The sequence below is a fragment of the Coprococcus aceti genome (assembly GCF_025567285.1).
Classification (GTDB): domain Bacteria; phylum Bacillota; class Clostridia; order Lachnospirales; family Lachnospiraceae; genus Coprococcus; species Coprococcus aceti.
The window spans coordinates 1-115,343 of record NZ_JAOQJT010000008.1 but is presented as its reverse complement, the minus strand read 5'-3'; the positions used below and the strand labels follow the sequence as shown (position 1 = coordinate 115,343).

General features: G+C 45.4%; 96 protein-coding genes (1 of these 96 running past the window's edge). 12 read left to right on the top strand and 84 right to left on the bottom strand.

Features of this window, described 5'->3' with window-relative positions; genetic code table 11:
• The 5 genes in view from OCV54_RS11410 to OCV54_RS11390 are tightly spaced (at most 36 nt apart) and all read right to left on the bottom strand, a layout consistent with a single transcriptional unit that may run on beyond the window.
• Positions 1 to 604, bottom strand: the 5' end (the start) of a protein-coding gene (locus OCV54_RS11410; RefSeq protein WP_055224082.1) for an AAA family ATPase. 1,883 nt of this gene lie to the left of the window's left edge; 604 of the gene's 2,487 nt are visible here — the first part of the coding sequence; the start codon lies at positions 602 to 604; its stop codon lies beyond the left edge, outside the window.
• A 32-nt stretch (positions 605 to 636) separates the two neighbouring features.
• Positions 637 to 4,629, bottom strand: a complete 3,993-nt coding sequence (locus OCV54_RS11405) for a type I restriction endonuclease subunit R (RefSeq protein ID WP_242859650.1) — start codon at positions 4,627 to 4,629, stop codon at positions 637 to 639.
• Positions 4,630 to 4,641: 12 nt separating this feature from the next.
• Positions 4,642 to 5,850: a restriction endonuclease subunit S gene (locus OCV54_RS11400; RefSeq protein ID WP_055224080.1), complete on the bottom strand. Its 1,209-nt coding sequence runs from the start codon at positions 5,848 to 5,850 to the stop codon at positions 4,642 to 4,644.
• Positions 5,837 to 8,608: a type I restriction-modification system subunit M gene (locus tag OCV54_RS11395; protein ID WP_055224078.1), complete on the bottom strand. Its 2,772-nt coding sequence runs from the start codon at positions 8,606 to 8,608 to the stop codon at positions 5,837 to 5,839. Before OCV54_RS11395 ends, OCV54_RS11400 begins: the two co-directional genes overlap by 14 nt.
• A 36-nt stretch (positions 8,609 to 8,644) precedes the next feature.
• Entirely contained in the window at positions 8,645 to 8,842 is a 198-nt protein-coding gene (locus tag OCV54_RS11390) for a helix-turn-helix domain-containing protein (RefSeq protein WP_055224076.1), read from the bottom strand.
• 468 nt (positions 8,843 to 9,310) lie between these two features.
• Here OCV54_RS11390 and OCV54_RS11385 point away from each other — a divergent pair, with 468 nt between their 5' ends.
• Entirely contained in the window at positions 9,311 to 10,021 is a 711-nt protein-coding gene (locus OCV54_RS11385; RefSeq protein ID WP_055224074.1) for a hypothetical protein, read from the top strand.
• Between the two features lie 232 nt (positions 10,022 to 10,253).
• Here OCV54_RS11385 and rlmD read toward each other — a convergent pair whose 3' ends face one another.
• From rlmD to OCV54_RS11370, 3 genes are all read right to left on the bottom strand, one after another.
• Positions 10,254 to 11,783: a 23S rRNA (uracil(1939)-C(5))-methyltransferase RlmD gene (gene rlmD, locus OCV54_RS11380; protein ID WP_082431325.1), complete on the bottom strand. Its 1,530-nt coding sequence runs from the start codon at positions 11,781 to 11,783 to the stop codon at positions 10,254 to 10,256.
• 27 nt (positions 11,784 to 11,810) lie between these two features.
• Positions 11,811 to 12,755 carry a 3'-5' exoribonuclease YhaM family protein gene (locus tag OCV54_RS11375; protein ID WP_022216953.1) on the bottom strand — a complete coding sequence of 315 codons (945 nt, stop codon included), beginning with the start codon at positions 12,753 to 12,755 and terminating at the stop codon, positions 11,811 to 11,813.
• A gap of 139 nt (positions 12,756 to 12,894) precedes the next feature.
• The gene (locus OCV54_RS11370; RefSeq protein ID WP_022216954.1) at positions 12,895 to 13,332 is read right to left on the bottom strand and encodes a hypothetical protein; all 438 of its coding nucleotides are present in this window, start codon (positions 13,330 to 13,332) and stop codon (positions 12,895 to 12,897) included.
• Between the two features lie 421 nt (positions 13,333 to 13,753).
• On the opposite strand from OCV54_RS11370, the gene OCV54_RS11365 reads away from it, so the two are divergent.
• The 3 genes from OCV54_RS11365 to OCV54_RS11355 all read left to right on the top strand — a co-directional run bounded on the left by OCV54_RS11365 (position 13,754) and on the right by OCV54_RS11355 (position 18,608).
• On the top strand, positions 13,754 to 16,219 hold the full coding sequence (locus OCV54_RS11365) for an endonuclease MutS2 (RefSeq protein WP_055224072.1): 2,466 nt from the start codon (positions 13,754 to 13,756) through the stop codon (positions 16,217 to 16,219).
• 86 nt (positions 16,220 to 16,305) lie between these two features.
• Entirely contained in the window at positions 16,306 to 17,040 is a 735-nt protein-coding gene (locus OCV54_RS11360) for a response regulator transcription factor (protein WP_015534659.1), read from the top strand.
• Complete coding sequence (locus OCV54_RS11355; protein WP_242859649.1) at positions 17,040 to 18,608, top strand: HAMP domain-containing sensor histidine kinase; 1,569 nt, start codon at positions 17,040 to 17,042, stop codon at positions 18,606 to 18,608. The genes OCV54_RS11360 and OCV54_RS11355 overlap by 1 nt, the downstream gene beginning before the upstream one ends.
• A gap of 69 nt (positions 18,609 to 18,677) precedes the next feature.
• Here OCV54_RS11355 and OCV54_RS11350 read toward each other — a convergent pair whose 3' ends face one another.
• From OCV54_RS11350 to OCV54_RS11315, 8 genes are all read right to left on the bottom strand, one after another.
• Positions 18,678 to 19,718 (bottom strand): hypothetical protein, encoded by a 1,041-nt coding sequence (locus OCV54_RS11350; protein WP_055224068.1) that lies wholly within the window; start codon positions 19,716 to 19,718, stop codon positions 18,678 to 18,680.
• Between the two features lie 15 nt (positions 19,719 to 19,733).
• On the bottom strand, positions 19,734 to 20,270 hold the full coding sequence (locus OCV54_RS11345) for a sigma-70 family RNA polymerase sigma factor (protein ID WP_055224066.1): 537 nt from the start codon (positions 20,268 to 20,270) through the stop codon (positions 19,734 to 19,736).
• A 115-nt stretch (positions 20,271 to 20,385) separates the two neighbouring features.
• Positions 20,386 to 21,453: a WYL domain-containing protein gene (locus OCV54_RS11340; protein WP_055224063.1), complete on the bottom strand. Its 1,068-nt coding sequence runs from the start codon at positions 21,451 to 21,453 to the stop codon at positions 20,386 to 20,388.
• 19 nt (positions 21,454 to 21,472) lie between these two features.
• Entirely contained in the window at positions 21,473 to 21,970 is a 498-nt protein-coding gene (locus tag OCV54_RS11335; RefSeq protein WP_055224060.1) for a tRNA (cytidine(34)-2'-O)-methyltransferase, read from the bottom strand.
• A 10-nt stretch (positions 21,971 to 21,980) separates the two neighbouring features.
• Complete coding sequence (locus OCV54_RS11330; RefSeq protein ID WP_055224058.1) at positions 21,981 to 22,985, bottom strand: AIR synthase family protein; 1,005 nt, start codon at positions 22,983 to 22,985, stop codon at positions 21,981 to 21,983.
• A gap of 223 nt (positions 22,986 to 23,208) precedes the next feature.
• On the bottom strand, positions 23,209 to 24,513 hold the full coding sequence (locus OCV54_RS11325; RefSeq protein WP_015534651.1) for an ATP-binding protein: 1,305 nt from the start codon (positions 24,511 to 24,513) through the stop codon (positions 23,209 to 23,211).
• Between the two features lie 64 nt (positions 24,514 to 24,577).
• Entirely contained in the window at positions 24,578 to 25,987 is a 1,410-nt protein-coding gene (locus OCV54_RS11320) for an AI-2E family transporter (RefSeq protein ID WP_055224056.1), read from the bottom strand.
• A 53-nt stretch (positions 25,988 to 26,040) separates the two neighbouring features.
• Positions 26,041 to 26,691, bottom strand: coding sequence for a 3'-5' exonuclease (locus tag OCV54_RS11315; RefSeq protein ID WP_055224054.1), 651 nt, complete (start codon positions 26,689 to 26,691; stop codon positions 26,041 to 26,043).
• Between the two features lie 195 nt (positions 26,692 to 26,886).
• Here OCV54_RS11315 and OCV54_RS11310 point away from each other — a divergent pair, with 195 nt between their 5' ends.
• Both OCV54_RS11310 and OCV54_RS11305 read left to right on the top strand, forming a co-directional pair.
• The gene (locus OCV54_RS11310; protein ID WP_055145127.1) at positions 26,887 to 27,489 is read left to right on the top strand and encodes an HAD family hydrolase; all 603 of its coding nucleotides are present in this window, start codon (positions 26,887 to 26,889) and stop codon (positions 27,487 to 27,489) included.
• 11 nt (positions 27,490 to 27,500) lie between these two features.
• The gene (locus OCV54_RS11305; protein WP_055224052.1) at positions 27,501 to 29,606 is read left to right on the top strand and encodes an LTA synthase family protein; all 2,106 of its coding nucleotides are present in this window, start codon (positions 27,501 to 27,503) and stop codon (positions 29,604 to 29,606) included.
• Here OCV54_RS11305 and OCV54_RS11300 read toward each other — a convergent pair.
• The 15 genes from OCV54_RS11300 to OCV54_RS11230 form a co-directional block, all read right to left on the bottom strand.
• On the bottom strand, positions 29,579 to 31,051 hold the full coding sequence (locus OCV54_RS11300; protein WP_262563397.1) for an MATE family efflux transporter: 1,473 nt from the start codon (positions 31,049 to 31,051) through the stop codon (positions 29,579 to 29,581). The genes OCV54_RS11305 and OCV54_RS11300 overlap by 28 nt on opposite strands.
• Positions 30,972 to 31,898 (bottom strand): patatin-like phospholipase family protein, encoded by a 927-nt coding sequence (locus tag OCV54_RS11295; RefSeq protein WP_055224048.1) that lies wholly within the window; start codon positions 31,896 to 31,898, stop codon positions 30,972 to 30,974. Before OCV54_RS11295 ends, OCV54_RS11300 begins: the two co-directional genes overlap by 80 nt.
• Before the next feature lie 24 nt (positions 31,899 to 31,922).
• Entirely contained in the window at positions 31,923 to 33,158 is a 1,236-nt protein-coding gene (gene hydF, locus OCV54_RS11290) for a [FeFe] hydrogenase H-cluster maturation GTPase HydF (protein ID WP_055224046.1), read from the bottom strand.
• Positions 33,159 to 33,177: 19 nt separating this feature from the next.
• Positions 33,178 to 34,596 carry a [FeFe] hydrogenase H-cluster radical SAM maturase HydG gene (hydG, locus tag OCV54_RS11285; RefSeq protein WP_055224044.1) on the bottom strand — a complete coding sequence of 473 codons (1,419 nt, stop codon included), beginning with the start codon at positions 34,594 to 34,596 and terminating at the stop codon, positions 33,178 to 33,180.
• A gap of 58 nt (positions 34,597 to 34,654) precedes the next feature.
• Entirely contained in the window at positions 34,655 to 35,281 is a 627-nt protein-coding gene (locus OCV54_RS11280) for a hypothetical protein (protein ID WP_022216967.1), read from the bottom strand.
• 150 nt (positions 35,282 to 35,431) lie between these two features.
• Positions 35,432 to 36,157 (bottom strand): lysophospholipid acyltransferase family protein, encoded by a 726-nt coding sequence (locus OCV54_RS11275; protein ID WP_022216968.1) that lies wholly within the window; start codon positions 36,155 to 36,157, stop codon positions 35,432 to 35,434.
• A 359-nt stretch (positions 36,158 to 36,516) separates the two neighbouring features.
• Entirely contained in the window at positions 36,517 to 36,921 is a 405-nt protein-coding gene (gene atpC / locus OCV54_RS11270; protein ID WP_055224042.1) for an ATP synthase F1 subunit epsilon, read from the bottom strand.
• 13 nt (positions 36,922 to 36,934) lie between these two features.
• A complete protein-coding gene (gene atpD / locus OCV54_RS11265) occupies positions 36,935 to 38,323 on the bottom strand; it encodes a F0F1 ATP synthase subunit beta (RefSeq protein ID WP_022216970.1) in 1,389 nt (462 codons plus the stop codon).
• Between the two features lie 37 nt (positions 38,324 to 38,360).
• Positions 38,361 to 39,245, bottom strand: a complete 885-nt coding sequence (gene atpG, locus OCV54_RS11260; protein WP_022216971.1) for an ATP synthase F1 subunit gamma — start codon at positions 39,243 to 39,245, stop codon at positions 38,361 to 38,363.
• A gap of 41 nt (positions 39,246 to 39,286) precedes the next feature.
• On the bottom strand, positions 39,287 to 40,789 hold the full coding sequence (atpA, locus tag OCV54_RS11255; protein WP_022216972.1) for a F0F1 ATP synthase subunit alpha: 1,503 nt from the start codon (positions 40,787 to 40,789) through the stop codon (positions 39,287 to 39,289).
• A 4-nt stretch (positions 40,790 to 40,793) separates the two neighbouring features.
• On the bottom strand, positions 40,794 to 41,309 hold the full coding sequence (atpH, locus tag OCV54_RS11250) for an ATP synthase F1 subunit delta (RefSeq protein ID WP_055224040.1): 516 nt from the start codon (positions 41,307 to 41,309) through the stop codon (positions 40,794 to 40,796).
• On the bottom strand, positions 41,290 to 41,796 hold the full coding sequence (gene atpF / locus OCV54_RS11245) for a F0F1 ATP synthase subunit B (protein WP_055224038.1): 507 nt from the start codon (positions 41,794 to 41,796) through the stop codon (positions 41,290 to 41,292). Before atpF ends, atpH begins: the two co-directional genes overlap by 20 nt.
• 103 nt (positions 41,797 to 41,899) lie before the next feature.
• Positions 41,900 to 42,124: an ATP synthase F0 subunit C gene (atpE, locus tag OCV54_RS11240; RefSeq protein WP_004852001.1), complete on the bottom strand. Its 225-nt coding sequence runs from the start codon at positions 42,122 to 42,124 to the stop codon at positions 41,900 to 41,902.
• A 65-nt stretch (positions 42,125 to 42,189) separates the two neighbouring features.
• Entirely contained in the window at positions 42,190 to 42,867 is a 678-nt protein-coding gene (locus OCV54_RS11235) for a F0F1 ATP synthase subunit A (RefSeq protein ID WP_082431323.1), read from the bottom strand.
• A 64-nt stretch (positions 42,868 to 42,931) separates the two neighbouring features.
• The gene (locus OCV54_RS11230) at positions 42,932 to 43,405 is read right to left on the bottom strand and encodes an HAD domain-containing protein (RefSeq protein WP_055224036.1); all 474 of its coding nucleotides are present in this window, start codon (positions 43,403 to 43,405) and stop codon (positions 42,932 to 42,934) included.
• Between the two features lie 304 nt (positions 43,406 to 43,709).
• Here OCV54_RS11230 and OCV54_RS11225 point away from each other — a divergent pair, with 304 nt between their 5' ends.
• Positions 43,710 to 43,841, top strand: a complete 132-nt coding sequence (locus OCV54_RS11225; protein ID WP_262563387.1) for a hypothetical protein — start codon at positions 43,710 to 43,712, stop codon at positions 43,839 to 43,841.
• 467 nt (positions 43,842 to 44,308) lie between these two features.
• Positions 44,309 to 45,055, top strand: a complete 747-nt coding sequence (locus tag OCV54_RS11220) for a helix-turn-helix domain-containing protein (protein ID WP_055224034.1) — start codon at positions 44,309 to 44,311, stop codon at positions 45,053 to 45,055.
• Between the two features lie 36 nt (positions 45,056 to 45,091).
• Here the strand turns inward: OCV54_RS11220 and OCV54_RS11215 are convergent, their stop codons facing one another.
• The 14 genes from OCV54_RS11215 to OCV54_RS11150 form a co-directional block, all read right to left on the bottom strand.
• Positions 45,092 to 45,982, bottom strand: a complete 891-nt coding sequence (locus OCV54_RS11215; protein ID WP_022216976.1) for a precorrin-6B methylase 2 — start codon at positions 45,980 to 45,982, stop codon at positions 45,092 to 45,094.
• Between the two features lie 116 nt (positions 45,983 to 46,098).
• Complete coding sequence (locus OCV54_RS11210) at positions 46,099 to 46,863, bottom strand: DeoR/GlpR family DNA-binding transcription regulator (protein ID WP_055224032.1); 765 nt, start codon at positions 46,861 to 46,863, stop codon at positions 46,099 to 46,101.
• 91 nt (positions 46,864 to 46,954) lie between these two features.
• Complete coding sequence (locus OCV54_RS11205) at positions 46,955 to 48,190, bottom strand: M20 family metallopeptidase (protein WP_172678743.1); 1,236 nt, start codon at positions 48,188 to 48,190, stop codon at positions 46,955 to 46,957.
• 51 nt (positions 48,191 to 48,241) lie between these two features.
• Positions 48,242 to 49,171, bottom strand: coding sequence for a choline kinase family protein (locus tag OCV54_RS11200; protein ID WP_055224028.1), 930 nt, complete (start codon positions 49,169 to 49,171; stop codon positions 48,242 to 48,244).
• A gap of 16 nt (positions 49,172 to 49,187) precedes the next feature.
• Complete coding sequence (locus OCV54_RS11195; RefSeq protein ID WP_055224026.1) at positions 49,188 to 50,882, bottom strand: ammonium transporter; 1,695 nt, start codon at positions 50,880 to 50,882, stop codon at positions 49,188 to 49,190.
• A 22-nt stretch (positions 50,883 to 50,904) separates the two neighbouring features.
• Complete coding sequence (locus OCV54_RS11190) at positions 50,905 to 51,888, bottom strand: ABC transporter ATP-binding protein (RefSeq protein ID WP_055224101.1); 984 nt, start codon at positions 51,886 to 51,888, stop codon at positions 50,905 to 50,907.
• A 4-nt stretch (positions 51,889 to 51,892) separates the two neighbouring features.
• Positions 51,893 to 52,918, bottom strand: a complete 1,026-nt coding sequence (locus OCV54_RS11185; RefSeq protein ID WP_015534631.1) for an ABC transporter ATP-binding protein — start codon at positions 52,916 to 52,918, stop codon at positions 51,893 to 51,895.
• Positions 52,919 to 52,930: 12 nt separating this feature from the next.
• Positions 52,931 to 53,788: an ABC transporter permease gene (locus tag OCV54_RS11180; RefSeq protein WP_015534630.1), complete on the bottom strand. Its 858-nt coding sequence runs from the start codon at positions 53,786 to 53,788 to the stop codon at positions 52,931 to 52,933.
• 2 nt (positions 53,789 to 53,790) lie between these two features.
• Entirely contained in the window at positions 53,791 to 54,753 is a 963-nt protein-coding gene (locus OCV54_RS11175; protein ID WP_082418058.1) for an ABC transporter permease, read from the bottom strand.
• Positions 54,754 to 54,808: 55 nt separating this feature from the next.
• Positions 54,809 to 56,383 carry an ABC transporter substrate-binding protein gene (locus OCV54_RS11170; RefSeq protein ID WP_055224024.1) on the bottom strand — a complete coding sequence of 525 codons (1,575 nt, stop codon included), beginning with the start codon at positions 56,381 to 56,383 and terminating at the stop codon, positions 54,809 to 54,811.
• Positions 56,384 to 56,409: 26 nt separating this feature from the next.
• Entirely contained in the window at positions 56,410 to 57,759 is a 1,350-nt protein-coding gene (locus tag OCV54_RS11165) for an aspartate aminotransferase family protein (RefSeq protein ID WP_055224022.1), read from the bottom strand.
• Positions 57,760 to 58,095: 336 nt separating this feature from the next.
• Positions 58,096 to 59,352, bottom strand: coding sequence for a beta-ketoacyl-ACP synthase II (gene fabF / locus OCV54_RS11160; protein WP_015534627.1), 1,257 nt, complete (start codon positions 59,350 to 59,352; stop codon positions 58,096 to 58,098).
• A 102-nt stretch (positions 59,353 to 59,454) separates the two neighbouring features.
• Complete coding sequence (locus OCV54_RS11155) at positions 59,455 to 60,705, bottom strand: glycoside hydrolase family 3 protein (protein WP_055224019.1); 1,251 nt, start codon at positions 60,703 to 60,705, stop codon at positions 59,455 to 59,457.
• Between the two features lie 20 nt (positions 60,706 to 60,725).
• A complete protein-coding gene (locus OCV54_RS11150; RefSeq protein ID WP_022216987.1) occupies positions 60,726 to 61,061 on the bottom strand; it encodes a cupin domain-containing protein in 336 nt (111 codons plus the stop codon).
• A 322-nt stretch (positions 61,062 to 61,383) separates the two neighbouring features.
• Here OCV54_RS11150 and OCV54_RS11145 point away from each other — a divergent pair, with 322 nt between their 5' ends.
• Positions 61,384 to 61,677, top strand: coding sequence for a helix-turn-helix domain-containing protein (locus OCV54_RS11145; RefSeq protein WP_015534624.1), 294 nt, complete (start codon positions 61,384 to 61,386; stop codon positions 61,675 to 61,677).
• A gap of 102 nt (positions 61,678 to 61,779) precedes the next feature.
• On the opposite strand, the gene fabG is transcribed toward OCV54_RS11145, so the two are convergent.
• The 5 genes from fabG to OCV54_RS11120 all read right to left on the bottom strand — a co-directional run bounded on the left by fabG (position 61,780) and on the right by OCV54_RS11120 (position 68,849).
• A complete protein-coding gene (gene fabG, locus OCV54_RS11140; RefSeq protein WP_055224018.1) occupies positions 61,780 to 62,520 on the bottom strand; it encodes a 3-oxoacyl-[acyl-carrier-protein] reductase in 741 nt (246 codons plus the stop codon).
• Positions 62,513 to 63,436 (bottom strand): ACP S-malonyltransferase, encoded by a 924-nt coding sequence (gene fabD / locus OCV54_RS11135; protein WP_015534623.1) that lies wholly within the window; start codon positions 63,434 to 63,436, stop codon positions 62,513 to 62,515. The genes fabG and fabD overlap by 8 nt, the downstream gene beginning before the upstream one ends.
• A 539-nt stretch (positions 63,437 to 63,975) precedes the next feature.
• Positions 63,976 to 64,209 (bottom strand): acyl carrier protein, encoded by a 234-nt coding sequence (gene acpP / locus OCV54_RS11130; protein WP_022216990.1) that lies wholly within the window; start codon positions 64,207 to 64,209, stop codon positions 63,976 to 63,978.
• Positions 64,210 to 64,319: 110 nt separating this feature from the next.
• Positions 64,320 to 66,674, bottom strand: coding sequence for an autotransporter outer membrane beta-barrel domain-containing protein (locus OCV54_RS11125; RefSeq protein WP_055224016.1), 2,355 nt, complete (start codon positions 66,672 to 66,674; stop codon positions 64,320 to 64,322).
• Positions 66,675 to 66,731: 57 nt separating this feature from the next.
• On the bottom strand, positions 66,732 to 68,849 hold the full coding sequence (locus tag OCV54_RS11120; protein ID WP_055224099.1) for an efflux RND transporter permease subunit: 2,118 nt from the start codon (positions 68,847 to 68,849) through the stop codon (positions 66,732 to 66,734).
• A 182-nt stretch (positions 68,850 to 69,031) separates the two neighbouring features.
• On the opposite strand from OCV54_RS11120, the gene OCV54_RS11115 reads away from it, so the two are divergent.
• Positions 69,032 to 69,664 (top strand): TetR/AcrR family transcriptional regulator, encoded by a 633-nt coding sequence (locus OCV54_RS11115; RefSeq protein WP_055224014.1) that lies wholly within the window; start codon positions 69,032 to 69,034, stop codon positions 69,662 to 69,664.
• 365 nt (positions 69,665 to 70,029) lie between these two features.
• Here the strand turns inward: OCV54_RS11115 and OCV54_RS11110 are convergent, their stop codons facing one another.
• The 19 genes from OCV54_RS11110 to OCV54_RS11020 form a co-directional block, all read right to left on the bottom strand.
• Positions 70,030 to 70,581 (bottom strand): Predicted phosphoesterase or phosphohydrolase, encoded by a 552-nt coding sequence (locus tag OCV54_RS11110; protein WP_015534620.1) that lies wholly within the window; start codon positions 70,579 to 70,581, stop codon positions 70,030 to 70,032.
• A 134-nt stretch (positions 70,582 to 70,715) separates the two neighbouring features.
• Entirely contained in the window at positions 70,716 to 72,932 is a 2,217-nt protein-coding gene (locus OCV54_RS11105; RefSeq protein ID WP_055224012.1) for an RNA ligase, read from the bottom strand.
• A gap of 353 nt (positions 72,933 to 73,285) precedes the next feature.
• Positions 73,286 to 75,379, bottom strand: coding sequence for a glycoside hydrolase family 13 protein (locus tag OCV54_RS11100; protein WP_055224009.1), 2,094 nt, complete (start codon positions 75,377 to 75,379; stop codon positions 73,286 to 73,288).
• 395 nt (positions 75,380 to 75,774) lie between these two features.
• Positions 75,775 to 77,124: an esterase/lipase family protein gene (locus OCV54_RS11095; protein WP_055224007.1), complete on the bottom strand. Its 1,350-nt coding sequence runs from the start codon at positions 77,122 to 77,124 to the stop codon at positions 75,775 to 75,777.
• Positions 77,125 to 77,207: 83 nt separating this feature from the next.
• Complete coding sequence (gene ftsH, locus OCV54_RS11090) at positions 77,208 to 79,250, bottom strand: ATP-dependent zinc metalloprotease FtsH (RefSeq protein ID WP_055224006.1); 2,043 nt, start codon at positions 79,248 to 79,250, stop codon at positions 77,208 to 77,210.
• Positions 79,251 to 79,273: 23 nt separating this feature from the next.
• A complete protein-coding gene (gene hpt, locus OCV54_RS11085) occupies positions 79,274 to 79,795 on the bottom strand; it encodes a hypoxanthine phosphoribosyltransferase (protein WP_022216999.1) in 522 nt (173 codons plus the stop codon).
• Entirely contained in the window at positions 79,792 to 81,252 is a 1,461-nt protein-coding gene (tilS, locus tag OCV54_RS11080) for a tRNA lysidine(34) synthetase TilS (protein WP_022217000.1), read from the bottom strand. The genes hpt and tilS overlap by 4 nt, the downstream gene beginning before the upstream one ends.
• Positions 81,253 to 81,303: 51 nt before the next feature.
• Positions 81,304 to 83,427, bottom strand: a complete 2,124-nt coding sequence (locus OCV54_RS11075; protein ID WP_055224004.1) for a SpoIIE family protein phosphatase — start codon at positions 83,425 to 83,427, stop codon at positions 81,304 to 81,306.
• A gap of 95 nt (positions 83,428 to 83,522) precedes the next feature.
• Positions 83,523 to 83,843: an FtsB family cell division protein gene (locus OCV54_RS11070; protein ID WP_015534613.1), complete on the bottom strand. Its 321-nt coding sequence runs from the start codon at positions 83,841 to 83,843 to the stop codon at positions 83,523 to 83,525.
• Positions 83,844 to 83,973: 130 nt separating this feature from the next.
• On the bottom strand, positions 83,974 to 84,306 hold the full coding sequence (gene yabQ, locus OCV54_RS14850) for a spore cortex biosynthesis protein YabQ (protein ID WP_238051102.1): 333 nt from the start codon (positions 84,304 to 84,306) through the stop codon (positions 83,974 to 83,976).
• An 8-nt stretch (positions 84,307 to 84,314) separates the two neighbouring features.
• Positions 84,315 to 84,587: a YabP/YqfC family sporulation protein gene (locus tag OCV54_RS11060; RefSeq protein ID WP_015534611.1), complete on the bottom strand. Its 273-nt coding sequence runs from the start codon at positions 84,585 to 84,587 to the stop codon at positions 84,315 to 84,317.
• An 89-nt stretch (positions 84,588 to 84,676) separates the two neighbouring features.
• On the bottom strand, positions 84,677 to 84,916 hold the full coding sequence (locus OCV54_RS11055) for an RNA-binding S4 domain-containing protein (RefSeq protein WP_015534610.1): 240 nt from the start codon (positions 84,914 to 84,916) through the stop codon (positions 84,677 to 84,679).
• 16 nt (positions 84,917 to 84,932) lie between these two features.
• Complete coding sequence (locus OCV54_RS11050) at positions 84,933 to 85,205, bottom strand: HU family DNA-binding protein (RefSeq protein ID WP_015534609.1); 273 nt, start codon at positions 85,203 to 85,205, stop codon at positions 84,933 to 84,935.
• 187 nt (positions 85,206 to 85,392) lie between these two features.
• Entirely contained in the window at positions 85,393 to 85,938 is a 546-nt protein-coding gene (gene spoVT, locus OCV54_RS11045; RefSeq protein ID WP_055224002.1) for a stage V sporulation protein T, read from the bottom strand.
• Between the two features lie 69 nt (positions 85,939 to 86,007).
• Positions 86,008 to 87,882, bottom strand: coding sequence for a hybrid sensor histidine kinase/response regulator (locus OCV54_RS11040; protein ID WP_015534607.1), 1,875 nt, complete (start codon positions 87,880 to 87,882; stop codon positions 86,008 to 86,010).
• Between the two features lie 11 nt (positions 87,883 to 87,893).
• A complete protein-coding gene (locus OCV54_RS11035) occupies positions 87,894 to 88,037 on the bottom strand; it encodes a hypothetical protein (protein ID WP_156327926.1) in 144 nt (47 codons plus the stop codon).
• A complete protein-coding gene (locus tag OCV54_RS11030) occupies positions 88,034 to 88,207 on the bottom strand; it encodes a hypothetical protein (protein ID WP_015534605.1) in 174 nt (57 codons plus the stop codon). The genes OCV54_RS11035 and OCV54_RS11030 overlap by 4 nt, the downstream gene beginning before the upstream one ends.
• Positions 88,208 to 88,244: 37 nt before the next feature.
• Positions 88,245 to 88,592, bottom strand: a complete 348-nt coding sequence (locus OCV54_RS11025; protein WP_022217002.1) for an Hpt domain-containing protein — start codon at positions 88,590 to 88,592, stop codon at positions 88,245 to 88,247.
• Positions 88,589 to 89,698, bottom strand: coding sequence for an HD domain-containing phosphohydrolase (locus tag OCV54_RS11020; RefSeq protein WP_055224000.1), 1,110 nt, complete (start codon positions 89,696 to 89,698; stop codon positions 88,589 to 88,591). Before OCV54_RS11020 ends, OCV54_RS11025 begins: the two co-directional genes overlap by 4 nt.
• A gap of 252 nt (positions 89,699 to 89,950) precedes the next feature.
• Here OCV54_RS11020 and OCV54_RS11015 point away from each other — a divergent pair, with 252 nt between their 5' ends.
• The gene (locus tag OCV54_RS11015; RefSeq protein WP_055223997.1) at positions 89,951 to 92,530 is read left to right on the top strand and encodes a hybrid sensor histidine kinase/response regulator; all 2,580 of its coding nucleotides are present in this window, start codon (positions 89,951 to 89,953) and stop codon (positions 92,528 to 92,530) included.
• Between the two features lie 62 nt (positions 92,531 to 92,592).
• Here OCV54_RS11015 and proC read toward each other — a convergent pair whose 3' ends face one another.
• The 15 genes from proC to OCV54_RS10940 form a co-directional block, all read right to left on the bottom strand.
• Positions 92,593 to 93,375 carry a pyrroline-5-carboxylate reductase gene (gene proC, locus OCV54_RS11010; RefSeq protein WP_015534601.1) on the bottom strand — a complete coding sequence of 261 codons (783 nt, stop codon included), beginning with the start codon at positions 93,373 to 93,375 and terminating at the stop codon, positions 92,593 to 92,595.
• Between the two features lie 52 nt (positions 93,376 to 93,427).
• Positions 93,428 to 93,595: a hypothetical protein gene (locus tag OCV54_RS11005; RefSeq protein ID WP_156327925.1), complete on the bottom strand. Its 168-nt coding sequence runs from the start codon at positions 93,593 to 93,595 to the stop codon at positions 93,428 to 93,430.
• Between the two features lie 36 nt (positions 93,596 to 93,631).
• Entirely contained in the window at positions 93,632 to 95,074 is a 1,443-nt protein-coding gene (locus OCV54_RS11000; RefSeq protein WP_055223995.1) for a DHHW family protein, read from the bottom strand.
• A gap of 12 nt (positions 95,075 to 95,086) precedes the next feature.
• On the bottom strand, positions 95,087 to 96,517 hold the full coding sequence (locus OCV54_RS10995) for an MBOAT family O-acyltransferase (RefSeq protein ID WP_055223993.1): 1,431 nt from the start codon (positions 96,515 to 96,517) through the stop codon (positions 95,087 to 95,089).
• A gap of 97 nt (positions 96,518 to 96,614) precedes the next feature.
• The gene (locus tag OCV54_RS10990) at positions 96,615 to 100,481 is read right to left on the bottom strand and encodes an EAL domain-containing protein (protein ID WP_055223992.1); all 3,867 of its coding nucleotides are present in this window, start codon (positions 100,479 to 100,481) and stop codon (positions 96,615 to 96,617) included.
• Positions 100,482 to 100,639: 158 nt separating this feature from the next.
• Positions 100,640 to 101,740: a UDP-galactopyranose mutase gene (glf, locus tag OCV54_RS10985; RefSeq protein WP_055223990.1), complete on the bottom strand. Its 1,101-nt coding sequence runs from the start codon at positions 101,738 to 101,740 to the stop codon at positions 100,640 to 100,642.
• A 5-nt stretch (positions 101,741 to 101,745) separates the two neighbouring features.
• Positions 101,746 to 104,316, bottom strand: a complete 2,571-nt coding sequence (locus OCV54_RS10980) for a polysaccharide pyruvyl transferase family protein (protein WP_055223988.1) — start codon at positions 104,314 to 104,316, stop codon at positions 101,746 to 101,748.
• A gap of 28 nt (positions 104,317 to 104,344) precedes the next feature.
• Positions 104,345 to 106,177 (bottom strand): glycosyltransferase family 2 protein, encoded by a 1,833-nt coding sequence (locus tag OCV54_RS10975; protein WP_015534594.1) that lies wholly within the window; start codon positions 106,175 to 106,177, stop codon positions 104,345 to 104,347.
• Positions 106,178 to 106,225: 48 nt separating this feature from the next.
• On the bottom strand, positions 106,226 to 107,086 hold the full coding sequence (locus OCV54_RS10970) for an ABC transporter ATP-binding protein (RefSeq protein ID WP_022217009.1): 861 nt from the start codon (positions 107,084 to 107,086) through the stop codon (positions 106,226 to 106,228).
• A 12-nt stretch (positions 107,087 to 107,098) separates the two neighbouring features.
• A complete protein-coding gene (locus OCV54_RS10965) occupies positions 107,099 to 107,887 on the bottom strand; it encodes an ABC transporter permease (protein WP_015534593.1) in 789 nt (262 codons plus the stop codon).
• A gap of 25 nt (positions 107,888 to 107,912) precedes the next feature.
• Complete coding sequence (locus OCV54_RS10960; protein WP_055223987.1) at positions 107,913 to 108,944, bottom strand: glycosyltransferase family 2 protein; 1,032 nt, start codon at positions 108,942 to 108,944, stop codon at positions 107,913 to 107,915.
• Complete coding sequence (locus OCV54_RS10955; RefSeq protein WP_238051026.1) at positions 108,941 to 109,726, bottom strand: glycosyltransferase family A protein; 786 nt, start codon at positions 109,724 to 109,726, stop codon at positions 108,941 to 108,943. The genes OCV54_RS10960 and OCV54_RS10955 overlap by 4 nt, the downstream gene beginning before the upstream one ends.
• Before the next feature lie 199 nt (positions 109,727 to 109,925).
• The gene (gene galE / locus OCV54_RS10950; protein ID WP_055223985.1) at positions 109,926 to 110,942 is read right to left on the bottom strand and encodes a UDP-glucose 4-epimerase GalE; all 1,017 of its coding nucleotides are present in this window, start codon (positions 110,940 to 110,942) and stop codon (positions 109,926 to 109,928) included.
• A gap of 255 nt (positions 110,943 to 111,197) precedes the next feature.
• Entirely contained in the window at positions 111,198 to 112,706 is a 1,509-nt protein-coding gene (gene galT / locus OCV54_RS10945; RefSeq protein WP_055223984.1) for a UDP-glucose--hexose-1-phosphate uridylyltransferase, read from the bottom strand.
• Between the two features lie 288 nt (positions 112,707 to 112,994).
• A complete protein-coding gene (locus OCV54_RS10940) occupies positions 112,995 to 114,284 on the bottom strand; it encodes a galactokinase (RefSeq protein ID WP_015534589.1) in 1,290 nt (429 codons plus the stop codon).
• A gap of 293 nt (positions 114,285 to 114,577) precedes the next feature.
• Between OCV54_RS10940 and OCV54_RS10935 the strand changes: the two genes are divergently transcribed.
• A partial coding sequence (locus OCV54_RS10935; RefSeq protein WP_055223982.1) for an AraC family transcriptional regulator occupies positions 114,578 to 115,343 on the top strand: 766 nt, incomplete at its 3' end.

The following is a 115,343-nucleotide window of genomic DNA, read 5'->3' as shown; positions in this document are numbered from 1 at the left end:
TCTTAAGCTTCTTCTCGGCTGCGACAACAAACTCGCCAGGCATATTCTGGACATCTGCTATAAACCAGCGGTTTCTGGAATCCAAGTTGATAAATGTATAAGGACGAATCCAATAAAGGCCCATAGTAATATTCCAGCGAATGCAAAGCTGATCATGTACCTTGTCATAAGCCTCGGAGAATTTCTGACGGTTATCCTCTGTGTCATTGTCAGCCAATGCAAGAGCTACCTCAAACAAACTCCACAAGTTATCAATATCATTTGCTTTTCTATCATCCTTAAATCCATAAAACGTAGCCTTTAGATTATTAAGAACCGGAATTCCATCAAAATTGCTCGGCACAGTTGCAGCAATTCCAAACTCTGATGCTATCCCGTTAAGAATAGCAATTCTATTAGCATTTGTTATTCCCTTGTTGAATGTGCCAAAGATGGTGAACGGATCAATATCAATAATCTCATCACCACTTTCAAGTTTCGGAGCACTAATTCCAACAGTGTTATACACCGCATATATTTTCTGAATAAGAGCCTTTCTATCAGTTTTGAAAGGAAGAAGCTTAGTAGCAAACTCTGTATAAAAATCTATCCAATCGTATTGCATTTTCACGATATCTCCTGTTCATCGTTGATATTCTACTTTTTTACTGGCGGCTGGTGAATTAGATGATCTTTTGATTGAACTTTCAATTCTTCATAAATATCATCATAATCAGTCGTCCATTTTAAATGAAGAAGCATATCATATGTTTCATTGTCATCGCCCACTTGACCTTTGGAAGTCATATTCAACGTCAAATCAGCAAGACTAAGCATATGGTTACTAACTCTAAACGGAATATGTATACCTAAACACGCAGATATCACATTTGACTTAGTAAGATTTTCACCCTTCTTCATGTTACTTATTGTTCTGTTATCCAAACCTGTAATACTTCTTAAAAGTCTTGCTGAATAATTACAGATATGTTTATCCATTAGGATATCAAGTGCTGATCCAAATTCTTCACCGTCAATTGCATTTAACATCTCTTTTGACATTTCATTTACTAGCCCATACTGAGATAACAAATCCTCTGTTATAGCGTCATTATAATTAAATGCTTCATCTGCCTTTGATTTTGGAAGTTTCACATAATGCAATGTTCCATCTTTTTCATCCACAATGAATTGTAAGAAACATTCTTCTTCATGTGTCTTTGCATATTCAGTTAATCTTATTTTTCCGTCATCAGTACGTTCCAAGCATTCCGATGTAGCAACGCAAAGTTTATCTTCCACATACGCAAAACATTCTGACTCAATAACACTTTTTACAGCGTTGCTTTCTGAATACCAGTTTTCTAAGGTCTTGTAACTGACCGAAGTTCTTATCTCTCTACCGACATAATCATTATCTGTGAGCTTAACAACTACCACTTTAGGTTTATTGTATTCTCTAGCATCATCAGGTGTATATGCAGAAGTCTGTTCTACTTCAATCACATTTAAATACGGATCTTTTCCGCCAGAGAAAATAAAATCACGTAAGTAATTCTCGCTGTAAATTGGTAATCGTAACGGAACATAGTCATCCTTAAATACCAATCTAAAAAAGTTCTCTGCCTTTGTCTTATTAACTGATTTTTTTAGCTCAGTAAATGTTCCTCGATCATCAATGTTACTTGGAGTTGCGTGACGATCTAGCAATTCTTTAAGCAAAGCATAGTAACATCCAAGACGTCTAACAACACGATTAATTCGTGCATGCTCATCTGCCTTCATATAATCAGTAATATAATCTCTAAACGTTTTGCCTGGAACTAATTTTGCCTGACCACTTTCTACTGCATGAATAAACCTTTCTGCATAGCGCTGCTCTTCCTGTGAAAGCATCGAAAATGATCTATGTAATTCCTTCAGTGCCGCATCGACAACTCCTGGATCGCTATCACCTTGAATCAGCTTGACATACTTATCAAAATTCGAATTCATGTAATTTGCGTCGATCTTTCCGGTATCATATTCTGTAATATGAACATCTATTTCATACGGAACATCTCCACCGGCTCCACCACCGCCACCACGAGTTATCTCTTTATATCTAGCTAATAATGTCAGGTATGTCTGTTCATCGATTAGCATTTTTATAGCATCTTCATTCTGATCCTCATCCGGATAAGAATTCTTATTCCAAGTAAACCCTTGTATAATAGCCGCTTCAAGATGATTCACAAATTTATTAAATTCCTTTGCAAACTTTCCTATCGCTGCATTATCAGCAGGCAACTTTTCAAAATTAACAATACCTGCATTTTTGAATATCTGTTCTATACTTTGGAAAAGAACATTCATATTCCTTAGATTGTTAGGCAATTTATCAACAAACAATCCTGTAGGGACATCACCTGAATATGCCTTTACAGCCGCTTCAATATTCTTCTCCATTGTATTTGGTCTACGATAGTATTTGATAATTCCAAAAGGCTTCTCAGCCATATTGTAAAGTCTGTTTGTACGCGAAAAGGCCTGGATGAGGTTTTCATACTCCATCATCTTATCCAGATATAATGTATTTACAAACTTGGAATCAAATCCAGTAAGCATTTGATTCACTACAATAAGAATATCAATTTGCTCATCCTTACCAATACTATCAAATGGTTTTTTATGGCCCAATCTTAGGCTGACTTCCTTACGAAATTTATCATACGTTGGAATCGTATACTTCTGATTGAAGTGCTTATTATAAGCTTCCAAGATTTCAACAATTCCATCTTCCTTCTCTAAACTTCCACCACCTTCATTATCAATAGTAGGATCAAACATTGCGGTGATGAATAAGTCAGGAAAAGCTTTGACCATCAATCTATAATATTTAACTGCTTCTGGAATACTGCTGGTCGCAAAAATAGCATGAAACTTTCTATTTCTACTGTATAGCATCCATTTCTTTTTTATATCCTGTATTACGCCATCAACATACTCATCTGTTTGGTACTGCTCATTAGGCACAAAATCTTCTATGCCTTTTACATATTTTCCATTTACCAGTTCTCCGTACATCTTGATTTGAGATGAATCCATGTATTTGAGATATACTTTTTCCTTTTTAGGATCGCTAAAAGCATCCTCTGGGTCTTTTGCTTTGGCTTTACTAAGTGCAACCTTCTCTCGCAGATCAGCATCGTCATAAATGCGCACCATATATGGATCGAAGCCAAGAACATTTTTATCCCTGATTCCATCACCTAGAGTATATCTATGAATCTCATCACCAAATATTGTCGGCGTTGTACTGTCTTTTTTTGCATTTAAGTCTTGAATAGGTGTTCCAGTAAATCCAAAGATCAATGCATTTTTGAACGTGTTTTTTATATCTGCAAGCATATCTCCAAACGTAGAACGGTGGCACTCATCAATGATGATAACCATTCTCTTACGCTGAACAATTTTTAAATCTGCCTCTATATTAGCCACGTCTTCCCTTGCGATATTACTCAACTTCTGGATTGATGTAACAATCAAGGTATTATCAGAATCTGGGCTCTTTAATTTCGACATTAAAATATCTGTATTTTCCGTTGCCTGAACAGATTCTGTTCCTGTAGCAAATGAACGGTACTCCTTAAGTGACTGTATTCCTAATTCTTTTCTATCAACCAGAAAAACCACTTTATCTGCATCATGATTAGCAGCAACGAGCTGAGCAGCTTTAAAGCTAGTCATGGTTTTACCACTACCAGTTGTATGCCACACATGACCACCGAGCTGCTTCTTATCATCCCAGTGACTCTTTTTCTCCGCAACAATATTAGCAATTCCGACTGCCGCATAATACTGATAACTTCTCATAACTTTTAATATGCCCTCATCAGTATCTGCAATCGTATAGAAGCCAATTAGCATATGTGCCATTGGAATAGATAAAAACTTTTTAATGAACGTGTACCATTCATTTATAGGATTGTTATTGAAATCAGCCCAATGAAAATAAAAGGCCTTGTTGAACACGCCCTTTTCTCCCGGATTTGCAAAATATACGGATTCCTTAGGTTGCATTGCCACAAAGATCTGTACTAGAGAAAAAATACCTCTAAATACACCTTCATGTGAATATTTTTCTATTTGATTATATGCCTCACTAACCGGAATTCCGCTGCGTTTTAGTTCCAGATGAATGACAGGCATACCATTAATTAACAACATTAAGTCACCTCTTCTGCTGTTGAGAATAGGTGATTTTGTTTTAAACTTCGGCTGCTGAACAATCTGATATCTACTCTGTCCTAATGCAATTTCCTGGCGATCATAAATTTTTAGAGAAATCTCTTTGCCCAGATGAATCGGGTCATTAGGGTTATCACGGGTAATAGATATACTACGCCCATTGATGAACTCATTTAGGGCCATTGGCGATTGTAGATTTCTTACCTGGTCTAAAATCTGAGCCATTTCTCCGGAAGTTAATGGCTGATCATTCAATCGCGTTCCCTGCTTATTATTATTGAATAATATGTTCGCCCAATTCTGAATTAAATCTTCTTCAGATGGATATCTAATAACATCCGATTCCCATCCATGCTCAATGAGGGCTTTTATGACAGCTTCTTCAAAGTCCTTTTCTTCATTAAAAATAATATCTGACAAGTCTATCCCTCCTTATGCGAACATCTTCTGAAGACATCCTTTTTTCATTCTTTTCGTAATCTCAATTTCTTGCTCAGTACATGAAATGAGCTCATCGAGCTCCAACAAAAATCTAGCAATCCTACTTTGCTCTTCCACATTCCTAGGAACTCTAACCACAATTTTACTGAATGCTGGATATTTTAAGTTCCAAGTGTCGGATGTTAGTCCTTGTGAGTTAATTTCAAAAAGATGAATTATCTCTTTCTTCTTAAACATATAAGCAAAGAACTGAGTGTCTATATCTCCTATTGGCTTTACTACAGTATATGCAGGACTTACAATACCTTCGTATGGTGAACGCCCACTTGCTCCTTGCCACATTCTCATTGAGTTATAAGCAATATCACCAATACAAACTCTTTTGTATTTAGATTTGTCAGTATTTGAATTGTCGTGGCGATCTAGTTCAGAAAACTTCTTTATTCCTGAACCAATTGTAACTGATAGTAATTCTCCGTCTGGTAAGCTTTCTAATCGCTCTTCAAAGCACGAACCAAGTGTTCGTTCCTCCCAATCTCCCTGGAATTCAGAAAACCTTATTTCAGGAACAGTAGCACCATCCCTAGGGAACATCTTTTGCAAGCATGATTTCTTCATGTTCTGTAACTTCTCAAGCTTACGCTGGTGAAGGGTGATAAGATTGTCGAGGTTGGCGAAATATTGACCAATGGTCTTTTGCTCTGCCATTGTTTTCGGCATCATCAGTTCCATATTCGCCATTTGTTTTCCTGACACCTCAACGAAAGTTGAGCCAGCTCCGACTGTTTCTCCGTACTGTTTTAATTCCTCTGTTCTTGAGAAAATAAAGTATGAATCTAATTCGCTCTTGTGCGGAACTATGGATTGAAAACCTTGATTAGTACAGCCTTTTTGGGTCAAAATAGCGGTTTTTCCTATTCCGGCACGGGAGGTAAACAACACAGTCCCAACAGGCAGCATTTTTGCTGAACTGTGATTATATCCTTCTTCAGTTATCTTTCGCTGGCTCGAAGTGAGATATATTTGCTCTGCGATTTCAGCAGGAGCATACCAATCAATATCACCATCCCAATAATCTGAAACGCCTGTACTCGGCGTTCCGCCACCAACTATATCAGCCAGTTCTCCGAGCTTACGCTGTTCCCAATCGTCAGTATATCCAGAAAAACGAAGTTTAGGTGTTTTATTATACTTTTTCATTTTTTACCCCCATATACTTCTTAAATTCTGCCAGGCCATCAAGATCATCTTTGCTACCAGATAAACCATCAATCATCTGAATAAGAGAACCAGCTGCAGATTCTTTCTTTACCTCAATATCACTATATGTAGTTGCATATTTTGTATTTAATTTTTTCACTTCTGAAATAAGCGAAGAAATAACATCCGCTGGTAATGTCTCTAGTCCAGATAAAATTGGTCTTATCCATTTCAACTCAAGAAGATATAGTGCTTCATCCTCTTCGAGACTCTTAATTTTATCTATTGTTTCATTTTCTAGCTCTACTTTCTGATTTTTGAGTTTTTTCTTCAAATCACTCTCTTCATCCATCAAAAGCATGACCTGCTTCATTTTCGCCTCTAGTGATTCTTCTGGAAATTCATAATCCATCTGCAATTGTAAAATTCTTGCATTTACTGCAGGTTTTCCAAATGTACCATCCTTATTTGCAGCCATTGTGTTCCAATCAACCACTTTTCTTTCTTCAATATAAGCAAGTTTTTCTTTCTTAGATGAAATCTTTAAATAGTCCTTCAATGCATTGATTTCAGGGCTTTCAACATCAGCCAACGCCTCTACAACATATGCCTTCACTTCTTTTCCGACGAAGGCATTCTTGTCCTCATTTGTAATCTGCAGTTCAAGTTCATCCTCTTCGAGTGACTCTAGTATTTCAGTATAGTAGCCATCAATTTCCACTAATCTATTTTCATTTGATTTTATTTCAGATAATTGTTCGCAGTGGAATACTTCTTGTACAAGCTCAAATGGTAAAATATGACCTTTCCAGCCTTCCTGTACTTCAGTTACCTCATCCTCATCTTCCTTCATTTTCTTTACTACCATATTAGGATCAACCTGGAATATAGCATCAAATCCCTCTCCCTGGATCATTTCTAAATCTGAAGTGATTGTCTCCCAATTTTCAGATAGAATCTGAAATGCCTTGTATTGATCAACTAATTTAATATTTGACGTTCTACTAAAAATATCTGTACATACATCTTCTTTAAGACTTTGAGCATTAACATCAAGGATATCTTCTATCAAGCAATCCTTTAAATGCTCTCCAAATCCCCTGAAAATATAATGATATTTTGCAATATAATCAGAGACAGATACAAAATTAGATACCGCACTTTCTACATCATCTACTATAACTCTAGAATAATTAGCTGAAAGAGCACTAAAAATTTCCTCTCGTAGCCCCGGAAACGCATCCCAATACTTATGAAGACCTTCTATTTCCATATTAGGAATTCCGCCAAACATAATGGAATGGATATCCCATGGTTCTTCATCATCAGATGAATCAACATATCTCGGAATATTCAAATTATATTCATTTTCCCGTATCTCTTCCTTTGTAACTAATTTTGAAAATTTTGTCACAGATTTTCTAGCCTTCAAGGTATCAACTATTTCACGAATGTCTCTTGCACGTAATTTATTATTTTTGCCGACCTTCTCATATTTTTTTGATGCATCAATAATCAAGACATCTGAATCTGCTCTTATTCTTTTCAAAACCATAATAATTGTAGGTATACCAGTTCCAAAGAAAATATTAGCTGGTAAACCAATAATTGCCTCTATATGGTTTCGCTCAATCAAAGTCTCACGTATCTTTTCTTCTTCTCCGCCTCTAAATAAAACACCATGTGGCAATACAATAGTCATAATTCCATCATCCTCTAAATGATAGAGTTCGTGAAGTAAAAATGCATAATCTGCTTTTGCCTTTGGTGCAACTCCAAATTCTTTAAATCTAGGATCAAATTCTTTATTCTTCGGATCCCATTTCTGTGAATATGGAGGATTTGAAACTACTGCATCAACTTTAACTAACGAATATGTCTCGTCTTTGTTTTCATCTGTTTCAAAAAATGGCCAGTCATCTTCCAAAGTATCGCCGTTTCTAACATTGATATTAGCTGGATTAATTCCTCGCATAACCAAATTCATACGAGTTAAGTTATAGGTATTCTCCTTCAATTCTTGCGCATAATAATCAATCTTGTTCTCGCCTTCGATATATTGAGCCATAGATGCTCCAATATTAATGAGCAATGAGCCTGAACCTGATGTAGGATCATAGATTTTAATATGCTCTCTATCCTTAAGATGGTTGGCCACAATTTCAGACATCAACACTGAAACTTCATGTGGTGTATAAAACTCTCCTGCTTTCTTTCCAGCGTTAGCTGCAAACATGCTGATGAGATACTCATAAATAAACCCTAAAACATCATAGTCTTGCTTTCCATCCATCGGAATTCTTTTTATTAGTTTAAGAAGCGCCTTTATTGATTTGGTCTGCTTTGTTGATGTTTCACCTAACTTTGAAAGGCCACTCTGCAACGTCTTAAATATATTCTCAAATAATTTCTTATATGTCGGTTCGATATTGGCATCAAAATTACTCAATGCATCTCTTACATCAGATACATCAAAATCATCGCCTTTAGAAAGCCATGATGAGAATAAGTCCTCATAAGCAATAAAATATCCAATATTCTCACTAATGTGCTTCACAAGTTTCTCGTCATCTGCTGTCACTTTTTTAATATCCTCGTCAGAATATTTTTCTCCTTTCAGGAAAGAAATTTCACGATCTGAAAGATATTTATAGAACATAAATCCAAGAATATAGTCCTTATATTCATTTGCCTCTATCTTTGATCTCATCTGATTGGCTGACTGCCAAATAGTAGATGCTAATTGTTGTTTATTCATCTATTTTTACCTCCTGCCGCTAAGTTGCGTGATTGTTTAATTATTTGCAGCTTTACCACTTCGAGCCCATTCCTCAAGTTCAGAATATTTGAACTTCCACGCCTTACCAATTTTTTTTCTTGGAATATTCTTACCTTTACGAATCCAATCCCGAATTGTTGCCGGCTTTACTCCTAGAAATTCTGCAGCTTCATTTGTTCCAATCCATTTTTCTTCATTATTGGTAGTAGTCATAGGTTCTCCTTTCCTAAATATACTAATCCAATTTTTTATTATATATTATTTTGTGTCAAATTTCAATCGTTTGTATAAGTTTGTATATGTTTGCGTGGTGCTATCAATTTAGAAAAATATTTTTGGTGAACTTTCTTCAACATTTACATCTTAATTTCATACAGAATTATGTCTTTTAGCTTCAGAAAAGCTCCATTCTTCGCCTCTTAGCCCGTTGAACTTTCTTCAACGGGCATTTTTAACGTTTGCTGTATCATGCAATCAAGGGTTAAGCCCCCATCATCAGACGATGCGTTCCCTGATCAAGAACGGTCCTATCTGACTCTGATGAACAACTAAATAACCAAACCAGCTGAATAGGACAAGCTGGCCAACCAATAGGAGGAAACTCGCTATGGCAATGGCCAACTATATTCAGGTATCGCACATGTGGAATTTCCTCCGTGTCAACCCAAGGAGGAAAGCCACATGGCAGAGAAAAATTACGATTACAGTAACAAACGCAGCTACGACGGTGTAGCAACAAAAGAGAATGAGGCATTGGTTCCATTCTTAGCACATGAAGTTTTAAAGAATTACCATCAGGATATTAGAGACGGTATTCGCAAGCGTAATGAAGGAATTATCGAAGATAACTTCGAAACCTGGAATATTCGCGGTAGAAAGATTCTTGTAGGTTTCACAGCTATCCCTAAGAACCAGGTCGAATCCTACATGGAAAGATTCTGGAAAGAAAAAGATGCGTATCTTGAATCGACTCGCAAAAAAAGATGCTTAATTCTTAATTCCAAAGGCGAATACATCCGCTGCCCTAAGTGCAATAAATGTGAAGGGTGCGAACGTCCTGAAAAGGACCAGTACCTCTCTCGCTATATTTCATTAGACAAGTTTATGGATGATAACAGCGACGACAATACTAATCGCAGCGGCTGGGAGGCAACAGATAACACTTCAACTGAAAGTTCAGTTCTCAGTCTTATGATGATCGACGATCTCATCAATGAGGTGTCTCTTAAGTATCCAGAAGCTAAAGCAATCTTCTCTCTTCTGATGGACGATCCACAGATCAGTAATGCTCTGAAGCAGGTCGACTTGAAAAAGGGAAAGAGCCAGGCATATGATTATGTGAAAAAGATGCAGTCATACGCAAAAGAGCTCTACAATAAGAATTATCGTTAATGACGTGCAGCGGCCGGAAACTTCTCCAGCCGCTGTTTTTTCACTTTTCTTATCGTTATAAGATGAACCCCAGGGTTCATTTTTCCTTGTTATCTATCCCCTAGTGTCAACCCTACATTATGGACCAGTTTCCACAAAGTCATTACTTCACATAAAAATAAAGGCTTTCCAGAAGCTAATTGTACTCATTAACGATAGCTCTCTGAAAAGCCTTTAATTTACCACATTATTCTTACTTGCCTGGGTTCACCTTTGACATCAATACCACCGTCTCCACATGCCCGCTATGGCAAAACTGATCCACGACCGCCACCTTCTTCGCCACATACCCCTTCTCCTGAAGTATTTTCACATCCCTAGCCAGGGTTGCCGGGTCGCAGCTCACGTAGACGATACGTTCCGGCGCCATATGGACCAGAGTATCCAGAAGAACCTGATCACAGCCCTTTCGTGGTGGGTCTACGACCACGACGTCCGCGTGGGAGCCGTCGCCACCTTTCTTATATATATCTGTAACGACTTCCTCTGCCTTGCCGACAAAGAACTCGGCATTTGTGATCCCGTTGATCTCGGCGTTGTGTCTTGCATCATCTATAGCCTGTGGAACGATCTCCACTCCGTATACCTTCTTTGCCTTCTGTGCGAGGAACAAGGATATGGTTCCTATTCCGCAGTACATATCCCACACAGTCTCGTCGCCTGACAGATCCGCATACTCCAAAGCCTTGTTGTACAGGACATTTGTCTGGACAGGATTTACCTGATAGAAGGACAATGGGGATATCTGATATTTGATGTCACCGATATAGTCCGTGATGTATGACTGTCCCCAGAGGGTTATGCACTTATCACCGAGTATACGGTTCGTATTCTCCATGTTGACATTCAGGCAAATGGATGTCATGCCGTCTATCTTAACCAGTTCATCTATCAAAATCTCACTGTGCGGAAGCTTATTGCCATTTGTCACCAGACACACCATGATCTCCTTGGTGGTAAATCCAACTCTGATAAGGATATGTCTGACCAGACCTCTTCCAGTCTCCTCGTCGTAGGTCGATATGTGATTGTCCTCAATGAAGCTTCTGACGATAGCAACTATTTGGTCATTCACAGGTGCACCGATGGCACAGCTCTCTGTGTCTATGATGTCGTGGCTTCTTCCTGCGTAGAATCCGATGACAACATTGCCGTTCTTGTCTCTGCCGACAGGGAATTGGGCCTTATTCCTGTAGTGGAATGGATTGTTCATGCCGTAGGCTGGCTTTTCCATGATGGCTTCCACGTTCTCCATCTTGCCGATCCTCTGCAGACAGTTCTTCACCTTGTTCCACTTGTATTCGAGCTGCTGCTCATAGGAAACCTGCTGCATGGTGCATCCGCCGCATCGTTTCGCCTTGTCGCACACCGGCTCCACGCGGTATGGCGATGGTGTGATGAGCTTCATCAATCTTCCGTAGGCTATGTTCTTCTTCACCTTGACGATCTTCACCTCCGCCAGATCGCCCACCACGGCATCCTTGACAAATACAGTCATGCCCTGAACGTGTCCAATGCCCTCTCCTTCATTGCCCATGTCCTCGATGAGCACCTGATAATCCTCATTTTTGACAAGTGTGACTTCACCAGTATTTGCCGCATCCGTTCCGGATGTTCTAACAACTGAACTTGCACTATTCACTGCCTCCATGGTATTTTTTCTCTGCACACCATTTACTCGTCTATTGTTCTTAGGTCTCCTATTGTTCCTAATATCTGACATATACTATCTCTCTTCCTATTGCCGTTATTAATTATCCGACGTCTTTCGGATGTTGGACTGGAGAGCTCTGTTGAAGCCCAGCCAGCCATTGTTGTCCTTTGCCGCATCCAGCTCCTGGATAAATGTCTGAATCTTGGCGTCTGTGTTGTCCGCCATGGACAGTGCCAGAGCCTCGATGAGTGCCGGCTTCTTTGGTGAGCCGTACTCAAGCTCCCCGTGGTGAGCCAGTATGCAGTGCTCCAGCTCATTTGCCGCCTTGGCAGGGAAATTGTCTATGGTATTGATCTTATCGCGGATCATCATCGTTCCCATGACTATGTGTCCCAGAAGCTGACCTGCGTCTGTGTAGTCGTTCTCAGGGAACTTGGAGATCTCGTAGACCTTGCCAATGTCGTGGAGAAGTGCCGCTGTAATCAGCAGATCCCTGTTGAGCACCGGATAATATGTGGTGTAGTAGTCACACATCTTTGCAACTGCCAGTGAGTGCTCAAGTAAGCCTCCTATGTATCCATGGTGTATAGATTTTGCCGCTGAATGATTCTTGAATTCCTTGACAAATGCAGGATCCTCGGCGAAGAATTTCTTCAGAAGCACCTTGTAATAATCCTTGTCGAGTGATTCCACGAGAGCCATAAGATCCTTGTACATCTGCTCTATATCTTTCTTGGTACACGGCATATAATCAGCCTCTGAGTATTCTCCCTCATCTGCAATACGAATCTTCTTGATATTGAGCTGAAGCTCATTGTTAAATGATGTGACCTGACCATCCACCTTGATAAAGTTCTTTGACTCAAAGTGTCCTATCGCATTGCTCAGCTCCCAGACCTTTCCGGCTATACTTCCTGTCTTATCCACAAGCTCCAGGTTGTAATATGTCTTTCCTGATTTTGTAGTTCCTGTCTGCTTGTTCTTGCAGAGATAGACATTTGATATCATGTCGCCTTCATTGAAATCTGTTATAAATACCATTTCTCTTTTCCTCTTTCTATGTTTAATTATTATTGTATGCTTTAATTTTAATCATATATAAGAATACAATAGGCGGTTGTGAAAATCCAGTATTTACTGAACATTTCCACAACCGCCTATATTACTATATTCCCCCACATCACATCTTATCATACTCATGAAGCTTATCTGAAGCAGCCTTCCCATTCTTCCGTGATTCTTCCCTGTCAAGCTTTCTCACTCCAAACAGCCCCTTGATGACAAATGCTATTCCCACGCAAAGTGTTCCAAGGATCAGTGTGAGCTCAAGTCCTGACATATATCTCAGTGAAACATTCAGTGAGATTATGATGCATACAAAGAATGCTATACAAAGTCCTGTGAACACAAGTCCTGTTCCCATGTTCGGCTTAACCAGAAGTGCGATAAATGCGATGACCAGCAGGACAATAAAGATTCCTCCAATATTCACACCACCACCTATACGAAACAGTGAACTTAAAAGTCCCCAGTCGGACACGACGACATTCTTAAGAAACATCACACCGCCTGCTATCATCAATACTATCCCCAACAAAAACTGCAATAACTCTTTCATAACCTGTCTTCTCCTCTTCTTTTTGTAATACGTAACTCTCTTTGTCTTAAGTCATATATCGCTTTATTTTTCCCAGATCAAACTGTATTTTATAATATCAGCTTTGTGTTTCTCCCGCAACCACAGCCGCTGAATTAATCAGGGAAAATGTGCCTATTTCTACACCTGCAATATGTTGACGCTCTATAATTATAAGGGGTATAATCAATTATGTATGTGTAGAATTAGAGACTTTATGTATATTTAATTATGCTTTTCATGCACTTATCGAGTTAAACACTGATCCTATTCATCATATGATCACAAGATTCATGCCCGTGCATATGAATTTTACAAATCTGCATTTGTATGAACATATTTATATAAACGAATTTACATAAGCACTATAAAATAAAAAGTTAAATAATAAGGAACACAGAAAATGAATCTAAGAACATTAAGAGTTATAGAATACAACAAAATAGTTGAGATGCTGACAACATTTGCCTCATCACCCATGGCGAAGAGGAAGTGTCAGCGCATAAAGCCCCGCAAGGATCTCGCCATGATCGAGGCTCTTCAGCAGGAGACAAGGGATGCCTTAAGGCGTCTGAACACCCAGGGCAATCTGTCATTTGCAGGGCTCAAGGATATCGGCGCTTCACTCAAGAGACTTGAGGTCGAGGGTATCCTCACCACCGCTGAGCTGCTTGATGTGGCCAGCATGCTTGACCTGGCAGCCACCGCCAAGAGATACGGCGAGAACGAGGGCACCAGCATGACCGATACGAGAAGGCGCAGTCAAGAGCAGATCGAGGAAGAGAAAGCTTCCAACAAGATGCTCGGGCTCAGCATGAACCCGGATGGCACCACGTGCCCGGACAGCCTGCGTACGAGATTTCTGGAGCTCATGCCACTGGAGCATCTCTCCAGGGAGATTCACAGATGCATAATTTCTGAAAACGAATTCGCCGATGACGCTTCATCAGGTCTCAAGGCAGTGAGAAGGAACAAGCGCCTGACAAATGAAAAGCTGCACAACCAGCTTGCAAAGCTTGTCAGCGATACCAGCAAGCAGACCATGTTCCAGGATAACCTGGTAACCATGAGAAATGGCAGATACTGTATACCGGTCAAAGCCGAGTACAAGAACCATTTTCCCGGTATGATACACGACCAGTCGTCAACCGGTGCCACAGTGTTCATCGAACCTATGGCCATCGTGAACCTGAACAACGAGCTGAAGGAGCTGGACAATCAGGAGCTTGCCGAGATCGAGAAGATACTTGAATCACTCTCCGCCCAGACAGCGGCTGAGATAGAATATATCAAATACGACTTCGACACTCTGGCAGAACTGGACTTTATATTCGCAAGGGCATCATTTGCAAGAAGCTACAAGGGAACCGAACCGATATTCAACACCGATGGGATTGTCGATATAAAGCAGGGAAGACATCCGCTGCTGGAGAAGCACACCGTCGTACCTGTGGACATCAAACTGGGTGAGGACTACAACCTCCTCATCGTGACCGGTCCTAACACCGGTGGTAAGACGGTATCACTTAAGACTCTGGGACTCTTCTCACTCATGGGACAGTCCGGACTTCATATTCCGGCACTTGACGGTTCAAGACTGAATGTATTTGACGACGTATTTGCCGATATCGGAGATGAGCAGAGTATAGAACAGAATCTGTCCACCTTCTCATCCCACATGAGCAACATCGTGTACATACTGGATCACGTAACTCCAGGCAGTCTGGTCCTCTTCGACGAGCTGGGCGGCGGTACGGACCCTATAGAGGGTGCAGCACTTGCCATCGCCATCCTGTCACATCTGAACAACATGGGTGTCAGATGTATGGCGACCACACACTACAGTGAGCTCAAGACATTTGCCATGAGCACACCGGGTGTCGAGAATGCAAGCTGCGAATTTGACGTGGCAACACTCCAGCCGACATATAAACTGATGATCGGTATTCCTGGAAAGTCAAATGCTTTCGCCATAGCGAAGAAGCTTGGAATCGACGATAGCATCATCGAGAGCGCCAAGGCCAATATCGACAGCGATACAGTTGACTTTGAGACCCTGATTGCGGATCTTGAGAGAAGCAAGAGGGAGATTGAACAGGACAAAGCCGACATTGCAAGACTCAAGGAGGATGCAAAGCAACTTCAGGAGCGTGCACAGATGAAAGACTCTGAGCTCTCAGACAAAAAATCCGAGATTCTGGCAAAGGCGCGCCAGGAGGCATCCGAGATCATAGAGGAGGCGAAGGCTGAGGCCGATGCCGCTATAAGAAAATACAACAAATGGACCACTAACCCGTCAAAGGCCGATGCCAAGGCGATGGAGGCCGAGAGACAGAAACTCCGCGCGAAGATCAACGACCTCGGCAGGATGAACGAGGAGAAGCGCAAGACTGTAAAGTCAGACCACAAGGCATCCGACTTCAAGGTTGGCGATACCGTACATGTTATCAGCATGGATTCCGAGGGAACCATCATGGCACTGGCTGACTCCAAGGGTAAGCTGAAGGTCCAGATGGGTATAATCAGCGCGGCTCTTCCACCTACTGATCTTCTGCTGGTTGAGCATGAGAAGAAGAAACCGCAGAAGGCCACAGTCACAGGTGGCAAGAGCATGAACAGGATGATGAATATCAAGCCTGAGATAAATGTACTCGGTATGACGGTCGATGAGGCCACATCACTTGTGGATAGATTCCTTGATGATGCCCTTATGGCGCATCTGCACAGAGTCACCATCATCCACGGAAAGGGCACCGGTGCTCTTCGAAAGGGAATACATCAGTTCCTGAAATCACAGCCACATGTCAAATCCTTCAGACTTGGCGAATTCGGAGAGGGCGATGCAGGAGTTACCATAGTGGAACTCTAAAATAATGCTTCAGCAATGAAGTCTGTGTACGCCTTCGGATTTATTACAAACTATATTATTATAAATTTACTGGGAGGGTTATATATATGAGCAAAAATAATATTCTCATCGTTGACGACGACGAGAACATCGCAGAGCTTATATCACTCTACCTCAACAAAGAGTGTTATGAGACCGAGATAGCCGCAAGCGGAACGGAAGCTCTACAGTTATTTGAAGAATATTCGCCTGATCTGGTTCTCCTGGATGTCATGCTTCCGGGAATGGACGGCTACCAGGTGTGTACAGAGATAAGAAAGACATCGAACACGCCTATCATCATGCTCTCTGCCAAGGGTGAGGTATTTGACAAGGTGCTGGGGCTTAAGATCGGTGCAGATGATTATATCGTCAAGCCATTTGACTCAAATGAGCTTGTGGCAAGGGTCGGCGCCCTTCTCAGAAGGTCAGCCATGACTGAGAGTGCACAGAAGCAGCCACAGAGCGCAGCTTACGATGTCACAAGTGCGGACCATGTAGGTACATTTGTGGAGTATGACGGGCTGGTCGTAAATATCTCCAACTACACTGTAACCTTTGAGGGACACAATCTCGAGATGCCGCCAAAGGAGCTGGAGATCCTCTACTTCCTCGCCAGCAGGCCTAATCAGGTATTCACCAGGGAGCAGCTTCTGGACAAGCTGTGGGGATACGAGTATGTGGGCGACACGAGGACCGTGGATGTACATATCAAGAGACTTCGTGAGAAGCTGAACAACAATCATAACTGGAGCATTGCCACTGTATGGGGCATAGGCTACAAGTTTGAATGGAGATCATAATGAAGAAAACAGCATTTGACAAGATCGTGGTCGGATTCGTAGTGCTGGTTGTGATCATATTTGCACTGCTCATGGTGTACAGTATATCAACAGCACAGAATTCTGTTCTCTCAGAGCGCAAATCCACCATGAAAAACGAGATCACAATGCTTGCCGACGGCGCCATGACTGATTACAGCAACGGAACCATTGACAGCAAGGAATTATACAAGGAGCTTCAACATGCGGCGGATACCCTGGACATGGGAATCTGGCTCACCGATGAACGCAGCAACATTATTTTCAGGTCGGGAAGCTCTTCAGGAAGCAGTGAATCCGGTGGATCTTCCAAGGATTCAGATTCACACAGCAGCACAAATGACAATCTCAAGAATTATGTGGAACCGGATGAATTGTTTGCATCATTCTGCTTCGAGAATACATTTGGCGGCTATTTCTCGGAGGACACTCTGGTGATTGGCCAGCCTCTCTACTCGTGGAACAATTACATGGGAACTATCATCCTGACATCACCTATGACATTCAAGCAGGATATAAAGAGCAGGATGCTTTCAACGACATTTGTGCCATTCCTGATCCTCATGCTGATCGCCATGATCGCGCTTATGCTCATGTCAAACAGCCTGCTCAAGCCTATACGTGAGATCATCAAGACGTCCAAGTCATACGCCCAGGGTAACTTCAATGCCAGGGTAAATGTGACCGCGAAGAACGAATTCGGCGAACTTGCGAGATACATGGAGGAGATGGCAGATGAGCTGAGCCGTTCAAATGAGTACAGGAAGTCATTTATATCAAATATATCCCATGACTTCAGATCGCCACTCACATCCATCAAGGGTTACATAGAGGCCATGCTGGACGGCACTATTCCACTGGAAAAGCATGAGAAGTACCTCGGCATAGTGTTAAATGAGGCACAGAGACTGACCAAGCTGACACAGGGACTTCTGGAGCTGAACAACTTTGACTCATTTGACCTGCAGCTTGACAAGTCCAACTTCGATATCAGGGATATCATCACACCGACCATCAACACATTTGAAAAAAGGTGCAAGGACAGGGGAATTTTCCTGGACAGCGTATTCCTCACCGACAACACAGTGGTATACGCCGACAGAACCAAGATACAGCAGGTTATATACAATCTGGTTGACAACGCCATAAAGTTCACACCTGAGGGACGCCAGATCAGGGTTCAGGTGACTGAGAAGGACAACAAGATATATACAAGCGTCAAGGATGAAGGCGTGGGAATTCCAAAGGATGCCCAGAAGAAGGTATTTGAGAGATTCTACAAGACGGATCCGAGCCGTGGCAAGGACAAGACCGGAACCGGACTGGGACTGGCCATAACCAAGGAGATCATCAAGGCTCACGGCGAGCAGATCACCCTCACATCCGAGGAGGGCGAGGGAAGCGAATTTATCTTCTCTCTTCCTAAGGAGAAGGATATGCAGATTCCTATCAAGCCTGTGCATGTCGAGCACACTGAACACCACTCCGATACAGACATATCATCGTCTGGCGTGAAGAGCAATGGCAAATTCAGGATCAAGGACTCATAACATATCGCAGAATATTAAAGCCGGGGTATTACCCCAGAGAATGTCTCTGTTGTAATACCCCGGCTCTATTTATTTCACTTTACATTTCCTACCATCTATCCACACATTTTTCACCTGTGAAACATCTATCGGCTTAGTGAAGTTCAACTCCATTCTCTGTATGCTGTCGCCATCACCGGTCTTGCCGATTCCATATACTACATCTTTCAATTCTTTATTGTCTGTCATCTCAAGTATTATATTCTCCAGCGAGTCATCATCGACCGCCGCATTTTCAGCAATGTCAATGGTTATGCCCTTTGTATTTATTGTACATTTTTCAATGCCATCTATGCCGGATACATCCACACTATGTCCCTGCATATCATCCTGAACCTTAAACTGTAAGGTCCAAGGGCCATCCACCTCGTCTGCTACATAGGTGACCGCGCCATCACTTGATTTATTTTTGTTGAACAGGGTAATGCTGTTACATCTCATGGTGATGACATCCCCCACCTTGTATGCATTTTTCTTTTTTAACTTGTATACAATATCAGACATTGTCTGCTTGTTCGTGAGCGAGATTCCATCGCCAGGAGCCGTGCTGCCCGCATATTCACTGACGATGTTCGCACCGCCTTCTATTATCTGCATCTGAGCATCAAAGCTCTCATATTTTTCTGTGTCAAAGTCATCGTATGTGATCACCATCGCAATGTTGACCTGATCGCCATCCACTGCTACCTTCTTCAGATCAAAGCTTACTTTTGCATCGGACTCGGTTATCACCTTTACACTGCCCTTATACTCGTTATTTATGTAGCTCTCGTCCACATATTTTGATGGAATAACACTTCCTGTCTCCCTGCTCAGACTGTCAAAAAACCATGCCAGCGAGCCGTTCTCTGCTGCATATGTCAGTCCGCCTCCCGACAGGATCAGAACAGCCGCCACTGCCGCTGCCGCCGTCTTCCATCCATGATTTCTTCCGGTTTCCCTCGCCTTCACCTTGTGCCTGAGCCTCTTCACACAGGCATCCTTCTCTTCATCCGACATATCCATGGTCTCAATGTCCACATTTACATCGTTCATAACATCATATACATTTCTGTCTTTTCCGTTTTTCATGATCATTCACCGCCTTTATACTTGTTTCAATCGACTTCTTGCTCTGGACATTCTGCTGTAGATAGATGATGAAGATACCCCATAATCTTCCGCTATCTCATCTACACACTGGTCATCCCAGTAGTACCTCAGAATGATGTCCCTGTCTTCATCCGACAGACCACTCAGCAGCTTTTCCATGCTGTCCGATATCTCCTCATTGAGTATCTCCAGCAGGTTGTCATTTGCAAGCTTGTTCTCATAGTCTGCTATGTCTTCCTCCGAACATCTTCTGCTGTATCTTCTCAGATAATCTATGGATCTGAATCTTGCAATTGCCGTTATCCAGCTTCTGAACGAGCCTTTGCTCTCGTCAAATCTGTCTATATTGTTCCATACATCCAGAAACACATCGTCCATGCACTCTTCAATTTCCTCCGGCATGCCCGAAAGATTCTTGTACACAGCGGCTTTCACCTGCCCGCCATATTCCTGAACCACAAACTCCAGAGCTTTCTCATTATGCCGTTTCAGCTTCGATATATAATTGTTCCTAGTTACTATATCATTCACCTCCCCGTGTGTTTCTAATATATATTCCGATCAAAATCTGTGTTTTCTTGCAGTAAAAGCGATTTTTTTTATAAAAAAGCTGCCAGTTTTTTGAAATATACTGACAGCCATCTCTTTAATTATTATATTTGTTATTCATTTCCTTTACAGCCTCACCGATCTGGGCTCTGAGCTCTGTGGGATAAATGACCTCCACCGAGGTTCCATACTGCATCGCCCAGTGCGCCATCGCCTGACGGCTGCACACAAGCCGCACGTAAGTTACATCATCCTCAGTCTCCCTGAAGCCTTCGTACTGTCTGGCTATATTTTCATCGACCACATCAAAGTTTCTTCCAAACCAATCCACCACATCCGATATGGCAGCCTTTCTGACACGCATCACTATGGTCACCGGCTCATCGGCAAACATATAGATATGCTCAGCCATATGCTTTGGAAGGTTGAGTCCATGCTCCATTCCCTTTACCTCTGTGCGGTTCTTCACAGGCCTGTCAACTATCTGGACCTGTGTCATCTTATCCACTCTGTAATTCGACAGATTGTCATACTTGTCGTAATTGCAGATGAGGTAATACTTTCCGTCATTCGCCACCATCTGATATGGATTGACCACATAAGGCTCCTCCCGCCTCGGATGAAGCTTCTTGTCCTCACCATAATTATTGTACACAAATGATATCTGCTTCTTCTCAGATATGGCATCGTCTATCATGCCAACATTGAACAGTGTCTGCTTGTTGCTGGTGTGCTCAAGTCCCGGAAGACTGCTCACATGCGTCATCTTGTTTGTAAAATATATATTTGACAGACCTGCTATCTTGTCTATGAGCTGGCTTGCCTGACCAGCCGGTATGGTCTTGGAGAACAGGATACTGTCTATCATCATTCGAAGCTCTGCATCGTCAAACTCGTGGTTGTAATACCAGTTCGACGTGAGTATCTCCTTTGTGCCATCCTTCTTTTCTCGCTCAGTCTCGGTGTACTCAATGTCATAGCCATAATCCACCAGACAGTTGAGATTTGCCTTTACGGATTTTCTGTCCACAGTTATATCATAATCCTCTTTGAGCTTCGCAATGATATCCTTCTGATCCATGGTGTGGTCACAGTCCGTATATTTCTTCAGTATGTCCAGAATGCATATGTTCAGCATCTTTTTTCCACTTGTAGGATACGCCATTTATATTCCCCCTCTATCACTACATGTCCCAACTAAGGCGATGTAGATTCCCTGCTTCCTCTAGACCTGGGAAATCATTCTGTCTGAGTGCTTCATACAGCACTATTGCCACAGAGTTGCCCAGATTCAGTGAACGAATGTCTGGGAACATCGGAATCCTGATAGATGTATCCTTATAATCAACCAGGATCTCCTCAGGTATACCCGCGCTCTCCTTGCCGAACATGATGTATGCGTCATCCTCAAACTTCACATCTGTATATTTCTTCCTGGCTTTGGTTGTCGCCATGTATATCTTTGCTCCGGGATTCTTTGCAAGGAAATCCTCGAAATTCACATACGTTGTCACATCCAGCTTGTCCCAGTAATCAAGCCCGGCACGCTTCAGCTGTTTCTCATTTATCTGGAAGCCCAGCGGCTCTATGAGATGCAGTATTGCGCCTGCTGCCACACATGTTCTTCCTATGTTGCCTGTATTGGCCGGGATCTCCGGCTCATGTAATACTATATTTAGCATACTACTCCTCCTATAAAAACCTTGGCGGTGTAAGAAATCTCCTCTCGTCGTCGTGCACCACAACCCTATCGCTTTTTTCCGTAAGATGGCCTATGACTGAAGCCTCATATCCTGCCTCGTATAACTTATCAGTCAGATGGTCTCCGTCTGGAACCACAAAAAGTGCTGCGCCACAACCATCTATCATATACGGATTATCCCCGGTGTGCTCACATATCTCTATTGTCTCCTGAAGTATCGGTATATTGTCATGACATACCTCAAGCCCGCACTTCAGCGCATCTCCCATCTCCCAGAGAGCTGCAAATACGCCACCCCTCGATATGTCGTGTGAATATATACAGCCATGATCTAATGCTATGTCAACCTGGCCGCCAAGCAGTATAAGCTGCTCGAGCTGCTCCACAGGTCTCAGATAACTCTCCGAATATCTCTCAAAAAGTTCCTTCTGATTGTCATAGTAGAGCTGCAAAGTTCCCCCAACGCCAGTCTGTCCACACATAACAATGTCCATACCGGCCAGTCGTTTTGATCCACACAGGTCTAAATCATCATATCCTGCATGTTCCTGACCTACAGATATTCCCATCATTGTCAAACTTATAATTGGCTCGGCAACAGCACTGTTCACCTCAGTATGTCCCGTCACTATGTCAACGCCGTACTCCGCACATATGCCCGCAAGCTTTCTGAGCAGTTTCTTCATGCGTCGTTCATCGTCATCAGGCATAACTATGGTATCTACTGCCGCCCATGGCATATATCCGCCAATCCTTATACTGTTGTAAAGTCTCGCTATATCAAGTCTGAGTCCCATATACCCGCTGTCACAGCACACACCAGCCGCAACATTCACGCTTTTAGCTGCGCCGGTGTCTCCGCTACCCCCATCACGCAACAAGAGCCGGGCATAGTCATCTCCTATTCCGGCTCTCGTCACATCGTCGTGGACAGTACGTGGCAGACTCTTAAGTATCGATCGCACCGTCTGGTGCTCTCCAAACTTTCCTCTCATATCTACTCTCCAATTCGACCTGTTTTCCTATTAGAATGCTGAAACTAAAAGTGTAACAACCATAGCGATACACAGAACCACAACAATTATTCTGGATACCAGTGTCTTACCTTTCTTGCTGCTGAGATCTATCATCTTTCCACACTCCTTATCAAAGTATCTTGCTCTACAAAATTAACTTAATAATAACAAAATATAAACCGTAGTTCAACAGCAATTATTTTTACAATCCCTGCCCCTTAAGGTAGTTGATAAACTGCTGTGCAGTACGTCCGCTTATGCCGCCATGTGCAAGCTCCCACTTGTTTGCCTCTGCGCAGAGCTCCTTCTCGTCCATGGTGATGTGCTCCTTCTCAGCAAGTCCCTTGACGATCTCAAAGTATTCCTTCTGTGAAGGTGCGCTATAGCTGATCGTGACTCCGAATCTGTTGACCAGTGACAGCTTCTCCTGAATGGTATCACTTCTGTGAATACCATTGTTATTCTCCATATCATTCCTGTCGTTCCATGTCTCCTTGATGAGATGACGGCGGTTGGATGTGGCATATATGAGCACATTGTCAGGTCTGATCTCAAGTCCACCCTCGATGACAGCCTTGAGGTACTTGTACTCTATCTCAAATTCCTCAAATGAAAGATCATCCATGTATATGATAAATCTGTAATTTCTGTTCTTGATAAGCGATATGACCTGCGACAGATCCTGGAACTGATGCTTGTATATCTCTATCATACGAAGTCCTCTGTCATAGTACTCGTTGATGATCGCCTTGATCGTGGTTGACTTTCCTGTTCCACTGTCACCAAAGAGAAGTGCATTGTTCGCCTTGCGGCCCTCCACAAATGCCTCAGTGTTGTCCACGATCTTCTTCTTCTGGATCTCATATCCGATGAGATCATCCAGCATGACATCCTCTGTGTTATTTATAGGTACAAACTCCAGATCTCCATGCTCACGGGTGATCCTGAACGCTTTGTTGAGACCGAACATACCAACACCATATGCCTTGTAGAATGATGTCACTATGTCAAATATCTGGTCCTCGTTCTCAGCCTCCTCTATCGCATTGCTGACAGCCTGAACCTTCTCGCTGACATTCTTATTGTACATTCTCTCCTTCTTGCCAATAGACTTGTAATTGTTGATAGTTGAGAAACAATCTATTCCAAGTGCGCTCTCTATCTCTGAGAAATCAAAGTCGAACAGCTTCTTGAATATCCTGAAATCATTCTTTGCAAAATAATTAACTGTTCCGTCATTTGCTCCCACCTTCTCACTGGTTATACTGAATGAGTTCTCATTGGTGATGAGTATAAATGCCAGATAGTTGTGCCACAGATTCTTATCGAATCCATAACTGGTAGCAAGATCCAGAAGTCTCTTGATCTGATCGTATATGCGGGCACACAGCTCCGCATTCTCACACCTCTTGAGATCAAAATCCTCAAATATTCCAGACAGCTTCATAAGTATGCTGTCCTCTCCAAGATCTCTGTATAAAACCAATTTCGCTATGTCTCTGTACATGTGTATATCCTTCTTTCTGAACGGCTATATGTATCACCACACAGATGATGCCATATATGAGCCGTTATTTCTTTCTCTTCTTGTAGTTTTTATTTCTGTTACTGTTTCTGTCTGTATTGTTTCTTTCTATGTTATTTCTTTCTGAGCTATTTCTTCCCGTATTGTTTCTGCTTGTGTTGTTTTTCCCAGAATTGCCGCTTCCGGCTGTACTGCCCGGTGCATTTGACTCATTCGTCCCGGTCTGCCCGGCGTCCACCTTGCTGACATCAGACGCACATTCCTCATCCAGCCTTCCATTCCATCGCCCCTCGGGGATGTTGCATGCCAGATTATATTTCCTCCACGATATGCCCTTGTCTCTGAGTCTCTTAACCACATATTCTTCAGACATCGCATACAGGACGGAGAAAAGCGGTACAAATATGAGCATACCCAGAATGCCCAACATATCACCTCCAAGCATGACCGCCACAAGTACCCATATAGATGGAAGTCCCACCGAACCACCAACAACATGAGGATATATGAAGTTACCCTCTATCTGCTGCAGCACGACAAATATGATCAGAAACACTATGGCACGCTTCGGATCCTCTACCAGGATCATAATCGTTCCGGCAAAACATCCGACAAATGCTCCAACAACCGGGATCAGTGCAAATACTGCTATGATGATGCTGACCGTAAGCGCATACGGAATACGGAATATGGTCATCGTAATGAAAAACATAAGTCCAAGTATGCACGCCTCAAGGCACTGACCTGAGATGAACTTGGAGAAGGTCTTATCCGCAAGAACACAAGTCTGAATGAATCGGTCCGCCTTTTCTTCCCTGAACACCGCATACAATACACCCTTTACCTGCTTCTCCAGAGTCTCCTTCTGAGCCAGTATGTAGCACGCAAAGAACAGTCCCACCAGAACATCGACCACGGCGCCTACCACACTGCTGGCAATGGAGAACGTGGAAGACAATACACTGCTGCCGCCGTTCTTCACAATACCAACCACATTTGATATAAGTGCATCCCAATTAATATTGATACTCTTTATCTTATCCACTATCTCCGGCTGGTCCTTCATCAGCTTGATCGCCTTCCTCTGTATATCATCCATGGCCGATGGCAGCTTCTCTGCAAACATAGTTATAGTCTTGGACATCTCAGGTATGATCATAGTTATTGCAAACGTGAGAACAGCTATTATGCACAGGAACGACAGTATGAGGCACACTGGTCTCCTGAACCTGTACAGTCTGCTGTCTTTATTCTTAAACAATACCTTTTCAAGTCCCTTCATAGGTACATTCACCACAAATGCTATGGCAAATCCTATGACAAATGGCATGAGTATATTGATGAGCCAGCTGAACATACTGGACACCTTATCAAAATTAAACAGTACATATGCAAACAGCACCACACCGCACAATATAATCACGGTCCTCACTGTATCCCTCTTATTCCAGTTCATGAAGTCCTCCTAATAATCCACATTATTATTCTATGTAGTCATCAATTACATATCTATTCACCCAGATGTATATCTCCAAATGCCTCGGACAGGGAATATGTCAGATTCTTCTTGGGCTTGTACACATCGATGACCGGGGCCATGATCCTGAAAAAATTCTCCTCATCCTTTGAGAGCTTGAACACCTCAGCGGTATTCCTGGCATCCCACAGGGCATCATGCTCTGCCCCCTGAAAGTTTTCTCCCAGATAAAACACAGCGTCCGACAGTGATATCCTTCTTGACGTTCCTATGAGCTTGGCATATTCCTTCTGGAAATCCTTCCACCTTGATATGATACTTTCCAGCCCGGGGTGCGTGTATTCCTTCAGCCTGGCCTCCTTGCGGAGCTGTCTCAGGTCATTCTCACTCCATGCGTATATCACATCGGCATCAGCACACCACTCTATAAAGCTCCCCATGGCAAAAGCATATGAAGGAGCATTCTCCACCATATCATCTGTTATTCCTGTGAGCTTTATTATACGCGAAGCCATGGTTCCATATGCCGGCTTCACATAACTCTTAAACGAATCTATCTCATTATAATCTTCATCCAGTTTAACTGCACCGATCTCTATGATCTCGCTCTTACATATTTTCTTTTCCTTCTTATACTCTGAATCTATCATATTCATTTCAAAGTCCACAAATACGTATATCATACACTGTATTTCCCCTTACATTGCCGATTTAATCATTGTAACACTGTGACCGGAAAACTGTAAACAAGCATATTAGGTATTTGTCAGCATTTCCGCAAATATTTGAGTATATTTTTGTCCTTTTATGAGTTAAAATTTCTGTGACGACATAATCTGCACTTATACGGCAGCATACGACACGAAAGGAATATACATATGAAAAATATAATCTTTGATATTGGCATGGTCCTCGTAGACTTCCACTGGAAAAGCACCATGGAGAAGCTTGGCATACCAGCGGACGTGATAGATACTCTTGATCACAACATGATAAACCACCCTATGTGGAATCATTTTGACCTGGACGATATGCCTGAGCCAGAGCTCATCAAACGTTTCAAGGAACTCAGCCCGGAATGCAGCAGCTACATAGACCTGTTCATGAACAATCTCGATGAAGTGGTGGACATGTTCCCGGGAGCCGACATGTGGCTCAAGGATCTCAAGTCCAGAGGTTACAACATCTACCTCCTGTCCAACTACCCAAGAAGACTGTTTGCACTCCACACGCCTAGATTCCACTTCCTGCCTTACACGGACGGAAGAGTGGTCTCCTATGAATACCACGTGACCAAGCCAGACGCCGCCATCTATGAGCATCTCTGCAACAAATATAACCTTGTCCCTGAGGAATCCATTTTTCTTGATGACAGGCAGGCGAATCTCGATGCCGCCGCAAAGCTTGGTTTCCACACTCTTCTGGTCACAGATCCTATAGGAGTGAGGGGCGCACTTGACGACATACTCGCACGCGAATAAGGAGATGCCAGATGAAAACAGATACAACTCAAAGCAGACACAGTGGTCTGCTGTGGCGTTCCATATTCTTTCCGCTGGCCTTTATTTATATGGAGCTCCTGTTTCACATTGCAATTTATGGATCTGCAGGCAGCAACATACTACATCCCCTGACATTTGCGCTGGCATGCGGACTTACCCTGTCAGCACTGACCTCCTTCTGGCACAGATATGCAAATGCAGCCATAGCCTACCTGCTGTGGAGTATATTTACGATCTACTATATTGCACAATTTGTATACTATAAGATATTCAGAACATTTTTGAGTCTGGTGTCCATCGGCGGTGCCCAGGATGCTATGAACTTCAGGACTGTGCTTTTTTCAGCATTGCGATCCAACTGGTATATCATAGTGCTGTTCCTGCTGCCACTTATATGTCTTATCATCATGAACAGGTTCTGGTTTTCATTTGGCAGATGCCGCATCGGGCAGAAGCCTAGTGTGCTCAGGGCAGTGCTGGTGCAGCTGGGTATCTCCGCAGCTGCATGGGTACTTGCCATCTGTATTCTGGCAGTGCACGGGACTGCGGCCTACACTCCATATGCGCTGTTCCACGGACGCTATGTACTTGAACTGTCCATGAACAAGCTTGGAGTCATGGTCACCACGGGAAGAGACTGTGTGACCATGGTGACTCAGAGCAGCCAGAGCAAGACATTTGAGCTTGCAGATATTGGAGATAATCAATCAGATGCACAGACTGCCGCATCAGATATCAATGCCGCATCTGCGGACGAGACAGATTTTTCATCAGCTTCTCAGACCGGCGGCTCAGATCAGGCGGCAGGATCAACCCAGGCCGACGAGCCTGTATATGTTCCGCAGGTCGATGAAAGCATAGATTTCCAAAGTCTGTACAATCAGACAGATGACGAGGAGCTTAAAAGCCTGACGGCATATTTCTCGGGGGTACAGCCAACTTACACGGACGAATACACCGGCATGTTCGAGGGGTACAATGTGGTATTTGTCACCGCTGAAAGTCTCAGTACATATGGAATATCCAGGGAGGCCACACCGACACTGTACAAGATTTATCACGAAGGCTTTGAATTTACTAACTTCTACAACCCACTGTGGTATCACAGCACCATAGACGGCGAATATACCAACTGCCTCAGCCAGTATCCGGCATCCTCCAAATGGAGCTTTGAGGCATCCGCGGACACCTACCAGCCATACGCCCTCGGCAATATGCTGAACGCACAGGGCTACAAGAGCTACGGCTACCACGACTTTGATGCCACATACTACGACAGAACAAGAACCCATCCGAATATGGGCTACACCACCTTCAAGGCCATCGGCGCAGGATTGGATATTCCTGACCACGTTATGTATTCCGATCTCGAATGTATGGAGGCTGTGTATGGGGATTTCATTCAGGATGACAAATTTAACATGTATTTTATGAGTTTCTCCGGCCATCTGCCTTACAATTACGACAATCAGTATATATGCATGATTAACAGGGAGGGAGCCGAGAATGTTCTCTTCGGAAAAGGGTACTCAGATGAGGCCATAGCCTATGTTGCAGCCCAGATGGAGCTTGACAAGGCTCTGGAATTTCTGATGGATAAGCTGGAAGAGACTGGCAAGCTGGACAACACTCTGTTCATCGTGGCACCTGACCACTATCCTTACGGACTCAGCGACGGCACCTACAACGAGCTTGCGGGCAAGGACATAGAGAATGATGACTTTGAGCTTCACCACAACCAGTTTGGTATATGGAGCTCATCCATGGAGAAGCCAGTAGTTGTCGACAAGCTCTGCTCCAGTGTGGACATACTTCCAACTGTGTTAAACCTTCTCGGAGCCGACTTTGACTCAAGACTTCTAGCTGGCCGCAACATTTTGTCTGACTCCGATGAGCTTGTGATCTTCGCGGATCAAAGCTTTATGACCGACAAGGTCAGGTACGATGCCCGCACGGGGGAGACCTCTTACTTCGTCCCTGAGTCACAGATCCCTGATGGATACGTGGATCAGATGATCGAGGAGGTTGAAAACCGGCTGTATATATCGGACGAGATGATAAACACGGACTATTTTTCATTTGTATATAGCAGATAAAAGGCCGAGACAATCCCCGCCAGCACATCGGCGGCGGCCTGGACAAAAGCCACTCCATCTACGCCATACATGCGCGGCAGTATGAATACCAATGGTATAAAACATACTCCCTGCCGCAGGGCGGATATGAGGGTGGCTTTTCCATATGCTCCAAGAGCCTGATAGTACATTCCGGTCACCAGACACACAGCTGCAAACGGCATGGATATGGCATGCGCCCGGAGCGACAGCGCCGCAAGCTGTAGAGACTGCTTGCCACCGTCCCTCAGGAATACTCCGGCCAGCCCGGATGCCCACACCCAGGTCGCAGCACCCATAGCGCACATGAATATCACCGCAGTTATCATGGTAAATCTCAGCGACCTTTTCACTCTGGATTCAAGTCCTGCACCATAGGCAAACCCGCACACTGGGGCAAATCCCTGCCCATAGCCCACCAGCACGGCAAATGTGACCGCAAATATCTTATTTGCAACCGTGATTCCCGCCATGGCTCCATCACCGTACTGTCTGCAGCTTCTGCTGATCATGACCGCCGCAAAGCACATGAGCCCCTGCCTCAGGAAGGATGGCAGCCCTGTTCTCACTATACGCACCCCATATCTGAAGCTACACAAGTCTGATATATGCAGCCTTACCACGCTGCACCTTGACCTGACACATATATACATTATGGCAAGGCTTATCCCCTGTCCGGCAAGGGTCGCTATGCCTGCACCGGCTATTCCAAGCCCAAGCACTCTCACCAATATATAGTCAAATAACGCATTTGACAGTCCGCCTGCCAGAATACCCAACAGGGCTAGATACGGCTGCCCCTCAGCCCGCAGGGCATTGTTCAGAACATAGGCACCGCACATGACCGGAGCCGCGAGCATGATATATATTCCATACTGCCCAGCAGGAGCAAGACTTGTGTCCGTGGCCCCCAGAAGTCTTACCACATCCTCCCTGAACACGGCAAATATAACCGCCATGACCGCGCCCGACAGTATTCCTCCCGCCAGTGCCGTGGCAAGCGTCTGCTCCGCCTCACGCTTCTTCTGCTTACCGAGGAGTCTCGCTATCTCACTTCCAGCTCCCATGCCCCAGGTGTAACCCACAGCCTGTATCAATGCCATAACAGAGAACATGATCCCAACTGCGGCCACACTGCTTTCTCCAAGATCTGAGACAAAATAAGTGTCCACAATATTGTAGGAGGTTGCAATCAGCATGGTGAATATTGTAGATACCGAAAGTGACAGTATGAGAGAAGGCACAGGAGTCCCAGCCATTTTGCTGTGATTCTCCTGTGCCTTCTTCTGTGTATCCACACTCTCAGGAATGTCCATTCCCGAAAGTATCAATCTGTCATATATTCCATTATCGGGTCTGCTGTGTAACCGCCGTCTGTTGCTGCGCCTGTCCATGTGTGTAGTCCCTGCTTTCTTCCTTACTCTCACGCAGGAATTTCTTAACCTGCTGCAATTTCTCCTTTGCATCGTACACACCCAGCTCATACATGGCCTCGATCATCTCCGGCTTCTTCTCAAGCCTTGATATCTCTATAGTCTCACTCGGTCTGATTATCAACGTATCACCCTCCTTTTCAAGCTCCTCCAGCTTGTCCAGGGTCTTGTTGTAATACATGTGTCTCATGTGACATCTTTTAACGAACTCAGGGTACTCCCTGTACCTTCCGGCCTCCAGCCTGAGCATCTTGTCCGGGCCCTTGCGGTATCCCTCCGGTCTTGTCAGAACTACTATATTTCTCCTGTAGCCCATCCTTCTGAATGCAAATATCGGTATGCTGTCGGATACACCTCCATCCAGCAGCTTCATTCCATCAACCTCTACAATATTGGACACCAGTGGGAGGGATGCCGAAGCCCTCACCTTATTCACATCCTCAGGCTTTCTCATGTCCGTACACTCCAGATACTCCGCCTCTCCTGTATCCAGATTAGAACATCCCACATAGAGCTTCGTAGGATTTGCAAGGAATGCATCGTAGTCAAGTGGATCCAGTTTCTCCGGGATATCGTGGTAGCAGAACTGCTCACCGCAGATATCTCCTGTAGTTATGAGGGAGTACAGGCTCATGTAGTGCTTGTTGTTCCTGTACTTCATATTGTAACGCATGTTGCGCCCTCTCTGTCTCGCCACATAGGAGAGTCCATGTATGGCTCCCGCCGACACCCCTATGACACCGTCGACCTCTATATCATTGTCCATGAACACATCCAGGACTCCGGCGGTATATATGCCTCTCTGGCCGCCGCCCTCAAGTACCAAACCTGTCTTTGCCATATCGATCACCTTTCATCCAAATATTTATATGTCCGTCTTTGTCTGAAAAATCCTCAGACTCCTGTCAAGAATCCCATTCATATGAGCTATAGCAGTTCCATAATTCGTCATCGGGATACTCTGCTGCTCCGCCCTTCCCTGACGACTCTTCATCTCGCGTTCATTCAGCATACAGCCTCCGCAGTGTATCACCAGATCATATCCTGTCAGATCCTCCGGGAATTCCGTTCCGCTGACAAATGTAAATTCAGGCTCAAGTCCCGTGTATCTGCGTATCCATCTCGGCAGTTTCACAGTTCCTATATCATCACACTGTCTGTGATGGGTGCAGCCCTCAGCTATGAGTATCCTTGGAGGTCTGCTGTCCGCATCTGTACGCTGGCCTTCATCCCTCAGCCTGTCCAGGACATATGCGCCATTTACCGCCGCATCAAGCTGCCCTTTAAATCTTGCCATCAGTATTGAGAATGACGTCAGATATATGTCATACGGCACGATCTTCATAACCTTTGCAAATGCCTGGGAGTCAGTGACCACCAGAGATACATTCCCCTCCAGCCGTCTCAGAGTATCCTCAAGCTCCGTGTCCCTGCACACCACAGTCGTAGCTCCGGTCTCAAGAACATCCCTTATGACCTGCTGCTGCGGAAGTATCAGCCTGCCCTTCGGAGCTGCAGAATCTATCGGTATGACCAGCACCACCATATCACCCGGCTGTATCAGATCTCCGACCAGTCTCCTGGTCATGGTGTCTGTCACCGTGAGTCTTCCTATCAATTCCTTCAGCTCATCTATTCCCTGTCTGCGCTCTGCGCTGACCCATATGGAATTCTCCGCTGAATTCTGAACCTGTGTATCATCCTTAACTAGATCACTCTTATTGTACGCAATTATATAATTTATATTCTTCTCTTTGAAAAGCTCTGTGAGCTCCCTGTCCGACGCGGACAATCCAGCCGTGCCATCAACTACGAGCACAGCGACATCTATCTTCGCAAGCACCTGCCTGGTCTTCGACACCCTGAGTTCACCCAGCTCGCCGGTATCGTCTATTCCCGGTGTATCTATGATGACCACCGGTCCAAGCGGAAGCAGTTCCATGGACTTGTACACCGGATCCGTGGTGGTTCCCGCCACATCCGACACAACAGCAAGGCTCTGCCCCGTCACTACATTTACCAGACTGGACTTGCCTGCGTTCCTGCATCCAAAGAAACCTATATGCACTCTGTTTGCCGACGGTGTATCGTTTAAACTCATTTTGCTCCTCCACAATGTGTTAGAATCTAAAATCTCTGTCTCCGTGCTTTATCCTGTCAAGTCTCTCGACCACTATCTGTCTGACTTTCTCATTCGGAATATTCTTCAGCTCATTCTGTATGAGTCTCCGGCCTATCTCCGCGGTCTCCGGCGAAGCATAATCCACCAGATATTCCTCCAGCGTCATGAGTGCGTTCGGATGACAGCAGTTCTGTATCTGTCCGCTCTTGCACAGGCTCATGAACCTGTCGCCGGTTCTGCCCTCTCTGTAACATGCCGTACAGAACGATGGTATATAGCCCTTGGTCATCAGCCAGTTCACAACCTGATCCAGAGTTCTCGTGTCGCTGACATCGAACTGCTCCGACTTCTCATCCTCTGGCTCCGGCTCATAGTAGCCACCCACACTGGTCTTTGAACCACCGCTTATCTGCGACACTCCAAGCCTTATGATCTCATCCCTGACCGTTGGATTCTCCCTTGTGGAGATTATCATTCCTGTATAAGGAACGGCGATTCTGATACATGCTGCGATCTTGCAGAATACATCGTCGCTTATTCCGTTGTCAAATGCCTCAGGATCTATGTCGTCAGCCTTCTTGACTCTTGGCACACTGATGGTGTGCGGACCAACTCCATGAACAGCCTCAAGGTGCTCCGCATGCATCAGCAGCCCCGCAAATTCGTACCTATACTTATCCAGACCAAAGAGCACCCCCAGACCCACATCGTCTATACCACCTTCCATAGCACGGTCCATAGCCTCTGTGTGATATGCATAGTCATGCTTCGGTCCATATGGATGAAGCTTCTCATACGCTTCCTTATCGTAGGTCTCCTGGAAGAGGATGTACGTTCCAATTCCTGCCTCGTGCAGCTTCCTGTAGTTCTCCACTGTGGTCGCCGCTATATTTACATTTACACGCCTTATTGCACCGTTCTTGTGCTTGATGCTGTATATCGTGTCTATACACTCCAGGATGTACTCGATAGGATTCATCTGAGGATCCTCACCGGCCTCAATGGCCAGTCTCTTGTGACCCATATCCTGCAGTGCTATGACCTCCCGTCTCACCTCTTCCTGGGTGAGCTTCTTTCTGGCTATATGCTTATTCTTGATGTGATACGGACAATACACACACCCATTTACACAGTAGTTGGACAGATACAACGGCGCGAACATAACTATTCTGTTGCCGTAGAAATCCTTCTTGATCTGCTCCGCCAGATCATATATCTCGTTTATCTTGCCCGGCATCTCACACGCAAGAAGCACGGATGCCTCCCTGTGGGTAAGCCCCTTCCTGAGCTTTGCCTTCTCTATGATACTGTCGATAAGCTCCACATTGTCCTTGTTCTGATCCGCATAGTCCAGCGTCTCACGGATCTCGCCATCATCTATGAAGTCCTCTGCCTTCATGGATCTCACATCATACATTTTTTGTCAGCCTTCTTTCTTGTATACTGTATGCCCTTCCAATCTTATACACACAATATTATTCAGTGGTCTCCGCCTCTGTTGTCTCCTCACTGTCAGCATCCCCGGAATCGACCGGCGTACTCATGCTGTCTATTTCATCCGGCATACGGACATAGTCCACATACCAGCCATCGTCGCACTTCAACATACATTCCTGAACGTGTACCGTGACCTCGCCGCCATCCTTGCCTGTCACTATCCAGTCAGCTTCCACACTTCTGTACTGGGACACGCCCTTAACTCCGTTGTCCGCAAATTGCTGCTGCACATCCTCTATATTGCTCACCGCCTGTATATCGGTGACCTTGCACTCGATCGTATCTATATCCCCAACCTGCTCATCTGTATACGCTCTGAACTTGTTTATATATATGTCCTGTATGTCACTCACCGACAAAACCTTTGACGAATCCTCAAACTTCTTCACGTATCCCGGGGCTATCATGTCAGCCATCTCTCCGCCATCGCCAAATGCGTATATGCGGGCGGTCTCCTTTGCCAGCTTGTCCGCCTGATATGAAAATCTGTAATAGATCACATAAAATACCGCAAATACTACCACGATCGCCACTGCCAGAACTATTATAAGCTTCTTGAGGAATCCGCTTTTTTCATTACTGTTTCTCTCTTTACTCTGTCCCATATCTCTACTTCCCAATCCTTATTTTGTGGTTAAATACCCTTTTATATTGTATTCACCTGATTTGATATAGTCAACACCAAGCTTCCGTAACCCCCGAACGGGCAGATCATCAACATGACCTGCCCGTTCAGAATAATTATCCATATATCGTTACCAACAATTCATTGTCTCCATCGTATCAAGCTTCCTCTGGATCTTGTCAACGACCATATCCCTGATCTCTGTGGTCGTCTTATCCGCTATAACCTCATATGGGATCGGCTCCAGAAATGCAAGCTGTGTCGTCACACGTCTCAGTGACCATCCCTCAAATGGCTTGAAGGAATCATACAGCACGACTGGAACGATAGGACACTTCGCCTTCTTGGCGATCTTGAAGCTTCCCGGCATGAACTCCTTGAGCTCATTGTGACTGTGATCGTATCCTCCCTCCGGGAATAAAATATATCTCCTTCCCGCCTTGATCTCCGTGGATACATCGTTTATAACCTGTACCTGCTGCTTTATGTCTTCCTTGTCAAGTCTCTGTGCCTTCACAAGATCCGTAAGCTGATCTGCTATGAACAGCTTCGACCTCTTTGCATCCATGACATACGTAATCGGTTTGTCATGGGAAACTATAACTCCCAGTACATCATACTTACCCTGATGATTGGCATACATGATATATCCGCCCTCCTTAGGAAGGTTCTCCATACCCGTGGCAACCGTCTTGATAAAAGCACGACGTCTCACATGATTGCACATAACCTGTGCCATCTGATAACATATATCCTCACCATATTTTTCCGGGTGTCTGGCATAATACGACATCTTTGGCACATAGTACATGATCAGAAACAAACACGAAACTATTACCCAAATAAATCTTAACATAAATACCTCTAACCAAATACCTTTAACTCAAAAATGTGTGCATATACATGCACACGTCCTCTTTTTCATAAACTCTTATATACATAGTTCACTGTATATACAGTGAACCATATACTATCTAGTAATTTTCTCAGTAAAGGCAAAAGTTGTCAAGTAACATTTTATCTATTGTGTCTGCACATAAAAAGGCAACGCCACATCGGTTTCATCGTCCCGCTGCTGGCACTGCCTTTTATAATAGACTCGAAGTCCCGCGCTGACGCGCTCTATGTTCGGCTTACGCCGAACGACTTCTCGTTAAAACCGCTTGAAACCCCCAAATGCCTGCAAGCAGGCGCTTGGGGTTTCTGCGCTGGGTTTTATATCTTTTCTGTTACTTTGAGTCTTGTGAGTGCACGGGCAAGGGATGCCTCGCTCTGCTTGTATTCCTTCAGACTCTCTTTCTGTCTGAGTCTCTCTTCCGCTCTGATCTTTGCCTCCTTGGCTCTGACCCTGTCGATATCCTCCGGCTTCTCTGCGGAATCCACGATAAGGACAACTCGGTTATTTACTATCTGAACAAATCCTTCGCCCACAACACCGATGACCTGTTCACCTTTACTCGTGGTGATCCTGATCTCTCCTATGCTGGTAGCTATGACCATATTCTCATGATGTGCAAGAACCGCTTTCTCTCCATCTTCAAGTGGAAGAACTATTTTCTCTGCCCGGCCGTCGAAGAATATCTTATTACTGGAAATAACTCTCAGATAAAATGTATTCATCTATGCACTTCCTTTACTGGCCCTTCTCGGCCTTTTCCTTTACTTCCTCTATAGTACCTACATTGAAGAATGCCCACTCAGGATACTCGTCCATCTCACCGTCAACGATCATCTTGAAGCCCTTGATCGTATCCTTGAGACTTACATACTTTCCAGGAATACCTGTGAAGTTCTCAGCAACATGGAATGGCTGTGACAGGAATCTCTGAACCTTTCTGGCTCTGGTAACTGTAAGCTTATCCTCATCTGACAGCTCCTCCATACCGAGGATTGCGATGATATCCTGCAGCTCCTTGTACTTCTGAAGTATCTCCTGTACACGTCTTGCAACATTGTAATGCTCCTCGCCGACTATATCAGCCTCAAGAATTCGTGAGCTTGACTCCAGCGGATCTACTGCCGGATAGATACCCTGCTCAACGATCTTTCTTGAAAGAACTGTATTTGCATCCAGATGCGCAAATGTTGTGGCTGGGGCAGGATCTGTAAGGTCATCGGCTGGCACATATACGGCCTGGACTGACGTGACTGATCCTTCCTTGGTAGAAGCGATTCGCTCCTGAAGCTCACCCATCTCATTTGCAAGTGTTGGCTGATAACCAACGGCTGATGGCATACGTCCAAGAAGTGATGAAACCTCTGAACCTGCCTGTGTAAATCTGAATATATTGTCGATGAACAGAAGCACATCCTGATGATTTACATCACGGAAATACTCTGCCATTGTAAGTCCTGTCTCTGCAACTCTCATTCTGGCTCCAGGTGGCTCATTCATCTGTCCGAACACCAGGGCGGTCTTGTCGATAACGCCTGACTCGCTCATCTCTGTCCACAGATCATTTCCCTCTCTTGAACGCTCTCCAACACCGGTGAATATTGAGTATCCACCATGTACGGATGCGATATTCTGGATAAGCTCCTGGATAAGGACTGTCTTACCAACTCCGGCACCGCCGAACAGACCGATCTTACCACCCTTTGAGTAAGGTGCAAGAAGATCTATGACCTTGATACCTGTCTCAAGTATCTCGATGACAGGACTCTGATTCTCAAATGTTGGCGGCTCTCTGTGGATTACCCAGTGCTCTGTGTCTGAGAGATCCTCCTTGCCATCTATTGTCTCACCAAGCACGTTGAACAGACGTCCAAGTGTCTGATTTCCTACTGGAACTTTGATTCCTGATCCGGTCGCAACGACTTCCATATCTCTTGAAAGTCCCTCGCTGGCGGACAGCATGATACATCTTACTGTATTATTTCCTACGTGCTGTGCTACTTCCATAACACATTTTTTTCCATGATTATCTACTTCAAGAGCATCCTTGATGTATGGCAGATCGTTGTCTGGAAATTCTACGTCTACGACAGGTCCCATGACCTGTACTATCTTACCATTTTTCAAAACATCAGACCTCCTTTACAATTATTTATTGAGCTTATTAGCTCCTGTCTCTCTGAGCTCTGGCGCCGCCCGCGATCTCTGTGATCTCCTGCGTTATGGCTGCCTGCCTTGCTCTGTTGTATTTGATATTGAGATCATCCAGCATCTCCTTGGCACTCTTTGTGGCTGAGTCCATCGCCATCATTCGGCTGTTCTGCTCACTGCAGAAGGACTCTACCAGAGCGCCGTATATATATCCCATGACACAGTTTGGTACGATTCGGTCAAGCACTGCCTTCGGTGAAGGCTCCATGGTAATCTCCTCGTGGAACACATCCGCAGGAACGCCTGCGAAGTCAGTCCTCTTCATAGGGAGGAGCTGTATCATCTGCGGTTCAACGACCACACTGCTCTTCATGTTGGTATATATGATGTATACCTCATCTATATCGCCATTCTCATAGTTCTCAAGCATCTTGTCCGCTATGACTCTGGCTCTGTGAAGACTAGGATTCTGCGCTGTATACTGGAAATGTATATCTATAGGCACTCCCTTCTTTGCGAAGTAGTGTCTTCCCACCTGGCCGACTACATACAGCTCACTGTTTGGGTGGGCTGCAAGCTCCTGCTCAGCGATCTTGATTACATTGTGGTTGTAGGCACCAGCCATACCTTTGTCGGCGGTAATGACCAGATAACCTCGCCTTCTGTCCTCTTCCTTGATTCCCTCTCTGCTGTCGAAATACAGATGCTCCATCTCAGGAACATGTCTGAGCATTCTGGCAAGAGCAACCTGGAGTGTGTAGAAGTAAGGCTCCGTGTTCTCAAGATCTGTCCTCGCCTTTTTAAGCTTGGAAGATGAGATCATATACATTGCATTGGTGATCTTCTGAGTATCCTTGATACTCTTTATTCTATTCTGGATTTCTTTGGTATTTGCCAATCAAATCACCTCTCAACGAATCTTCTTATTTCTCCTGAGATCTATCTCTCGATAAACTCCTTAGCGGCTGCGACTATCTTGTCCTTCAGCTCATCGGTAAGCACCTGCTTCTCCTCGATCTCATCCACGATATCCTTATGGGCACTGTGGAAGTATTCAAGCATCTCAAGTTTCTTCTTCTTGACCTCTGAAACCTCAACTGGAAGGAATACCTTATTGGTAGCTGCTACCAGAATGATAACCTCCTCGGCCATTGACAGCGGATTACACAGAGGCTGCTTTAAAAGCTCCATAAGTCCCTTGCCATACTGAAGCTGTTCCTTGGTGTTCTCATCAAGATCTGAACTGAACTGTGTGAACACCTCCATCTCTCTGTACTGTGCCAGATCGATACGGATACTTCCTGCGGCCTTCTTCATCGCCTTTGTCTGCGCTGCACCACCAACTCGTGATACCGACAGACCGACGTTGACAGCAGGTCTCATACCTGAGAAGAACAGATCGCTCTCGAGGAATATCTGTCCATCTGTGATAGATATAACATTTGTAGGTATATAAGCAGATACATCGCCTGCCTGTGTCTCGATAATAGGAAGGGCTGTGATGGAGCCTCCGCCAAGCTCATCCTTAAGCTTACTTGATCTCTCAAGAAGTCTTGAATGGAGATAGAATACATCTCCAGGATATGCCTCACGTCCTGGTGAACGTCCGAGAAGCAGTGACAATGTTCTGTAAGCAACAGCGTGCTTTGACAGATCATCGTACACGATCAGCACATCCTTGCCCTTATGCATGAAATACTCAGCGATCGCTGTACCTGAATAAGGCGCAATATACTGAAGTGGTGCTGAATCACTTGCTGTAGATGCAACGACTATCGTGTAGTCCATGGCATCATATTTGTTCAGGTTATTTACAACCTTGGCTATTGTTGAAGCCTTCTGGCCTATAGCCACATATACACAGATGACATCCTTGCCCTTCTGATTCAGAATGGTATCTATCGCTATGGATGTCTTACCTGTCTGTCTGTCTCCTATGATCAGCTCTCTCTGTCCTCTTCCGATTGGGAACATGGCATCTATCGAGAGGATTCCTGTCTGAAGCGGCTGGTTGACCGACTTACGATCAACTATGCTTGGAGCCGGATTCTCTATTGGACGATAATCCGTTGACTCTATGCTGCCCTTTCCATCTATAGGTGCTCCAAGGGCATCAACTATACGTCCGATAAATGCATCGCCTACAGGGATGCCTGCACGCTTTCCCGTTCTGCTGACCTTTGTTCCTTCTTTGATTCCTGTATCACGACCGAACAGAATACATCCTATCTCTGTTCTTCTGATATCCTGAACCATACCTTTGACACCATTCTCAAAAACAACGATCTCACCGTACATGGCATTGTCTATACCGTATACGGTTACGATTCCATCACCTACATAGATGACCTTACCGACTTCTTTGTCCCTGGAGTCAAAATCATAATTCTCTATCTCTTCTTTGAGTATAGAAATAATATCCTCTGAACTAATTGAACTCAATTTATCACCTCATAACCAGTTTCTGTCTAAGGGATTTGTACCTGCCCAGAATGCTTCTGTCGTACTCGCGGTCTCCCGTTCTTATGACAAATCCACCTATCAATTCTTTTTTCTCCACCATAGAAAGCTGTACCGTCTTGCTTCCATACTCTTTCATAAGGAAGTTCTCGATACCTGCCTTCTGCTTATCAGTTGGCGGTGTGACATAATAGAGAGTTGCCGAAAGGATATCCTGCTGCTCTCTGGCATACTTCTCATACTCGTCAAATATGTCATGTATCATGTCAAATCCATCGTTGTCACACAGGGTCTTCATGAAATTTACCAGATCCTTATTGCCAAATCTGTCAAATACCCTGTCAACGACCTTGCGCTTGTCCGCGTGGCTGACCACCGGATCTGCCAGTGCATATACCAGCTCCGGACTACCATCCACAAGCGCCTTTATCTCCTCCACCATGTCCTGACTGATTCCAAGCTGATAGAGGACAATTCCGTAATTAATTGCCTTCTGTGTCACCTGAATCACCTACTTCATTCAAAAACTCGTCATACATGGCAGCTCCTGCTGATTCCGCATCACCTTCACCGCCCACGATCTTGCCGGCTGCTGCCATTGCAAGCTCTGCGATCTGTGACTGCATATCAGAAAGTGCCTTGTTCTGCTTGATCTCTATGGTCTTCTCCGCATCCTTTATCATCTTGACTGACTTTGCATCAGCCTGATCTATGATACGGCTGTACTCATTCTGGGCCTCCACACGGGATTTCTCACGGAGATCCCTGCACTCAGCATCAACCCCTGCAAGGGTATCCTCATACTGAGACTTGAGTTTCATTGCTTCAGCCTTCTGATTGTTGGCATCCGATATGGTGCCAGCGATCATATCTTCTCTCTTCTTGATGACATCGTTGATCGGTCCTATCAAGAACTTCTTCAAAAGAAGAAACAGAACTATTAAGTTGATAATGGTGAATGCTATTGTAGAAAATTCTATATCAATCATATAGCCACTCCTATCTTTCTGTTTCTATTATCCGCATCTCTTCTGCAATTCCAGATTTCTATTAGATATTTCTATTAAAATATCCATCTGACCAAAAATCTGATTACTTAAGAAGAATGATTGCAAGAAGTCCGATTACGAAACCGTAGATAGCTGTTGCCTCTGCAAGGGCACAACCGATGATAAGAAGCTTTGTGATCTTTCCGTCTGCCTCCGGCTGTCTAGCTACAGCCTCAACTGCCTTTGATGTTGCAAGACCGATTCCAAGTCCTGCGCCAAGTCCTACTAATGCTGCTATACCTGCTCCAATTGCTAATAATCCGTTCATATCATTTTCTCCTTCATATTTTCATTTTAATTTCAGATAACATGTTAATTATCTTTAAATAACCTTTACTCCATCGCTTCCTGCATGTAAAGCGTAGTCAGGAAAGTAAATACAAATGCCTGTAAAAATCCATCAAAGAAATCAAAGTACAGGCTGAGTGGGATAGGGACAATGAGTGGAACTACTGCCTCTATCAGCTTCATGATGACGAATGCTCCGAGAACATTACCAAAAAGTCGCATACACAGCGACAGTGGCTTGATGACAAGCTCAAGTACATTAAGCGGTGCAACTATTGCTACCGGCTCTGCAAAACTCTTGACCCATCCTTTCGTTCCCTTTCCTCTTATTCCTGCCACCTGTACGAGTATTATACTCATGATGGCCAGCGAGGCTGTCACATTCAGATCCTTTGTCGGTGGTTTAAAGCCAAATACACCCATGATGTTGGCCATGCCGATGTACAGAATAACCGTTATCAGATACGGAACATACTTCATGCCCGCCTCTCCGATAACACCTTTGAACAGGTTGTTAAAGGTAGTTATTATGGTCTCCAGCACAAGCTGTTTCTTACCCGGATTCTCAACTTTGAGATTCCTTACAAGGATAATCGACAACAGCACAAGCACTGCCATAATGATCCATGTTACCACCACAGATTCTGTTATCGGTATTCCACCAAATATTGGTATTGTAAATACTGTTTTGCATTGGAGTTCATTGGATAACTCTTCTGCCAGATCCGTAAGACATCACTTCCTTTCGCACTGTTTTGTTGTATGTCAAAATGCTATCCCAGGTTTATTATTGGTTTATTATTGAAATAGCATTCCTGGCATCTGCCTCAGACAGCCCCACAAGTACGTTCTCTGTGTTGATCCAGTGAGAATCGAGTTCATGAGCCTCCCAGTCCATATCCATATCATCCAGTATGACATATCCCTCTACGGAATTCGCAGTCACATAATCCTTGACTGCACAGGCTCTGGTATAATCCCCATACTTGCTTCTGAGCTCATCCCCTGAAGAAGTTGCCCCATATACTTCCATTCCAGCATCGGCAAGTCTGCCTATCAGTTCTCTTACATGAGCTTTACTGACATCCTTATCAATCACCTGTTTTCTCCAGTCACTGGTCATAACCAGCTTAGCATGTGTGGCATCAACTATCATTTTAAGATTCGCCACATTCTTTGGATTGATAAACTCCCCTTGTTTATCACACAGGAATTTTTCTGAATTCAGTACACCGTCTACATCAAAAAATACTACATTCATACGGTCATACTCCCCTATTTTTTTTATTTACAAGCACTCTCGCTCCTTGCTTGCGTATTTTATCACCATTCAAAACAAATTTAAAGTCATTTATTTGCCCTTATAGTCATATTTTAATCATTTTTAATATTTGTATTGTTTTTCGTAACAAAAACAGTTTTTTGTCACAGTTTTCCCAAGAAACCCGCATAAAACCTAGTGTATCACCAGTTTATACTTTTTTTATAATTTTAACAATTAGTTTATAATTGTCATTTTCCTGCGTCTTGCTGAGGCAGAGACCGCAACGCCCTTATCGCAGCCGGTGCCGAATACAGACAGAGACAGGGATGAGAAAGAAGTAGAGCGTGACTCTTCTATATATAATTTCGCCAAGAACAGGCTGCGTATTCTTCCGGGGGCTGTATATCATCTGCTATATATGTGGTATCGTTAGCGAATACGACTGAGCTTCGCTGCTTCTTGCTGAGGCAGAGACCGCAACGCCCTTATCGCGGTCGGCGCCGAATGCAGATAGAAGCAGGGAAGCGAAGGAAGTAGAGCGTGATACCACATATATAGCAGATGATATACCCGCCCCCCGGAAGAATACGCAGCCGTCCGTCCTTCGCCCCCCACGAAAAAAGGCTATCTCGTGTTCGACGCCCTAACGCTCGACACGTGATAGCCTTGTTCCCTCTGCCGTAATCCGTCACCCCCATTGTGACAGACTATTGTAGAAAATGACCCCCTTGTCATCTCTCGATGTAACAGATAAATTCATTATATCATATTTAATTTCATATTAAAGAGCAGTTCATACACTTTCCTGCGCATACACAAATCGCAAAAGTGTATATTCTTACACTTTTCAACTGGACAAGCCTGTTTCTTCTATTATATAATGTTACTGAGGTGAATTACATGCAGCAACAATACGATATAGGGAAAAGACTCAGGGAAGTCATGGCTGAACGCGGGGTTACGATCAGTCAGTTAGCTGAGTTGACAGATGTCTCTGAGGATACGATAAAAGCCATCAGGAGCGGCAAGACCAAGAGCCCGGGAATACAGCTTATGATATCCATCGCAGACGCACTTGGATGTACCATGGATGGATTTCTCCATAGGCGCAGCCTTACGGACGAGGAATTGTATCTCCTGCAAAAATACAGAACACTCAACATCCACGGCAAGCGGATGGTCATGCTAATGGCGGACTCTGAAGATCACATGCAGAAGAAGCTTCCTTCAGCGGATGCGTACCGCGCCAAAACGCGCAGGATTCCGTGTATTTCCTCAACTCACACGCTTGCTTCCAATTCAGACTACTCAACACACGCGACAGAATTTATAGAGATACCCACCGATTATTTTCCAAATGCAGATTATTGTCTGAGGCTCACGACCAATATGCTCCATCCTATCTATATTAAGGATGATATTATAGCCGTGGAACAAAACTTTCCTCATTTCGGAGATATTGCGTTATTCCTGAACGAGAATGGAGTCGAGATGATCAGAAAATATACAGAAAAGGATGGCTCACCATACCTTGAAGCTGTCAGCAGATGTGATAGATCCCTGTATCTCACAAGTGATATCATTTGTCTGGGAACGATCCTCGGAATCGTCCGTCTGGAAGACACAAGAAAACCGCCTATTACATAAAGGCGGTTTTCTTATATATAAATATTATGATGTCGATTACTCTGCTCCACCGGTGATAAGCCATGGTGACGGCTGGGTAACGAACATGTTGTCCTTGTTGGTTTTGGATACAGATATCTGAATAGCCTCCATATTCTTTATTCCGAGCTTGTCAAATATGAGCTTTGCCTGTGCAAGTATTCCAAGATCAAGTGTGTATATGACAAACTGCATATTCGGATTGATCTTGAGCAGTCTCTCCATATCTGACTCCAGATAATGATTTGCAACTATGAATGCCAGTCTCGGAACAGGTATGGCTGCCAGAGTGTCCTCGCTCATATCTGGGATTATCTGTACATTATGTACTCCGAACTTGTCAACATTCTCCTCCATGGATCTTCTCGAACCCTCGTCCGGCTCAACGGCTATAATGTTGCCCTCGCTTGCCACGATCGCAGCCTCAATGACTATACTCTCGGCCTGGAGTGCCAAGATGGTGTCATGCGTATCCACATCCAGCAGACTCATGATGACTGCTCTTATCTCCTTGCCGACATAGTGTACTGTTCCAGCCGAGAAGAAATCATTTGCAATTCCGTATCTGACGGATTCCCTTGTCTTCTCATTCATGATGAATATAACTGTTGGCCCTGTTATCTTCCTGTTCAGCACCTTCTCCAGCTTGTCATGATGAACCTCGCCGCCGGGCTCCACACCCTCTGCATACCACATGTCATACTCGCCAAAGCCCTTCTCCCAAAGCGTATACAACAGATCCTCATGACTCTGATCTGCAAATATAAGAACTCTCTTGTGTGTGTCTATAGTCGGAACAACGTTCTTCTGCTTTCCGCATATATTCAGCATCTTTATCTTCTCAGGACTGACCTTCATCATGTCTGCAAAATAGCCAAGCCAACTGAGCATATCCTTGTTCTCGTACATAACCATAACCCTCCTTTAGTTGTCCGTCCAATCTTTTATATAGCACATTTATTATACTATTTTATCGATCTTCTGTACACCCAAAGAGAGGCAAACAGACACTTTTTTGACTGTCATCAACTTACCACGTTCAGCTTGTGATCTCTATACATATTGTATACGGACTCCGGAAGCTTATCGTCGGTTATGATGGTGAATTCCGGCTGGAGATCACTGAGCTTGAAATCTCCCTTTGTCTCGAATTTCATGCTGTCCGCCAGCAGAAATACCTCGCTAGCATGGCCTATCAGCATGCACTGATTCTCATAGGTCTCCCTTATAAAATCATGTGCGCCATCCTCGACCGAAAGTGCCGAAGGTACTACAAATGCCTTTGAAAAATACAGTTTCTGCATCGCCTCATGTGTCAGGAAGCCATAAAACAACTTCTCCTTCGGGAGATATTCACCGCCCAGCAGGGTTATCCTGTAATTTCCACATTCCGATAATATGGAGAACACCTCCGAGGAATAGGTTATGACGGATAGTGAGTCAAAATTGCGCGCCTTCAGTGCCATGGCGAACAACGACGCCGTGCTGCCTGAATCTATCGCTATGGTGTCTCCATCCTTCACATACTCAAGCGCTTTCCTGGCTATCTGCTCCTTGAGTTCCATATTGGATGTGCCCCTGACATCCATATCCTCAAACCGGTATCTCTTCTTCACAGAAACCGCACCGCCGTGTACCCTCGTGAGCATGTTGTTATTTTCAAGATCCTCAAGATCACGTCTCACCGTCTCGGTCGACACGCCCAGCAGCTCAACCAGTCTGGCAACAGTAACCGAATGATTAAGATTTACCTGATCCAATATTATCTGTTTACGCTGATCTGCTAACATCTGTCCCCTCCCTTACTTCCTTATAAACTGAGCCCTATGTTTTCTGACCTGCAACATGATTGTATCAAAATAAGCGGTGCCGTGTAAACCTTTATTCCGACATATCCAGTCCATACAGCCTGCAGAGAACCGCAGTATATCCCTCTATACAGTCGAGGATCCTGTCGATCTCCACATGCTCCTGTGCCTGATGCGCCTGACTCATCATCGCACCCGAATATCCTATAGTCGGTATGTTGTATTTGCCGCATATAACGCTTCCGTCGGTTCCAAACTGCCAGTATATCTTCTCAACATCCTGACCAAGCTCCTTAAGCGTCCTGTATGTCAGCTCGACATACTCATTATCCTTGCCGGTCACCCACGCCGGATGCTGCTTTGCCGCCTCCGCCTCATAACCGGTGTAACACGTCCTCTTATTCATTCTCGGATGAACGACAGCTCTGAGCTCAGGATCCTTTTTCTTCTGCTCATCCAGGAATTTCTGAACCCTGCTCACCGTATCCTCTATGGTCATAGGTGGCACATATCTCTGATCCACTGTGATCTCACAATAGTCCGGCACACAGGAATACTTCTGTCCCGGTGTTACCACCACATCAGTGATGACCATGGACGTCTTACCCATCTCATGTACGAGCGGTTCACTGCCAAAGTTATGCATGATCGCATCCATTATAGGGAGCGCTTTCTCAACAGCATTTATGCCCTCCTGCGGAGCGGACGAGTGCGCCACCTTACCGTACACCTCTATGACAAGCTCGATCTTGCCTCGCTGTCCGATGGCAAGATTGCCGTCTGACGGCTCCCCCAGATAGCACAGGTCAACATCAAGGCCGTGCTCCGGAAGAGTGTGCTCCATAAGATAAATCGTTCCGATACTCTCCGCCGGCTCCTCATAGACGACTGCAGCAAATATAAGATCGCCCGATATCTTCGCCCCGGCATCCACCAGCTTTTTGATCTCCATAAATGCAAAGAATTCCGAAGTCAGGCCAGCAAGCATATCGCTTATGCCTCTGCCGTATAACTTTCCATCCTCCACCTTCGGCTCAAATGGCGAATACGGACTCCATGCATCTATGCTTCCCTCAGGCACAACATCCATATGTCCAGTCAGAAGCACGTTTGGACCGTCACCCTCTCCGCGGATGACTCCGACCACGTTGCCGCACTCATCGCGGAAATGCTCAATACCAAGCTCCTCCATGGCCTGCATAAACACCTCCGAGGTGGCTTTCTCTTCCCCGGAATATGCCTGTGCACGTATATTCTTACTGACAAATTCTACCCATGAATCTTCCATATTCTTATAATAATCCTTCATGCTATACATCTCCCTTTCCTGAACCGGTTTCATAATACGATCTGCTGATCATCAACTGATACGGGTACTCTTCTCCCTCGCAACGTCGAGCCAGTAATCCAGCCTTGAATCGAGCCAGAAATGCTGCAGTCTCGCCATCTTCTGTCCATACCAGTTCATGTAATCAAACTCCACGTTGGAGCTGGCCGCCTGATACAGTGCCCAATACGCCCACTTGATATCGCAGGCTATCTTGTTCAGCTTCATTCTAGCAAATGCTCTCTCATCAACCTTGCCTCCGCCGTATATCTTCATCATCTCCACGTCCATATCCTCGGTGAAATAGTTCACAGCAGATATCAGACCCAGATCCACATAAGGATCATTCATGGACGCATACTCATAATCTATGATCTTCAGATCATTTGTCTCCTCGTTGTACATCAGGTTGTTTGTCCAGAAATCATTGTGGCACGGACACAGCTCCTCACTGCCCGCCAGCGCCTTCTCAATAGCAGAGAGCAGATACTCCATCTTGTCATTAAACGGTGATATATAGCCGCCCTTCTTCGCCCTTGCGTTCATATCCCACGCCTGTTCAAATATGCTCTGCTTCAGGTTCAGCGGCTTTGTCTCGAGATGGTGGAAGTCCCTGATCCTCTCGAATATCGACTGGAATATATCTTTGTCATACACATCGCCAAATGTCACCTGGCGGTAGCCGTCAAGCCACTGGAATATCTCAACACCTGTATCCTCGAAATAATAATAGACTCTTGGGCCTGCCTTGCTCTCGTCCGCGATCACATTTGCCTCGTGGCATACTTCACGGTTTATGTAATCCGTGCCGGCTCCCGGTATCTTGAGGAAGAAATGCTCTCCCTCCACATCCACTTTGAAATTCGGATTCGTTATTCCTCCTGAAACGGGCTTGCAACTGATCTCCTTGCCCTTCCAGTCATCGACCCTTGCGATCGCCTCATCAATTGTTGTCTTGCGCATAAAAAAGCCTCCTCTCCTACTTGCTCTCATCAATCAATGCTTCTCTTCCAACCTCTCCGGTTCTAACCTTCACAACATTTTTCACATCGTATACGAATATCTTGCCATCGCCATAGTTGCCGGAGTACAGCACCTTCTCCGCAGTTTCCACAACCCTGGACACAGGTACAGTGCTGACTATGACCTCGACCTTCACCTTAGGAAGCAGGTTCAGATCCGCATCCGAGCTGCGGTAATATTTGTCATTATTTCCCTTCTGTATACCATATCCGGTCACATCCGTGATCGTAACTCCAGTTACATTTATGTCATTCATGGCGTGAAGCAATGCGTCAAGCTTATTCTTTCTCGCTATGATAACCACCTTGGATATGTTAAGATTCTCCGCATTTTCTGTGCTGTCAAATGCCTTGCCATCGATCTTAGGCACATTCATCATAGGCGCGCTTATTCCGTCTGAGGACAGCACCTCTGTGTAAGTATTTGAAAATCCGTGCTCACTGATATCCAGTCCATCCATCTCATCCTCAGCCGATACACGAAGGCCGATGGTCTTCTGAACGATCTTGAACAGTAGTGCCGAAGCTGCAAATACATACAGGAACACAACTATTCCGCCAAGAATCTGGATTCCGCACTGGTAGCCACCACCGCCAAGCAGCAGGCCCTTTGTCTTTGTAGCGGTTCCATCTGAGAACAATCCAACCGCTACAGTTCCCCACAGGCCACCGAATCCGTGTGCCGCGATGGCTCCCACAGGATCATCTATCTTTACCACGTTCTCTATGAAATGCATTCCCCCAACTACTATCGCTCCGGCCACGATTCCGACCAACACCGCAAGTGGCGTACTTATAACGTCGGCTCCCGCAGTGATAGAAACCAGGCCTGCCAGAGCGCCGTTGAGTGTCATGGCGATATCTGGTTTCTTCTTCCACGCCCAGCTTATACACATCGCTGTGACTGCTCCCGCCGCAGCGGATAGATTGGTGTTACAGAACACCTTGCCAACTAGCGACACCGTATCTCCTGTCAGTGGCAGAACCGAGCTTCCGTTGAAGCCGAACCAGCCAAACCACAGGATAAATATTCCAAGCACTGACAGCGGCATGCTGTGTCCCGGTATCTTCTTCGACTTTCCGCTTCTTGAATACTTTCCGATACGCGGGCCGAGCATCCACGCTCCCGCAAATGCAGCGGCACCGCCCACCATATGTACAACTGTGGATCCGGCAAGATCATGGAATCCGAGCTGTGCCAGCCAGCCGTCTCCCCATATCCAGTGTCCCGATATAGGATAGATCACCAGACTTATCATCAGACTGTAGATACAATATGCTGCAAATTTAGTTCTCGCCGCCATGGCACCCGACACGATGGTCGCCGCCGTCGCAGCGAATACTGTCTGAAATATCAGGAATGCCCAGAATGGGATCCCGTCAGGAAGCATGCCGCCTCCATATACCGATTCCATTGCCACACCTTTGATCTTACCCAGTACAGCTCCGTCGCCGCCATACATAATTCCGAATCCTATCAACCAGAACGTCACCGAACCGATACAATAGTCAACCAGATTCTTCATGGCGATATTTCCTGCATTTTTTACCCTCGTCATGCCGGTCTCAAGCATCGCAAAGCCCGCCTGCATGAAGAAAATGAGTACCGTTCCTACCATAATCCATATCGTACTGACTGCACTATATTCCATCACGATTCCTCCTTAATCTCTGTTATATCTGTCCTGCCTTGTGACAGCGAACCGTATGTCCCGGTGATACCTCTGTCTCCTCCGGGCGCTCCTTCATGCAACGTTCATCCGCATATATACAGCGTGTACAGAACGGACATCCCGGCATCGGCTTTGCCGGATCAGGTATATCACCTGGCTTAAGGTCTATGTCAAAGCCCGCATCCTCAAGTCCCTTGCTTATACTCGGAGCCGCCTTGAGCAGAACCTTTGTATATGGGTGCTGCGCATTCTTGTATATCTCGCTACTCGGTGCACTCTCGACTATCTCTCCGAAATACATGATCTTTATCTGATCCGCGATCTGTCTCACCACAGCCAGATCGTGGGCGATCAGCAGCATGGACAACTTATATTTGTCCTGCAGGTCTATCAGCATATTTATGACCTGTGCCTGCAATGACACGTCCAGTGCCGATATAGGCTCATCGGCAAATATGATCTTCGGTGTGACGACCAGACACCGCGCTATGATTATCCTCTGTCTCTGTCCACCGGATAACTGATGCGGATATCTGTCAAGGAACATCGGTGCCATTCCAACCTGTGAAAGTGTGTCCAGAATGATCTTCTCCCTCTCCTCCTTGTCCTTCACTCCATTCAGGATCAATGGCTCCTCAAGTGATTCACGGATACTCATTCTCGGATGCAGCGATCCCAGAGTGTCCTGAAAGATCATCTGTATCTTTGCCTTCATATCGCTCTTTTCCTGGGGCGTCATATCGTCCACGGATTTTCCTTCAAATACGATACTTCCGTCCGTCTTGTCCTCAATTCCCAGCAGGACTCTCGTCAGCACCGTCTTGCCACAGCCCGACTCTCCGACGATTGCAAGTGTCTTGCCCTTTTCCAGCTCCAGCGAGACATGGTCGACTATGTTCTTCTGTCCGACAACCTTGTTGAACATTCCCTTTTTCACCGGATACTGCTTCAGCAGATTATCGCAAGATAATACTATATCCTTCATATGATCACCCCAATTCTGTATCTTCGTTAATGTCATAATCCAGTGGGAAATGGCAGGCACACATATGTCCCTCTCCAACCGGTTTCAGTGCCGGCACCTCTTTATGACATATATCTTTCGCATATTCACAACGGGAAGCAAATGGACATCCCTCCGGGACATTTGACATATCCGGCGGGAATCCCGGAATGGATTTCAGTCTCTTCGTCTTACGAGCCTCGAGAAGCGGAACAGAACGGATAAGTCCAACCGTGTAAGGATGCTTTGGATTTCTGAGCAGATCCTTCTTGGATGCCGACTCCACGCATCTTCCCGCATACATGACAAATATGTCGTCTGAGAACTGGGACACCACGCCAAAGTCGTGGGTGATTATCATGATGGAGATGCCGGTCTGCTTCTGCACCTCACTGAGGGCTTCGATGATCTCCGCCTGAATGGTGATTCCAAGACTTGTTGTAGGCTCGTCCGCTATGAGCAGATCCGGGTACAATATCATTGACATCGCTATGAATATCCTCTGTCTGAAACCCGCTGAGAACTCACACGGGTATTTCTTTATGACCTCCTCGCCGTTGGTTATTCCGACAAGCTTGAGAACTCTCATTATCTCCTGTTTTGCCTTTTCTGAACCCGATGGGGTATGTGCGTTATAGGCCTCGGCAAGCTGTGCTCCAATTGTCATGTAGGGATTGAACGATGTAGTAGGATCCTGGAATATCATGGAGATCTCATTTCCACGGATGCTCTTCATCTCCTTCTCCGGGAGCTTCAGTATATCCTGACCTTTGAACCTGATCTCGCCACCTGCTATGTAACCCGGAGATTCCACGATCCTCAGTATCGATCTCGCCGTCACGCTCTTGCCGGAACCACTCTCTCCTATTATTCCAAGCACCTTGCCCTTCCGCAGGGAGAAGTTGACTCCCTCAACTGCTTTCACGACTTTGTGCGGACCGGTCTTGAAATAGGTCTTTAAATCCTTTACCTCAAGGATCACATCTGTATCTTTTTCTGTATTATTATCCATACTGTTATCCTCCTATTTGCGAAGCTTTGGATCGAAATGAACCTGAAGATTGTCACCGATAAAATTCAGTCCGAGAACCATGATGATAAGAACGATGCCGGGGATCATGATATACCATGCATCAGATGCAATATAGCCACGGGCATCAGACATTATGTTTCCAAGGGATATCTTTGGCGGATTTATACCGAGTGACATGTAGCTGAGCAAGCTCTCGTTGATGATCATTCCGGCGATATCAAGCGGTATGAGAGGAAGCATGGCAGGGATCAGATTCTTGCCGATATACTTCGTGGATATCCTCCATGAGCTCGCCCCCATGAGCTTTGCCGCTGCGATATAATCTGTGCTCTTCTGGGGTATTACATTTGACCGCACCGTTCTCGCATAGGCCGGCCACAGTGCCAGACTCAGCACTATGGTTACCGACACCTCATTCGGTGCGAACAGTGTGAGTGCGATCATGGCAAGTACGATAAATGGGAATCCCATCTGTACATCGGTGATTCTCATCAGCACTGAATCCAGAGGTCCCGGACTTGTGAGACCGGATATGATTCCGACTATCAGTCCTATGAGGGCGGCCAGCAGAACGCTGCAGAAACCAATTATGACTGAGGTACGGATCCCATACAAAAGTCTCGAGAACAGATCACGTCCTATGGCATCAGTTCCCAGCCAGTGTGCCGGATCCTGAAATGGTTTCAATAATCTGATGGATGGATTTGCCTTGCCCGGGTCCGACGGCGCGATGAGCGGCGCAAAGATTCCGGCAAGGAGATAGATTCCTACAATAATGATTCCAAGTGTAAATAATTTGTTTTTACCAATCCACTGAAGGACTGATCTAAATTTACTTTTTTTCTTCATAATTACAGTCCTCCCTGTGCTTTTCTCATTCGTGGATCAAGACGGATACTTCCAAGATCAATGGCAATATTCAAAACAATAAAGAATACGGAAAACAGAATGATAATTCCCTGGACCAGGTTGTAGTCTCTTCGAAGGATCGCATTTAACACCGTGTATCCGATTCCCGGGAAGTTAAATACATACTCGACAACAACGATACTTCCTACCAGAAAGCCAAGCTGTGTTCCTAGGGATATCAGTACAGGGATAAGTGAATTCCTGAGTGCGTATTTGAAATATATCGCCACTGTCGATATTCCTCTCGCATATGCAACCTTGACAAATTCCTGATTGTAACTGTCGATCAGTGAGGAACGCACCACCTTGGTGAGCACCGCCGTGAGCGGAAGTGCCAGTGCAACTGTCGGGAGCACGCAGGATGCAGGTCCCGAATAATCCATTGACGGCAGCAGTCCAAGTCTGACTGAGAAAATAATGATCAACACGGAGGATACCCAGTAGTTAGGCATTGACTGGAACAGTACCGCAATACTCGAGATGAGACGATCCTCCCATTTATTTCCATTTAGTCCTGCGATGGTTCCCAGGATCAGGGATAATATGATCGATATGACCACTGAAGATATCAGCAGTATCAATGATAAAGGTGTGGCCTGCTCCATAACATTCAGGACTGTATCGCTCTTGAAATATGACTCTCCAAGATCTCCGTGGAACAGATTCACCATGTACATTTTAAACTGCTCCGGGATGGACTTTTCCAGTCCCATACTGTCTCTGATCGCCTGCTGCTGTTCTACTGTTGCTGTCGGAGCCATGACCTTCGCCGGATCTCCCGGTATCATTCGAAGTATTACAAAGCTGATAAATATAACGCAAAAGGTAACAAAAATGCCCTGTGCAAGTCTTTTTAAAACGGTTCCCAGCACTTTGATTTCCTCCCTTCTTAAAAAGGGCCACATGCTGTATCCTTACACATGCAGCCCCTTTTTGTGAATCTAATGTATTGCTATACTCTTACTCTTTTGTGACATTTGTGAAGATATAATCTGCACCACTTGTGTACTCAAGGCCCTTGACATTTGATCTCACTCCGAAGATAGTCATGGACTTGATGATAGGGATATCAGGCATCTCCTCTGCCAGGGCCGGAAGGTACTCGTCCTGAAGGATCTGCTTTCTCTTATCTGGGTCTGTCTCAGTTGCGAATCTGTCCATGATGTCCTGAAGCTCTGCCGTAGGCTCATAGTGGCTGATTCGACCTGCTGCATACCATGAATTCAGCTTCAGCTCAGGCTCGATACCTGATGGCTGCCATCCACAGTCGATCATGTAGCAAGGAGTTTCTTCATATAACACATCGCCCCATGATGAAGTATCAAGTGGAACGACCTTACAGTTGATACCGACAGCCTGTAAACAAGCTGCAATGTACTCGTAATATTCCTTTGTCTTAGGGTAAAAACCAACGGATGTGTAAATGTTGAGCTCTGGAAGGCCCTCGCCATTCTCATAGCCGGCTTCCTTCAGGCACTCTGCAGCCTTCTCAGGATCGTACTCGCCGACACCACCTACAGCCTTGTAGCCCCATATAGTTGAGGAGATAAAGCTGTCTGCCTTCTCTGCATATCCGCCAAATATATCATTTACGATTCCGTCATAATCGATCGCGTAGGCTATCGCCTTTCTGACGAGCTTCTCATTCATAGGCGGCATCTTGAACTTTGGAATAAGGTGCTTACACTCTGTGGTGAGGAACTTGTCAACCACGATATTGCTGTCTGACTCAAGCACAGACACCGCATCGGAATCAACACGCTCGATGACATCGGCCTCACCTGACTGCAATGCTGACAGACGTGTTGTGGCATCCGCAACGTACTTGTACTCGATCTTCTTTATCTTAGGAAGAGTTCCCCAGTAATCGTCGAACAGCTCATATGTCGCTGTATCGTTCTCAAAGCTTACCATCTTGTATGGGCCGGTTCCGTTGTATCTCTTATCCAGAGTGTTCTCAGGATCTGCAAGATCGTCAGCGGACATTATCGGAGTTGAACAAAGCATATTGACCAGAGAGCCAAGAGGCTTTCCCGATGCCGGAGTTATGGTAAATGTATAATCGTCGATGACCTTACACTTTAACTCATCTGCCCACCATGAACCGGATACGTTCTGTGAGCTTGAATATGCCTCACATGATGCTGCGGCATCCTCTGCGGTAAAGTCTGAACCGTCGTGGAACTTTACGCCCTCACGAAGCTTGACCGTCAAGACTGTCTGACTGTCGTCATATGACCACTCAGTAGCAAGATTAGGCTGTGGCTCCTGTGTCTTCTCATCCATGACCAGTAGATGTTCCAGAGCTATTGCCTCTGCATGAAGCATCATTGTTGATGTGTGCTTCAGCGGGCTGAGTGAAGCCTGCCAGTTCTCAGCGCCCAGAATAACCAGGGTGTCCTTGTCCGTCTTGGACTCAGAGCTTGTTGTCACTGCCTGTGTGCTCCCATCTGTACTTCCTCCAGAGCTTCCACATGCAGTCACCGTAAGTGCCAGTACGGCTGCCAAAAGTATTGAGCAAATCTTCTTTTTCATAATTCTTCCTCCTTTTCGTGTGTTATCTATGACTCAAGCTGATGCAGACATTTATCGAGGGTTGATGCTATCCAGTCGATATCGCACTCCTGGAATGCCATAGGCGGACGAAGCTTTAAGACATTTCCATAAGGGCCTGCAACAGAAGTCAGTACATTGTTGTCTCGCAGAAGTTCGATGGCATCCAGTGCCTTCTGCTGATCCGGAGTCTTCTTGCCGTCATTCTTCGCAAGCTCAAATCCAATGAACAGGCCTGCGCCTCTGACGTCTCCCACAGAATCAGGATGTCTGTCCTTTACCTCCTGCAATGCTTTCAGAAGCTTTGCACCGACCACCTTGCAATGATCCTGCAGCTTTTCTTCTTTTATGACATTAAGCACAGCCTGTGCGGCTGCGATAGCCACTGGATTTCCTCCAAATGTATTGAAATATGGAAGTTTGTCGCTGAATGCGGCGAGTACCTCATGCTTGGCGGCAAGTCCTGATATCGGGATTCCGTTACCCATAGGCTTTCCTGTTGTCACCATGTCAGGTATGATCCCATGTCTGGCGAATCCCCAGAACGCATCTCCCGTTCTTGCAAATCCCGGCTGCACCTCATCAGCTATGAATACACCGCCATTCTTATGTACCACATCGATGGCCGCCTTCAGGAAACCGACCGGATTCGGATGTACTCCATCTGATGAGAATATAGAATCTGCAAGGAAGCATGAGAACTTATATCCTGTAGCCGCAAGCTCATCGATCTTCTTCTGCATCTCTCCTAAGTACCATGCGGTGAACTCCTCAGGTGTACCGCCATGTCTGTAATAGTCAGGTGTCTCAATGAGTCTTACATTCGGAAGCAGTGGCTGCTCACTTCCAAGGGCTGGTGAACATCCAGATGTCAGAGCACTTGTTCCGTGGTACGCCTCCCTTGAAACTATGATTCCGGTGCCGCCCGTGTATTCCTGTGCCACTCGGAGTGCCAGGTCATTTGCCTCAGAACCGGTACACATGAACATTATCTTGTCTATCTCGTCCGGCATCATCTTCAGCAGATCCTCACTGTAATCAATGATCCTCTCATGCAGATAACGTGTGTGGGTATTTAAAAGCTTCATCTGCTCTGTAACTGCCTCGACCACAGCAGGATGGCAATGACCGATTCCTGCCACATTGTTGTACATGTCCAGATATTTATTCCCCTCTGCATCCCAGAGGTACTGTCCCTGTCCTCTCACAAGGTTGACCGGCTTTCTATAGAAAAGTCTGTATGCACCACCCATCCATTTCTCACGGCGGTTTATCATATCCCTTGTCGTGTTACTGAGCAGTGAACTGTAGTCATCACTGTAGCTGTTAGTGTCCATAATGCTTGATTTAGTAGCCATATTCCACCTCCAAAAGATTTCCCTGTTAAAACAAAAGGGGCACAGAGATGAAACTTTACAGTTCTATCTCCGTGCCCCTTTGCACTCTAAAATCAGATACGCGCTTCTGTTTTGCTTTGTATCATAGCCACGCCATGTGGGATTGTCAACACATTTTGTGGGTTTTTCTGGTTTTCATTTGTTTTTCATGTTTTTTTGTGTTGTTTTGTGGTTTTATTAGTTTGTGTCCCCCAAATATTTATTTTATTAACCTGGGACAGCGCACAAAAAAACATCACCCCTGTGTCTGAAGTGATGTTTTCCTGTTATATGTAATTATCAGTAATCCTGCCTGTATTATGCCTCGAACTTCTTCACAAGTATACTTGCGTTGTGTCCGCCAAATCCCAGTGAGTTGCTGAGCGCATATGTAATATCCTTGTGTACACCCTCGCCCATGGTGTAGTTGAGATCCATCTCACCCTCTGTCTCGCGGAGACCAACTGTTGGATGGATGTATGAATCCTCTATGGACTTCACACATGTTATGAACTCAACTGCTCCGGCAGCTCCAAACAGATGTCCTATCATGGACTTTGTGGAATTGATGTTCACGTTGTATGCGTCATCGCCCATAGCATACTTGATGGCTCTTGTCTCAAAGAGGTCATTGTGATGGGTACTTGTTCCATGTGCGTTGATGTAGTCAACGTCAGCAGGTGTGATTCCGGCCTCCTCCATGGCAAGCTTCATGGCACGTCCTGCACCACTTCCATCCTCCTTAGGGGATGTGATGTGATATGCATCACAGGTTGAACCATATCCGACTACCTCAGCCAGGATCTGGGCACCTCTCGCCTGAGCATGCTCAAGTGACTCAAGTACAACAACTCCTGCGCCCTCTGCTATTACAAATCCACATCTGTCCTTGTCAAATGGTATGGACGCTCTCATAGGATCCTCTGCACTTGAAAGCGCTGTCATTGAGATAAATCCTGATACATTTGTCTCACAGATAGGTGACTCTGCACCACCTGCAACCATGACATCGGCCTCTCCTGCCTGTATATATCTGTAAGCCTCTCCTATAGAGTTTGTTCCTGTGGCACAGGCTGTAACTATGTCAGTACATTTGCCCTCAAGGCCAAACTGTATTGCAACATTGCCCGCAGCCATGTTGGATATCATCATAGGAACCATCATTACACTGACTCTGTTCGCTTTGCCCTCTACAACCTTCTTGTGCTCCTTCTCTATGGTTGCCACACCGCCAAGTCCGTTTCCTATACATGTTCCGATCCTTGTTCTGTCTTCCTTCTCAAGGTCAAGACCTGCATCCTTGATTGCCTCGCCTGTAGCTGCTATGGCATACTGACAAAATGGCTCCATACGTCTTGCCGCCTTTGGATCCATATACTGCTTTGGATCAAAGTTCTTCACCTCAGCAGCAAGCTTGCACTTGTAATCGCTGACATCAAACTTTGTGATCTCTCCGATACCAACTGTATTCTTCTTTATATTATCCCAGAATTCTTCTACACTGTTTCCTATAGGTGTCACAGCACCCATGCCTGTTACAACTACTCTTTTCATCTCATACCTCGTATTTTTCATTCTATCTGCTGACAGTGCATTTTTGCACCCCAGATAAAAATAATTTTACCACAATGTAATATATATAACAAGGTTAAATAGTTTTGATTACTACATAGTTTGCTATTTGAGCAGTCCGCGGCTCTCCTTCAGGGTGAGTATCCTTCGGACGCTCTCGTCTATCCTGTCCTCTGACAGCTCGCCGTCCGCCACTGCCTGTTCTATGGAATTCACCGCCGACGCCATATCCTTCGGCTGCAGTATCATATCCATTCCGGCTTTTACCGACATCACTACCGCATCATCCACACTGTAATTGTCCGCTATGGATTCCATCTCAAATGAATCGGTTATGGCAACTCCTTCAAACTTCAGTTCTTCCCTAAGAATACCGGTCGCTATCTTGTATGAGAGAGTGGCTGGAACCTCGTCTATATCCGGGACGATCAGATGTCCGACCATGACAAATTCTGCCCCCGCCTCTATACCCGACCTGAACGGCTGCATCTCATCCGCCATAATCTCTTCCTTTGTTCTATGCACATAGGCACTGCTATAATGTGAGTCCTCCGCCGTGTCTCCATGCCCCGGGAAATGCTTCAGGGTGCACATGACTCCTCCGTCGTTGAAGCCCTTCACCGCATTTCCAACGAGCTCTGCCGCCTGGGCGTAGTCATCACTGTATGCGCGCTCGCCGATAACCGTATTGTCTGGGTTCGACCATACGTCCGCCACCGGCGCAAAGTCGAGATTGAAGCCAAGCGCCGACATATCATTTGCTATGGTGTATGCGTTCTCATATGCCGTTTCGTCTCCGTCGTCCTTGTAATAGTACATGGAGCCTATATATGTGGTTCCGACAGTATCCATCAGGCGGTTTACTACGCCGCCCTCCTCGTCGGTCGCCACAAATAATCCTATACTGCTGTACTTCTGGGAGTTGTCGATCATCTCCTTCACCTGATCCTGACTCTCAAGGTTCTTCGCAAAGTACACGATACCGCCAACAGGATAATTCTCCAGAGCCTGTCTGGTCGCATCCCCTGCCACAGTCACGCCGTCCTCTCCCGTGAGCTCCTCCGGAGTCACAAACATCATCTGACAGACCTTTTCATGAAGCGTCATCCCAGCAAGTGTCTCATCCACCAGACTCGGCTTCTCCTCCTCGGTCACCTCCGTCGTTTCCTGGCTATCCGCGGTCTGCTCTTCTGTCGTAGTTCCGCTCTCCGTGACATCAGCAGCTACGCCTGTATTTCCATTGTCATTTTCTACGTGGCCTCCGGCTTTCCCCGCGCTGCCTCTCAGCATGAAGATTCCCCATATTCCGGCTGCCAGACACACCATTACGATCAATACCACAAGTGCTTTTTTCATTGGTTTTCTCCGTGATTCAATTACAACTGGAACACAACCACCAGAAGCATCTTGAACTGCTCCTTGCCGTATACGGCATGTGGATGCTTTGCAGGCATTACTATTGACTCGCCCTCGTGGAGTTCATACTTGACACCGTCTATTGTCACCTCGCCCACACCGTCAAGGCACGTCACAAATGCATCTCCGTCAGACTCGTGTGTGCTGATCTCCTCATCCTTGTCAAATGCAAATAAGGTTATACTCATGCATACATTCTGGGCAAGTGTCTTACTTACGACCTGTCCCTCCTGATATGCCACCTGATCCTTGAGCTTAAGTACCTCTGACTGTGCGATATTCTTCATGATTCCCATGTTCGTTACCTCCTGATATATTCTGATATATTGTTCGCTTATAGTATTATTCCACTTTTTAGTATTCTAGTATGTTGAAAAATCAACGTACTAGAATTGTTGTAATTATTTATTATGACATTTGTACGAATCAAAACAACCTGGCATGCACACATTACTATCAGAGTACATCTGATCAATAACAAATGCCCAAAATATGACCAAAAAAGCCATTTTTCTATTATAAGTATAGTTTTATATTTTGTAAACCCAATACCATTCAGCTATTATTAATTAGTAAGGGTCACTACGTTTTTTTGGATTTAAAGGAGCTCTGATTATTATGATAGGTGAACAATTAAGAACACTGCGCACCGCGAACAAGATGACACAGAAAGAGCTTGCAGGGGAGTTATCAGTGGCATTCCAGACTATAAGCAATTGGGAGAACAATTCCATCGACCCGTCTGTGAGCATGATTCTCCGCATCGCTGAATATTTCAACTGCTCCACTGATTATCTTCTCAAAGGGGATGATTCAAGTGCCAAGTATATTGATACAACCCAGTTGACAGAACATCAGCACGCACAACTTCTTGGGCTTGCAAAGGAATTCTCCAAACTGAACAAGAAATAAAACATAACTTTATAATGTTCATATTACAGATACAGGGTATCACAACATTGTTGCGATACCCTGTTTTCTATTTGTATTATTCCAGATCGTGATCTGTATATCCTACAGGCTCATGCCACCGTCAACCTTGATGACCTGACCTGTTATGTATGATGCCTTATCTGAAGCAAGGAATGCTGCTGTCTCAGCGATGTCTGATACTTCACCAAGTCTCTTGACTGTGATATGGTCAAGCATAGCCTCCTTTGCCTTGTCTGAGAGTGCATCTGTCATGTCTGTCTTGATGAATCCAGGAGCGATGGCGTTCGCTGTGATTCCACGGCTTCCGAGCTCCTTGGCTATAGACTTGGTGATACCTATAACTCCAGCCTTGGATGCTGCGTAGTTCACCTGTCCTGCATTTCCCTCTATACCTACTACGGATGACATGTTGATGATACGTCCGTACTTCTGCTTCATCATGGTTCTGTACACATGCTTGATACAATTGAATGTACCCTTGAGGTTGATATTGATAACATCGTCGAAATCAGCCTCCTTCATTCCAAGTACAAGATTGTCTCTTGTGATTCCCGCATTGTTCACGAGAATATCTATTCTTCCATATGTAGCAACTGCGAACTTCATGAGTGCCTCAGCCTCAGCGAAATCTGCAACATTTGCCTTGAATGCAACTGCCTCTCCGCCTGCTGCCTTGACCTCCTCAACCAGGCTGTTTGCGCGCTCCTCTGAGCCGTTGAAGTTTACTACTACCTTTGCGCCGTATCCGGCAAATGTCTTTGCTATCTCACGTCCGATACCTCTTCCGGCACCTGTTACCACTGCTACCTTGTCCTTAAGCATTCAGTTCCTCCAATTTCGCTAAATCGTCTACAGTTGCAATATTTATACTCTTTACCTCTCTGTTGATCTTCTTCATGAAGCCTGTGAGAGTCTTGCCCGGGCCAACCTCGATAAATGTATCAACGCCGTCAGCTATCATGTTCTCTATTGTCTGCTGCCATCTTACTGATGAGTACACCTGTCTCTTCAGAAGCTCTTTTACCTTGGCTGCGTCTGTGATCTCCTCTGCGTCTGCATTGCAGTAGTAAGGAGCAAATCCCTCTGCAACATCCACGCCCTGAAGGAAGTCGTAAAGTTTCTCACCTGCAGGCACAAGCATCTGTGAGTGGAATGGACCACTTACGTTAAGTGGGATAACTCTCTTGGCTCCAGCCTCTGCAAGTGCTGCTGATGCTGCCTTAACAGCCTCTGCCTCACCTGATATAACGATCTGTCCAGGACAGTTGTAGTTTGCTATCTGTACCTTGCCAGGTGTGTTCTCACATATCTCGGCAATCTTGTCAGCGTCCATTGCTATGACTGCTGCCATTCCGCCCATTCCGAGAGGTACTTCGTTCTGCATAAGGATACCTCTTCTTCTAACTGTCTTGATGCCGTCAGCGAGAGTCATGGCTCCTGCTGCAACAAGTGCGCTGTACTCACCGAGTGAGAGTCCTGCAAATACATCAGCCTTGAGACCTGCGTTCTTCAGGTGCTCATATATGGCAACCTCTGCAGCAACCATGGCCGGCTGTGTGTACTCTGTCTTGTTGATGTCATCGTTCTCCTCGAAACAGATCTTCTTAAGCTCTATATCCAGAACGTCATCTGCCTCGTCAAATACCTTCTTGCTGTCCTCAAAACTGTCATAAAAATCCTTTGCCATGCCCACATACTGTGCGCCCTGACCTGGGAATATAACTGCTGTCTTACCCATTTCTTTTTTACCGCCTTTATTATATTTTGTAATTGATTTACATTCGCATATCATTGATGTCTGTCTGTACTGGATTTTATCAACCATCTCCTATGCTACATCCAGAAGCCAAGTCAGCCATCCCTTATTATAGAACAGGGCTCCGCAAATCGCAAGGTCAAGAATTAATACTGCGTTAATACTTCAGCTTGCTCCGCACTTCGTGCTCCCGCAATCTGCCGCGCTTCATTCACACTCCGGCCTGTCAGCCTCCATGTTTCATATACCGCTTAACCGCCAAATGATGCCGGATTTTTTCGAGCGAGCTCGAAAATCCGGCATCGCTTGGCGGTGTATTAACGCACAAAAAAAGCACATGCCATCAAGCCCCACGGCTCAAAGCATCTGCTGTAAATCAACTCTCATATAATATATATAACCTTGGATGGTCAGTCAGGACTCATGTCCTGGCTGGCTACCAAAGTTATGTCATGTCCGATACATGACAACTTTGAATAACAAATGTATTCAAAACAGTCCAATCTGTTCAGTTAGCAATATTACTCCTCAACACCCTTGCTCTTAAGGTAGTTAAGTACGTCCTCAAATGTAGCTACGTCATCGAGCTCCTCAGCAGGGATCTCAACATCGAACTCATCCTCAAGCTTCATAACGATCTCGTAAAGATCAAGTGAATCAACACCAAGATCATCCTTGAAGTTTGTGTCAAGCTTCATCTCGTCCTGTGAAACTCCTAACTGCTCCTCGAATATTGCCTTAACCTTATCAAACATGTTCTAATCCTCCTAAACTATAGTAAATGTTACCATTATCCTCACGGACGCTTATACTATAACCTAAGGCTACAGTAAAGTCAACACGAAGATTTTCATTGTTTTTTCGCTTATTTTTCAGCGTCAGACTTGATCGCACCTGTCTCATATATGAACTTAACTGTGCTCTTTGTACCATCGATCGTACCTGTGAAACTTGTGTAAGTTGTATCGTCTGAGAAGAGTGCCTCTATATAATCAATGTCTGCCTGATAGTTGCCTGCAAACAGCTTTGTGATCTTCTTGATACCCTCTTCGTTGAACTGCTTCATTCCATCGCTGAGAGTCTTTGAACCTGTTACAAGCTCCTTTGCTCCGTCATCCAGAGTCTTGCTTCCGCTGTCAAGCTGTGATGCTCCATCACTGAGGGTCTTTGCTCCTGCTGCGATCTGGCCTGCACTTGAATCAAGAGTTCCTGCCGCTGTCTTTAACTGGCTGCTTCCATTTGCCAGTGTTAAGCTTCCCTGATACAGTGTGTTCATATTTGTTGATATTGTAGCTGCTCCATCGCTGAGAGTCTTTGTACCCTTCTTGAGCGCTGCCGCACCTCTTGAGAGATCTCCGGTTCCCTTTGCGATTGCCTTGACACCTGCATATGCGGAATCGATTCCTGTTGAAATGCTTGAAGCACCGTCACTGATGGTCTTGAGTCCTGTTGACAGCTCGCCCATCTTGGTATCCAGTGTCTCAGCACCCTGCTGTAATGCTGTTATCTGTGCTGTTGTCTCCTCTGAAGTCAAAGTAGCTGTGAGGGTCGTTCCTATCTGATCGATCGCATTGAGAGCACCCTTTGCCTTTGCAAGGCCTGTGTACTGTGCAAAATATGCATCGTATGTTCCATCGCCCTTTGCCGCATCCAGAGTAGTCTTACCTAGTGCAAGTGCTCCTTCAAGCTGTGACATAGCCGCATCTATTCCGGCCTCGCTTGTTATGGAACCGCCGAGCTGGCTGTATACATTTGACTGAGCCTGGCTTACGATCTGTGATGGCATTCCTGTCAGCATGGTGATCAATGTGTTCACACCATTATTGAGCTCTGTAGCGCCCTTTGCAAGTGCCTGTGAACCTGCATATGCATTGCTTGCTCCTGATGCCAGTGAGCTTGCGCCCTTGGAAAGTCCAGGATTGCTGTCTGTTCCCTCAAAGCCTGCCTGAAGTTCCTTTGCACCACTGTTCAGCTTGTCAGCTCCGCTCTTGAGTGTGCCAACGCTTGTATCGACTGTCTTTGCTCCTGTTGCCAGTGTCTTTGCACCATCGTTGAGAGCTGATGAACCATCCTTTATAGACTTGATTCCATCGTCCAGAGTTCCCATGGCTGTTGATATCTGTGAAGTACCTGCTGCAAGCTGGCTTGTGTAAGTCTCAAGTGAAGCTGCACCGTCTGCCAGTGTGTCAGCGCCCTTCTTCAGTGAGTAAGTACCATCCTTCAGAGTCTCCAAACCATTTGTGATCTTTCCTGAACCCTCCTCGAGCTGATCTGCAGAATCACCGAGCTGATCTACGCTGTCTGTGAGTGAGCTCACATCTGCCTTGTCCTCAACCTCGTCTATGGCATCCTCTGCGCTTGATCCAAGAAGGTCACTTGCTGCAACCGTCATGGTCATTGAGAGCTCGAAGTCTGTGACATCCGCTGTAACCTCAACATAATCAGGTACATCTATGTTATCAAGTGCTGTCTCTATCTTGCTGTCATTTATACCATCCTGTAAGCACTGCTTGAATCCAGGAACTGCATATCCGACTACGATCTGGTTGCTTCCCTCTGAGATGACCTTACCATTCTCAACCTGAACGTTTGAGAACTTATCTACAGGAAGGATCATTCCTGAGAGCATTACAAATGGTGAGATGACCTCTGTATTCTTGCTGTCCACTGTGACTGTCTTCTTGGTGTTGTTGGTATAATCAAATCTGATGGTGACCTTACCGCTCTTGCCTGCAAGCTCTGAAGGCTCTATCTCCTCGCCGTCCAGCTTGTATGTTACCTTTACGTCAACAGGGAGCTCCTCATTTGACTTGCCCTGATAGTAGATATCTGATCCATTTGCAGCCCATGTTATAGTGCCATCGCCGTTGTCCTTGTATTCCTCATAGCCCTTCACGTTCTGGATGTCTGTGAGGTTTGTCTTGTCGTTGAGTCCCTCTGCACCGTCTGAGTTCTTCAGCCATGTGCTGACTGTAACGTCATTTGCATTTCCATTTGCATCGGCAAGGACATATACTGTCTCTTCCTTGTCTGCGTCAGATGCGCCATCCTTGGATATCTCAGATGTAAGTGCATCCTGAAGTGTGTCTGACTCGCTCTCGGTTGTAGCCTCGGCCTTGTCTGAGGATGAGCTGTCATTTGTATCTCCGCATCCTGTTGCCAGTGATGCCATCATAACTGCTGATAATGCAACACATATATATTTCTTCCATTTGATCATATTATTACCTCTTTTCATAGATTACAAAAGTTCCGTAGTTACATCTGTTTATAACTGCTATGCCTGAGTGGCTGCAGTGTCCTCATCGCTAACCTTCGCTGATGGTCCATCCATCAGGTTCTTCCTGTATCTGAACATGATGACCTTATCGAAGAGCATCAGTGCTGATGGAAGCATCAGGATAACTGCACACATACTTATGAGTGCTCCACGAGCCATAAGTGTACACAGCGCGCTGATCATATCTATATCTGAGTAAAGACCTACGCCAAATGTTGCAGCGAAGAATGAAAGTGCGCTGACAACTATGGACTGTACTGACTCCTGGCATGCTGTTGCCACGGCGTCAAACTTTCTGTATCCGTTCAGTCTGTTTCTCTTGTACTTCGTTGTCATCAGTATGGCGTAATCAACCGTCGCGCCGAGCTGGATAGTACCGATAACTATTGAAGCTATGAACGGTATCTCTGTTCCGGTGAAGCAAGGGATACCCATGTTGATGAATATCGCAAACTCTATGACTGCCACAAGTACGATTGGCAGTGATATTGAACCGAATACACAGAGGATGATGATGAATATCGCTCCGATGGATACTGTACTTACAGATGCGAAATCCTTATCTGTTATAGTGATAAGATCCTTTGTACAAGGAGCCTCACCAACCAGCATGTTCTTCTCGTTGTATGAATCGATGGTATTATTGATCTCTGTACACTGATTGTTAACCTCATCTGAAGCAACCTCATACTCTGATCCGACGAGTATCAACTGCCAGTCATCGCTCTTGAGCGCCTCTGTGACATCTGAAGGTATGAAGTCGGTTGGAATACCTGCTCCAATGATGCTGTCAAGTCCGAGACAGAACTTAACTCCATCGATGTTCTCGATATCTGACATCATGTTTCTTGTGTCCTTGTCACTCTGATCATTTGTGACAAGTATCATATGTGTTGAATTCATGTTGAATACCTCAGCCAGCTCTGTGTTGGCCTGAACACTCTCCAGACTGTCTGGAAGTGATGAATCCAGCTTGTAATAAACCTTTGTATGATTGTATCCGTATATTGCAGGGATCAGGATGATCACGAACAATACAAGGAATACTTTGTAGTGCTTAGCTATGAATTTTCCTACTCCCTTGAACTCTGGAAGTATTGCTCTGTGTGTTGTCTTCTCTATCGCCTTGTCAAATACAAGGATGAGTGATGGAAGTATCGTTACACATGCGATAACTCCGAGTACGACACCCTTTGCCATGACGATACCAAGGTCAAGTCCGAGGGTAAAGCTCATGAAGCACAGTGCAACGAATCCGGCAACTGTTGTTATGGAACTTCCCACAACTGATGATATTGTCTCTGCGATGGCGTGTGCCATAGCCTCTTTCTTATCCGTGTATTCCTTCTGCTGTGCCTTGTAGCTGTGCCACAGGAATATGGAGTAATCCATTGTAACTCCGAGCTGAAGTACCGCAGCCAGCGCCTTTGTTATGTATGATACCTGACCCATGAGGATATTTGATCCAAGGTTGTACACGATCGCCATTCCTATACTTGCAAGGAAGAGTACCGGGATCATGATAGAGTCCATTGTGATCGCCAGGATGATACTACTCAGGATAACCGCTATAAGTACGTATATCGGGGTTTCCTTCTCTGACAGCTTCTTGGTATCGACGACAACCGCTGACATACCGGACAGGAAGCACTGCTTGTTTGATATGCTTCTTATCTCCTCGATGGCATCCATTGTGCCGTCCGCCGATGTGGTATCATCAAATATGATGGCCATCATGGTGGCATTCTTTTCGTCATTATTAAATGCATCATAAAGGCTTTCAGGAAGCATATCCTTTGGTACTGACAGGTCTGCAAAGCTGTCATACCATATAACCTTTGATACATGGTCTACTTTTTCAATCTTTGATTTCAGTGCGGATACATCTTTGTCTTCCATCCCCTCTACCACATACAGCGAGAAGGCTCCTGTACCGAACTGGTCAACCAGTATATCCTGACCTTCCATGGTCTCGATATCCTTCGGAAGATATGACAGAATATCGTAGTTTACCCTGGTCTTGATATAACCGTATGCCGCTGGTATGAGAAGAACTAAGCTGAGAATCAGTATTACGACCCTCGCACTTACTATCTTTTCTCCTAGTTTTAACATAGCCATAACATCTCCTTTTTCTATTCTGTGGTGGATTATACAACCTGATATTTCTTAAATAAACTACCCAAAATACGAAAACGTTTACATTTTGTTACAAATATGCTAATCTGTAACAAACGTTTGAACACATATTCAAAATTGATTATAAACAAATTATAAACTGAGGGAGGTTTGGGAAAGTGCCTAATCCAAGCGAGGAAAAGACTGAAGATAAAATTATCAAAAGCTTCAAAAAGCTTGTAAACGAATATTCCTTTGATAAGATCACTGTCACGATGATCGCTGAAGACGTTGGAATATCAAGACCGATATTCTACAGACATTTTAAAGACAAATATGAGCTGATGGATTACATGCTCTACAATGAGGTGACCAAGGAACTGGAGATACTGCTTGAGCACAACATGATCCTTGAGGCCATAAAATATCTCTTCACACACATTATTAATGAAGCGAAGCTTTACAGAAAGCTTTTTGAGACAACCGGGCAGAACAGCTTTGAGCAGGTCATGATCGAACAGTTCACCAGTTTCTTCAAGGAACACCTGAAGATATTTGACACGGATCAGATTCCTGACAATCCTATGCTGTCTCCTCTTATTATATGTAAGTATCTGGTAATGGGTCTCACCGTTGCCATCAAGGGATACCTGAACAGCCCGGAGATCACGAGTATCAACGTGGATCAGGCTGTGGAGGCTTATTACTTCCTGGTGTCACACTCCATATTCGAGCTCACCAAGGAGGACTTCAGACCAAAGCTGTTCCAGGCGGTGGATCGAAATTACATTACGCTGCCTTCCAAGAATTAACTGCCGGACGCCCATGGGTGCTGAGACGGACGCCCATAGGTGCTGACGAGGGATTGTGCCCATCCGGGAAAGCGCAAAAAGCCTACACGGTGGTGTAGGCTTTTTATTATGCTTTCCCGGAGGTAATCTACTTTTTCGTTAACACCTATGGGCTGGTTTTTTATAGCATTAAATTACACTATATGTCATTTAATATTTTCATAATTATACAATTCCTCCTTATTCCTTCTTTTCCGTTTACTTCTATGTTTTCGCTGCATGATGCATTCTGATTTTACTTCCGGCAGTTATTGGAAGCATGTGGAATTACAAAACTTGAAAATACAGGTTGCCAGTTACATATACATACGTCCTTATACCTCTTATCATTTAGCCTCTGACTGTAATCTGGCTTGATATATCTCGTTATTTCGGATGATCTCGTCAGCGGTGCACGGCATGTAGTTGTTGATCATGCAGCCTACATTGTAAGCACGTCCCTGGCCGGTCATGAAGCTGTACACTTCAGGACTGCTCTTGTGGATATGTCCATAGAAATGGTATGCCCCGCTTTTCTTCTTATTCCACTCAGCTATCGGAAAGTGACACATAACTATCAGCTTACCTCTGTCGCTCACATAGTCCATCTTCTGTATATCGTCGAAGTAGGACTGCAGCTTCTCACTTCCCATTATTACCTGATCGTGATTGCCAAGGATGAGGCGCTTGTGTCCTTTAAGTCTTGCAAGGATCGGCTCCGGATCTTTCAATTTAAAGCAGAAATCCCCGAGAATATACACTGTATCATTCTTTCCTACCCTGCTGTTCCAGTTATGTATCATTCCATCAGCCATATCATCCACATCTGTAAATGGTCTCTCATCAAATTTTATAGCATTTGCATGTCCAAAATGAAGATCTGACGTATAAAATATCATACAATATCACCTCTCATTCCTACTCAGCGTACCATGTAAATATATGCAGCAGCCTGGATAATTTTCTATGTCTGGCTGCTGCCATGATATAACATAACCCGTCAAACATTCACCGTGTTATCTCTTATGATCACCTATATCAGGCTATCGCCTTCCGCCTGCTTCATGTCATTATAAAACCATCTTCTAAGCGTGCATATATCCCTCGGAACATTTGCGGGATCCTCTGTATCGTGAAGCTTTCTCACCCACGCATAGTACTCATTTGCAAGAGGGGTGGTGAGTGCCGATGTCTTCTTGATATATCCGTTTCTGATAGCCTCATGGGATATTGTCCTCATAAACTTCCAGAAATTGTAGTATGCAAGCTTGAGCTTTGTCATATATCCGGCGCTGTCCTCGATGACAAACCCCTCTATGACTCTGCCGTTATACTCGTAATCATCCTCAAGGATATCATAATACCAGTCATAGAACTCCTGCCAGGTTGCAAGCTCGCAAGCCTTCTTCTTTGGTGTCAGGCCGAACCGGTGGGCTGTATCACACATCGCATCATAATCGTACTTTGCATAGTTTATCTGGTTGTAAACTATATCAAGCAGATACAAATTGCTCTCCGGGTATTCTATGATGTGAGGATCATGCTTCATATCAACACACTCAAATACAAATGTCACATTGTTGTCCTTCGCAAACCGCTTCATATTCTCTATATTCTCCGGTGTCACCTTCTCATATATCATATCCTTCAGCCAGCCGGCGAATGGTCCCTCTATGGTGGATTTGCTCGCTATCAACAGATCGTCGTTGTACTCATCGTAGCTCACGAGTCCCAGGAAACCGTTCTCCTTGACATAGGCGGTCACCAGAAACTGCAGCTTATTCTGCAGCATATCAAACTTTGTCTCAGGGCGCTCATTGATATTAAAGAACTTGTCATACGCCCTCGCTGCGACTCTTCCCTTGAATGTGTCAATGTACAAGCCCCTTGCTTTTGTGGTCTGCTCATCCCACACCCTGTCATTGAATGCCTTGCTCGTGAAGTTGAATGACGAAATATTGCCAAATGTCTTCTCCTGTATGTACCTGTTCCCCCGCAAGGAGATGATCACATCTGCAACAGAGCTTGTGGTAACGGTCTGTTCCTCCTGTATCTCAGGTGCCTTGAACACATCATTGTGGATCTCCACCTCATGGATTCCATCAGCATCCACCCGAACGCATCTGAGTTCCCCGCCATACTCGACTCTGCCCTCAAGGTTGAACACTCTGTCATTCACCCGCACCGGGAGCAGCTTGGTGTTCCTGTGTCCATGGATCTGATAGTAATTCGCCGGCATCTTCCCGTAGAATGTCTCTGCGATCTTCTCGAAATCATTGTAAGCTCCGACTCCATGTATCATCTGATCAGTTGCCACAAATGTGAGATTGTCGGGAATCACACTGAGTCCCGCATGGGTCACCAGATATACATTATCACCGTAGCTATAGTAAGCACACTGTCCAAACCTTCTGTAAAGCTTCCGCACCTCCTTCTTGTCGATTCCGGAAGCATCGAGGATTGGTCTTGTCACAAGCTCAAACTCCTTTGACCTGCCGGTGCAGTCATTTGCCCACAGCCACAGCCATCTCTCGTGATTGCCCTCAAGCATGAGAACATTCTTCCTGTCCATGATAGATATCAGGAAATTTACAACCTCCGCATTCTCCACGCCTCTGTCGATATAATCACCTGTAAATATATAGAACTCATCATCCTTTATACCGCCATTGTCATCCAGATACTTCATCAGCGCTGTATAGCATCCGTGAACGTCCCCGATGTGATGGATCCTCTTATACTGGGAGAAATCCCTCTTCTTCATCCAGATGCTGTCAAGCTCGTCCGGCTTTATGACCGTGATTCCCGAAGGGATCTTTTGTGTGGCAAAGCGGGAGTACATCTTGTCAATAACGTCATCTGATACCCTCTTGAACTCCTCCCTCCCGGCATTTCTTCTCTTCACCTCTTCTATAGGTATATCTGTAAAATCTACACAATACATTCTGTATCTGTACGTCTCACACATATTCTTATATCTGTTCATCTCCGAAGTCTTGGAATTCGTGGCATCTATCACCGTAAATTCGCCCTTCTGCATGCGGATCTCAAGAAGGCTGAACAATGTCTTCCACACCGTACCATCATTGTTCTGACTGATTCCTCTCGTACCATCCACCTGCAGCACCGGACTCTGACAAAGCAGTCTGATGTCGTCCGCTGAAAGTGTGTATGGTTTTAATCCATTCTGCTCGATCCATGTAGATTTGCCACAACCGGCAGATCCCCTAAGCAAAAGCAATACTCTCATATTCTATCTGCCTCCTTCTTTACAATACTATTTTGTCCAATATACCCTATCTCCCTATATTTTTCACCCAACCTGTAGTTTAATCTATCTGTTTTCTAAATTGTGTTTCTTGGATGGTGTTTCTTGGATCGTTACAAAGTCATGGACAAACATAGAATTCGGCTCGCCGCAGATTTAGACGATAACACGGGCAAGCAATTCCATTTTCAATCCATTTTCTGTGCAAGCATTACTCTTGCAAATAAAAAAGCTCCCCGGCAAATGATTCTTTCAATAACATCATTCGTCCAAAGGAACTTTTTTATATTTTTATGTCATATATCTTTGTCTTGTATATCTTTGTCTTCCGGCCATCAGGCACGAACAAGCACCATCGCACTCATCTTTTGAGCCTTGATCGTGAGTACGTTGTGCTCCACCATGAAATCCTGTGGCTCCAGCGTGTACCCCTCTTCATTTGTCAGCATGACTCTTCTGAGGATCGAGTGGTTGTACACTCCGATCTGACGGATATGAAGCTTCAAATCCACATCCTCATAGTTGGTGTTCATGATGACTACCACCTGCTTGTTGTCAGTAAATCTTCCATAGCAGAGTATCTTGTGTCCGCCGTGGAGATATAATACAGAGCCAGACTTAAGTGCCTCGTAGGACTTGTGTATTCTTATCATATCCTTGTGGAACTGTATAAGCTCCTTGTCCTCGTGGCCCCACGGATAAGTCCTTCTATTATCAGGATCTGTCCATCCGCACACACCAGCCTCATCTCCATAGTATATGGTAGGAGCTCCCGGCCACGTCATCTGGAATACGACAGCCTGTCTGAATATACCCTTGTCCACGCCCTGATCGGCGGCATCCGCTCCCATGGTGTGAAGTCGTCCGACCTTTCTGTTGGTTCTCGTGAGGAATCTGGAATGGTCGTGGTTGGACAGCTCATTCATGGACACGTCTATCGATGGTCTCAGGAATCTGGACATATGGTAGTTCATCGCACCCTTGAACGCATCGTAATTACCCAGAAGGTCTCCGCGGAACTCATCGCTGTGCTTCTCAACACCGCAGAGAAACCATGTGATAGGCTCCATGAACGCATCGTAGTTCATGACTGTATCCCACTGGTCGCCCTTCAGCCAGCTCTTCGGATCACCATAGTGCTCCGCCAGAATGATGGCATTTGGGTTGGCCTCCTTTACATTTCTCCTGAACTCACGCCAGAACTGGTGGTTGTACTCAGGTGAATGGCCCAGATCCGCCGCCACGTCAAGTCTCCATCCATCCGCATTGTATGGAGGTGACACCCATTTTCTCGCTATCTTCATGATGTACTCAACCAGCTTCGGCGAGTCCTCATAGTTGAGCTTTGGAAGAGTGTCATGTCCCCACCAGCCATCATATGTTGTATTGTACGGCCATGCATTGTCATTGTAAAACTTGAAGAAAGTGTTGTAAGGGCTGTCCTTCGATACAAACGCACCCTTCTCGTAGCCCTCCTGATTCTCGTATATACACTCCCTGTCCATCCATTTGTTGAATGAACCACAGTGGTTGAACACGCCATCCAGGATGACCTTCATGCCACGCTTGTGTATCTCCTCAACCAGCTCGGCAAAGAGCTGATTGCTGGCCTCAAGATTCTTTTTATTTGTAACTCTGTTGATATATCTCGACGACTGCTTGTTCTCAAGGCATCCGCCCGGAAGGCAGTCACCCTCATCGTCAACTATTCTTCCATAGTGGGGATCAACGTAGTCGTAATCCTGTATATCATACTTATGGTTGGATGGTGATACGAATATAGGGTTCAGATATATTACATCCACTCCCAGATCCTGCAGATAATCAAGCTTATCCTTGACACCCTGGAGATCTCCGCCATAGAAACGTCCCACATCCATGGTGCTCGGCCTCTGATTCCAGTCCTTTACCTGAACTGAACCGGTACCTATATATGCGTACTCGTTATCCAGCACATCATTGGAAGTATCCCCGTTGCAGAACCTGTCCACAAATATCTGATAAAATACCGCACCCTTTGCCCACTCCGGCACCTTGAATCCCGGACATATCTCAAAGTCGTACTCTCTGTCGTTCTGCTTCGTAGGTCCCAGCTTGTCATAAAAGCATGTGACCCTTCCCGAATGTATCTCAAAATGATATCTTATGAATGGCAGACCTCCAGGTATCGTTGCGGTATAAAAGTCAAATATTCTGTTGGAGCTTTCCTTTGTCATCTGTATCTTTTCTTCATTATATATAAGGAACACTTCATCCACATTATCGGCTGTAGTCCTGAATCTGACATTCACATCCTGATCCACATCCGGCTCCTGTGGGCTGACATAATATTTGCTTCCGTCCGCAAACAGTCCGCCTTTATTTAGTATGGGCTTTACATTATATACATAATCATGTATCTTCTGCCCATTGGTCTTCTTTTCCACCATACAATAAAATCTCCCTTGCACATACTCTTTTTTATATTAATACTTTTCGGGAGATTAGGCAACAAGATAAAACATATATTAGCTGCAAATATACAGCAGGAATCGCCTCATATCAGACCATCCTGCCCAATTTCTGTTTTCACCAAAAGTAAAAGAGACAGTCACCGAACGACTGTCTCTTTTGGAGAAGGTATTTTGTTACTTTTATGGGGTGTAGCCAAAACTATATAATGTATTGGGGGTTACAAGTATTATTATATACAAATCCCGTCAAAAGTCTGCCCAAACATTTTTTTATTTGGCAAATGTCATTGTGCAATATCACAATACATTTCCTGAATATTACCTGATTTTTACTTTTTATTGTTCACATTAGACAAAACACCGGGCATTTTCTAAAAACCGCGTCTCTTCAGGTCACTCACAAGCTCCACATAAAATTCCCTCACATCAAATGTATCTATATTTTCCCTGTTCAGGTCTATCACGTCTCCGTGGGAGATTCCACGCCTGCCCTGAGGCTTCAGATATATGAAGTTTGAGCCCCATTTGAAAGATTCATATCCGACAAGTCCATCGTTCTCACCATCAAACTGCTTTACGAATGCGTTGGTGGTGTTGAGCGGGAAGCGTCCACCTGAAGGCTTCTTCATACATGAACCCGTGCTCTGTATGTATACGCCCTGTGGATCAGGGAGCTCTCTGTTCAGGTTTTCACACGCTGATGCCGTGAGATCCGTCACCGCAGCTATGAAGTCCGGGTTTGTGTCACCCAGCTTCTTGAGTGCAGAATTGTAGGCATTTGCCACGGTCTGCTGCTGTTTCTCCGGTATCTTGCCCAGAAGATAATCCGCAAATTCGCATCCCCTATGCGGAGTGTTAATCGTTGTGAGTGATGCTACATAAGGAGCCATACCGAGCTTCGATATGGCATATCTGCTGTCAAGGCCTCCCTTGGAATGGGCTATGATATTCACCTTCCCGCATCCTGTTTCCTTCAATATCTGCTGTATCCTGTCAGCTATCTCCCGTCCGGAGTCAGCCACAGATGCGGCGGACTGATGGTTTCCGTAGAATATGGTCGCACCATTCGCCTCAAGTGCCGCAGGGATCCTTCCCCAGTAATTCAGATACCTGAAATCCCTGAAGAACACTCCGTGTACCATGAGTATTGGATATCTGGTGGCGCAGACCCGGTCAGCCTGTCTTGCCTTATCCTTTATAATCTTCTCGTTCTCCAGAACCGTCTCACCTGATGCCAGACTTATCAGCTTGCCAAGGACTATCAGATGTACCACCGGAATCCAACCGCACAGTATACCGATCACTCTCCATTTGATACCGAGCTGCCTGGATGACACATATATCCTTATTATTCCAACCCAGAATGTGACCGCCAGCACAGCCACCGCCGTGAGTATGTACAGAACCCAGTTCTTCCACGTCCATGCCCTGGCATCTATCACATGCACCAACATTAGTATCAGCACAGCCACAGACATGACCGTTGCCGCCAGGAAAGAATACAGATTCTCGCATCCCCTCTGACACCTTCTGATCCCACTCGACTGGATATTTTTCAGTCCGAGAAATGGCATAACGGTAAGCAGTACATATCCGGCTATGAGCACCACAACTATAAGCGGCATGAGTGGTATATTCCACTCCGGACACCTTGCCAGCAGATATACATTTGCCAGCAGGAACGGTATCACCGCATTTATCCCTCTCTTTATTATCTTCATCCCTTGTTCTCCCTTCCGTCATATATCCAACATAAGCCAAATGCCCGCAAGAAAACTGCGGGCATCTGTATTGTCTTTATATATTACTGTTTGTCTGTCTGAGTCTCAGCTTTCTGCTCTGCAACAGCATTATCTGCTGCATTTACATTCTCTGCTGTACTCTGCTCTGCACCGTTGCTCTGAACATCTGCATCTGCATCCTTAGCATCGTCTCTATCGAACAGTGCTTCAAACTCAGCTCCTGTTATTCTCTCCTTCTCAAGAAGAAGCTTTGCAGACTTGTGAAGAACATCCACATTCTGCTCCAGAATCTCATAAGCCTCCCTGTAACACTCGTCAACGATCTGCTTAACCTCCTCATCTATGGCGGCGGCTATCTTTTCGCTGTATGGCTTGGTATGTCCAAGATTTTTCCCGAGGAATACCTCCTCCTGATCATCGCTCTCATAGTTGATAAATCCAAGATTTTCGGACATTCCATACTTCGTAACCATGGATCTTGCATAACCGCTGGCCATCTTGATATCCTGTGAAGCACCCGTGGTAAAATTGCCAAATATGATCTTCTCTGCAATTCTTCCGCCCATGCTAACTTTTATCTCGTTGAGCAAATGCGCTTTAGTAAGATATTCCTGATCACCCTGTGGAAGCGGCATGGTATATCCTCCGGCTCCGGTACCTGTAGGTATGATAGACACAATATGCACCGGGCCAACATATGGAAGGAGATGGAACAGTATCGCATGTCCCGACTCGTGATATGCCGTGATTTTACGATCCTCCTCGGAGATCACATGGCTCCTCTTCTCACCACCGACTCCAACCTTGATATATGATTTGTCGACATCTTCCTTATTGATATATTCCCTGCCGGCCTTCGCAGCAGAGATCGCAGCCTCATTCATCAGGTTCTCAAGATCAGCTCCCGAAAATCCGGCTGTTGTTCTGGAGATCTCGTTGAGATCAACATCTTCTGCCAGAGGCTTGTTCGCAACATGAAGCTTGAGGATTTCCTCTCTGCCCTTGATATCAGGAGGATTGACAGATATCTTTCTGTCAAAACGTCCCGGACGGAGGATAGCTTTATCCAGTATGTCCACACGGTTGGTAGCTGCAAGAACTATGATTCCCTCATTCGCTCCGAATCCATCCATCTCTACAAGGAGCTGGTTCAGAGTCTGCTCACGCTCGTCATGTCCACCGCCAAGTCCTGTACCTCTCTGTCTGGCAACGGCATCGATCTCATCTATAAATACGATACATGGTGCGTTCTTCTTTGCCTGTGCAAAAAGATCTCTCACTCTCGCTGCACCGACACCGACGAACATCTCCACGAAGTCTGATCCTGAAATACTGAAGAACGGAACCCCCGCCTCTCCTGCTATGGCCTTTGCCATGAGTGTCTTACCTGTTCCAGGAGGGCCGACAAGAAGAACTCCCTTCGGTATACGTGCACCGACCTTGATGAATCTGCCCGGGTTCTTGAGGAAGCACACTATCTCTTCGAGATCCTCTTTCTCCTCACTGAGACCGGCAACATCGTCAAATGTTATTTTCTTCTTATTATTTTTCTTATCTTCCTTCTCTTTCTCATCAGGCTCTGTCATTTTCGCCCTGCTCTTGCCAAAGTTCATCATCTGGCCTCCACCGCCCTGTGATGATCTCACGAACAGCAGCATGACAAAGAACATGACGATCATGACAAGGGCATACGGAATTATCACACTCCATATGCTCGTCTTCTCCACATCGTTCAGGCTGCATCTGGCAACGACCTTCTTATCGTCATCCGAGCTTACGGTCGCATTATACTTGTCCACACTTGCCTGATAGTCGTTATAAATCTTCACGACATCATTGACATCTGTGGAATAAAATGCAAGAGTCTTTCCGTTGGTGAACTGCACCTGAACTACCGCCGTAGGAATCTCTGCATTTGGCTGTATCGACAATGCCAATATCTTGCCATCATCCAAATCCTCTGTCAGATCTGTGTAACTGTAAGTGGTGGTCACTTCAATCTTGTCGCTCTGCATCCATCTGTTTATGAGGATGAAAGCAACTATCAGGATCAACAGATAGATTATCATTCCATTCCTGAATTTTCTCTTATCCATATTTTCCATGTATATGCTCCTTAATCAATATATTACTGCTCTATGACACCTATATATGGAAGGTTTCTGTACTTCTGGGCACAGTCAAGGCCGTATCCCACAACAAATCTGTCAGGGATCTCAAAACCTGTCATATACAGCTCAACCGGGATAACTCTTCTGTCCGGCTTGTCAAGCAGGGTCACAACCTCAAGGCTTGCAGGCTTTCTCTCGCCGAGAAGCTTCACAAGGTATGAAAGGGTTCTTCCCGAATCAAGAATGTCCTCCACGATAATTACATCCTTTCCCTCTATAGACTCATCAAGATCCTTGTTCAGCTTGACAATACCTGATGACTTTGTTCCATCGCCATAGCTGCTCACAGACATGAAGTCCATGGTGACCGGACTCTTCATTCTCTTCGCAAGCTCACACATGAAGAACACGCTTCCCTTAAGGATTCCGATCAAATGTATCGTCTTTCCCTCATATGCCTTATCTATGGCTGCTGCCATCTCGCTTATTCTGTTTTCCACCTCACTGCTGCTGAGCATAACACCAATCTGTTCTTTCAACTCTGTTTCCTCCTGTTAAAATTCAACTCAATTATCTTTTGTGTATCTTCTGTCACTTTATAATTCTCGCCAATCCTAAGTCCCACGGCCCACACGACCTCCTGCCCGGATGTCACAAGTGGAATATTACGCCGCTTGTCCACCGGTATCTTACAGTCAGTATACAGACGGTTGAGCTTCTTTCTCGAGCCCGCAGAATTAACGACTATATAATCCCCGTTTTCAAATGTCCGCAACTGCAGACACTGTTTTATTTTACCATAATCAAGAAACTTCGTACACTCTTTTTTTGCAAGATCAAGGGCTTCAGGTCTGTCGTAGATCCTGACCGTAAGCCTTCCCTCACACAGCTCATACTCACCATCACAGGTGATGTCTATGTCCACGCAGCCCGGCAGCCCGCCGTCCTGACAGCTCTGGTCACCGGCGCGGTTCTCACCGCCGGCAAATACCAGTCTGCCGTACTCCAGCCACACCCTCGCACCGGCAGGAAGATTGATCCCCGCCCCGGTGTCAGCCGAGTACAACTTCGTAACCTCCGACACATGGCTCATGCCGATATCCTTCAGGCCTCCGCACACCATTCCGATGAGCTTTCTTATGACAAGCTCCTGCACGAGCCTGTCCTGCTCCTTGAGAGCCGCCATGTCCAGCTCATATCTCCGGTCAGTGCTGTCTCCGGTCCAGCCACAGCCTTCACTTCTGACATCAATTCCCTGTCCCGTCAGGAAATCATCAACCAGTCCGGCAGCAAGCCGCTCGTAATCAGCCGCCATCATGGCCATCTGGCAAATGTGCTCCGTGGCCTGTCCATTTATCTCATTCATAAGAGGAAGTATCCTGTGTCTTATCTTGTTCCTAGTGTAATCATCCTCATTGTTGGTGGCATCCGTACAGTATCTGATCCCCTTCCGGTCAAGATATTCCTCTATGTGGCTCCTGTCGCTCCCAAGAAGCGGTCTCACTATGTGATCCCTCACCGGGGCTATACCCTTTATGCCGCCCATTCCGGTTCCCCTCGCCATGTTGAACAGAACCGTCTCAGCCACATCGTTGCGGTTGTGGGCGACTGCGATCACACAGCCCTCATCCGCATACCTGGCACGCATCCTGTCAAATGCATCATATCTTGCATGGCGTCCGGCCTCCTCCACGGTCTGTCCGGCCTGCTCCGCAAGCTTCCTGACATCGATCCTGTAAGAGTCGCATGTGACACCATATTCACCACACAAAGTCTCAACGTAGCTCTGGTCACCATCCGCAGCCTCACCGCGTATCATGTGATTTATGTGTACAACGTGTATATCTATTCCCAGCTCCGCCCTGTGCCTTGCCAGCACCGTGAGCAGGCTCACCGAATCCGCGCCGCCGGACACACCGCACACGCAGTGACTTATACCATCAAACATGTGGTATTTTCTTATATACTCAAGAACATCTTTTTCAAATACATCCATACATTTATCCTTCTGTAAATATCATAATTTCATATTATAGCATAGAGTTACTCAGGCTGCGCTACTTTTCTCAGATCCTGATATCACCGCCGCCATGACCGTCACATCATCCCGAAGCGACACATCCCCCTGTCCTATCATGGCGCCCAGTATATCATCGACCATCCGTCTGCTGTCACCCACTCTTATTCCCTTGAGCACATCCTGCATGTGATCGGACACATCCATATCCGAGAGCCCATCGCTCACCATGACCACGGCATCCCCCGCCGCAAGTTTCACATCCGCCATGTCGCACTCGGCATCGTCCAGCACGCCCACGGGAAGAGTAGTGCTCGTTATCTGGCGGACCTCATTTCCATCATCGCCTGGGTGTATCACATAGGTCACCGACGCCCCCTGCTTGAAGCTCCTCATGGTGCCGTCGTACATGTCTATGACCACCATATCAAATGTCGTGAATATTCTGCCCTTATTTCTCCTGGACATACATCGATTGGCAAATGCAATGCTGTACTCCGGGGCAAATCCCGCCTCCAGCAGCTCCTCCATGGTGTCCAGCATCATGCAGCTCTCGCAGGAGGCCAGGCTTCCGCTTCCCATGCCGTCAGACAGCATCATCACCAGCCTGCCATCCTCATACTCCTTCACCGAGAAATTATCCCCCGACACCGGAGAGCCATATTTCTTTATCCTTCTGACATGGTAACGCCCCTTGTAACGCGCCGCCTCCTCGTACACGGCAGATCTGTACTCATCGAAGAAAAGGCTCGGCGAATCCATGCCCGCCCTTATATTCTTCCTGAAATACCCACTCAGTACATCAGCCACCTGTCTTGACAGCACCATGCCCTGACCTGACGTTCTTCCCGCCACATAGTATCGGCTCCTGTTGCCACTGTCCATGGATGCCGTGACCCTGACCTCGTCCATCCCCAGCGATCTTATCTGCCCCAGCAGCTTTTCATCGGATATCTCCCTCGCCTCACCTATCAGATCTATCTGTCTCCTGAAGCCATCCACGAGTTCGCCGATCTGTCCCAGGCTTATCGCCGGCTCATCGCTCCCGGCAAATGTATAATCGAGCCGTCTGAACACATTTGCCATATCTTCTATCTTGCAGGCCGTGAGTCTGTTAATCTCCGCAGCAGCCGCCTGAAGACACGCCGGATCTGTCTCCTCGTCCATGGCGCCCAGCAGAGCACCAGGTATACACGCAAACAATACGACCGGAACGGCGATATTTATATAGTAAAATGCGGTCTCCCGCCCAGAGCCGTTCCACAGCACTGTTCCATCCGCCACGGAGGCAAGAACGCACCCCAGAACATAGAACAGACTTGCAGACACCTTTCTTCTCCCGGTGAGTGCCCGGCCTATGAGCATGACCAGCGTCACAAGGAGCATCCACATGAGCCACCTGCTGTCATTCAGCTTGACCGACACGATGCTTCCCGCCACCGCCGCCATTCCGCATCCGTACACCGCTCCAGTTCTATACACCGCGTACAATATCAGAACCAGAGCTAGCATAAATGCCGGATTCACACCGTAGATATCCTCACCCGGAACAACCCACAGAACGACCGCCGCCAGCGCCATGAGGCTCACTATGCCCTGACTTATATTCCAGCTCTCATCCCTCTCCACATCCGAGGCATCCCCGCAGATATATGTATATAGAAGTCCAATCCCCGGTTTCAGTATCACACTGGCACACATGAATATCGCAGCCTCCACCACTCCATAAGCTGCAGCCATAAGCATGTTATCCGCATATACCACTATGTTTCCCATAAGCACGGCAGCCGACATGACGACGATCACCCTTACATACGATCTGGAATTTCTGGAGTACACGATCTTCATAAGACACATCGCAAGTCCCAGCAGCACCAGATATTTCTCCGTCACCATCACACCGGAATACACAGGCCCCGGTATCATATACTCATATGCGTGCAACAGCCCTGCTATGCCCATAGATCCGGCTGCGACTCCCGCCGCACACCCGATGCAGGTTATCATGTATCTCCCACACACCGCACAGGCCGCCACATACACAGCCAGAACCACCGGGGCTATCCCCCAGACCATGCATAAGCCGCTGACCATACACAGAATAGCCACCGCCATCACTCCGACGAACCCATTCACCTTTTCTCTCATCAACATTTTCCCGCCTTCCTGTTCATAGTGACAAGAAGTATATCCGTCAAATGCGCAAAAAAATAGCGAATGCTGAAATCAGCATCCGCTATGTTCTGACTTTATTCCTCAGGCTTTACCACGATCTCGTCAGGATATATGAGACCGAGCTGTGATCTGGCCACATCCTCAACATACTCATCTGTCTGCATATATTTCTCACGCTCTTCAAGCTTCTTATAATCTTCCTTCGCACTGTCAAGCTGTTCCTGAAGCTCCGCAGCCTGAACCTGCAGGCTCTCCTTCTGTGCTTTCAGGCTCTGTGCTTTGTACAGTACAACCACTGCCAGCAATATCAGACAGCTCACAACCAGAACCATTCCAAGCTTCGTTGTGATCTTGTTATTCTTTTTTGACTTTGATCTGCCGACCGTCTTATTCATTAGAAACTCCCCATTCATTACTTTATTACTTGTCTTTTCTTGTAATAATATACAAAAAGTTCGTAGCCAAACGAACATATTGACATAATTTTACTATTTAAGACTAATTATGTCAACGCACTTTTTGCCGTCACATTTTCACATTTTTTGAATCTTGTTTTTTCTTACACAATATATGGTTTGCAATTTTCGAAGCAGCCCAATTTATAGTAAAAAATACAAGTAAAAAGCTTGAAAAAAATCCTAAAAAAATATATAGTCTCAGATCTCCGTCACAGCATATGTAACTGACCGCCATAACTACTACACTTAATATCAACCAAAGTGTAATATCGCATATCCACGCCACCGCGCGGCTGTTCCTAAAGAGCTTTGAGATGAACCAGAACAGCGATCCCAGTACACCTGAGCACGCTCCGGCTGCAACACATATCCCATATCCCCAGAGCTGCCCTGCCGCCATATCGCTCATCACTTGAACAACCCCTTTATAGAAAAAGCACCTTCCTTGTCACCCGAATATATCATGGAGTTGATATTTCCTGTGAGATCCAGCATTCCCTTGTCAAGGTCCAGATTTGTCGCCTGCATATTCTTGCCTATTATCTTGAGTTTCCCCTGCTCGGTCACCAGCAGAACCAGATCAGGATCTATTGATGTGACCTTGCTGATCCCTGTCATGGACAGACTGTTCCTGTTGTCCATGACCACCTTGTGGGTTTTTGCCTTATTAACTTCCCCCATGTTCAGAAACCTTCTCAAGCTATTTAATAAACTATATGAGCCCACAAAAAAAATATGCCGGAATACACTATGTATATTCCGGCATATTTTTACACATACTCAAACATATCCTTGGCATCTTCCTTTTTAGTGGAATCTGCAATCATTGTAACTCTGACCTTCACCGTCTTGTTGCCAAATTCTATCTCGATAACATCTCCAACCTTGACATCGGTTCCGGCCTTAGCCACTTTGTCGTTGACCATGACTCTTCCGGCATCGCATGCCTCGTTCGCCACGGTTCTTCTCTTGATGATTCTGGATACCTTAAGGTATTTATCAAGTCTCATATCAAACCCTTAAAGATTAGTTGATTGAATCCTTTAATGCCTTTCCAGCCTTGAACTTAGGTGCCTTTGAAGCAGCGATTGTCATTGTCTCGCCAGTTCTTGGGTTTCTACCCTCTCTAGCTGGTCTCTCTGATACCTCGAATGTACCAAATCCAACTAACTGAATCTTCTCACCTTTCTTTAACTCATCTGCTACAACGTCTGTGAAAGCCTTTAATGCTGCCTCAGCGTCCTTCTTTGATAATTCTGTCTTCTCAGCGATTGCTGCAACTAATTCTGTCTTATTCATTAGATAATTCCTCCTTTAAAAAATAAATGCTCTCTGTCATCCGCCTGCTACCCGCAAAAGCAGAAAACTCTGAGCTCAACATGTATAGTTATACCTAAAATGGTTATATTTGTCAAGGAAAATAAGGGATTTCGAGGCCGAAACCCCTTGATTTTACTCACTTTTTGCCAAATTCTTGCATTACCGGCTACCCTTCCATCTGTTTGCCCAGAAATGCCGCCGCGATCACCGCTGCTTTTTGCTCTATCTCACCTATTCTGTGTCCGCTGTCACGCACTATCACGATGACAGAGCCCACTGCATCGCCCTCTGATATAATGGTCTGCACCACCTGTCCATCGTAATTCAGGTCGTCTGTGGTTATGTGTATGAACTTCGCATCGCCTTTGCGGGCAACTATCGCTTTCCTGTCGTTTATCACGCTCTCAAGCTCACTGTGAAGCTCCTTGCCCATCAGCTCCTTCTTCGGCATTCCCGCCACCGCTATGACTGAATCCCGGTCCGTGATGGCAACCGGCAGTCCAAGGCTCTGGGATATTGCCTCCACATACTGCTGTGCAAATGCAGTCAGATCAGCCATGGGCGAATACTTCTTGAGAACTATCTCGCCCTCCTTGCCGGTAAATATCTCCAACGGGTCCCCCTCTCTTATCCTGAGAACCTTTCTTATCTCCTTCGGAACGACTATCCTTCCGAGATCGTCTATCCTTCTCACTATTCCTGTCGCCTTCATAAACAGTATTAACCCTCCATTGCATGTTAAATAATTGCTTTGGAGTTATTATGTGGAAAATCATCAAAATTATTCTTCCACGATCCCAGCCAGCGTCATCTTTAGATCCTCTGCGCTTATCGGCTTGGCTATGTATCCGTTCATGCCCACCTCAAAGGCTTTCTTACGGTCTTCGTTGAACGCATTTGCAGTCATAGCGATTATAGGTATATCCGCCAGGCGTCTGTCGTCCAGCTTTCGTATGATCATGGTTGCCTTGTAACCATCCATGTTCGGCATCTGTATATCCATGAGGATGAGATCGTAGTATCCCGGCTCCGCTTTCTCCAGCATGTCTATACACTGGATTCCGTCTGCGGCTCTGTCGACCTCCATGCCCGCACCGGCAAGTATCGTCATTGTTATCTCAGCGTTCAGATCGTTATCCTCCGCCAGGATTATCCTTCTGCCCTCAAATGAATAATCCTCGTTGCGCTTCTCTACCGAACCAGCATCCTCAACATTCTGGGATATACGATGCTCAAGTGTAACAGTAAATGTCGTACCCTTTCCCGGTTCACTCTGCACATCTATATCTCCCCCCATAAGGTCGACTATCTTCTTAACTATAGCCATGCCAAGTCCTGTTCCAAACTGTCCGCTCTCCGTGGATGTCTGTTCCCTGCTGAAATCCTCAAATATATGCTCCAGGAAATCCTCCGACATTCCAATTCCCGTGTCACTGACCACTGTGCGTATCCTCACATAACCATCCCTGTCGCATGGAAGCTCATCGATCTTCACCGCAACGCTGTCTCCTGGAAGAGAATACTTATATGCGTTGTTGATGATGTTCATGAGTATCTCTTTTATCTTCACTACATCACATAGAATATTGTTATGCTTCACATTCACATTCCATGTAAAGTCTATGTTCTTCTCCTTCATCTGACTTTCAAACAGCCAGTACACCGAATCAAGACTTTTAAGTGATATACTGCTCTCGTCCAGTTCTGTCTTGCCGCTCTCTATCCTTGCCATCTCCAATACATTGTTGATAAGGGACAGCAGATAATCACTTGATGATCTGATCTTGGCTATATAATCGCGCGCCTTGTCTTGGTCGGACAGGTTGTCATTCAGAAGGTCTGTGAAGCCTATTATCGCGTTCATAGGGGTTCTTATATCATGAGACATGGAGTTGAGGAACACCGTCTTAGCGTTGTTAGCCTTATTCGCCATATCCAGGGCATTCTCCAGCTCGTGGTTGGCCTTCTCGATAACCTCAAGCTTCTCAACCTTTCTAATATCCTCCATGCAGAGCTCTATATACACGAACATCGCCGAAAGCGTCAGTCCAGCCAGAACATAAGAACCACCCGCAACAATCTGCAACACTGAACATATAAGCGCAGGTATGAGTGCTATAGTTATGATGACGGCAGATCTTTTCTCTCTTCTGGTAATGGAATATACTATCGCACTGACGAGTGTCACAAATACATAGGTATATGGAAGTACCACCTGAAGTGCGAACAATGCTCCTCTGCGATACATGCCCGTATCATCCACGTAGAAAAGCCAGCCTGTCCACCACGAGACCACACACAGCACAATCATCAGAACAAGCGGAATACTGCGCAATGCCCGTATTATCTTTTTTTCCACAAATAATGAATTCTGTATGCTCTCGAAAAAATAAAACCATTCATATGTCACAAATGTCTCTGCGATCATGAATCCGCAATTCAACACAAAAACCACCGCGGCCGGCATACGCACCAGTCCTGCGTCAACCATTCTTACAGGTATATTTATTATCTGGAAAGCAATTACTCCGAATACAAAATGAGAAAACGATCTTATGATCTTATTATTTCTTTGATTAAGACATCTCACACCTATATAGAGCATGATTATCAGTATGGTGTATTCACACATCATCGTCTGCAAGTGCTGTGTCATATTTACCCCCCTTAGCGCAATACGCTGAATTCTCTGTTATGACTGCTCCATACCTCGTAGAGCATTTCCTCAAACTTTCCTATGTTCACCGGCTTGGACAGATATCCCTTCATCCTTGCCCTTGGTAGCATTGAACTCATCAACCAGATCGTCAAATATTGCCTGCTAGGGTTCCATTGTAGTAATGCCATATCTTCAGTGATACCGGATGATCTGGATCAAGATTCACCTTCTTCGCTGTATCGCCGTCTGAATCACCACAACCAGCAAGCATACTCACGGCCATAACAGCCGCCATCATTCTGGCAATAGTCCTCTTCTTCATCTCATAAATCTCTTCTATTTTCTCACACTACAATGATCTATTCAACACTCTTAAGAGCATTTACAGTTATCTTATACTGCTCACTGACCTTCTCATACAAAGCCTCATATCCATCAAGCTCTCTCCCCCTGAGCTTCTCTGTCAGATCCGAGCTCACTGTATACAGATTCTTAAGTCCAAGGTTCAGGCATATCCCCTTCAGTGTATGTGCTGCCCTGAATGCCTTCTCGGCATTCTTCTCCGCAAGAGCCTCTGTCAGTTCATTGTAGCTTCCATCATCTATAAACTTAAGTGCGAATCTCTGTATAAGGCTCTCACTGCCAAGTCTGCCAAGTACATCCTCAAAATCTGCTCCTATTGTATCATAACACTCTCTGATGTTCATATCTGGTTCTCCTTATTCATCTCATATCTGCACACAAGCTCTTCAAATTCCTGTCTGGACTCCTTGAAGCACTCTATAAGTCTCGGTGAAAATGTTCCACACTCTCCATCAAGTATCATCTGATATGCCTTGCCCTTCTCTATCGCTTTCTTGTACACGCGATCACTCACAAGAGCGTCATACACATCCGCTATGGACACAAGCTGTGCCGATATCGGTATATCCTCACCGGCCAGTCCGTCAGGATAGCCCTTTCCATCATATCTCTCATGATGATGACGGCATATCTCATAGCTGATCTTCTCGTATTCCTCACTCCACGTGCCTGCAATCTGTGTAAGTATCTCACAGCCCTTTGTCGTGTGGGTCTTCATATATTCAAACTCTTCATCTGTAAGCCTACCCGGCTTCAGGAGCACACTGTCCTTAATGGCTATCTTGCCTATGTCATGAAGTGGACTGGCTGCAACTATTACAGCTATCTTCTCCGGTGTAAGGCCGTACTCCGGATATTTCTCCGCAGCCTTCTCTGCAAGTATATTGGTAAATTCCTTTACCCTCTTGATATGCTCACCGCTCTCAAGATTTCTGTATTCAACAACCGTGCCTAAAACGTCCACTATCTTCTCATTGGTCTCACGTATCTGCTCTGCCTGAGCCTGAAACAGTTTGTTCTTCTCCTCCAGCTCTCTTGTCTGCAGTCTGACTTTATCCTCCAGATGATTCTTGTACATGAACAGCTCGGCTGTGTTCTTGACTCTTCTCCTGACCGTAACACTGTCAAATGGCTTTCTTATGAAATCCGTAACACCCATCTCAAGACATTTCACCTCAACATCCCTTGCGGATTCAGCACTTATGACGATAACCGGTATCCTCTCCAGCAGACCATGCTCTCTCATATAATCCAGTACAGCGTATCCATCCACATTCGGCATGATGAGATCCAGCAGCATAGCAGTTATCCCCTCGCTATCCGTTTTCAGGATCTCTATCGTCTGTACACCATCTGATGCCTGCAGTACCTCGTACTCATCGCCAAGCGCAACCGCCAGAATCTCTCTGTTCAGTTCGATGTCATCAACAATCAAAACTTTTTCTCTCATTTGATCCACTCCTCAATGTAGTATTTTCACTTGCAACTGCTTTTGTATTTTTCATATATTGGATCTTTTGTATAATTACGCAAAATCTTTGTAAATACCCGCATTAATTCTATTGTCTTTAACAAATATTGTCTATGGAATTAATTGACATTAATATGGATTTTTTCTCTCAAAATAGGTAAAATTGTCTTAAAAACAGAGCTTTATGTATTAATATATCAAAAATCTACACACCTAAAGGGGGGGTATTTTATGGATAATTTTGTTATACTACAGCAGATGGTTGCCATTGACAGAGCCCAGAACCGTTTTGAACTCCGAGCATCCATACAGACTCTGCTCCGTATCATCGGAAGTTGCACTTCGTCAGAACGAGTTTATATTTTTGACTGGGATGAGACTGACAACGTATTCCGCAACTCATATGAGTGGTGCGGTGACAATGTGCAGCCATGGATTGACAATCTTCAGTCCGTAGATTCCGCCGACATGCCTTACTGGCTGGAAGCATTTGAGCGCGGCGACAGTATGATCATAGATAACGTGGAGGATGTGAAGGATCTCATGCCTTCCGAGTATCAGCTTCTGGTCATGCAGGATATCCACTCTGAAATAGCATTTCCTATCTTCTATAAGGACCAGCTCAAAGGCTTTATCGGTGTGGACAATCCCCACATAGATAGTTCGGAATCCTTTATAAGTCTGCTTGGGGTTGTGGGCGGTCATCTCGGAAATGTAAGGGAGACTCTCAGAATGACCGAGCTTCTTGAGCAGCGCAATAATTCTCTCGAAAAGAGCCTGTCGGATCTGAACCGCGAAAGGACGTTCATGTCTGTTCTGTGCACGGACTACATATCCGTCTACTGCGTGGATCTTCAGAATGATTCTCTCGAGCCTTTAAAGCTTGACCCAGCGGCAAATGCTGCCCACATACACGACATCAAAGCTGGGAAAACATTCTGCTACTCAGAGCTGATCGGACAGTATTACGAAAAATATGTCATCAAAGAATCTGCCCCGGACTTCACAGAAATCCTCAGCGCAGAGCATATACAGAATCATCTTGCCACTCACCCTAAGCTTTCTTACAGATACCGGGTGACTCCGAACGCAGCGGGCCAGGAAAACTTTGAGGCTGAGATATTCCCTTTTTCAGCGGCTTCATCTTCAAGGGTGCTGATTGGCTTCAAGCAGATAGACGAGCTTGTGAGCTTTGAACAAAATTCGAGGAGGCAGCTCCAGGAGGCACTTGACGAGGCTAACCTGAACAATGAGATCATATCCGCCATAAGCAAGATCTACTTCTCAATATACAGGATAGATCTTACACAGGACATGTACGAGGAGGTGTCCAGCGATAACAAGGTACACAGACTTACAGGCCGCATGGGAAGAGCTTCCTCCAAGATGAAGGAGCTGTGTCACCGCTTCGTCGTTCCCGAATATCAGGACAAGATACTTGATTTCTTTGATCTGTCGACCATCGCAGAGCGTCTCCACACAGACGAGACCATAGCCATGGATTATCTCGCCAACGACGGCAACTGGCACTCGGCAAGATTTATTGTGAAGAAGCGAGATGCTCTTGGCAACGTGACCAACATACTGTATGTAACAAGGCTTATCAGTGAACAAAAGAGACGTGAACAGAGCTGGATGCTTCTGGCAGAGGAGGCCAACAAGGCAAACGAGGCAAAGTCCGAATTTCTGTCCAAGATGGCTCACGACATAAGAACACCTCTGAATGCCGTAATGGGATTTGCCGACATAGCAAAGCGATCACTAGGCGATCCAAGCAAGATAGACGACTGTCTGGGCAAGCTCAGGACGTCCGGGGCTTATATAGAACAGCTCGTCAGCAACATTCTTGACATAACGAATCTGGAAAACGGCAGACAGCAGCTTAAGCCTTGTGAAACATCTGTATCCGAGCTGTGTCATACTCTGAACATGGTTTTCGATCAGGCTCTCATGAACGACGGACTCAATATAACCTTCAACTGTCACGATATATATCACGACTGCATCCTGGCCGATGGACTCAAGCTGAAACAGATCTACTCTAACCTGCTGTCTAACTCCATCAAGTTCACACCTGGTCATGGCGACGTTGGGTTTGAATTATATGAGGAGACTATACCGGGCTCCGATAAGATACGTCTCGTCGCCAGAATAAGCGACACGGGAATTGGAATAAAGCCTGAATATCAGGCGAGCATGTTCAACAAATTCTCCCGCGAGACAGACACCAGGATCAGCAAAGTGCGCGGAAGCGGTCTGGGGCTCGCCATAGTGAAGGAGCTTGTGGATCTAATGCAGGGTACCATCACAGTACAGAGCAATCCGGGTGGTGGAACTATCATCGAGGTAAGCATCGACGTCCCTTATATCATAAAGGATGATCTGTGGTCTGGACAATCCGGTGATAGCAGCGACGCAGAATCCCTGTGTGTAGGAATGCACCTTCTGGTGGCAGAGGATAACGAACTCAACTATGAGGTCGTGTCTGAACTTCTGGGTATGAATGGTATTTCCTGTGAGCGCGCTGAGGATGGATCCGTGTGCGTTGACATGTTCTCTACATCTGCTGCCGGAACCTACGACGGCATCCTTATGGATCTTCAGATGCCTGTGATGGATGGAATCTCGGCGTCCTACGCCATAAGAAAGCTCGAGCATCCGGATGCACAGAACATTCCTATCATCGCCATCACCGCCAACACATTTGCTAAAGATCTCGAAAGATGCCGTCTGGCGGGCATGAACGAACACCTGTCAAAGCCGCTGAACATAAGGCAGCTTATAAGCATCCTCTCAAAATTCAAGAAATAAAAAAGTCAAGAAATAAAAAAGTCCCTGTATGATATTTCAATCATACAGGGGCTTTGCCGTTATTACTTATTCATGATCGCATCTATAGACTTAATGCATGCACTCCTGAGGCCTGACTCCTCGAGGGATGCAACACCGCAGATGGTTGTTCCTGCAGGTGAGCACACGTTGTCCTTCAGCACACCCGGATGCTCACCGGTCTCAAGCTGAAGCTTGGCAGATCCCAGGATCATCTGTGATATGAGTCTGTACGCAGTCTGTCTAGGCACACCGTACTTCACGGCAGCGTCCGCATAGCCCTCTATGAACAGGTCAACAAATGCAGGGCCACATCCTGTAACTGCTCCACCTATACCCATGAGATTCGATGGAAGCTCCTCCACAATTCCCACAGCCGCGAACAGCTCTTTGATCTGTATCCTTTCTTCCTCCTCAAGGGAATTCTGTGCTTCAAAGAGCATAACTCCCTCATATACCATTGCCGGAGTATTCGGCATCACAAACTGCACTCTCACCGAACTGTCAAAATACTCACTGTACTTCTTAAAATCCCAGCCAGCTGCCACCGACACAAGAGCCTTGCCGTGAAGTCTCTCTCCTATCTCAACGAGAACGTCATTGATCTGATAAGGCTTGCATGCCATGATGACCGTATCCACGGCATCCACCAGCTCTGCAAGTGTCTTACACGGGGTAAATCCATACTTCTCTGAGTTCTTCACCAGCTTGTCATAGTGTGGTGCATATGCATATACACTCTCAGCCGCTATCTTCCCTGAATTCACAAATCCTGCACAGAGTGCCTGTGCCATATTACCCATGCCTATGAAACCTAACCTCTCCATGATACATTCTCCTTCTTTCAAGCCTTTATATATTTTGTCTTTTATATCTGTCTTACTCAGCCATCCGGCGAAGCTTCTTTGCACGCTTCTCCTGATAGAGAAGTCTGTCGACAGTTGCAAGCGCCTGGAACACGTCCACATCCTTGTCATTATCTATGGTGCAGAACATGAACAATCCTCTGGTACCTTCAGAAACAGTCTCCATATATCTGTTGACCATCCCCGGACATCTGTCTGCAAATCCTCCGATTATGCCCTAGTGCAGCAGACTGCTTATAGTAGCCGCCACATCTTTATCTCCTATGAGAGATATGTTATTTATGCAGATAAAATCATTGACCTTTTTGCTCTTCACAAAGTCAAGGATGTTTACCTGTGAATATCTGTAATCTATGATATATATTTTGGAGTAGTGATCCACAAGAAATGGAATAAATGCATTTCCGTAGGACTCCTTCATTACTACACACGATGAACCGTCTGTCACATTCGGGTTCTCTATCACTGCCATCGGCGTGTCACCGCCCACAAATGTAGAATACATGGTTCCCTTATCCCATCCATTCACATCCATTATGACATTCCACTTCTGCTCCGAGCCATCCTCGTTCCAGTAGGTCATGTCATTTGTTCCTATCGGTTCGTAGGCGTATATAGTATCAGGATTATTCTTCATGTCAGAGTTCTGCAGGGTGCTGTAGAAGCTTCCGAGGAATCCCTTGAAGGTATCCGTCTTCCTCTTGTCACGTGGAATGGCCGTTATGCCCTTCGTCTTGCAGAAATCCTCATACGCATAGTACGCGCCATCCGCGGTCCAGTGGTGATCTGTCCTGAAGAATATATATTCATCCTTATGCGCCTTTAACGTGTCAAATATATCGACCGTCTTCACGCCATTCATCATGCCATAGTAATACTCTATCGCCTGTTTCTGATCGGAACCGCCAAGCTTATCCAGCTCGTCATCCGATAGCAGGACACCTGAATTGTTCGGCACAAGAATATCGTACACATTTGTCTGGCCCGAGAGCTGTGCCGCTGCATTGTTGATAGCATCTATATATTCTGTTGCGGAGTCCTGAACGAAATAGTACAGGCTGTACGCAGAACCATCCTTCACATACAGGTTGTCCTGAAGCTGCTTCTGGAACGCCTTGTCCATAGCCTTTGAATCTGGTGGATCGACCGTCTGGACCGAACCGCTCTCAGTTGTCGCATCCTGCTTGTTCTTCGATGTCAGACTCGCAGGAAGTCCTATCTCAGGATCCTCTGTCGTAACCTCCGTGGTACTCTCAGTTGTCGCCTTGCCTGCATCATCAGGAGTGGCGGTCACCGCACTCTTGTCCACCTCAGGTATCTCATCGCCCTTGGCATTTCCTCCAACCACCTGCGTTCCGAGCTGTATTCCGTACAGCTTCTTAAGGCTCTGGTCAGCCGACACAAGCTTATCCCTCATAGGGTATGTGTCAGAATACCACAGTGACACGTCCTCGAAGTATGATCCGTCGAGGAATGACGTTATAGTGAATGACGGAAACTTTGCAAGTGTCCTCTTCTCCATCGTGGATTTCTTAGGTCTGACAAAAAACAGCAGACCGATAAATGCTCCTATCGCCATGACTGCGGCAAATATAAGAACACCCAGAGTTCTGAATTTCTTTAATTGTTGTCTCTGACTTCTGGTATATCTTCTCTTCATAAAAATCACCCACTAAAACTGGAAATACAGGAAAGGATTATAGCTTGCACCCACAAGCGCCAGCACTGAGATCACGAGCATAAGTACCGGTGTTATCATCTCAGTTACATTGAACACGTTGAATACAAGTGGGTTGACCTTTCCAACTTCTATAGCCCATTTTCTGAGTCTCTTGCCCAGATCCGTACACGCAATACATGCAAATATCAGGAAGAATATGTTCTTCACAAATATTGTTCCAAGTGCCATATTTGCAAATCCCGATGTTCCTATTCCAAACATTCCCACAAGCACTGTTCCAAGCTCACGAAGGCTCTCAAATCTGAATATGGTCCATCCGAACAGGATAACGAGCAGCGTATATATTCGGGATGCCACAGGGCCGAGTCTTCCGCCCAGATAAAACTTCTCCAGAAGGAGGAAGCCCAGATAATAAATTCCCCAGAATATATAATTCCAGCTTGCTCCGTGCCACATTCCCGTGAGAAACCACACGATAGCCATGTTGCGGATGTACTTCGCTGTGCTGCATCTGTTGCCGCCAAGCGGTATATATACGTAATCCCTGAAGAATGAGCTGAGTGATATGTGCCATCTCCTCCAGAAATTATTTACCGATGTAGCCATATATGGGTAGTTAAAGTTCTCATCATAGTGGAAACCTACCATCCTTCCCATTCCGATGGCCATGTCTGAGTATGCTGAGAAATCAAGGTATATCTGAAGCATATACGCTATCATTCCAAGCCACATTTCAAGTGTCGTCTGAGCCTTGAGGCTCGCCACTCCCGCCGGGAGCAGGGTGTCGGCTATGCTGGCACAGGAATTGGCCAGTATCGCCTTCTTTGCCAGTCCGACTGAAAATCTTCTCAGTCCCATGTATATGTCGTTCGCTGTTATCTTCCTGTTGTCTATCTGATCAGCAACGGTCTCATATCTGACGATAGGTCCCGCTATACACTGATGGAACAGACTTGAATACAGAAGGAGCTTCCAGTATTCTCTCTGTGGTCTGACTTCGTTCCTGTACACATCCACCACATATGATATGAGCTGGAATGTATAGAAAGAGATTCCTATTGGGAGAGCTATTCCAGGCACGGTCTTCGGCACGCCGAACACTGCCTTTATGTTGCCGAGGAAAAATCCCAGATACTTGAATATCGCAAGACAGCCAAGCATTATCACAAGGTCACACACAAGATAAAACTTCTCAGATCTCTTGGTATATCCGGCACGTGCCTCATCTATGCGAATGGCAAACAGCCAGCTCACCAGAGTCTCTCCCGCCAGGAGCAGAAGATATCTCGGGCCTCCCCAGGCATAGAACACCAGTGAAAATATCAGCAATACATTATTGCGTTTCTCAGGGCTCACCGCAAAATATGCTATCAGGTTTGCAGTGAGAAAAACAAACAAAAATATTAAACTCGAAAAAACCATAAATATTCTCCCATCATGTCAATCGGCTGTATTATACTTCACAACAGTCAACAACACAATATTAATAATGATTAACTGTACGCTTCGGAATAGGCGCCTACAGATCGGCCATCTGCACTTCCCTGTTCTTTGATATTCCGTTCACCATGAAGCTCACTCTGCCGTTACCGATCACGATATTTTTCTCCTCTGCACCTATATCAGTTCCCACACTGTTGATCACCTGTGTGTTGATATCCGAGTTGGAAAATTCCAGTCTGGCGGTGTGGGTGCTGTTACCCATGGCGTAGGCATCCTTGCCCTGTGCCACCACCTTGACGTAAGCGTACTGTATGCTGACGTCCGTATCGCCCTCACGGCAGCCTATACCATAACATTCATTTGCCCTGATGTTCATGGTAATATTGATATTCTTCATGGCAACCCTGCAGGACTTTCCATTCATGGTTCCTATGACTGCTGTCGAGATGGATGCCCCGGATATCTTGCCGGATATATTGTCAATAGCTATATCCGCGCTTCCGTTATATGAGCCTATGGATACACTTCTGGCGATTCCATTGTATATCTCCATGTCACAGTTCTCTATGTGAAGAGTGCAGTCGCTGTCCATACAGCCTATCATCACACCCTCCTGACCTCTCTGATCTATCTCGTATCGTCCGTGTCCAATATATATATTACCGCCAAGGCCGGATCCTATTCCAATGCCCCTCATTCCGGTGGCCGTTATGGACAGCGTTCCATCCTGATTGAAATACAGATCTCCGTGTCTCGATGCAAAATCGTTTCCTATTCCAAAGTATCTGCCACCCGCAAGTGTGATCCTCAGATCTCCATCTCCGGCAAGCTCGAGCTTTGACGACTCGGCTACCTGTATACCGCCTGTGCGCAGCTCATTGTCCCCGGTGAGGACTATCCTGACATCGCAGTTGTCTTCTATCTTTATACAAGGTATGCCCTTCTCTCCTCCAAGGCTTATGCTGTCCACCCTGAGCTCGCCTCTGAAGCCGTCTCCTATGGTTATCAGCATGTTGGACTTGAAGCCCGGTGTACCTGTCATGTTGACGTACCTGTACTGGTCATCTATCTTCTTGAAATCAAGCGCCGTATATTTGTTAAATGCAAGCTGAACCATCGATATCTCGTCTTCATCGGTTATGACATAGGTCTTCTTGCCATACTTTGTGATCTCGTTCTGATTGTACTGGACTATCTCGTTTATGATCCTCTTATCTATCTCGGCAATCGCCTCCGGTGAAGGCTTCGCCGTGTAGTAACCCTGAATGAGATCTGCGCCAAGTCTGATGACCTCCTTGAGTTCAACATCCAGCTCAACGCCCTCCGCCAGAGTGACGATATCATTGTCATGCGCAAATTCTATAATATCCTTAACAAAATGCTGCTTCTGCGGATCCTCATGTATATTTGTCATGAGCATCCTGTCTATCTTCACGTAACGCGGCATATATCTGAGAAGATTGTTGACATTTGAATAACCTGAGCCATAGTCATCTATGGCAGTCTCTATGTTCATCCTGCCGTACTTGTCCTTTATCTGATCCAGTAGCTGGTCGCTCATCTCAGCCTCCTCGGTGAATTCCACGACCACCTGTCCACCAAATTCCCTGAGTTTGCTCTCTATAACAGCGGTGTCCTCCTCCGACAGCCTGCAGCCCGGTATACTGTTAAAGAATATCTTTCTGCCCTCAAGTTCCTCTCGCTTGTCCTCAACGAGTCTCAACACATTGATAAATGTGGCTCTCTCCACATCGCTCAAACGTCCAAGTCTCTCAGCACTCTGTATTATGTCGAGAGGAGACATGTACTGCTCTCCTGCCGATCTCATGAGCACCTCATAGGCATAAATCTGACCTGTGCGGGCATTAACTATAGGCTGGAAATGATATGTGAGCAGATTCCTGTCAAGAATCTCCGTGGCAAGCTTGTCCTTCTCTATATCCTCCTGTGACAGCTCTGCATTTCTCGTGCTCTCAATGTACGCCTTCATCTTGGCATTGTTCTTGTTGCTTATGAGTGCGTTCACATAGTTGTCCAGAGCCTCCGCATTCGCAACCATCTGTCTGTCCACCGCATAGCATATCTCCATGACAAAATTGTCGCCATTTTTCCTGTTAAACTCCCTGGTACGGCTCTCCACACTCTTAACTATGGCGTCTGCGTGATCCTCCGCATCTCCCATCACCTGATATGCCACGATGAACTCATCGTTACACATTCTCATACATACGTCGGATTTCTCAAGGGATGCCGAGATCATTCTGGCAAGTGCCTGTATGGCCTCGTCCCCGACCTTTCTGCCGAGACTTGCATTTATCTGTCCCAGTCCCTTTATATCTATAGCCAGCAGCTCAATGCTCCTGCCATGTGCAACGGCATCGTTACACATATCCCTGCACCTCGCCATAAATCCGTTATAATTGTACACTCCGGTCAGATCATCACGGATCTGCGATGCATTGACCTTGTCCAGAAGCTTCTGAAGACTCGCCTGTCTGTAGAACGCCTCCATGCCCTGCATGATCTGCTTGATCCATGTGCTATATGAAATATCGTACGCCCTGCACTCGCTTCCATAGCTCACAACCGCATATCCAAAACATCTGTCGTCGAAATTGAGTGGAGTGAATATGTAAGCCTCAGGTCTGTCCCTGTCTGCATCCAGCTCAGGTATCAGTCTGGACACGTCAAAACAGTCATCGAAATCTATCGCACCGTCTCCATCACCGCAGCTTCTGATGACCCTGTATATATTCTTCGTGTATCCGACTCTCAGTGCATTTGACCCCATCATGACCTCAGGAAACTTCCAATATTCATTCAGGCAGAGACTGAAACTGCTCATGTTGCCATCCGTGTGGGCATACTGGAATATGGTATTGTAGAATTCCCTGTAATCTCTCTGGGATAACAGATCCTCCATCATATGGTTATAGTATGAACCATAGCTTCCCGGCTGAGCGTTCATATCCCATGCCGTCACGTCTCTCTTTCCCGGCTTCTCCGTACACTGCTCACATCCACAGCTTTTTCCCCAGTGTATAGACGCACTGCTCCTATAGTTCTCCAGAGATCTTCCGTTTATCTCTGCGTCTATCCATTTTGCGGCGTACTCGCCGTCAACCTTTGCAGGTATATCAACCGATGTCAGCGGTATGACTCTGTCATCGTTCGTCTCCGCAGCGTCATATCCCGTTATCGCTATATCCTCAGGGACCCTCACGCCTCTCTGTTCCAGCTCAGCCGCCAGCCCCAGTGCCATGTGATCACTGGCACACACCACAGCCTGTGGAAGTCTGTCTCTGTTCTCTGTTATCTCCATTGCGGTCCGGCGTCCTGAGTCAAACCAGTTATTGCCATAGTAAACCGACGATTCATCCACATCGATACCATGACTCTTCATGCTGTCAAAGAATCCCTGCTTCTTCAGCTCGGAATTGGTAGTATTCTCCCAGCCATCAAGCAGCACTATATCACGGTATCCGTGCTCTTCTATGAGATGATCCGTAAGCCCGCATATATTCTTTCTGTGATCAATATTTATGGATTTATATCCTTCTATCTCGTCGCCGACTATCAGTACCGGGCCATCAAACTCATGCTCCACACGCCACCGGAGTCCCTCCTCTGTTCCCGGCGTCCTGATCCTGTCAGTACATATGACCACCGCATCATATTTGTCAAATTCTATCAGGTTGAATATGTTGGCGTCTCCCACTTCTCTGCTAGCTGTATCCTGATACTTCAGATACATTGAGAACACGCACACATCATAATCAAGCTGAAATGCCTTCTCAAAAAACCCCGAGAGGAATCTACCCTGGGTGTACTCATCAGCCTGGGCTGTCAGTACCGCAATCCTCTTCCTTGTCATAACATATACACCCTTTACCCTTTTAATTTTTACCCCCTGGGCACCGTATCCACCAAATAACATGCCCATAATTAGTATAATTCTATCACGTTCTGTCGAAAGTGTATATCTTTTTTATTTTGCCGTATCACCCATGCTTCCGGCACGCAAAAAGGACGCATATACGGAAAATCTGTATTCCGGTATGCGTCCCTTTGTATGGCTTTATAATATGCTCTATCTTACGATTAGAACTCTGCCTCAACACACTCAAGTGCTGCTGCGATTACCTTGTCCATATCATAATACTTGTACTGTCCAAGTCTTCCGCCGAATATTACATCCTTGCGTGTCTCTGCAAGCTCCCTGTACTTCTCGTAAAGCGCATTGTTCTTGTCGTTGTTTACAGGGTAGTATGGCTCTACGCCCGGCTTCCACTCTGCTGAATACTCACGGCTGATAACTGTCTTTGGCTGCTTTCCAAACTCAAAGTGCTTGTGCTCGATTATTCTTGTGTATGGAACATCTCTGTGTGTGTAGTTCACAACAGCATTTCCCTGGTAGTTTTCCTCATCGAGTACCTCTGTCTCGAATCTTACTGAACGGTACTCAAGTGGTCCGTACTGGAATCCGAAGAACTCATCGATCATACCTGTGTATACAGTCTTGTCTGCGATGTCAGGATTCTCCTTGATAAAATCGAAGTAATCTGTGTCAGTCTTGACCTCAGCGCCCTCAAGCATCTTCTCAATGATCTGTGTGTATCCGCCCATTGGGATTCCCTGGAAACGGTCATTGAAGTAGTTGTTGTCGTATATGAATCTCAGAGGCAGTCTCTTGATAATGAATGCAGGAAGCTCTGTACATGGTCTTCCCCACTGCTTCTCTGTGTATCCCTTGACAAGCTTCTCATACACATCTGTACCGGCAAGCTTGAGTGCCTGCTCCTCAAGGTTCTTTGGCTCTCCAATGTTCAGATCTGCGATCTGCTTCTCGATGATTGCCTTTGCCTCTGAAGGCTTCTTGATTCCCCACATCTTGCTGAATGTGTTCATGTTGAATGGAAGGTTGTACAGCTCATCCTTGTATGAAGCTACAGGTGAGTTAATGTAGTTGTTGAACTCTGCAAACTGGTTTACATACTCCCAGATCTTCTTGTCAGATGTGTGGAATATATGTGCGCCATACTTGTGAACATTTATACCCTCCACCTGCTCTGTGTAAATGTTGCCGGCAATATGTGGACGCTTGTCTATAACCAGACAGCTCTTGCCTCTCTTGCCTGCCTCGTATGCAAATACTGCGCCGAATAATCCGGCTCCTACTATGAGGTAATCATACTTTGCCATGTTACTTAATCCTCCTTATCTTCCGCCAATCTCTTATCTATAATTGGATATGCTCTATAACCCTCAAACTCCTTAGGTCTGAACAATACTTCCTTAAGCCATGCAAGGGATCTCTCCCTCTCTGACATAAGTATCTTATTAACATTGTCGTAATCCACAGGCTTCAACAGCTCATCATTTCCAAGAATGTCTGCCGCATCCTGAACGTAATGATCTCTCACCTGGAATACATCCACGAGGGATTCAAATCTTGTCATTCCTCTTGCACTGTTTGCAAGTCCGATAAAGTTTGTCTCAAATACAAGTGAGAAGCTTATTCCGTGGCATGAATCAGTGAGAACGAAATCTGCATTTCTGAAATAGTTCAGCCAGTCCTCGACTGTTATGTCGTCGACGATCTTGTCGTCCATATCCATGATCTGACGGTTCTTCACCGGGTCCTTTGGACGTCCGTCCAGAAGAACAACTACCTCAAGGCCGAGCTTCTCTGAAACCTCAACCACTGCGGCTCTCTTCTCCGGAGTTGGATCAAGTATATATGCAAGCATATATTTGCCATCGTGCTTCTTCTTTGCCTTGTCTGCCAGTGAATCGAATACCTTTCTGTCTGCAACAAATACAGGATCGAGAACTCTCACCGCATCTATTCCATACACATCCTTACAGATCTCAACTCCACTGGTCTCTCTGATGGATATTCCATCAAACTGTCTCATGTATTCAGATATCGTCTCCCTGTCCTGTACATTACAGAAATCCCTGTCATGTCCAAATGATGCAGAGAATGCGATCTTCTTCTTATCCGGCTCAACAAAATCGAAATAGAATGAGAAGCCGAAGCCTCTGCTTATACCTCTGTTCCACACCTGATCTGATCCCATGATGAATGTATCGACCTTGGAATTGAGCTCTCTCATATCCTTCAGTGTGTATCTCTTGCTCTCATGGTAATGTGCCTTTGCAAATCTTCTCGCATGGGTGTCAGGCTTGCCGGCTCCGGTCTTGGCTGCAGGCATGTCTATCATGAGCACTGACAGACCAAATGATCTGATGATCTCGTGAAGTGCGTAATAGGTAGCAACACTTCCGTAGTTCGCACCGAACCACACGCCATATATACCTACATCGTACTTGTCCTTGATGGCATAATCGTATGCCTTCTCCATGGATGAGCCATTCTTTATCTGCTCAAAATATCTCTGTCTGGCAGGATGATTCTTGAAGCAGTGGTCAAATGGCTGTCCTGTCTTGAGTACATCATCACGAGGTATCTCCTTGTTCAGGAGCAGCTTGTCTGCTATGGCAGCATATATCTTTTCACCCTGTGGACTGTTGACTGACACAATGGATGTTCCCTTGCCGTCAGTGTAATCTCTGTTGTACTTCTGAATTCCCCAGAAATCTGCAAGTGTTATATCACCTGTTCTCGGAAGCTTCGCATATGCGCAGTGTCCACAGAACTTTCTCGTCGATATACAAGGAAGGAATGCTCTGTAATATGGATCCTGTGTCCTTGTTCTGTGATAAACTGTTCCGTCAGTGTACTTTACAGTCATCTCTGTAGACCAGCCGAAGTAGTCCTTGTCTCTGAATCCAACATCAGCAACCTTGCCCTGATCCTTGTCGTGGTATTTGTTCAGATAATCATCGAACAGCTTTGGCGATGGGCCGCCGTGGCACATCAGATCTATTGTGTAGAGATTTGATATATCCACATTCTTGAGTGTTGCGTAAAGTCCTGCGACCTGACATCCGCATCCGCAGAATACTACCACTCTGCCTTCCTTGAGTATCTTCTTAACGTCCGCATACACCTTCGATGCATCAGCCTGAACATACTTGGATTTTCTGAGCTTGTCCAGATCATCCGGGCTCTCTATGATAAAGTGTTCAACCTTGAAATCGTCTGTGTATCCTGCTCCGCATACAGCTCCACCCTGCTCAAATGCATACTCAGCCAGCAGTGTGAATATTCCACCTGACGAACTCTTTGCCCTTATCTCATCGTCTGCATATGCCGCATAGCATGCAGGCTCGACAGTGTTCTTATACTCAAGATTTATAGATGGACAGATCTTTCTGCACAGACCGCAGTTTGTACATTTGCTGCGATCCACTACAGGAGCAAGAAATCCCTCTGAATCATACTTCATGCTTATAGCATTTACCGGACATACACTGTAGCACGCGCCGCAGCCACAGCAGTAATCAGGATGTATGCATCCGACTGTCTTGTCGCTGTCGCGTCTCACCGCTTTCTTTCTCCACTCTACTCGCTCTTCTTCTCTCTGTCTGGCACTCTCCTGCTTCTCAAACACTTTGATCTCAGGCTCTGCTTTTTCCTTCGTGGTGAATACCTTATTCATCCTGATCTCAGCAGGCTCGACCTTTACAACAGGCTTTTTGCCGTCTCTGAGAGCGTAATCACCGCTCATCGCCCTCTGCGCCGCATTTACTCGCTGGGACGCCTTGAGCTTATCCTTTGGCTTCGAACCGTTCTTCTCTGAGGTGTAATCTCCCCCCAGTGCTCTTCCCGCAGCCGCCAAACGGTTTTTTATACCTTTAATAGTAGCCATACCCTAAAGATACTCCTTCCATATCACTTTATATATGCAGATATTCCTTCCAGAACTTAGTTGTCTTCATCTCGTCAAATGCATTTCTGTAAGCCTGCTCAACTTCCACATGTGTCTTCTTGTATTTAGCCAATACTTTTCTATATCTCTTTATAAGCGCAAAACAACGCTTTCTGTTGATTGTTCTTCTGACTCCTGTTCCACCGTTCTTGTTCACGGCAACGAGAGTCTTCTTCATGTAATTCTTTCCCGGAACAAAGAACCAGTCGTACGCGATGATATACGGTGTTCTTCTGAGCATGAAGTTTGGAAGAAGATGTCCGTTTATCGTGAGCACATACATTGCCTTGCGGAACAGATTAAGACTCTCATACTTGTATGGATCTGTAGGAAGATCCCCTGCATAGCCAAGCTCTGCCAGCGGCACAAGCTTCTCGTTCTTAGCATTGTGCTCCTTGAGGCTCTGCTCTCCGTCAAGATGCATGATATACTCTGGTCCCTTGAGGTAATCCTCAATGGAATCTATGAGCAGCTCAGCATTGTTGTATGCAAATCTGGTTATATCCTTCCAGAACATTCCCTTTACTCTCGCAAGGAAATCCACATCCTGGCATATTCCGCTTGCCGCCTGGATAACAAAACTGTTTCTGTGAACCTGATAAAGCTCCATGGCGGCGTTGAATTTGCCTGCAAATCCCACATGCCATATACAGATACCATTAAGTGCTATAAATCCCGGCTTATTTCTCAGTGAGAACTCTACATCGTCACCTCTGACAAATACCGGAAGTGGTAAGCCTCTGTCCTCAATGTGCTCCACAGGTATACAGCAGTACCACCAGCCTGCATATGCATCATCGACATTGAAACTGTAGTTCTCATTTGCAACTATGTTCTTGAGAAGCCTCATATCCATAGCTGACTTGACCGGACCGTATGATCCGTCTGCCTTGTGGACAAATCCCACGTCCTCATACTGCTTCTGGCGTATGTCGTAATCGAACATGGCTCCACTCAGGAAGCACTTCTTGTACTCGTCTTTGAGGAGTCTGAGCAGATAATATGTTCTGAACAAACTCTCTGGCATGACCATAACGTCATCATCCATGAGGAGTACATGTGTAGGCTTCTTTGGAAGCTCCAGTGCCTCTATCATTCCACGGGTGAAACCGCCGGCTCCACCTACGTTGTTATTCATATAAACCTTGAGATCCTCACTGTCGAGCTCTGATGGATCGAGTTCTCTGTCATTGTCAATGACGTGTACGAACATGTGTCCCTTGAGGTCGCTTCCATCATAGAGTACATTTGACTTGATGAGGTCTATATTACGCTTGATATATTCCTGCTTCTTGAATGTTGTTGTGACAAGAGAGATATTTACATCTCTTATTCTGTCCTCCTCGATGTCAGCAGAATAGTATCCGCTGTATATCTCTGTATCTTCCAGGGTATCCATATAGAAACCTACAAGAGCCTTATCTGTCTCTGGTATGTTCACAACCACCTCTGAAACCTCATCACTCTCAACTACCTGTGATACAAGTGGATTGTAGGTAACCGCAACGGATGCTGAATATATTGCATATACGGATATTGTAGCTTTTCCCTTCATTGTGAGGTGGAGCTTGAAGTTCTTTACCCCTGTATACTCTGACCAGCGTTTTACCTGAATGCAGTTGTAATAGCTCATGAAATTAACCTTTGTGAGCTTCTCAACAACATGACATTTCTTCTCTGAGTCGTATATAAATGGTGATTCCTCTCCCTTTCCAATGGCGCTGAATTCAGGATACTCTATCAAGTTCACATCCAGATTCATCTGCAGCATCACATTCTGCAACTTCACATTCTGTAACATTATCCAATCCTCCTGTGTTGTATATCAAACATCTTGCCTGATTTCTTGTTATTTCTTGTCCTTGCTCTGGGCCTTTGCCGGTGCAGGTGCATCCATCTCGGCCTTGAATGCATCGCATACCGTATCGGCATCTCCCACCATAACTACATTTCCATGATCCAGCCACATAGCCTTGTTACACTGCTTCTTGACAGCAGCTATGTTGTGGGATACATACAGCAGGGTCGTTCCATCCTCCAGCATGGCAGTCATCTTGGCCGCACACTTCTTCTTGAATCGCATATCACCTACAGCAAGTATCTCATCCGCAATGAGAATATCCGGCTCAACCGCCGTCGCTATGGAAAATGCAAGTCTGGTCTTCATACCTGAAGAAAAGTTCTTGACCGGAGAGTCAAGGAAATCCTGCAACTCTGAAAACTCAACTATATCGTCAAACTTTGACTCTATAAATGCCTTTGAATATCCCAGCAGAGTTCCGTTGAGAAATATATTCTCACGGGCCGTGAGCTGTGGATCGATTCCGGCTCCAAGCTCTATGAGGGCTGCCACAGTTCCCGATACCTTAACAGTACCGCTGGCAGGCTTCAATATTCTGCTGACTACCTTGAGCAGGGTGGATTTTCCGGCACCATTGGTTCCAAGGAAGCCCCACGCCTCGCCCTTCTTTATATCAAGATTGATGTCCTTTAACGCTATGAACTCCTGGAACATCAACTGTTTTGTCACAAGTCTTATAAAATACTCTTTCAGATTGTCCACCTTCAGATTGTTCTTGTTGAATCTTATGGTCACATCCTTGAGCTCTATAATGGTCTCACCCTTTGCCACAGTTGTTGTACGCTGTGCATTTGAGGTGAAAATCTTCTTATCATCAAGTTCGTTCTTTTTCTCTTCTACGTTAGCCAACTGCCACACCTCCTAAATATACAGAATGAACTTGTCCTGATTCTTCTTGAAACACAGCACTCCCAGTCCAAAGAAAAAGAATGCATAGAGGAATCCGAGACCGATAGTAGTGAGATCAGGCATCACTCCCTGATGCGCTATGCATCTAAACTGCTTGATATATACATACAGTGGGTTGAAGTAATTCACAAGTAACTTCAACCAGTCTGGCAGCATATCTATAGGATAGAATATCGCTGAACAGTACATCCACGCTGTGGTGACCGCATTCCATATATATCTTGTATCTCTGAAGAATACATGGAGCTGTGCAAGAAAAAAGCCCAATCCGCAGGCAAATATATAGGCCTGAAGGAATATGAATGGGAACAACAGCATCGTCCAGTAAAATGGTGAACGTGTGAATATGATAACGATAAGAAACGCTCCCAGTGAAAACAGGCAGTCAACAAGTGAGCTTGTGATCTTTGCCAGCGGGAACATAAACTTTGACACATACGTTTTCTTAAGCAGTGACGAATTATCTGTTATACTTCCAAGTGCCTTACCACATGCACCTATTACAAATTCGTACAGTATACGTCCTGCAAAAAGGTACACAGGGAAGTGTGGTATCGATCTGTTGAACATCTTGGAGAATACGATAACCATTACGATCATGATGAGCAATGGGTTCAGGATACTCCACACATATCCAAGAAAACTTCTTCTATACTTTAACTTTATATCTCTTGAAACAAGCTGATTTAAAAGATCTTTATAATTAAAAACTTCTAAAAAGCTTCCGCTTTTTACTTTCATTTTTCGTTAATCCTCCATAGTAAATCTATTCAAAACTCTTATTGTGCCTTACCTTGTTGTAAAGCTTTGAATTAAGCATTTTGTTGTAGCCTTCCAGACCCACATGCGCAGCATTCAGAAGCTTAAGTATCTTATAATGCTTCAATGTCATATCAACGACGTGTCTGTCTCTCTTGACTATATAACTCATAAGCTGATCTACCCGTGCAACACCTCTCTTTCTGTCGGAATCGCATAGCATGGAAGTTACCATGAAGCTCAGCAGAAGAAGATGTATCTTCTTGTCGCAGTATTCAAGAGCCCACTGCTCCGAGATGTCATCTCTGTTCTTGAGCATCTTTACTATGACCATCTTGGTATGGTCGATTCTCTTGAACTGATTCTGCGCGGATACGCTCTGGGACACATCCCCGATCCTGTACTCGTACACGAACATATCGAGTGGCAGTATGGTTTTTGCCAAGCAGCATGGATATGTCGCATATTCGTGATCCTCGTAGAATACTTTTTCTGCAAGTCTGACTCCATTCTCACGGTAAAACTGTGTTCTATATGTTATTCCATGGAATGTGAGGCTTCTGTCAAATTTTTTCCAGTCTGACATGACCTCTTCCATAGTATATTCTCTGTCGAATTCATCAGGGAAACATCTCCAGTTCTTTATCTCCCCTGTTGTTATATTGATGGTGTGGTGACATGTCAGAACAACATCCGCACTGGCATTCTCGAGCTTTCCTATAAACTCAGGAATACTCTCTGTGAGAAACCAGTCGTCGGCGTCAAGCACCTTCATGTATCTGCCCCTGGCCTTCTCAGCTCCGGCATTTATCGCTGAGCCATGTCCTCCGTTCTCCTTATTAATAAGTGAATAGCTGTCAGGATACTTCTCAATGTACTCCTCACATATACTCTCACTGCCGTCTGTCGAGCCATCGTTTACCACTATCACGTCTATTTTGTCCATAAGCTCCGGAACAACAAGTGATCCAAGACATTTGTCAAGATATGGCTTGCTGTTGTAAGACGGAATTATCACACTTAATATTTTTTCACTCATTTCTTCTTCCCTAACCTGTTCTCATGTATTCCCTTCATAATAAGTCTGAAGGCCTTAAACCATGATATATCACTGTCAAACTGATGTCTCTTCCTTATGCTGTAATACGCTGCGTACAATACCGCCGGTACATAACCCATGATGTATCTTGTCGTATTACCTCTGTTTATGAAAAATTCTTCGTTATACCCCTTAAACCATGTTGACTTTGTCTGCGCAACATCCGCTATGACAAATGGTACATAATATATTGCAAGTCCGTTCTTCCTGCAATCCGTGAGGAATCTGAATTCCTCTTCAGCTCCGTTGCCCGAGCCCGCACCCATGTGCTCATCAAAATATACATTATTATTGACTATGCTCTCTCTCTTGAATGATATCTGCCAGGATGCCACATGCATGAGATCCAGATATCCAAGCTTCTTAGGCATGTCGCCCCAATGGGCAGGTCTGTTGCCTATGTTGAATATGATGACATCCGCCTCTGGCAGATCTCTGTACGCAGTCAGTATCCCTTCTTCGTAATTCCTGCTGAACACCTCATCGTCATCACACAGCAGACACACATCCGCCTCGGAATGCTTTATAGCATAGTTCCTGCTCTTGGTAAGACCCTTGTCATTCACCGAAAAAATTCTTGTCTTATGTCCGTTCCTGTCATATTCATTGTACCCATCATATCCACACTGGTTGACTATGATCGTGTCGGACTCTATATGGGATTTCGTTATGATATCCTCATCCTGAAGGTTCATACACGAAAGCAGTATTTCTAGTCTCATATGTCAAACACCCATTTCCATCTGATAAAGCCCTAAAAAAGGGCATAATTAACAAAGACCGCAGAAAGCGTAGTTTACTTACTTATACAACGTCTCTTTTAAAAAGTCAATACACAGAAAAGAGCACCGGCAAATCTACATCTGATTATATATAGTATTTGTCGGTGCTCTGCTGCTTTATGTTATTTATATTTTGGAATTAGTCATTATATCCATTTGGATTCATCGACTGCCACTTCCATGAATCAGCACACATCTCGTCGATTCCGTACTGAGCCTCCCAGCCAAGCTCCTTCTTGGCAAGTGAAGCGTCTGAGTAGCATGTTGCAATATCTCCAGGACGTCTCTTCTTGATCACATATGGAACGTCATGTCCACAGGCCTTGCTGAACGCCTTGATAACATCAAGGACACTGTAGCCATTTCCTGTTCCAAGGTTGTATACCTTAACTCCAGGATTCTCCTTGATCTTGTTGATAGCCTTTACATGTCCAACTGCAAGGTCTACTACATGGATGTAATCTCTCACACCTGTTCCATCCGGTGTGTCGTAATCATTGCCAAATACTCCAACGCTCTGAAGCTTTCCGATTGCAACCTGTGCAACATATGGAAGAAGGTTGTTAGGAATACCCTTTGGATCCTCTCCGATAAGTCCGCTCTTATGAGCTCCGATTGGGTTGAAGTAACGGAGAAGAATTACATTCCACTCTGGATCTGCTGTGTGGAGGTCTGTGAGGATCTGCTCGATCATCCACTTTGTCCAGCCATATGGGTTCGTAGGTGTTCCCTTTGGGCACTCCTCCGTGATAGGGATAAATGCAGGATTGCCGTATACTGTAGCTGATGATGAGAAGATGATGTTCTTGCATCCGTTCTTTCTCATAACCTCGCACAGATTAAGAGTTCCTGTGATGTTGTTCTGATAGTACTCAAGTGGCTTTACAACTGATTCACCAACTGCCTTGAGTCCTGCAAAATGTATTACACAGTCAGGCTTCTCATCTGCAAATATCTTGTCCATAGCTTCCTTGTCAAGGATATCTGCCTTGTAGAATGTGAGATCCTTTCCTGTTATCTCCTTGATTCTGTCGACTGCCTTCTCGCTGGCATTGTAAAGGTTGTCGAGAATTACTACCTCGTAGCCTGCATTAAGCAGCTCAACACATGTATGACTTCCTATATAACCTGCTCCGCCTGTTACTAAAATCTTCATAATGTTTTCCTCCTTTATGATACTGTGATTCATAACCATCTGCCGGACACCTGTGCTTTTTGGGGGCACTGTTCATGTCTTGCGCAAATGTCGATCACCAGTTTATAAACATTTTTATTTTGCAATGACGTTTTCTCCAACACTATACCACTACATCCTGTTATGCACAATAAAATGTGGCATTAATAAATATTAGTTATGGAATACGTCTGTCACAGATACACATATATTATTGCATTTTTAGTGCACACTATATTACTGTGCATTCACATAATCTACGAACTTGAGGAATGCAGCCTTTCCGGCCTCATCTCTCTTGTAAACGCCTGCACACTCAAGGATCTTTGCGAATACATCGCCGATCTCATCCTGAAGGATCTTGTGTACGTTGTCTGCATTTATGTCGTACTTTCCAATGAAAGTCTGTACCCAGTCGTAATGCTTTGCGATATTCTCATGAGCCTTGATGTCTCCACCTGCCACAAGAACCTCTGCCAGCTCTTCCATCTCGCCCTTGAGTCTTGCAGGAAGTACCGCAAGTCCCATTACCTCGATGAGTCCGATGTTCTCCTTCTTGATGTTGTGGTACTGCTCCCATGGATGATAGAGACCAAGTGGATGCTCCTCTGTGGTGATGTTGTTACGAAGAACTAAGTCCATCTCGTACTTGCCATCTCTCATCCTTGCGATAGGAGTGATGGTGTTGTGTGGCTCGCCGTCTGTCTCAGCGAATATGTACGCATCCTCATCTGTGTAACCTCTCCATGCACCGAGGATCTTGTCAGCAAGATCTATGATTCTGTCCGGATTCTCTCCGTCAAGTCTGATGACTGACATAGGCCACTTCACGATTCCTGCCTCAACATCCTCATATCCTGCAAATGTAATCTTTGTCTCAACAGGTGCCTTTGTCATGGCAAATGTATAACGTCCGCCCTGGAAGTGATCGTGTGTGAGGATAGATCCACCTACTATAGGAAGGTCTGCATTTGATCCCAGGAAGTAATGTGGGAACTGTCCAACAAATGAAAAGAGTTTCTGGAATGTAGCCTTTTCTATCTTCATAGGGATGTGCTGTCCGTTAAACACGATACAGTGCTCATTGTAGTATACATATGGAGAATACTGGAATCCCCACTTGCTACCATTTACCTCTATAGGGATGATCCTGTGGTTCTCTCTTGCAGGATGGTTGATCCTTCCCGCATATCCCTCGTTCTCCATACACAGCTGGCACTTTGGATATGATGACTGTGACATGGTCTTAGCAAGGGCAATCATCTTCGGATCCTTCTCAGGCTTTGAAAGGTTGATGGTGATGTCGATATCACCATACTCTGTAGGCTTTACCCACTTGATGTCCCTTGCAACTCTGTATGTTCTTATATAATCTGTTGCTCTGCTGAGCTTATAATAGAAGTCTGTTGCCTCCTCTGGGGACTTTGCATACTTCTCTCTGAATGTCTTTATGATCTGGCTTGGCTTTGGAACCAGTGCGTTCATGATCTTCGTATCGAACAGGTCTCTGAGAACAACTGAATCCTCTGCGATAAGTCCGTTCTCAACTGCGTAATCCAGGATACCCTTGAGACACTCCTCAAGTTTTTCCGGTGTATCTATAGCTGGCACCTCACCCGGCTCCTCGTAGCTGTCCTTCTTCAGCATCTCGAGGATGGTGTTGGTCGTATATATTCTATCCTCTTCCTCTATCAGCTCATTTGCAATTCCGTACTCAACGAGCTGCTTGATATTTGTATCTATCATGGTTGTAACCCTTCTTTCTACATATCCTTATATTTTTCTCGCACAGATATTTGCGAAACCCATAAACCTGTATTATGTTTGAGGTAATTTAACATTACCAAATCAGGGGAATACGAGGCCGCCGGTCCTTAGGTAATAGTCAATGCTAAAAAATCAGCATTGACTATTACCCACAACAGCTGGCAAGCCAGCTGTTACATGCGCTGCAGGCTGAGTTAAGTGGAAACGACCCCTGATTGGTATGTTAAATTGCCTCAAACACTATACACTGTCATGTTTCGCAAATATCTATTCAACTACCTTGATTCCGCCGTAAGGTCTTACCTTGAGGACGTGGCATGCGCCCTCTCCGAAGATCGACTCTATGTTCTTCTTGTACTCAGCAACAGCCGCATTCTTGACAAATGCCTGGATGGTTCCGGCAAATCCGCCGCCGTGTACTCTGCACACACCATCCTCGCCGATGAACTTCTCTGAGAATCCAAGTGCTATTGATACGTTCTGTGTGAGTGGATCCTTTGCGCTGTATATATTCTGAAGAAGCTTGAATGATGAATCTCCGCTTCTCTTTATAACATCGAGGAAATGGTCAAATTCCTGATTCTCAAGTGCTGCAACACCCTCTGCAACTCTGTCCTGCTCTGTGTAGAAGTGAAGCGCACGAAGGACTGCTCTGTCATTCACCTTGCCGCTGGCTCTCATCTCACCAACCTTGCTGATGAAATCCTCCTCTGAAACTCTGCTGAGGAGTTCCTCGCCGAAGTAATTTGCAACCTGCTTCATCTCTGCAGGGATTGCTGCGTAGTCGTCTGTGAGGTCTGCATGTGAACCCTTTGTGTCAACGATACACAGGCTGTACTGGTGAGCCTCAAAGTCAACTGGGACCTGCTTGATGACAGGATTAGCCTTGTCGAAGAAGTCGATATATATAAGTCCTCCGACTGCACATGCCATCTGATCCATAAGTCCGCATGGCTTGCCGAAGTATACGTTCTCTGCGTACTGTCCTATCTTTGCAACATCAACTGATGAAACCTTCATGTCATTGTAGAGGCCTGAAAGGATAGTTCCTATAAGGCTCTCAAATGCTGCTGATGATGACATTCCAGCTCCCATGAGCACATCGCTTGTCACAAATGCTGTGAAACCGCCTACCTTGAATCCGTAGTCTCTGATTCCTGCAACAACACCCTTGATAAGCGCTGTTGTTGTTCCCTCAAGTGCAGGATCCTGCTCGATATCATTTACATTGATAACTTCCTTAGGCATATCGTCTGACACAAGCTCGATCACGCCGTCCTCTCTAGGTGCCACAATTGCTATGGCATCAAGGTTGATCGATGTAGCAAGTACATGTCCGTTCTGATGGTCTGTATGGTTTCCACACACCTCACTTCTTCCGGGAGCGCTGTAGATAGCAACCTCCTGATCTCCGAATAACTCTGTAAATTTATCAAGAGCTTTTACATATCTTTCCCTGTTGTATGGGATCATATCCTTGTCGAGATAGATCTGTGCAAGCTTCTCGTCAAACTCTCCACCTGCGATAATTTCCTTTAATTCTGCGATTTTCTTCATTGTCCGTAACTCCACCTTTCTCCATCTTTTTATATTTTTTTCTTAATGTCCGTTATTTTGTTGTCCATATTGCGCACATTTTCTGCGCTACGCCGTTGCGCTTCTTGCTTTGTGAATATAATTCTATAACAATATACAGATTTTGAACATGGCATAGCGTTGCAAATATATGTCCATTTGTTAGATTGTTTTATTTTATCTGTTGCACCCGGTACACTGTTCTGTTATTCTTATCATGGTTGATAACATTGCCAGGCAGCCAAATCTACTATTATATTTATCAAGGAAAAATTATGGAAAATAAGATCGTAATGGAATTCCCTCAGGAAAATGACACAGACCTCTACCTGAACGTGTTCGGTCACTCAATAACCGAGCCTCTTCATAAGGCAGGTCCTGCGGTCAAGACCTTCTACCTCATACATTTCGTGCTGGAGGGAGAGGGCGACTTCTATGTGAAGGGAGCCCACTATCATTTGAAAAAGGGTCAGGGCTTCCTCATTGAACCTGACACCCCCGCCACATATATATCGGACGAACACCATCCATGGCGTTATGTATGGTTCGGATTCTCTGGCAGATGTGCCCAGGACACGCTGAGCAGTATCGGGCTCACCCAGAACCAGCCTATATTCACCTGCGAGGATGGCGACAAACTGAAAAAGTACGTATTTGATATGCTTGCTCACAACACCTCGGATCACGCAGACCACTTCAGGCTCATGGGCATGCTCTACCTCGCTCTGTCTGTCATCGCAAATGCACAAAAAGACAAGCTGGAGACTCCATCCGGAAACGCATATGTGAACCATGCCATATCATATATCCAGAACCACTACAGTATGCCAATGAAGGTGGAGGAGCTGTCGGATTACGTAGGCATCAACAGGAGCTATTTCTCGGATCTGTTCAAGCAGTACACCGGGATGAGTCCTGTGAAATACCTGCAGAATTTCCGCATAACAAAAGCCCAGCATATGCTTACCATATCTGAGCTTTCTATAGAAAGTATTGCATTTTCATGCGGCTACCAGTCCGCCGAGGCTTTCCACAAGATTT

What these genes read in the sequence shown, in the direction of transcription:
- OCV54_RS11400 (WP_055224080.1), bottom strand. Translation starts at nt 5,850, where the DNA reads ATGAAAAAGTATAATAAAACACCTAAACTTCGTTTTTCTGGATATACT.
- OCV54_RS11395 (WP_055224078.1), bottom strand. Translation starts at nt 8,608, where the DNA reads ATGAATAAACAACAATTAGCATCTACTATTTGGCAGTCAGCCAATCAG.
- OCV54_RS11390 (WP_055224076.1), bottom strand. Translation starts at nt 8,842, where the DNA reads ATGACTACTACCAATAATGAAGAAAAATGGATTGGAACAAATGAAGCT.
- OCV54_RS11385 (WP_055224074.1), top strand. Translation starts at nt 9,311, where the DNA reads ATGGCAGAGAAAAATTACGATTACAGTAACAAACGCAGCTACGACGGT.
- rlmD (WP_082431325.1), bottom strand. Translation starts at nt 11,783, where the DNA reads ATGTCAGATATTAGGAACAATAGGAGACCTAAGAACAATAGACGAGTA.
- OCV54_RS11375 (WP_022216953.1), bottom strand. Translation starts at nt 12,755, where the DNA reads ATGGTATTTATAACAGATTTCAATGAAGGCGACATGATATCAAATGTC.
- OCV54_RS11370 (WP_022216954.1), bottom strand. Translation starts at nt 13,332, where the DNA reads ATGAAAGAGTTATTGCAGTTTTTGTTGGGGATAGTATTGATGATAGCA.
- OCV54_RS11365 (WP_055224072.1), top strand. Translation starts at nt 13,754, where the DNA reads ATGAATCTAAGAACATTAAGAGTTATAGAATACAACAAAATAGTTGAG.
- OCV54_RS11360 (WP_015534659.1), top strand. Translation starts at nt 16,306, where the DNA reads ATGAGCAAAAATAATATTCTCATCGTTGACGACGACGAGAACATCGCA.
- OCV54_RS11355 (WP_242859649.1), top strand. Translation starts at nt 17,040, where the DNA reads ATGAAGAAAACAGCATTTGACAAGATCGTGGTCGGATTCGTAGTGCTG.
- OCV54_RS11350 (WP_055224068.1), bottom strand. Translation starts at nt 19,718, where the DNA reads ATGAAAAACGGAAAAGACAGAAATGTATATGATGTTATGAACGATGTA.
- OCV54_RS11340 (WP_055224063.1), bottom strand. Translation starts at nt 21,453, where the DNA reads ATGGCGTATCCTACAAGTGGAAAAAAGATGCTGAACATATGCATTCTG.
- OCV54_RS11335 (WP_055224060.1), bottom strand. Translation starts at nt 21,970, where the DNA reads ATGCTAAATATAGTATTACATGAGCCGGAGATCCCGGCCAATACAGGC.
- OCV54_RS11330 (WP_055224058.1), bottom strand. Translation starts at nt 22,985, where the DNA reads ATGAGAGGAAAGTTTGGAGAGCACCAGACGGTGCGATCGATACTTAAG.
- OCV54_RS11325 (WP_015534651.1), bottom strand. Translation starts at nt 24,513, where the DNA reads ATGTACAGAGACATAGCGAAATTGGTTTTATACAGAGATCTTGGAGAG.
- OCV54_RS11320 (WP_055224056.1), bottom strand. Translation starts at nt 25,987, where the DNA reads ATGAACTGGAATAAGAGGGATACAGTGAGGACCGTGATTATATTGTGC.
- OCV54_RS11315 (WP_055224054.1), bottom strand. Translation starts at nt 26,691, where the DNA reads ATGATATACGTATTTGTGGACTTTGAAATGAATATGATAGATTCAGAG.
- OCV54_RS11310 (WP_055145127.1), top strand. Translation starts at nt 26,887, where the DNA reads ATGAAAAATATAATCTTTGATATTGGCATGGTCCTCGTAGACTTCCAC.
- OCV54_RS11305 (WP_055224052.1), top strand. Translation starts at nt 27,501, where the DNA reads ATGAAAACAGATACAACTCAAAGCAGACACAGTGGTCTGCTGTGGCGT.
- OCV54_RS11295 (WP_055224048.1), bottom strand. Translation starts at nt 31,898, where the DNA reads ATGGCAAAGACAGGTTTGGTACTTGAGGGCGGCGGCCAGAGAGGCATA.
- hydF (WP_055224046.1), bottom strand. Translation starts at nt 33,158, where the DNA reads ATGAGTTTAAACGATACACCGTCGGCAAACAGAGTGCATATAGGTTTC.
- hydG (WP_055224044.1), bottom strand. Translation starts at nt 34,596, where the DNA reads ATGTATGATGTGAGATCCATGAAGGCAGAGGACTTCATAGATGATGGC.
- OCV54_RS11280 (WP_022216967.1), bottom strand. Translation starts at nt 35,281, where the DNA reads ATGGGACAGAGTAAAGAGAGAAACAGTAATGAAAAAAGCGGATTCCTC.
- OCV54_RS11275 (WP_022216968.1), bottom strand. Translation starts at nt 36,157, where the DNA reads ATGTTAAGATTTATTTGGGTAATAGTTTCGTGTTTGTTTCTGATCATG.
- atpC (WP_055224042.1), bottom strand. Translation starts at nt 36,921, where the DNA reads ATGAATACATTTTATCTGAGAGTTATTTCCAGTAATAAGATATTCTTC.
- atpF (WP_055224038.1), bottom strand. Translation starts at nt 41,796, where the DNA reads ATGATTGATATAGAATTTTCTACAATAGCATTCACCATTATCAACTTA.
- atpE (WP_004852001.1), bottom strand. Translation starts at nt 42,124, where the DNA reads ATGAACGGATTATTAGCAATTGGAGCAGGTATAGCAGCATTAGTAGGA.
- OCV54_RS11230 (WP_055224036.1), bottom strand. Translation starts at nt 43,405, where the DNA reads ATGAATGTAGTATTTTTTGATGTAGACGGTGTACTGAATTCAGAAAAA.
- OCV54_RS11220 (WP_055224034.1), top strand. Translation starts at nt 44,309, where the DNA reads ATGCAGCAACAATACGATATAGGGAAAAGACTCAGGGAAGTCATGGCT.
- OCV54_RS11215 (WP_022216976.1), bottom strand. Translation starts at nt 45,982, where the DNA reads ATGTACGAGAACAAGGATATGCTCAGTTGGCTTGGCTATTTTGCAGAC.
- OCV54_RS11210 (WP_055224032.1), bottom strand. Translation starts at nt 46,863, where the DNA reads ATGTTAGCAGATCAGCGTAAACAGATAATATTGGATCAGGTAAATCTT.
- OCV54_RS11205 (WP_172678743.1), bottom strand. Translation starts at nt 48,190, where the DNA reads ATGAAGGATTATTATAAGAATATGGAAGATTCATGGGTAGAATTTGTC.
- OCV54_RS11200 (WP_055224028.1), bottom strand. Translation starts at nt 49,171, where the DNA reads ATGCGCAAGACAACAATTGATGAGGCGATCGCAAGGGTCGATGACTGG.
- OCV54_RS11195 (WP_055224026.1), bottom strand. Translation starts at nt 50,882, where the DNA reads ATGGAATATAGTGCAGTCAGTACGATATGGATTATGGTAGGAACGGTA.
- OCV54_RS11190 (WP_055224101.1), bottom strand. Translation starts at nt 51,888, where the DNA reads ATGAAGGATATAGTATTATCTTGCGATAATCTGCTGAAGCAGTATCCG.
- OCV54_RS11185 (WP_015534631.1), bottom strand. Translation starts at nt 52,918, where the DNA reads ATGGATAATAATACAGAAAAAGATACAGATGTGATCCTTGAGGTAAAG.
- OCV54_RS11180 (WP_015534630.1), bottom strand. Translation starts at nt 53,788, where the DNA reads ATGAAGAAAAAAAGTAAATTTAGATCAGTCCTTCAGTGGATTGGTAAA.
- OCV54_RS11175 (WP_082418058.1), bottom strand. Translation starts at nt 54,753, where the DNA reads ATGTGGCCCTTTTTAAGAAGGGAGGAAATCAAAGTGCTGGGAACCGTT.
- OCV54_RS11170 (WP_055224024.1), bottom strand. Translation starts at nt 56,383, where the DNA reads ATGAAAAAGAAGATTTGCTCAATACTTTTGGCAGCCGTACTGGCACTT.
- OCV54_RS11165 (WP_055224022.1), bottom strand. Translation starts at nt 57,759, where the DNA reads ATGGCTACTAAATCAAGCATTATGGACACTAACAGCTACAGTGATGAC.
- fabF (WP_015534627.1), bottom strand. Translation starts at nt 59,352, where the DNA reads ATGAAAAATACGAGGTATGAGATGAAAAGAGTAGTTGTAACAGGCATG.
- OCV54_RS11155 (WP_055224019.1), bottom strand. Translation starts at nt 60,705, where the DNA reads ATGAAAAAAGCACTTGTGGTATTGATCGTAATGGTGTGTCTGGCAGCC.
- OCV54_RS11150 (WP_022216987.1), bottom strand. Translation starts at nt 61,061, where the DNA reads ATGGGAATCATGAAGAATATCGCACAGTCAGAGGTACTTAAGCTCAAG.
- OCV54_RS11145 (WP_015534624.1), top strand. Translation starts at nt 61,384, where the DNA reads ATGATAGGTGAACAATTAAGAACACTGCGCACCGCGAACAAGATGACA.
- fabG (WP_055224018.1), bottom strand. Translation starts at nt 62,520, where the DNA reads ATGCTTAAGGACAAGGTAGCAGTGGTAACAGGTGCCGGAAGAGGTATC.
- fabD (WP_015534623.1), bottom strand. Translation starts at nt 63,436, where the DNA reads ATGGGTAAGACAGCAGTTATATTCCCAGGTCAGGGCGCACAGTATGTG.
- acpP (WP_022216990.1), bottom strand. Translation starts at nt 64,209, where the DNA reads ATGTTTGATAAGGTTAAGGCAATATTCGAGGAGCAGTTAGGAGTTTCA.
- OCV54_RS11125 (WP_055224016.1), bottom strand. Translation starts at nt 66,674, where the DNA reads ATGATCAAATGGAAGAAATATATATGTGTTGCATTATCAGCAGTTATG.
- OCV54_RS11120 (WP_055224099.1), bottom strand. Translation starts at nt 68,849, where the DNA reads ATGTTAAAACTAGGAGAAAAGATAGTAAGTGCGAGGGTCGTAATACTG.
- OCV54_RS11110 (WP_015534620.1), bottom strand. Translation starts at nt 70,581, where the DNA reads ATGATATTTTATACGTCAGATCTTCATTTTGGACATGCAAATGCTATA.
- OCV54_RS11105 (WP_055224012.1), bottom strand. Translation starts at nt 72,932, where the DNA reads ATGAGAGTATTGCTTTTGCTTAGGGGATCTGCCGGTTGTGGCAAATCT.
- OCV54_RS11100 (WP_055224009.1), bottom strand. Translation starts at nt 75,379, where the DNA reads ATGGTGGAAAAGAAGACCAATGGGCAGAAGATACATGATTATGTATAT.
- OCV54_RS11095 (WP_055224007.1), bottom strand. Translation starts at nt 77,124, where the DNA reads ATGAAGATAATAAAGAGAGGGATAAATGCGGTGATACCGTTCCTGCTG.
- ftsH (WP_055224006.1), bottom strand. Translation starts at nt 79,250, where the DNA reads ATGGAAAATATGGATAAGAGAAAATTCAGGAATGGAATGATAATCTAT.
- tilS (WP_022217000.1), bottom strand. Translation starts at nt 81,252, where the DNA reads ATGGATGTATTTGAAAAAGATGTTCTTGAGTATATAAGAAAATACCAC.
- OCV54_RS11075 (WP_055224004.1), bottom strand. Translation starts at nt 83,427, where the DNA reads ATGTTGATGAGAGAAAAGGTGAATGGGTTCGTCGGAGTGATGGCGGTG.
- OCV54_RS11070 (WP_015534613.1), bottom strand. Translation starts at nt 83,843, where the DNA reads ATGAATAAGACGGTCGGCAGATCAAAGTCAAAAAAGAATAACAAGATC.
- yabQ (WP_238051102.1), bottom strand. Translation starts at nt 84,306, where the DNA reads ATGGCGGCAGGGCAGCTCTGGGGATATGGGATATGTGTTGCAGCCGGA.
- OCV54_RS11060 (WP_015534611.1), bottom strand. Translation starts at nt 84,587, where the DNA reads ATGGGGGAAGTTAATAAGGCAAAAACCCACAAGGTGGTCATGGACAAC.
- OCV54_RS11055 (WP_015534610.1), bottom strand. Translation starts at nt 84,916, where the DNA reads ATGAGACTTGATAAATACCTTAAGGTATCCAGAATCATCAAGAGAAGA.
- OCV54_RS11050 (WP_015534609.1), bottom strand. Translation starts at nt 85,205, where the DNA reads ATGAATAAGACAGAATTAGTTGCAGCAATCGCTGAGAAGACAGAATTA.
- spoVT (WP_055224002.1), bottom strand. Translation starts at nt 85,938, where the DNA reads ATGAAGGCGACAGGAATAGTGAGAAGGATAGACGATCTCGGAAGGATA.
- OCV54_RS11040 (WP_015534607.1), bottom strand. Translation starts at nt 87,882, where the DNA reads ATGACACAGCACTTGCAGACGATGATGTGTGAATACACCATACTGATA.
- OCV54_RS11030 (WP_015534605.1), bottom strand. Translation starts at nt 88,207, where the DNA reads ATGAAGAAGAGGACTATTGCCAGAATGATGGCGGCTGTTATGGCCGTG.
- OCV54_RS11025 (WP_022217002.1), bottom strand. Translation starts at nt 88,592, where the DNA reads ATGAACATCAGAGAGTGTTATGATACAATAGGAGCAGATTTTGAGGAT.
- OCV54_RS11020 (WP_055224000.1), bottom strand. Translation starts at nt 89,698, where the DNA reads ATGAGAGAAAAAGTTTTGATTGTTGATGACATCGAACTGAACAGAGAG.
- OCV54_RS11015 (WP_055223997.1), top strand. Translation starts at nt 89,951, where the DNA reads ATGGATAATTTTGTTATACTACAGCAGATGGTTGCCATTGACAGAGCC.
- proC (WP_015534601.1), bottom strand. Translation starts at nt 93,375, where the DNA reads ATGGAGAGGTTAGGTTTCATAGGCATGGGTAATATGGCACAGGCACTC.
- OCV54_RS11005 (WP_156327925.1), bottom strand. Translation starts at nt 93,595, where the DNA reads ATGGTCAACAGATATATGGAGACTGTTTCTGAAGGTACCAGAGGATTG.
- OCV54_RS11000 (WP_055223995.1), bottom strand. Translation starts at nt 95,074, where the DNA reads ATGAAGAGAAGATATACCAGAAGTCAGAGACAACAATTAAAGAAATTC.
- OCV54_RS10995 (WP_055223993.1), bottom strand. Translation starts at nt 96,517, where the DNA reads ATGGTTTTTTCGAGTTTAATATTTTTGTTTGTTTTTCTCACTGCAAAC.
- OCV54_RS10990 (WP_055223992.1), bottom strand. Translation starts at nt 100,481, where the DNA reads ATGGGCATGTTATTTGGTGGATACGGTGCCCAGGGGGTAAAAATTAAA.
- glf (WP_055223990.1), bottom strand. Translation starts at nt 101,740, where the DNA reads ATGGCAAAGTATGATTACCTCATAGTAGGAGCCGGATTATTCGGCGCA.
- OCV54_RS10980 (WP_055223988.1), bottom strand. Translation starts at nt 104,316, where the DNA reads ATGGCTACTATTAAAGGTATAAAAAACCGTTTGGCGGCTGCGGGAAGA.
- OCV54_RS10975 (WP_015534594.1), bottom strand. Translation starts at nt 106,177, where the DNA reads ATGTTACAGAATGTGAAGTTGCAGAATGTGATGCTGCAGATGAATCTG.
- OCV54_RS10965 (WP_015534593.1), bottom strand. Translation starts at nt 107,887, where the DNA reads ATGAAAGTAAAAAGCGGAAGCTTTTTAGAAGTTTTTAATTATAAAGAT.
- OCV54_RS10960 (WP_055223987.1), bottom strand. Translation starts at nt 108,944, where the DNA reads ATGAGTGAAAAAATATTAAGTGTGATAATTCCGTCTTACAACAGCAAG.
- OCV54_RS10955 (WP_238051026.1), bottom strand. Translation starts at nt 109,726, where the DNA reads ATGAGACTAGAAATACTGCTTTCGTGTATGAACCTTCAGGATGAGGAT.
- galE (WP_055223985.1), bottom strand. Translation starts at nt 110,942, where the DNA reads ATGAAGATTTTAGTAACAGGCGGAGCAGGTTATATAGGAAGTCATACA.
- galT (WP_055223984.1), bottom strand. Translation starts at nt 112,706, where the DNA reads ATGATAGATACAAATATCAAGCAGCTCGTTGAGTACGGAATTGCAAAT.
- OCV54_RS10940 (WP_015534589.1), bottom strand. Translation starts at nt 114,284, where the DNA reads ATGAAGAAAATCGCAGAATTAAAGGAAATTATCGCAGGTGGAGAGTTT.